The organism is Kineococcus terrestris (assembly GCF_041020755.1).
In the GTDB taxonomy this organism is placed as follows: domain Bacteria; phylum Actinomycetota; class Actinomycetes; order Actinomycetales; family Kineococcaceae; genus Kineococcus; species Kineococcus terrestris.
This window is the reverse complement of sequence record NZ_JBEUEI010000010.1, coordinates 1-115,343: the sequence shown is the minus strand read 5'-3', so window position 1 is coordinate 115,343 and position 115,343 is coordinate 1. Positions and strand designations below refer to the sequence as shown.

General features: G+C 77.2%; 98 protein-coding genes and 1 riboswitch (1 of these 99 running past the window's edge). Of the genes, 61 read left to right on the top strand and 37 right to left on the bottom strand.

What is annotated here, in order from left to right:
* Positions 1-597, top strand: partial view of a sensor histidine kinase gene (locus AB8M62_RS08350; protein ID WP_369069207.1) — the final stretch only. The gene continues 1,512 nt to the left of window position 1, outside the view; only the last 597 of its 2,109 coding nucleotides appear in the window; its start codon lies beyond the left edge, outside the window; the stop codon is at positions 595-597.
* Positions 594-1,301, top strand: a complete 708-nt coding sequence (locus tag AB8M62_RS08345; RefSeq protein WP_369051991.1) for a response regulator — start codon at positions 594-596, stop codon at positions 1,299-1,301. Before AB8M62_RS08350 ends, AB8M62_RS08345 begins: the two co-directional genes overlap by 4 nt.
* Before the next feature lie 9 nt (positions 1,302-1,310).
* Here the strand turns inward: AB8M62_RS08345 and AB8M62_RS08340 are convergent, their stop codons facing one another.
* Positions 1,311-2,705, bottom strand: a complete 1,395-nt coding sequence (locus AB8M62_RS08340) for an LCP family protein (protein WP_369051992.1) — start codon at positions 2,703-2,705, stop codon at positions 1,311-1,313.
* Positions 2,706-2,819: 114 nt separating this feature from the next.
* The gene (locus AB8M62_RS08335; protein WP_369051993.1) at positions 2,820-4,148 is read right to left on the bottom strand and encodes a UDP-glucose dehydrogenase family protein; all 1,329 of its coding nucleotides are present in this window, start codon (positions 4,146-4,148) and stop codon (positions 2,820-2,822) included.
* A gap of 211 nt (positions 4,149-4,359) precedes the next feature.
* Between AB8M62_RS08335 and AB8M62_RS08330 the strand changes: the two genes are divergently transcribed.
* Positions 4,360-5,421 carry a cell wall-binding repeat-containing protein gene (locus AB8M62_RS08330; protein ID WP_369051994.1) on the top strand — a complete coding sequence of 354 codons (1,062 nt, stop codon included), beginning with the start codon at positions 4,360-4,362 and terminating at the stop codon, positions 5,419-5,421.
* Here the strand turns inward: AB8M62_RS08330 and AB8M62_RS08325 are convergent.
* Together AB8M62_RS08325 and AB8M62_RS08320 are read right to left on the bottom strand one after the other, a co-directional pair.
* Positions 5,393-5,770: a DUF2304 domain-containing protein gene (locus AB8M62_RS08325; RefSeq protein WP_369051995.1), complete on the bottom strand. Its 378-nt coding sequence runs from the start codon at positions 5,768-5,770 to the stop codon at positions 5,393-5,395. The genes AB8M62_RS08330 and AB8M62_RS08325 overlap by 29 nt on opposite strands.
* A 20-nt stretch (positions 5,771-5,790) precedes the next feature.
* Entirely contained in the window at positions 5,791-6,513 is a 723-nt protein-coding gene (locus AB8M62_RS08320; protein WP_373694888.1) for a glycosyltransferase family 2 protein, read from the bottom strand.
* Between the two features lie 71 nt (positions 6,514-6,584).
* Between AB8M62_RS08320 and AB8M62_RS08315 the strand changes: the two genes are divergently transcribed.
* The gene (locus AB8M62_RS08315; RefSeq protein WP_369069206.1) at positions 6,585-8,402 is read left to right on the top strand and encodes an ATP-binding cassette domain-containing protein; all 1,818 of its coding nucleotides are present in this window, start codon (positions 6,585-6,587) and stop codon (positions 8,400-8,402) included.
* Between the two features lie 65 nt (positions 8,403-8,467).
* Here the strand turns inward: AB8M62_RS08315 and AB8M62_RS08310 are convergent, their stop codons facing one another.
* A complete protein-coding gene (locus tag AB8M62_RS08310; protein WP_369069205.1) occupies positions 8,468-9,556 on the bottom strand; it encodes a glycosyltransferase in 1,089 nt (362 codons plus the stop codon).
* Positions 9,557-9,606: 50 nt separating this feature from the next.
* On the opposite strand from AB8M62_RS08310, the gene AB8M62_RS08305 reads away from it, so the two are divergent.
* From AB8M62_RS08305 to AB8M62_RS08240, 14 genes are all read left to right on the top strand, one after another.
* Positions 9,607-10,791 (top strand): glycosyltransferase family 4 protein, encoded by a 1,185-nt coding sequence (locus tag AB8M62_RS08305; protein WP_369069203.1) that lies wholly within the window; start codon positions 9,607-9,609, stop codon positions 10,789-10,791.
* Complete coding sequence (locus AB8M62_RS08300; RefSeq protein ID WP_369069202.1) at positions 10,788-12,752, top strand: DUF6541 family protein; 1,965 nt, start codon at positions 10,788-10,790, stop codon at positions 12,750-12,752. The genes AB8M62_RS08305 and AB8M62_RS08300 overlap by 4 nt, the downstream gene beginning before the upstream one ends.
* Positions 12,753-12,806: 54 nt before the next feature.
* Positions 12,807-13,835: a glycosyltransferase gene (locus tag AB8M62_RS08295; protein WP_369052000.1), complete on the top strand. Its 1,029-nt coding sequence runs from the start codon at positions 12,807-12,809 to the stop codon at positions 13,833-13,835.
* A gap of 8 nt (positions 13,836-13,843) precedes the next feature.
* Positions 13,844-15,085 carry a UDP-galactopyranose mutase gene (gene glf / locus AB8M62_RS08290; RefSeq protein ID WP_369052001.1) on the top strand — a complete coding sequence of 414 codons (1,242 nt, stop codon included), beginning with the start codon at positions 13,844-13,846 and terminating at the stop codon, positions 15,083-15,085.
* Positions 15,082-17,112, top strand: a complete 2,031-nt coding sequence (locus AB8M62_RS08285) for a glycosyltransferase (RefSeq protein WP_369069201.1) — start codon at positions 15,082-15,084, stop codon at positions 17,110-17,112. Before glf ends, AB8M62_RS08285 begins: the two co-directional genes overlap by 4 nt.
* A gap of 5 nt (positions 17,113-17,117) precedes the next feature.
* Positions 17,118-18,005, top strand: a complete 888-nt coding sequence (locus AB8M62_RS08280; RefSeq protein ID WP_369052003.1) for an ABC transporter permease — start codon at positions 17,118-17,120, stop codon at positions 18,003-18,005.
* Positions 18,006-18,009: 4 nt separating this feature from the next.
* Positions 18,010-18,756: an ABC transporter ATP-binding protein gene (locus AB8M62_RS08275; RefSeq protein ID WP_369052004.1), complete on the top strand. Its 747-nt coding sequence runs from the start codon at positions 18,010-18,012 to the stop codon at positions 18,754-18,756.
* An 8-nt stretch (positions 18,757-18,764) separates the two neighbouring features.
* Positions 18,765-19,322 carry a phosphatase PAP2 family protein gene (locus AB8M62_RS08270; protein ID WP_369052005.1) on the top strand — a complete coding sequence of 186 codons (558 nt, stop codon included), beginning with the start codon at positions 18,765-18,767 and terminating at the stop codon, positions 19,320-19,322.
* Positions 19,319-20,188 carry a decaprenyl-phosphate phosphoribosyltransferase gene (locus AB8M62_RS08265; protein WP_369052006.1) on the top strand — a complete coding sequence of 290 codons (870 nt, stop codon included), beginning with the start codon at positions 19,319-19,321 and terminating at the stop codon, positions 20,186-20,188. Before AB8M62_RS08270 ends, AB8M62_RS08265 begins: the two co-directional genes overlap by 4 nt.
* On the top strand, positions 20,185-20,616 hold the full coding sequence (locus AB8M62_RS08260) for a GtrA family protein (RefSeq protein ID WP_369052007.1): 432 nt from the start codon (positions 20,185-20,187) through the stop codon (positions 20,614-20,616). The genes AB8M62_RS08265 and AB8M62_RS08260 overlap by 4 nt, the downstream gene beginning before the upstream one ends.
* Complete coding sequence (locus AB8M62_RS08255) at positions 20,613-21,776, top strand: glycosyltransferase family 87 protein (RefSeq protein WP_369069200.1); 1,164 nt, start codon at positions 20,613-20,615, stop codon at positions 21,774-21,776. Before AB8M62_RS08260 ends, AB8M62_RS08255 begins: the two co-directional genes overlap by 4 nt.
* A gap of 158 nt (positions 21,777-21,934) precedes the next feature.
* Positions 21,935-23,797 carry a SpoIID/LytB domain-containing protein gene (locus AB8M62_RS08250; RefSeq protein ID WP_369069199.1) on the top strand — a complete coding sequence of 621 codons (1,863 nt, stop codon included), beginning with the start codon at positions 21,935-21,937 and terminating at the stop codon, positions 23,795-23,797.
* 83 nt (positions 23,798-23,880) lie between these two features.
* Positions 23,881-25,929: an arabinofuranosyltransferase gene (locus tag AB8M62_RS08245; RefSeq protein ID WP_369069198.1), complete on the top strand. Its 2,049-nt coding sequence runs from the start codon at positions 23,881-23,883 to the stop codon at positions 25,927-25,929.
* Positions 25,926-28,958 carry an arabinosyltransferase domain-containing protein gene (locus tag AB8M62_RS08240; protein WP_369069197.1) on the top strand — a complete coding sequence of 1,011 codons (3,033 nt, stop codon included), beginning with the start codon at positions 25,926-25,928 and terminating at the stop codon, positions 28,956-28,958. Before AB8M62_RS08245 ends, AB8M62_RS08240 begins: the two co-directional genes overlap by 4 nt.
* Before the next feature lie 161 nt (positions 28,959-29,119).
* Here AB8M62_RS08240 and AB8M62_RS08235 read toward each other — a convergent pair whose 3' ends face one another.
* The 5 genes from AB8M62_RS08235 to dprE2 all read right to left on the bottom strand — a co-directional run bounded on the left by AB8M62_RS08235 (position 29,120) and on the right by dprE2 (position 36,694).
* Positions 29,120-30,961: a family 43 glycosylhydrolase gene (locus tag AB8M62_RS08235; RefSeq protein WP_369069196.1), complete on the bottom strand. Its 1,842-nt coding sequence runs from the start codon at positions 30,959-30,961 to the stop codon at positions 29,120-29,122.
* Positions 30,962-31,150: 189 nt separating this feature from the next.
* The gene (locus AB8M62_RS08230; protein ID WP_369069195.1) at positions 31,151-32,206 is read right to left on the bottom strand and encodes an LGFP repeat-containing protein; all 1,056 of its coding nucleotides are present in this window, start codon (positions 32,204-32,206) and stop codon (positions 31,151-31,153) included.
* Positions 32,206-34,080 (bottom strand): N-acetylmuramoyl-L-alanine amidase, encoded by a 1,875-nt coding sequence (locus AB8M62_RS08225; RefSeq protein WP_369052014.1) that lies wholly within the window; start codon positions 34,078-34,080, stop codon positions 32,206-32,208. Before AB8M62_RS08225 ends, AB8M62_RS08230 begins: the two co-directional genes overlap by 1 nt.
* Before the next feature lie 269 nt (positions 34,081-34,349).
* Entirely contained in the window at positions 34,350-35,825 is a 1,476-nt protein-coding gene (locus AB8M62_RS08220; RefSeq protein WP_369052015.1) for a glycosyltransferase family protein, read from the bottom strand.
* Between the two features lie 116 nt (positions 35,826-35,941).
* A complete protein-coding gene (dprE2, locus tag AB8M62_RS08215; RefSeq protein WP_369069194.1) occupies positions 35,942-36,694 on the bottom strand; it encodes a decaprenylphospho-beta-D-erythro-pentofuranosid-2-ulose 2-reductase in 753 nt (250 codons plus the stop codon).
* 183 nt (positions 36,695-36,877) lie between these two features.
* Between dprE2 and AB8M62_RS08210 the strand changes: the two genes are divergently transcribed.
* A complete protein-coding gene (locus AB8M62_RS08210) occupies positions 36,878-37,795 on the top strand; it encodes an AEC family transporter (protein ID WP_369052017.1) in 918 nt (305 codons plus the stop codon).
* 9 nt (positions 37,796-37,804) lie between these two features.
* Here AB8M62_RS08210 and galE read toward each other — a convergent pair whose 3' ends face one another.
* Positions 37,805-38,779 (bottom strand): UDP-glucose 4-epimerase GalE, encoded by a 975-nt coding sequence (gene galE / locus AB8M62_RS08205; protein WP_369052018.1) that lies wholly within the window; start codon positions 38,777-38,779, stop codon positions 37,805-37,807.
* A 61-nt stretch (positions 38,780-38,840) separates the two neighbouring features.
* Here galE and manA point away from each other — a divergent pair, with 61 nt between their 5' ends.
* Complete coding sequence (gene manA / locus AB8M62_RS08200; protein WP_369069193.1) at positions 38,841-40,022, top strand: mannose-6-phosphate isomerase, class I; 1,182 nt, start codon at positions 38,841-38,843, stop codon at positions 40,020-40,022.
* Positions 40,023-40,037: 15 nt separating this feature from the next.
* On the opposite strand, the gene AB8M62_RS08195 is transcribed toward manA, so the two are convergent.
* Together AB8M62_RS08195 and AB8M62_RS08190 are read right to left on the bottom strand one after the other, a co-directional pair.
* Positions 40,038-41,093: an AbrB family transcriptional regulator gene (locus AB8M62_RS08195; protein WP_369069192.1), complete on the bottom strand. Its 1,056-nt coding sequence runs from the start codon at positions 41,091-41,093 to the stop codon at positions 40,038-40,040.
* Positions 41,094-41,182: 89 nt separating this feature from the next.
* Positions 41,183-41,878: a TIGR03089 family protein gene (locus AB8M62_RS08190; protein WP_369069191.1), complete on the bottom strand. Its 696-nt coding sequence runs from the start codon at positions 41,876-41,878 to the stop codon at positions 41,183-41,185.
* A 93-nt stretch (positions 41,879-41,971) separates the two neighbouring features.
* On the opposite strand from AB8M62_RS08190, the gene AB8M62_RS08185 reads away from it, so the two are divergent.
* Positions 41,972-44,080, top strand: a complete 2,109-nt coding sequence (locus AB8M62_RS08185) for a hypothetical protein (RefSeq protein WP_369069190.1) — start codon at positions 41,972-41,974, stop codon at positions 44,078-44,080.
* Positions 44,081-44,092: 12 nt separating this feature from the next.
* Here the strand turns inward: AB8M62_RS08185 and AB8M62_RS08180 are convergent, their stop codons facing one another.
* Positions 44,093-44,848, bottom strand: coding sequence for a class I SAM-dependent methyltransferase (locus AB8M62_RS08180; protein WP_369069189.1), 756 nt, complete (start codon positions 44,846-44,848; stop codon positions 44,093-44,095).
* A gap of 100 nt (positions 44,849-44,948) precedes the next feature.
* Between AB8M62_RS08180 and AB8M62_RS08175 the strand changes: the two genes are divergently transcribed.
* The 8 genes from AB8M62_RS08175 (at position 44,949) to AB8M62_RS08140 (ending at position 54,539) form a co-directional block, all read left to right on the top strand.
* On the top strand, positions 44,949-45,899 hold the full coding sequence (locus tag AB8M62_RS08175) for a glycosyltransferase family 2 protein (RefSeq protein WP_369069188.1): 951 nt from the start codon (positions 44,949-44,951) through the stop codon (positions 45,897-45,899).
* Entirely contained in the window at positions 45,896-47,878 is a 1,983-nt protein-coding gene (locus AB8M62_RS08170; RefSeq protein WP_369069187.1) for a glycosyltransferase, read from the top strand. The genes AB8M62_RS08175 and AB8M62_RS08170 overlap by 4 nt, the downstream gene beginning before the upstream one ends.
* On the top strand, positions 47,875-48,843 hold the full coding sequence (locus AB8M62_RS08165; protein ID WP_369069186.1) for a lysylphosphatidylglycerol synthase domain-containing protein: 969 nt from the start codon (positions 47,875-47,877) through the stop codon (positions 48,841-48,843). The genes AB8M62_RS08170 and AB8M62_RS08165 overlap by 4 nt, the downstream gene beginning before the upstream one ends.
* Positions 48,844-48,975: 132 nt before the next feature.
* Positions 48,976-50,523 carry an ABC transporter substrate-binding protein gene (locus tag AB8M62_RS08160; protein ID WP_369052026.1) on the top strand — a complete coding sequence of 516 codons (1,548 nt, stop codon included), beginning with the start codon at positions 48,976-48,978 and terminating at the stop codon, positions 50,521-50,523.
* The gene (locus AB8M62_RS08155) at positions 50,520-51,461 is read left to right on the top strand and encodes an ABC transporter permease (protein ID WP_369052027.1); all 942 of its coding nucleotides are present in this window, start codon (positions 50,520-50,522) and stop codon (positions 51,459-51,461) included. The genes AB8M62_RS08160 and AB8M62_RS08155 overlap by 4 nt, the downstream gene beginning before the upstream one ends.
* 80 nt (positions 51,462-51,541) lie before the next feature.
* A complete protein-coding gene (locus tag AB8M62_RS08150) occupies positions 51,542-52,423 on the top strand; it encodes an ABC transporter permease (RefSeq protein ID WP_369052093.1) in 882 nt (293 codons plus the stop codon).
* The gene (locus AB8M62_RS08145; RefSeq protein ID WP_369052028.1) at positions 52,420-53,502 is read left to right on the top strand and encodes an ABC transporter ATP-binding protein; all 1,083 of its coding nucleotides are present in this window, start codon (positions 52,420-52,422) and stop codon (positions 53,500-53,502) included. Before AB8M62_RS08150 ends, AB8M62_RS08145 begins: the two co-directional genes overlap by 4 nt.
* On the top strand, positions 53,499-54,539 hold the full coding sequence (locus AB8M62_RS08140) for an ABC transporter ATP-binding protein (protein ID WP_373694887.1): 1,041 nt from the start codon (positions 53,499-53,501) through the stop codon (positions 54,537-54,539). The genes AB8M62_RS08145 and AB8M62_RS08140 overlap by 4 nt, the downstream gene beginning before the upstream one ends.
* Before the next feature lie 61 nt (positions 54,540-54,600).
* Here AB8M62_RS08140 and AB8M62_RS08135 read toward each other — a convergent pair whose 3' ends face one another.
* From AB8M62_RS08135 to AB8M62_RS08120, 4 genes are all read right to left on the bottom strand, one after another.
* Complete coding sequence (locus AB8M62_RS08135; protein ID WP_369052029.1) at positions 54,601-55,266, bottom strand: Rid family hydrolase; 666 nt, start codon at positions 55,264-55,266, stop codon at positions 54,601-54,603.
* A gap of 37 nt (positions 55,267-55,303) precedes the next feature.
* The gene (locus AB8M62_RS08130; RefSeq protein WP_369052030.1) at positions 55,304-56,893 is read right to left on the bottom strand and encodes a flavin monoamine oxidase family protein; all 1,590 of its coding nucleotides are present in this window, start codon (positions 56,891-56,893) and stop codon (positions 55,304-55,306) included.
* 169 nt (positions 56,894-57,062) lie between these two features.
* Entirely contained in the window at positions 57,063-58,103 is a 1,041-nt protein-coding gene (locus AB8M62_RS08125) for a LacI family DNA-binding transcriptional regulator (RefSeq protein WP_369052031.1), read from the bottom strand.
* A gap of 66 nt (positions 58,104-58,169) precedes the next feature.
* Complete coding sequence (locus tag AB8M62_RS08120) at positions 58,170-59,384, bottom strand: endo-1,4-beta-xylanase (RefSeq protein WP_369052032.1); 1,215 nt, start codon at positions 59,382-59,384, stop codon at positions 58,170-58,172.
* Positions 59,385-59,573: 189 nt separating this feature from the next.
* On the opposite strand from AB8M62_RS08120, the gene AB8M62_RS08115 reads away from it, so the two are divergent.
* Together AB8M62_RS08115 and AB8M62_RS08110 are read left to right on the top strand one after the other, a co-directional pair.
* Positions 59,574-60,536 carry a DNA-3-methyladenine glycosylase family protein gene (locus tag AB8M62_RS08115; protein ID WP_369069185.1) on the top strand — a complete coding sequence of 321 codons (963 nt, stop codon included), beginning with the start codon at positions 59,574-59,576 and terminating at the stop codon, positions 60,534-60,536.
* Positions 60,533-61,447 carry a polysaccharide pyruvyl transferase family protein gene (locus tag AB8M62_RS08110; protein ID WP_369052034.1) on the top strand — a complete coding sequence of 305 codons (915 nt, stop codon included), beginning with the start codon at positions 60,533-60,535 and terminating at the stop codon, positions 61,445-61,447. Before AB8M62_RS08115 ends, AB8M62_RS08110 begins: the two co-directional genes overlap by 4 nt.
* 115 nt (positions 61,448-61,562) lie before the next feature.
* Here AB8M62_RS08110 and cofE read toward each other — a convergent pair whose 3' ends face one another.
* Together cofE and cofD are read right to left on the bottom strand one after the other, a co-directional pair.
* Positions 61,563-62,636 carry a coenzyme F420-0:L-glutamate ligase gene (cofE, locus tag AB8M62_RS08105; RefSeq protein ID WP_369052035.1) on the bottom strand — a complete coding sequence of 358 codons (1,074 nt, stop codon included), beginning with the start codon at positions 62,634-62,636 and terminating at the stop codon, positions 61,563-61,565.
* Positions 62,633-63,667, bottom strand: coding sequence for a 2-phospho-L-lactate transferase (cofD, locus tag AB8M62_RS08100; RefSeq protein ID WP_369052095.1), 1,035 nt, complete (start codon positions 63,665-63,667; stop codon positions 62,633-62,635). The genes cofE and cofD overlap by 4 nt, the downstream gene beginning before the upstream one ends.
* Positions 63,668-64,097: 430 nt before the next feature.
* Between cofD and AB8M62_RS08095 the strand changes: the two genes are divergently transcribed.
* On the top strand, positions 64,098-64,328 hold the full coding sequence (locus AB8M62_RS08095; RefSeq protein WP_369052096.1) for a WhiB family transcriptional regulator: 231 nt from the start codon (positions 64,098-64,100) through the stop codon (positions 64,326-64,328).
* A 40-nt stretch (positions 64,329-64,368) separates the two neighbouring features.
* On the opposite strand, the gene AB8M62_RS08090 is transcribed toward AB8M62_RS08095, so the two are convergent.
* Positions 64,369-64,845, bottom strand: coding sequence for a metallopeptidase family protein (locus AB8M62_RS08090; RefSeq protein ID WP_373694886.1), 477 nt, complete (start codon positions 64,843-64,845; stop codon positions 64,369-64,371).
* Positions 64,846-64,968: 123 nt separating this feature from the next.
* On the opposite strand from AB8M62_RS08090, the gene AB8M62_RS08085 reads away from it, so the two are divergent.
* The 5 genes from AB8M62_RS08085 to AB8M62_RS08065 all read left to right on the top strand — a co-directional run bounded on the left by AB8M62_RS08085 (position 64,969) and on the right by AB8M62_RS08065 (position 68,752).
* Positions 64,969-65,358, top strand: coding sequence for a DUF3499 domain-containing protein (locus AB8M62_RS08085; protein ID WP_369052037.1), 390 nt, complete (start codon positions 64,969-64,971; stop codon positions 65,356-65,358).
* Positions 65,359-65,467: 109 nt separating this feature from the next.
* Complete coding sequence (locus AB8M62_RS08080; RefSeq protein ID WP_369052038.1) at positions 65,468-65,743, top strand: hypothetical protein; 276 nt, start codon at positions 65,468-65,470, stop codon at positions 65,741-65,743.
* A gap of 179 nt (positions 65,744-65,922) precedes the next feature.
* Positions 65,923-67,353: a phosphomannomutase/phosphoglucomutase gene (locus AB8M62_RS08075; RefSeq protein ID WP_369069213.1), complete on the top strand. Its 1,431-nt coding sequence runs from the start codon at positions 65,923-65,925 to the stop codon at positions 67,351-67,353.
* Positions 67,350-67,598, top strand: coding sequence for a Trm112 family protein (locus AB8M62_RS08070; protein ID WP_369069184.1), 249 nt, complete (start codon positions 67,350-67,352; stop codon positions 67,596-67,598). The genes AB8M62_RS08075 and AB8M62_RS08070 overlap by 4 nt, the downstream gene beginning before the upstream one ends.
* Positions 67,595-68,752, top strand: a complete 1,158-nt coding sequence (locus AB8M62_RS08065) for an SIS domain-containing protein (RefSeq protein ID WP_369052040.1) — start codon at positions 67,595-67,597, stop codon at positions 68,750-68,752. The genes AB8M62_RS08070 and AB8M62_RS08065 overlap by 4 nt, the downstream gene beginning before the upstream one ends.
* A gap of 10 nt (positions 68,753-68,762) precedes the next feature.
* Here the strand turns inward: AB8M62_RS08065 and wsfD are convergent, their stop codons facing one another.
* The 7 genes from wsfD to AB8M62_RS08030 form a co-directional block, all read right to left on the bottom strand.
* Entirely contained in the window at positions 68,763-70,241 is a 1,479-nt protein-coding gene (gene wsfD / locus AB8M62_RS08060) for a glycan biosynthesis hexose transferase WsfD (RefSeq protein WP_369069183.1), read from the bottom strand.
* Positions 70,238-71,062: a septum formation family protein gene (locus AB8M62_RS08055; protein WP_369052042.1), complete on the bottom strand. Its 825-nt coding sequence runs from the start codon at positions 71,060-71,062 to the stop codon at positions 70,238-70,240. Before AB8M62_RS08055 ends, wsfD begins: the two co-directional genes overlap by 4 nt.
* A 75-nt stretch (positions 71,063-71,137) precedes the next feature.
* Positions 71,138-72,238, bottom strand: coding sequence for a non-hydrolyzing UDP-N-acetylglucosamine 2-epimerase (gene wecB, locus AB8M62_RS08050; RefSeq protein ID WP_369069182.1), 1,101 nt, complete (start codon positions 72,236-72,238; stop codon positions 71,138-71,140).
* Positions 72,231-73,100 (bottom strand): hypothetical protein, encoded by an 870-nt coding sequence (locus AB8M62_RS08045; RefSeq protein ID WP_369052044.1) that lies wholly within the window; start codon positions 73,098-73,100, stop codon positions 72,231-72,233. The genes wecB and AB8M62_RS08045 overlap by 8 nt, the downstream gene beginning before the upstream one ends.
* A 10-nt stretch (positions 73,101-73,110) precedes the next feature.
* Complete coding sequence (locus AB8M62_RS08040) at positions 73,111-74,562, bottom strand: glycosyltransferase family 2 protein (protein WP_369069181.1); 1,452 nt, start codon at positions 74,560-74,562, stop codon at positions 73,111-73,113.
* Positions 74,559-75,113, bottom strand: coding sequence for a hypothetical protein (locus tag AB8M62_RS08035; protein ID WP_369069180.1), 555 nt, complete (start codon positions 75,111-75,113; stop codon positions 74,559-74,561). The genes AB8M62_RS08040 and AB8M62_RS08035 overlap by 4 nt, the downstream gene beginning before the upstream one ends.
* On the bottom strand, positions 75,110-76,090 hold the full coding sequence (locus tag AB8M62_RS08030; protein ID WP_369069212.1) for a GAF domain-containing protein: 981 nt from the start codon (positions 76,088-76,090) through the stop codon (positions 75,110-75,112). Before AB8M62_RS08030 ends, AB8M62_RS08035 begins: the two co-directional genes overlap by 4 nt.
* A gap of 163 nt (positions 76,091-76,253) precedes the next feature.
* Between AB8M62_RS08030 and AB8M62_RS08025 the strand changes: the two genes are divergently transcribed.
* Positions 76,254-78,128, top strand: a complete 1,875-nt coding sequence (locus tag AB8M62_RS08025) for a sensor histidine kinase (protein WP_369069179.1) — start codon at positions 76,254-76,256, stop codon at positions 78,126-78,128.
* A gap of 125 nt (positions 78,129-78,253) precedes the next feature.
* Positions 78,254-79,726 carry an adenosylhomocysteinase gene (ahcY, locus tag AB8M62_RS08020; RefSeq protein WP_369052048.1) on the top strand — a complete coding sequence of 491 codons (1,473 nt, stop codon included), beginning with the start codon at positions 78,254-78,256 and terminating at the stop codon, positions 79,724-79,726.
* A gap of 39 nt (positions 79,727-79,765) precedes the next feature.
* Here ahcY and AB8M62_RS08015 read toward each other — a convergent pair whose 3' ends face one another.
* Positions 79,766-80,689 (bottom strand): RDD family protein, encoded by a 924-nt coding sequence (locus AB8M62_RS08015; RefSeq protein WP_369069178.1) that lies wholly within the window; start codon positions 80,687-80,689, stop codon positions 79,766-79,768.
* A gap of 65 nt (positions 80,690-80,754) precedes the next feature.
* Here AB8M62_RS08015 and AB8M62_RS08010 point away from each other — a divergent pair, with 65 nt between their 5' ends.
* The 9 genes from AB8M62_RS08010 (at position 80,755) to mgrA (ending at position 91,810) form a co-directional block, all read left to right on the top strand.
* On the top strand, positions 80,755-81,753 hold the full coding sequence (locus AB8M62_RS08010; RefSeq protein WP_369052050.1) for a stage II sporulation protein M: 999 nt from the start codon (positions 80,755-80,757) through the stop codon (positions 81,751-81,753).
* 141 nt (positions 81,754-81,894) lie between these two features.
* A complete protein-coding gene (locus AB8M62_RS08005) occupies positions 81,895-83,250 on the top strand; it encodes a glycosyltransferase family protein (protein WP_369069177.1) in 1,356 nt (451 codons plus the stop codon).
* Positions 83,240-84,490 carry a glycosyltransferase gene (locus AB8M62_RS08000; protein WP_369069176.1) on the top strand — a complete coding sequence of 417 codons (1,251 nt, stop codon included), beginning with the start codon at positions 83,240-83,242 and terminating at the stop codon, positions 84,488-84,490. Before AB8M62_RS08005 ends, AB8M62_RS08000 begins: the two co-directional genes overlap by 11 nt.
* Positions 84,487-85,719 carry a glycosyltransferase family 4 protein gene (locus AB8M62_RS07995; RefSeq protein WP_369069175.1) on the top strand — a complete coding sequence of 411 codons (1,233 nt, stop codon included), beginning with the start codon at positions 84,487-84,489 and terminating at the stop codon, positions 85,717-85,719. Before AB8M62_RS08000 ends, AB8M62_RS07995 begins: the two co-directional genes overlap by 4 nt.
* On the top strand, positions 85,716-87,494 hold the full coding sequence (locus AB8M62_RS07990; protein ID WP_369069174.1) for an ABC transporter ATP-binding protein: 1,779 nt from the start codon (positions 85,716-85,718) through the stop codon (positions 87,492-87,494). Before AB8M62_RS07995 ends, AB8M62_RS07990 begins: the two co-directional genes overlap by 4 nt.
* On the top strand, positions 87,491-88,708 hold the full coding sequence (locus AB8M62_RS07985; protein ID WP_369069173.1) for a phosphotransferase family protein: 1,218 nt from the start codon (positions 87,491-87,493) through the stop codon (positions 88,706-88,708). The genes AB8M62_RS07990 and AB8M62_RS07985 overlap by 4 nt, the downstream gene beginning before the upstream one ends.
* Entirely contained in the window at positions 88,702-89,955 is a 1,254-nt protein-coding gene (locus AB8M62_RS07980) for a hypothetical protein (protein WP_369069172.1), read from the top strand. The genes AB8M62_RS07985 and AB8M62_RS07980 overlap by 7 nt, the downstream gene beginning before the upstream one ends.
* On the top strand, positions 89,952-90,728 hold the full coding sequence (locus AB8M62_RS07975; protein WP_369052057.1) for an LmeA family phospholipid-binding protein: 777 nt from the start codon (positions 89,952-89,954) through the stop codon (positions 90,726-90,728). Before AB8M62_RS07980 ends, AB8M62_RS07975 begins: the two co-directional genes overlap by 4 nt.
* 47 nt (positions 90,729-90,775) lie before the next feature.
* Entirely contained in the window at positions 90,776-91,810 is a 1,035-nt protein-coding gene (gene mgrA / locus AB8M62_RS07970) for an L-glyceraldehyde 3-phosphate reductase (protein WP_369052058.1), read from the top strand.
* Between the two features lie 100 nt (positions 91,811-91,910).
* Here the strand turns inward: mgrA and AB8M62_RS07965 are convergent, their stop codons facing one another.
* Entirely contained in the window at positions 91,911-92,369 is a 459-nt protein-coding gene (locus AB8M62_RS07965) for a DUF4383 domain-containing protein (protein ID WP_369052059.1), read from the bottom strand.
* A 71-nt stretch (positions 92,370-92,440) separates the two neighbouring features.
* A riboswitch (TPP riboswitch) is annotated at positions 92,441-92,538 on the top strand.
* Here AB8M62_RS07965 and thiM point away from each other — a divergent pair.
* From thiM to AB8M62_RS07920, 9 genes are all read left to right on the top strand, one after another.
* Positions 92,521-93,339, top strand: a complete 819-nt coding sequence (gene thiM, locus AB8M62_RS07960; RefSeq protein WP_369052060.1) for a hydroxyethylthiazole kinase — start codon at positions 92,521-92,523, stop codon at positions 93,337-93,339. (Overlaps the previous riboswitch by 18 nt.)
* Entirely contained in the window at positions 93,339-94,016 is a 678-nt protein-coding gene (thiE, locus tag AB8M62_RS07955) for a thiamine phosphate synthase (protein WP_369052061.1), read from the top strand. The genes thiM and thiE overlap by 1 nt, the downstream gene beginning before the upstream one ends.
* Positions 94,013-94,876: a bifunctional hydroxymethylpyrimidine kinase/phosphomethylpyrimidine kinase gene (gene thiD / locus AB8M62_RS07950; RefSeq protein ID WP_369069171.1), complete on the top strand. Its 864-nt coding sequence runs from the start codon at positions 94,013-94,015 to the stop codon at positions 94,874-94,876. The genes thiE and thiD overlap by 4 nt, the downstream gene beginning before the upstream one ends.
* Positions 94,873-95,562 carry a TenA family protein gene (locus tag AB8M62_RS07945; RefSeq protein ID WP_369052063.1) on the top strand — a complete coding sequence of 230 codons (690 nt, stop codon included), beginning with the start codon at positions 94,873-94,875 and terminating at the stop codon, positions 95,560-95,562. The genes thiD and AB8M62_RS07945 overlap by 4 nt, the downstream gene beginning before the upstream one ends.
* 116 nt (positions 95,563-95,678) lie before the next feature.
* The gene (locus tag AB8M62_RS07940) at positions 95,679-98,078 is read left to right on the top strand and encodes a serine hydrolase (RefSeq protein WP_369069170.1); all 2,400 of its coding nucleotides are present in this window, start codon (positions 95,679-95,681) and stop codon (positions 98,076-98,078) included.
* Positions 98,079-98,115: 37 nt separating this feature from the next.
* On the top strand, positions 98,116-99,384 hold the full coding sequence (locus AB8M62_RS07935; RefSeq protein WP_373694885.1) for an acetate/propionate family kinase: 1,269 nt from the start codon (positions 98,116-98,118) through the stop codon (positions 99,382-99,384).
* A gap of 42 nt (positions 99,385-99,426) precedes the next feature.
* Complete coding sequence (pta, locus tag AB8M62_RS07930; protein ID WP_369069169.1) at positions 99,427-101,526, top strand: phosphate acetyltransferase; 2,100 nt, start codon at positions 99,427-99,429, stop codon at positions 101,524-101,526.
* A 231-nt stretch (positions 101,527-101,757) separates the two neighbouring features.
* On the top strand, positions 101,758-103,380 hold the full coding sequence (locus tag AB8M62_RS07925) for a DEAD/DEAH box helicase (protein WP_369069168.1): 1,623 nt from the start codon (positions 101,758-101,760) through the stop codon (positions 103,378-103,380).
* A gap of 136 nt (positions 103,381-103,516) precedes the next feature.
* Positions 103,517-103,957 carry an OsmC family protein gene (locus AB8M62_RS07920; RefSeq protein ID WP_369052068.1) on the top strand — a complete coding sequence of 147 codons (441 nt, stop codon included), beginning with the start codon at positions 103,517-103,519 and terminating at the stop codon, positions 103,955-103,957.
* Positions 103,958-104,019: 62 nt separating this feature from the next.
* On the opposite strand, the gene AB8M62_RS07915 is transcribed toward AB8M62_RS07920, so the two are convergent.
* The 4 genes from AB8M62_RS07915 to AB8M62_RS07900 form a co-directional block, all read right to left on the bottom strand.
* Positions 104,020-105,096: a PLP-dependent cysteine synthase family protein gene (locus tag AB8M62_RS07915; RefSeq protein WP_369069167.1), complete on the bottom strand. Its 1,077-nt coding sequence runs from the start codon at positions 105,094-105,096 to the stop codon at positions 104,020-104,022.
* A 90-nt stretch (positions 105,097-105,186) separates the two neighbouring features.
* On the bottom strand, positions 105,187-106,845 hold the full coding sequence (locus tag AB8M62_RS07910; RefSeq protein WP_369069166.1) for a catalase: 1,659 nt from the start codon (positions 106,843-106,845) through the stop codon (positions 105,187-105,189).
* Entirely contained in the window at positions 106,842-107,393 is a 552-nt protein-coding gene (locus tag AB8M62_RS07905) for a Fur family transcriptional regulator (RefSeq protein WP_369069165.1), read from the bottom strand. The genes AB8M62_RS07910 and AB8M62_RS07905 overlap by 4 nt, the downstream gene beginning before the upstream one ends.
* 84 nt (positions 107,394-107,477) lie before the next feature.
* Complete coding sequence (locus AB8M62_RS07900) at positions 107,478-108,332, bottom strand: SDR family oxidoreductase (RefSeq protein ID WP_369069164.1); 855 nt, start codon at positions 108,330-108,332, stop codon at positions 107,478-107,480.
* A 67-nt stretch (positions 108,333-108,399) separates the two neighbouring features.
* Between AB8M62_RS07900 and AB8M62_RS07895 the strand changes: the two genes are divergently transcribed.
* From AB8M62_RS07895 to AB8M62_RS07880, 4 genes are all read left to right on the top strand, one after another.
* On the top strand, positions 108,400-110,214 hold the full coding sequence (locus AB8M62_RS07895; protein WP_369069163.1) for a metallophosphoesterase: 1,815 nt from the start codon (positions 108,400-108,402) through the stop codon (positions 110,212-110,214).
* Between the two features lie 8 nt (positions 110,215-110,222).
* Positions 110,223-110,417, top strand: a complete 195-nt coding sequence (locus AB8M62_RS07890; RefSeq protein WP_369052074.1) for a hypothetical protein — start codon at positions 110,223-110,225, stop codon at positions 110,415-110,417.
* Between the two features lie 141 nt (positions 110,418-110,558).
* Positions 110,559-111,179, top strand: a complete 621-nt coding sequence (locus AB8M62_RS07885; RefSeq protein ID WP_369052075.1) for a DUF47 domain-containing protein — start codon at positions 110,559-110,561, stop codon at positions 111,177-111,179.
* Positions 111,180-111,184: 5 nt separating this feature from the next.
* On the top strand, positions 111,185-112,183 hold the full coding sequence (locus tag AB8M62_RS07880) for an inorganic phosphate transporter (RefSeq protein ID WP_369052076.1): 999 nt from the start codon (positions 111,185-111,187) through the stop codon (positions 112,181-112,183).
* A 108-nt stretch (positions 112,184-112,291) separates the two neighbouring features.
* Here AB8M62_RS07880 and pstB read toward each other — a convergent pair whose 3' ends face one another.
* The 3 genes from pstB to pstC all read right to left on the bottom strand — a co-directional run bounded on the left by pstB (position 112,292) and on the right by pstC (position 115,180).
* Complete coding sequence (gene pstB, locus AB8M62_RS07875) at positions 112,292-113,071, bottom strand: phosphate ABC transporter ATP-binding protein PstB (RefSeq protein WP_369052077.1); 780 nt, start codon at positions 113,069-113,071, stop codon at positions 112,292-112,294.
* A gap of 67 nt (positions 113,072-113,138) precedes the next feature.
* Complete coding sequence (gene pstA, locus AB8M62_RS07870; RefSeq protein WP_369052078.1) at positions 113,139-114,218, bottom strand: phosphate ABC transporter permease PstA; 1,080 nt, start codon at positions 114,216-114,218, stop codon at positions 113,139-113,141.
* On the bottom strand, positions 114,215-115,180 hold the full coding sequence (gene pstC / locus AB8M62_RS07865; RefSeq protein WP_369069161.1) for a phosphate ABC transporter permease subunit PstC: 966 nt from the start codon (positions 115,178-115,180) through the stop codon (positions 114,215-114,217). The genes pstA and pstC overlap by 4 nt, the downstream gene beginning before the upstream one ends.
* Positions 115,181-115,343 lie beyond the last annotated feature (163 nt).

Sequence of the window (115,343 nt, the reverse complement as noted above, 5' to 3'; positions counted from 1 at the left end):
CTGCGCCGCGAGCTGCACGACGGGGTGGGGCCCGCGCTGGCCTCGGTCGCCCTGGACCTGGAGGTCGCCGGGGAGGTCCTGCGCACCGACGCCGCGGCCGGGGGCGAGCTGCTGGAGGGCGCCCGCGAGCGCGTGCGGGAGACCGTCGCGGCGGTGCGCGGGCTGGCCTACGGGCTCTACCCGCCCGCGCTGGAGCGCTCCGGCCTGCTGGGCGCGGTCCGCGAGCTGGCCGAGGAGCACCTGGCGCGCACGGGGACGCGCGTGGAGCTGGACCTGCCCGGTGAGCTGCCGCCGCTGCCGGCCGCGGTCGAGGTGGCCGCGCACCGCGTCGCGGCCGAGGCGGTGCTCAACGTCGCCCGGCACGCGGGGGCGCGCACGTGCCGGGTGCGCCTGGCGCTCGTGCCCGCCGCCGGCGCTCCGGTCCTGGAGGTGGAGGTGCGCGACGACGGCGGGGGCCCGGGCGGGGCGCGGCCGGGGGTGGGGCGCCTGGCCATGGCCGAGCGCGCCGAGGAGCTGGGCGGGACGTGCGCGGTGGAGCCGGCCGCCGGCGGCGGCACCCGCGTGCTGGCGCGGCTGCCGGTGCGGGAGCAGCCGTGAGCACCGCCGCGCTGCGGGTCCTGGTGGTCGACGACCACCGCGCCTTCCGCGAGGGGCTGCGCCGGCTGCTGGGCCTGCTGGAGGACGTCGAGGCCGTCGGGGAGGCGGCCAGCGGTGAGGAGGCGCTCGCGCAGGTCCTCGCGCTGCAGCCCGACGTCGTCCTCATGGACCTGGCGATGCCGGGCGCCGGCGGGGTGGAGGCGATCCGCCGGCTGCGCGAGTCCCACCCCCACCTGCCGGTCGTCGCGCTGACGATGTCCGGGGACGACGCCTCGGTGCTGGCGGCCGTGCGCGCCGGGGCGCGCGGCTACCTGCTCAAGGGGTGCTCGCGCTCGGAGCTGGAGCGCGCCCTGCGCGCCGTCGCGGCGGGCGACGCCCTGTTCACCGCGCCCGTGGCGCAGCTGCTGTCGCGCTCCCTCGCCGACGCCGAGCGCGACGGTGGGCGCGACGGGAGCCGCGACGGGAGGCGCGACGGTGGGCGGTGGGCGCCGGCCGAGCCGTTCCCGCAGCTGACGGCCCGCGAGCGGGAGGTCCTGCGGATGGTCGGCCAGGGGCTGCCGACCGCGGTCATCGCCGCCCGGCTCGGGCTGGCGCCGAAGACGGTGCGCAACCACGTCTCGAGCGTGTTCGTGAAGATCGGGGTGGGCGACCGCACGCAGGCCGCGCTGCGCGCCCGGGAGGCCGGGCTCGGCCCGCCGCCCTGAGCGCCGGTCTCAGGCCAGCGCGCGCAGCGCCCCGGTGTCGTCGCGCCGCAGGGCGTCGAACATCGCCAGCGCCCGCTCGGTGTCCCACTTCACGGCCAGGCCCGAGGAGGTGCGGTAGTTCGGGTCGGCCACCGGCACCGTCATCGAGATCCCGTCGGCGCCCGTGGCCGAGCGCATCCCGAGGGCGAAGCGGGCCAGCTCCAGCGGGGAGGCGCCGTCGTCGACGGTCAGCGCCGAACCGGCCGAGGAGGCCAGCGGGAAGGTCCGGAACGGGTTGACCAGCGTGCCCGGGCTGGTGGCCCTCGCCGTGATCGCCGCCAGCAGGTCGCGCTGGCGGTTGGCCCGGCCCAGGTCCCCCAGCGGGTCGGAGTAGCGGTAGCGGGCGTAGCCGAGGGCGGTCGCGCCGTCCATGTCCTGGCAGCCGGCCTGGATGTCCAGCCCGGCGCGCACGTCCTGCACCGCGACCTCGGGGCACATCTCGACGCCGCCGACGGCGTCGACGATGCGGGCGAAGCCGATGAAGCTGGTCTCCACGTAGTGGTCGACGCGGATCCCGCCGACGTCCTCCAGGGTCTGCGCCAGCAGCGGCGCCCCGCCGATCGAGTAGGCGGCGTTGACCTTCTGGCTGCCGTGCCCGGGCACCGGCACCCACGAGTCGCGCGGCACGCTGATGAGCGCGGCCGGCCCGCCGCCGGCCGGCACGTGCAGCAGCATGATCGTGTCCGTGCGGCGGCCGGAGATGTCGTCCCCGCCCGCGGAGTACTGCGCCTTCTCCTCCTCGCTCATGCCGTCGCGGCTGTCGCTGCCGACGACGAGGTACGTGGTGCCGGGGGTGTCCGCGGGGCGCTCGCCGGGCGAGGTGGCGGCCACGGGGGTGACGGCCGACCAGCCGCGCCAGGCCAGCGCCGCGGGGTAGAGCACCGCCAGCACGAGCGCCACGGCGACGGCCGCGGCCAGCAGGCGCCGGCGGCGGACCCGGCCACCGGGACGGGACGCTGCGGCCGGGCGCGGCGCGGACCCGCGGCGGGGCCCGGACGGGGGAGGGGGCGGGGGCGGCTGCTCCCAGCCGCGCCCGGGCGGGACGGCGGTGCGCGCGCGACCCGCGGCCGCGCCGCTCGTCGCGCCCGCCGCACCGGCCGGGCGCGCCGGCGGGGCCAGGCGCTGCTCCTGCCCGGCGGGACGGTCGGTGCGCCGGCGCACGGGCTTGCCGTAGGTGGTGGAGTTCCAGCCCGCCGGGGCCGGGCGCGCCTGCGGGCGCGGTCGCGGCTCCTGCTCGGCGGGGACGTCGCCGCGCCCGGTGACGGGCATCGCCCGGGTGCCGCCGTCAGCGGGCCGGCGCGCGCCGGCGGGACGGCCGCCGGCGCGGGGGGCGCGCTCGTCGCGCGGCGGTTCCTGCTCGGGCACCCGACCACAGTAGGGGCGCCCCCGCGCCGCGGGGCGCGAGCGCGCAGCGACACGGCGAGGTCACCCGGGGATCACCCCGGGGTCTTCACACGCCGCGCCGCGCCGTACCGCGCGTCAGGCGCGCGGGCGGCCCAGGGCCCGGTACGCCCAGCCGGCGGCGCGCCAGCGGGCGGGGTCCAGGGCGTTGCGCCCGTCCAGGACCCGCTTGGCCTTGACCAGCGAGCCGAGGGCGGCCGGGTCCAGCTCCCGGTACTGCTTCCACTCCGTCAGCAGCAGCACCACGTCGGCGCCGCGGACGGCCTCCTCGACGGTCTCGGCGAAGGAGATGTCCGGCACGGCCTTGCGGGCGTTGTCCAGCGCGGCCGGGTCGGTCAGCACGACGTCACCGCCCTGCAGGCGAATCTGCGCGGCCACGTTGAGGGCGGGGGAGTCGCGGATGTCGTCGCTGTCGGGCTTGAACGCCGCGCCCAGCACGGCCACCCGCTTGCCGATGAGGGAGCCGTCGCACACCTCGCGGGCCAGGTCGACCATGCGGATGCGCCGGCGCATGTTGATCGAGTCGACCTCGCGCAGGAACGTCAGCGTCTGGTCGGCGCCCAGCTCCCCGGCGCGGGCCATGAACGCGCGGATGTCCTTGGGCAGGCAGCCGCCGCCGAAGCCGAGGCCGGCGTTGAGGAACTTGCGCCCGATGCGGTCGTCGTGGCCGATCGCGTCGGCCAGCTGCGTGATGTCGGCGTTGACCTTCTCGCACAGCTCCGCCATCGCGTTGATGAAGGAGATCTTCGTGGCGAGGAAGGAGTTGGCGGCCACCTTGACCAGCTCGGCGGTCTGGTAGTCGGTGACGATCAGCGGGGTGCCGCGGCCCAGCGGGGTGGCGTACACCTCGTCCAGCACGGCCTTGGCGCGCTCGCCCTCGCTCGTGCCCGGGCCGCCGGGCACGCCGTAGACGAGGCGGTCGGGGTGCAGGGTGTCCTGCACCGCGTGGCCCTCGCGCAGGAACTCCGGGTTCCACGCCAGCAGCGCGCCGGGGACCTTCTCGGCCAGCCGGGCGGACAGCCGGGCCGCGGTGCCCACGGGGACGGTGGACTTGCCCACGACCAGCTCGCCGGGGGCCACGTGCGCGGCCAGCGCGTCGGCGGCGGCGTCGACGTAGGTGAGGTCGGCGGCGAACTCCCCGCGCTTCTGCGGGGTGCCCACGCACACGAAGTGGACCGCGGACCCGGCCGCCTCGCTCATCTCCGTGGTGAAGCGCAGGCGGCCGGTGGCCATCGCGCGCTCCAGCAGCTCGGGCAGGCCCGGCTCGAAGAAGGGGGCGCGCGCCGCCTGCAGCGCCGCGACCTTCTCCGGGTCCACGTCGACGCCGACGACCTCGTGACCCAGCTCGGCCATGCAGGCCGCGTGGACCGCACCGAGGTAGCCGCACCCGATCACCGTCATCCGCATGCGGCGCAGCGTAGTGGCGCGGTAGCTCTGGGGAGAACACCCTGCGCCCGACGGGTGCTCGCCCCCGCACGCGGTGTGTGCGGGCTCACACCGTCGGGCCAGCGGGCGGCCGACCGGCCCCGGCGACGTGACAGGCTGTGCTCAAGGTTGGGCCGAACGGGCCCGAGACACCGGGCAGAACCACCCGGCCCGCGACCCACGGAAGGTCCCCATGCGCCTGCGTCCCCGCCCGCTCGCCGCCGCGGCTGCCCTCGCGCTCAGCGCCGGCCTCGCGGTCGGGAGCGCCGCGCCCGCCTCCGCCGCCGTCACCCCCAGCCGCATCGCCGGCCCCGACCGCGTCGGCACCGCCATCGCCGCGGCCACCCCCACCTTCTCCGGCGGCCGCGCCGCCGCCGTCGTCCTGGCCCGCCAGGACACCTTCGCCGACTCCCTGGCCGCCGCGCCGCTGGCCTCCGACCGCGGCGGGCCGCTGCTGCTGACGCCGAGCGACCGGCTGCCCGACGCCGTGGCCCGCTCGATCCGCGACGTCCTGCGCGCCGGCGGCACCGTGTTCCTCCTCGGCGGCCAGAACGCCCTGTCCGCGCAGGTGGAGTCCGCCGTGCGCGCCCTGCCCGGCGTCGGCACCGTGCGCCGCGTCGCCGGCGCCGACCGCTACGCCACCGCCGTCGAGGTCGCCAAGCTCCTGCCCGGCAGCAGCGACGTCGCCCTCGTCACCGGCCGCAACTTCCCCGACGGCCTGTCCGCCGGCGCCCTCATGGGCGTCGTCGGCGCCGGCTCCTCCCGCGCCCTCGGCGTCGTCCTGCTCACCGACGACGGCGTCGTGCCCGCCGTGACCCGCGACCACCTCGCCCAGCGCCGCACCCCCGACAGCGTCGTCGTCGCCGTCGGCGGCCAAGCCGTGCGCGCCGCCTCCGCCGCCGGGCTGCCCGGCGTCGTGCCGCTGGCCGGCAACGACCGCTACGAGACCTCCGCGGCCGTCGCGCAGCTGTTCGCGTCGAACTCCTACTTCGAGGACTCCACCACCGTCGTCGGCATCGCCACCGGCGAGAACTGGCCCGACGCCCTCGCCGGCTCCGCGCTCCTGGCCTACGGCGGCGGCCCGCTCGTCCTCACCGCCCGCGACGGCCTGCCGCCCGCCTCCGCGAACGCCCTGACCGCCCTGCAGCGCGACGCCCGCGGCACCGGCCGGCCCATCGCCGACGCCCTCGTCTTCGGCGGGCCCGGCGTCGTCAGCGACAACGCCGTCAGCCAGGTGGCGGCCGCTCTGCGCTGAGCCGGCGGCGCGCCTCGCCCGGCGGCTCCGCCTCGTCCAGCGCCAGGCGGCGCGTCAGCGCCGTCAGGCGCGCCTCGACCTGGCGCGAGCGGCGGTAGGACTGCACGACGAAGCCGAGGAAGGCGACCACCAGCCCGTACAGCAGCAGGTCGGTGCCCCGGCCCACGCCCACGAGCCCGGCGACGGCCGTCACCGCGCCGGGCACGAGGATGCTGGCCACCGCGAGCACCACCAGCGCGCCCAGCAGCAGCCGGCGCACCGCCTGGTGGCGCTCGCCGGCGCTGGAGCGCACCAGCAGCGCCCCCACGGCCACGACCGCCGCGATGAGCAGCGCCTGGATGACGAGCACCGGACCTCCTCCCGTCCCGCTCAGCCGAGCAGCGTCTCGACGAGGATGTTGACGCTGTTCAGCAGCGACTGCCCCTTCGAGCGCGAGTAGTCGGTGTACAGGACCGTCACCGGGTGCTCGCCCCAGCGCAGGCCGGCGCGGCCCACCTGGGCGACGATCTCGCTGGCGTGCGCCATCCGGTTGTGCCGGATCGCCAGCTGCTGCGCGCCGGTGCGCGAGAACACCCGCAGGCCGTTGTGCGCGTCGGTCAGCCGCACGCCCGTGGAGCGGTTCGTCCACACCACCGCCAGGCGCAGCACCACGCGCCGCAGCCGGTCCAGCTCGGTGCTGCCGTCCAGGAAGCGCGAGCCGAAGACCACGTCGAGGTCCTCGGCGACCAGCCGCGCCACCATCGCCTCCGCGTCCTCGACGCGGTGCTGCCCGTCGGCGTCGAAGGTGACGACCGACGTCGTGGACGGGTCGCGCAGCGCGTAGTCCACACCCGTCTGCAGCGCCGCGCCCTGCCCCAGGTTCACCGCGTGGCGCACCACCACGGCGCCCGCGGCCGCGGCCACCCGCGCCGAGTCGTCCGGGCTGCCGTCGTCGACGCACACCACGTGGTCGAAGCGGGTCCGCAGCCGGCGCACCACGTCGCCCACCACGGCCGCCTCGCGGTACAGCGGGACGACCACCCACGTGCCGGGGTGCCCGTCGCGGACCGGCGCCGGGCCGGACGTGCCCGCGGGGCTCGGCGTGGTCGTCACCGCCCCATCATGACCGCCGCCCCGGTGCTGCGCCGCCACCACCGCGCCCGCGATCGGGGAGGATCGCGCGGGTGAAGTCCCTGCTCGCGACGGTCCGCGCGCTGCTCGCGCTCCTCCCGGCCGGCAGCGGCCGCTTCGTCGTCGCCTACAGCGGCGGCCAGGCCCTCCTGGCCGTCCTCGACGTCGTCGCCCTCGGCCTGCTGGCCCTGCTGCTGCCCGTGGCGGTGCGCGGCGGCGGTGAGCTGGCCGTGCCGCTGCCCGTCGTGGGCGCGGACGTGGACACCGCCACCCTGCTCGGCCTCGTCGTCGTCGTCAGCGTCCTGCTCGTCGCCAAGAGCCTGGCCAGCCTGCTGCTCGTGCGCTGGGGCGTCGTGCGCTTCGCCGCCCACGAGGTGCAGGTGGCCGACCGGCTCGTGCGCGCCCACCTGTCGGCGTCCTGGGCGTACCGCCTGCGCGCCAGCTCCGCCCGAGCCGTGCGCACCGTCGACGAGTCCCTCAACCAGACGTTCAACGGCTTCCTCATGCCGTTCTCCAGCCTCGTCGCCGAGGTCGCCTCCCTCGCCGCGGTCGGCGTCGTGGTGCTCGTCGCGGCCTGGCAGACCGCGGTGGTCGCCGCCGTCTACTTCGCCGCGGTCGCCGTCGTGCTCTACGCCGTCATCGCCCGCCGGGCCGCCGTCGCCGGGCGCACGGCCACCAGCACGAGCGTGGAGACGGTGCGGCTCGTGCAGGAGTCCTTCGCCGCCACCAAGGAGATCACCCTGCGCGGGCGGGCCGGGCAGCTGGCCGCCGTCGCCGCCGGGGTGCGCGAGCGCGGCGCCCGCGCCCGCGGCATGGCGTTCTTCTACTCCGTGGGCCCCCGGTACGTGCTGGAGGCGGCGCTGCTGGGCGGCTTCCTCGTCGTCGGCGCCGTCGCCGTGGCCGCGCAGGGCCTGACGGAGGCCGTCTCGGCGATCGGCCTGTTCGCCGTGGCCGGCTTCCGCGTCGTGCCGTGCCTGACCCGCCTGCAGTCGGTGTTCGCGACCATGCACGCGCACGAGGCCGACGCCCTGGAGGTGCTGCGGGCGCTGCGCGAGACCGGCGCCGCCGAGGGGCCGCCGCCCGTCCTGGACGAGCCCGCCGACGAGAGCGCCACCGGTGAGCCGCTGCCCGCCGGGGCCGTCGGCGTGCGCCTGCGGGGCGTGACCTTCACCTACCCCGGCAGCGGGCGCCCCGCCCTGGACGGCGTCGACCTCGACGTGCCGGCCGGGGCCCGGGTGGCCATCGTGGGCCGCTCCGGCTCGGGCAAGTCCACCCTCGTCGACCTCGTCCTCGGTCTGCTGACCCCCTCGGCGGGACAGGTCCTCGTCGGCGGCCGGGAGCTGGCGCGGGTGGGGGCGGCCTGGCGGCGTCGCGTGGGGTACGTGCCGCAGGAGGTCGCGCTCCTGGACGCCGACGTGGCCCGCAACGTCGCGCTGAGCTGGCGCGACGAGGACGTCGACGTCGAGCGGGTGCGCGAGGTCCTGGCCGCCGCGCAGCTCGCCGACGTCGTCGAGGCCCTGCCGCAGGGGGTGCGCACCCCGCTGGGCGAGCGCGGCCTGCGGCTGTCCGGCGGCCAGCGCCAGCGCCTGGGCGTGGCCCGGGCGCTGTACCCGCGCCCGCACGTGCTCGTCCTGGACGAGGCGACCAGCGCCCTGGACGCGGCCACCGAGGCCGCCGTCACCTCCACCGTCGCCGCGCTGCACCGGGAGGTCACCGTCCTGGTCGTCGCGCACCGGCTGGCGACGGTGCGCGACTGCGACGCCGTCGTCCTGCTGGAGGGGGGCCGGGTCGCGGCGGTGGGCACCTTCGACGAGGTCGTCGACGCCGTGCCGGACTTCGCCGTGCAGGCGCAGCTGTCCGGCCTGCGCTGACGGGCCCGCGCCGACGGGCCCGCGCCGACGGGCCCGCGCCGACGGGCTCGCGCCGGTGGGGCCGCTCAGAGCCCCAGGTCGCGGTGGACGGCGGCGAACCCGGCGGCCACGGCGGCGGGGGAGGAGCGCGCCCGCACCCGCGCCGCGACCAGCGCCGGGTCGGGCGGGTGCGCCGCCGCGGCCTGGACCGCGTCGGCCCAGTCCGCGACCGCGCGCGAGGCCACCAGGTGGGCGCCCGGCCCGGCGAGGTCGGCGGCCCCGCCGCGCGCGCCCAGCACCGCCGGGCGCCCGTGCGCCAGGGCCTCCGCGCCCGCGACGCCGAACGTCTCGTGCCGGCTGGGCAGCAGGAACACGTCGCAGGCGGCCCACTCGCCGGCGAACTCCTCCGGCGCGCGCCGGCCCAGCAGCTCCACCCGCCCGGTGACCCCGAGGGCGGCGGCGCGCTCGCGCACGGCCGCCTCCAGCGGCCCGCCGCCCACCCAGCGCAGCCGCGCGTCCCGGCCGCGGCGGACCAGCTCGGCGACGACCTCGACCGCCAGCAGCGGGTCCTTGACCGGGCGCAGGTTGCCCACCGCGAGCAGCCGCAGCACCGGCCCGGGCTCCGGTGCCGGCGGCACGAGCGGCGGGGCGGGCACGACGTTGCCGACCACGGCGACGCGCCCGTCCCGGCGGAAGGGCCGCACGGCGTCGGCGAGGTAGCCGCTGACGGCCACGACGGCGTCCGGGCGGTCCAGCGCCCGGCGCAGCCCGGCCAGCCGCCGCCACACCGGCCCGGCCGAGGCGGGGTCGGACACCCCCGACCAGTGCTCGGTGTGCACCCAGGGCACCGCCGGCCGCGGGCGCAGCGGCAGCAGCGCCAGCAGGGTCGGGAAGACCTGCGTGTGCAGGACGTCCGCGCCGCGCAGCGCCGCGCGCACCTCCCGCTGCGCGCGCGCCAGCGACGCGGGGGAGCGCCGGTCGAGGTGGACGTGGCGCACGCGCGGGTCCCGCGCCGGGTCGAGCGCCGGGTCGTGCGCCGGGACCGGCCGGGAGGACAGGTGCAGCACCCGCACGTCGTGGTCCAGGCCCAGCGCGGCCGCGTGCCGGGCCACGAACACCCCCTCCACCGGGTCCGCCGCGTGCGGGTACCAGGCGGTGACGAGCGTGACGCGCACCCGCCCAGCCTCCCAGCCGGCCCCCGCCGCGCGGGCTAGGGTGCCGCAGCGTGCCCCCCCTGGTCCGGATCGTCACGCGGACCTACCCGCCCGACGTGGGGGCCGCCCCCTTCCGCCTGCGGGCGCTGGCCCGGGCGCTGACCGCCCGCGGCGCCGGGGTGGAGGTCCTCACCGCCCGCCCGCCCGCGGACCCGCCCGGCGACGAGCCCGCCGACCCGGGCGTGCGGGTGCTGCGCGCGCCGGTGCTGCGCGACGGCGACGGCGCGGTGCGCGGCTACCTGCCCTACCTCAGCTTCGACGTGCCCGCGCTGGCGCGGCAGCTGCGCGGCCGCCGCCCCGACGTCGTCGTGCACGAGCCGCCGCCCACGACGGGCCTGTCCGTGCGCGCCGCCGCCGCCCTGCGCGGGGTGCCCTACGTCTCCTACGTGCCCGACGTGTGGTCCCTGGGCGCCGCCGCCGCCGGCGCGCCCGCTCCCGTGCTGCACGCGCTGCGCGTCGCGGAGGGGACGGCCCTGCGCGGTGCCGCGGCCGTGCTGGCCGTCACCGCCGGGATGGCCGAGGAGGTGCGCCGGGCGGGCGTGGACGCCGCGCGGGTGCACGTCGTGGGCAACGGCGTGGACACCGACGTGTTCGCGCCCGCCGCCGGGACGCCGGGCGCCGGGCCCGGCCTGGTCGCCGTCTACAGCGGGACGATGTCGGAGTGGCAGCGGGCGGAGGTGTTCGTCCGCGCCGTGGCGCTGCTGCGCGCCGAGGGCGTCGACGTGCGCCTGACGATGGTCGGCGCCGGGGTCGACGCCGCCCGCCTGCGCGAGCTGGCCGCGCGCCTGGCGCCGGACGCCGTGCGGCTGCCCGGGCAGGTGCCGGCCCGGCGGGCCGCGGAGCTGCTGGCGGGCGCCGACGTGGCGCTGGCCTCCCTCGTGCCCGGCAGCGGCTACGACCTCATGGCGCCCACCAAGGTGGCCGCCGCCGCGGCCTGCGGGACGCCGGTGCTCTTCGCCGGCGCCGGCGCCGGGCGCGAGGCCGTGCTGGCGGGCGACCTGGGCGCGGTGTGCGCGCACGACCCGGCCGCCGTGGCCGCCGCGCTGCGCTCCTGGCAGCGCCCGGACGCCGCCGCGCGGGCCCGGCTGCGGCAGTGGGCGCTGCGGCACGGCTCGCTGGCCGCGGCCGCCGACCGCGCCGCCGACGTCGTGCTGGCCGCCGCGACCGGTGCGCGCGGGCGCCGGAGCGGCGCGTGACGTGGTGGCAGGCCGCGTCGCCGCAGCTGCTCGGCGTCGTCGTCCTGCTGCTGCCCGGGCTGCTCGTGGGCGCCGCCCTGCGCCTGCGCGGCACGGCCCTGCTGGGCGCGGCGCCGCTGCTGACCGTCACCGTCCTCGCCGGCACGGGCGTCGCCGCCTCCCTCGGCGGCCTGCCGTTCGGGCCGCTGGCCGCGGCCGCCGGGACGGCGGCGGCCGCCGTGGCCGCCGGGACGGCGGGCCTGCTCGTCACCGCCGCCACCCGCCGCGGCCCGGGCGGACGGGCTCCCGCGGACCGGCCGGGGCAGCCGCGGGAGGAGCGCACCGCGCTGGCCGCCGCGGCCGGCGCGGCGGTGGCCGCCGTCCTGGCGCACCTGTCGGTGCAGCGCGGGCTGGGCCGGCCCGACGTCGTCTCCCAGACGTTCGACGCGACCTTCCACCTCAACGCCGTCCGGTGGGTCCTGGACACCGGCGACGCCTCCCCGTGGTCGGTGGCGCGGCTGACCGCGCCCCAGGGCGGCGGCTTCTACCCCAGCGGCTGGCACGCCGTCACCGCGCTGGTGTCCACCCTCGGGCCCTCGCCCGTCGTGGCCGCCAACGTCGTCGTCTGGGTGGTCGCGGGGGTCGTCTGGCCGCTCGGCTGCGCGCTGCTGGTGCGCGCGGTCGTGGGCGCCCGCCCGCTGCTCGTGGCCTCCGGCGCCGTCCTCAGCCAGGCCTTCGTCGCCCTGCCCTGGCTCGTGGACCGTTGGGGCGTGCTGTGGCCGCAGGCGCTGGGCACCACCCTGGCCGCCGCGGTCCTGGGGCTGGCCGCGCTGGCGGCCGGAACCGGCCCGGTGGGCGCCGGCGACCGCGCGCGCGCGGCGCTGGCCGCCGTCGCCGGCGCGGGCGGGTGCGCGCTGGTGCACCCCGGCGCGCTGCTGCTCCTGCTGCCGCTGCTCGCGCTGCTGCTGCTCGTCAGCGCCCTGCCGCAGGCGCTGCTCCCGTGGCGCGCGACGCAGGCCCAGCGGGCCGTGGCCGCGCTGGCGCTCCTGGGCGCCGCGGCGGCCGGCGCCGGGCTGGCGGTGCTGTGGCCGCGCACGGCGTCGGTGCGCTCCGCGGACTGGCCGGCGACGCGGTCGGTGCCGCGGGCGCTGTGGGAGTCGCTGAGCCTGTCCCCGGCCGGGGCGGGCGGCAGCGCCGCGGCCGCCGTCCTCGTCGCGGTGGGCCTGGTGGTGGCCGCCCGGCGCACCGGCTGGCGCTGGCTGGTGGCCGCGCACGTCCTGCTCGTGGCCCTCGACGTCCTGGCCGCCGCCGTCGACGCTCCGCTCAGCCAGCAGCTGACGGGCTTCTGGTACAACGACCGCTTCCGCCTGGCCGCCGCCGTCCCGCTGACGGGGGTGCCGCTGGCGGTGCTCGGGGCGCGGGCCCTCGCGGGCGCGGCGGCGCGCGCCGCCCGCCGCCCGGTCGCGGGGCGGCTGGCCGCGGGCGCGCTGGCCGCGGCGGTGCTGGCGGCGGCCGTGCCGCAGGTGCGCGGCAACGGCGACCAGCTGGGCCTGACCAACGCGCGCGCGGCCGAGTCGCCGCCGCTGTCGCTGGTCGACGAGGCCGAGCAGCGCTTCCTGGAGGACCTGCGCCGCTGGGTGCCGCCGGGCGACGTGGTCGCCGGCACGCCGTGGGACGGCAGCAGCTCCGCCTACGCCCTGTCGGGGGTGCCGGTGCTGTACCCGCACTTCCGGGGGAACCAGCCGCAGGACTGGGCGTTCCTGGCCGACCACCTGCAGGACGCCGGCGTCGACCCGGCGGTGTGCCCGGCGCTGGAGCGCCGCGGCGTGCGCTGGGTGCTGGACGCCGGCGAGCTGTGGGACCCGCCGCTGCTGGCGCCCGCCGGGTACACGGCCTTCCGCGCCTTCCGGGGCCGGCCGGGCTTCGAGCCCGTGGCCGAGGGCGGCGGGGTGACGCTGTACCGGATCACGGCGTGCCGCTGACCCCGGTGGAGGTCCGCCGCCGGCCGCCCGCGGGCGGCTAGGCTCCGGCGGGTCATGACGAAGCAGCCGCAGCCGCCCGCGCCCCCGGTGACCGAGCCGTTCGACCCCTCGAGCGCGACCGTCGTCGTCGTCACCTACGACCGCAGCGCGCTGCTGTCGCGGCTGCTGGACTCGCTGCTGGTGATGGACCCGCCGCCCGGGCGCGTGGTCGTGGTGGACAACGCCTCCACCGACGACACCCCCGCGGTGCTGGACTCCTACGCGGCCCGCTTCGCCGACGCCCTGCCCGGCGGGCTGGTGGTGCACCGCTCGCCGGTCAACACGGGCGGGGCGGGCGGCTTCTCCGAGGGCGTGCGCGTGGCGTGGGAGCTGGGCGCCACCTGGCTGTGGCTGATGGACGACGACGTCGAGGTGGTCCCGGACGCCCTGGGCCGCCTGGGCCGGTGGGCGGAGCGCTTCCGCAGCGTGCAGCCGCGCCGCTACGACTTCGACGGCAGCGAGTTCTACTGGCAGTACCGCCAGTCCACGGCGCTGGGGATCCCCATCCCCTTCGCGCCCGCCGGCTTCGACGCCTCCGGCTTCCGGGACATGAACTCCGGCTGCTTCGAGGGGATGCTCGTGCACCGCGACGTCGTCGCGCGGATCGGCCTGCCGGACCCGCGCTTCTTCATCTACTGGGACGACGCCGTCTACGGCTGGCTGGCCTCGCGGGTGACCCGCTCGGTGATCGTCGACGAGTTCGCGCTGCGCCGCACCCGGGAGATCCGGCAGTGGGACATGGGCGTGCGCCACCTCAACGCCAGCTCCGACCGCTACCGGTACTACATCCTGCGCAACCGCGGGATCATGCGGCACTACTACCGCGCGCACGGCGCCCTGAAGCCGGTGCGCTTCGCGCTGGGCACGCTGCTGACGATCGCCAAGGAGCTGGTGCGCCTGGTGGTGGTCGAGCGCACGGCGCGCGGCACGAGCAACCTGTGGCGGGGCCTGCGCGACGGCCGGCGCATCGCCCGCGACCGCTCCTTCACGACCATGCCGCCGCTCGCGCCTGCTCCGGCGCAGCCGTCCGGGCGGCTACGCTGACGGGCACCATGCCTACGAACAGCGCGCCCGCGAGCACCGCCTCGGCCGACCTCGTCGTCGTCGGCTCGGGCTTCTTCGGCCTCACCGTCGCGCGGCAGTGCGCCGAGCAGCTGGGCCTGAAGGTCCTGGTCCTGGACCGCCGCGACCACATCGGCGGCAACGCCTACTCCTCGCCCGAGCCGCGCACGGGCATCGAGGTGCACCGCTACGGCGCGCACCTGTTCCACACCTCCAACGAGCGGGTGTGGGAGTACTGCAACCGCTTCACCAGGTTCACGAACTACGTCCACCGCGTCTACACGAACTACCGCGGTGAGGTGTACCCGATGCCGGTGAGCCTGGCGACGATCAACCAGTACTTCCGCAAGGCGCTGTCGCCCGCCGAGGCGCGCGCGCTCGTGGCCGAGCAGGCCGGGGAGATCGACACCGCGTCCGCGGACAACTTCGAGGACAAGGCGATCTCGCTGATCGGGCGCCCCCTGTACGAGGCGTTCTTCCGCGGCTACACCGCCAAGCAGTGGCAGACCGACCCGCGCGAGCTGCCCGGGGAGACGGTCACCCGCCTGCCGGTGCGCTGGACGTACGACAACCGCTACTTCAACGACACCCACGAGGGCCTGCCCGTCGACGGGTACACCGCCTGGCTGGAGCGGATGGCCGACCACGAGAACATCGAGGTGCGGCTCGAGACGGACTTCCTGCGCGACGGCGCGCTGTCCAAGGACGCCGTCGTGGGCCAGGTGCCGGTCGTCTACACCGGCCCGGTCGACGAGTACTTCGACCGCGCCGAGGGCGAGCTGACCTGGCGCACGCTCGACTTCGAGCAGGAGGTCCTCGACGTGGGCGACTTCCAGGGCACCCCGGTCATGAACTACGCCGACGAGGACGTGCCCTACACCCGGATCCACGAGTTCCGGCACTTCCACCCCGAGCGCGACTACCCGCGCGACGCCACCGTGGTGATGAAGGAGTTCTCCCGCTTCGCCGCCCGCGGCGACGAGCCGTACTACCCGGTGAACACCCCCGCCGACCGGCAGCGCCTGCTGGCCTACCGCGACCTGGCGCGCGGCGAGCGCGGCGTGCTGTTCGGCGGGCGCCTGGGCACCTACAAGTACCTCGACATGCACATGGCCATCGGCGCCGCGCTGTCGATGGTCGACAACAAGCTGGCCCCGCACTTCCGCGACCGCGCCCCGCTGGTCAGCGGCGGCGTCGCCGGCGACGACACCGACGGGGGGTCGCAGCGGTGAGCACCGTCGTGACGGAACTGCCGGGCGCGACCTGGCGCACGGTCCACCGGGTCGTCATGCCCGTGGACGTCGACGCGGACGACATGCCGCTGTACGTGGACCACTCCGCGGCCGTCGTCACCGGCGCCGAGACCGCCGGGCGGGCGGGGGAGTCCCTGGACGACCTGCCGGCCAGCGCGGCGACCGGCGCCGAGCCCTCGTTCGCGGTGCACCAGGAGGGGCGCAGCGAGAACGTGCGCGGCCGCCGCGGCCTCGTCGTGGACGCCGGCTCGCGGGTGTCCTTCGGCACCTACTTCAACGCCTTCCCCGCCAGCTACTGGCGGCGCTGGACCACCGCCACCGCGGTGCGCCTGAGCGTGGAGCTGGCCGCCCCCGGCACCGTGACGGTCTACAAGTCCAACGCGCGCGGCCTGCGCCAGCGCGTGGCCTCGCGCACCGTCACCGGCGGTGAGCCCTTCACCCTCGACATGTCGCTGGCCGCCTTCGGCGACGGCGGCTGGCTGTGGTTCGACCTGGCCGCCGGCGCGGAGGAGACCCGCCTGGTCTCGGCGCACTGGCAGGTCGACGGCGAGGAGCACGCGCCGTCCTCGACGCTGTCCATCGCGATCACCACCTTCAACCGCCCCGACTACTGCCTGGCGCTGCTGCGCTCCCTGGCGGCGGCCGGCGAGGTGCGCGCCGTGCTGGACGAGGTCCTCGTCATGGACCAGGGCACGCAGCTGGTCGAGGAGGAGAAGGGCTTCGCGGAGGTCGCCGCCGACCTCGGCGCGCAGCTGCGCATCGTCCGCCAGGGCAACCTGGGCGGCTCGGGCGGCTTCTCGCGCGGGATGCGCGAGGTGCTGCGCGAGGGCCGCTCCGACTACGTCCTGCTGCTGGACGACGACATCGTCGTCGAGCCCGAGGGCGTGCTGCGGGCGCTGCAGTTCGCGCAGGCGTGCCGGCGGCCCACGATCGTCGGCGGGCACATGTTCGACATGTTCGACCGCTCCGTCCTGCACTCCCTGGGCGAGCGCGTCGACAAGTACCGCTTCTTCTGGGGCTCGGTCACCGGGGTCAAGGAGCGCCACGACCTGGCCGCGCGCAACCTGCGCTCGACGCCGTGGATGCACAAGCGCGTCGACGTGGACTACAACGGCTGGTGGATGTGCCTCATCCCCACCGAGGTGGTCCGCGAGGTCGGCCTGTCGCTGCCCGTCTTCATCAAGTGGGACGACGCCGAGTACGGCCTGCGCGCCGCCGAGGCCGGCTACTCCACCGTCAGCCTGCCCGGTGCGGCCGTGTGGCACGTGTCGTGGATCGACAAGGACGACGGCACCGACTGGCAGGCGTACTTCCACGAGCGCAACCGGCTCGTGGCCGCCCTGCTGCACTCCCCGTACGGGCACGGCGGCGCCATCTTCCGCGAGAGCGTCTTCACGGACGTCAAGCACCTCATCTCGATGCAGTACTCCACCGAGGCGCTGCGCCTGATGGCCCTGCACGACGTGCTGGAGGGCCCCGAGCACCTGCTGCGGGCGCTGCCCACGCGCACCGCGGAGGTCCGCGCGGCCCGCAAGGAGTACCCCGACGCGGGGACCTCCACCGACGTGGACGCCTTCCCGACCCCGCGGCTGCGCAAGCCGCCGCGCAAGGGCAAGGAGCCCACCGCCCCGCACCGCGCGGTCCTCGTGCCGTGGACGGTGCGGCAGGTGGCCCGCCACCTGTCGGCGCCCGCCCCCGAGGCGCTGGAGCGCCCCGAGCGCCAGGTCGCCGCGATGGACTCCAGCTGGTGGCGCCTGGCCCACTACGACTCCGCGGTCGTCTCCACGGCCGACGGCACCGGCGCCTCCTGGTACCGGCGCGACCCGCGCCGCTTCCGCGACCTGCTGCGCCGCAGCGCCGACGCCCACCAGCAGCTGTGGCGGCGCTGGGACGAGCTGGCGCGCGCCTACCGCGAGGCGCTGCCCGAGGTCACCTCCCCGCAGGGCTGGGACACCGTCTTCGACGCGCACACGACGTCGGTGACGCGGTACGGAGAGGAGCGCTGAGCGGCGTGACCGCGGCCCGTCCCGCGGGCGGCGACGCCGGCGCGGCGGACGGCTTCGTCGTCCCCGGCCGGGGTCGCGGCCTCCTCGACGTCTTCGAGCGCCGCTACCTGCTCAAGCTCCTGGTCCGCAAGGAGCTGCGCGTGCGCTACCAGGGCTCGTTCCTGGGGCTGCTGTGGAGCTACGTCAAGCCCGCCGTGCAGTTCGCGGTCTTCTACTTCGCCCTCGGCGTCTTCCTGCAGCAGCGCGACGTGGTGCAGAACTACGCCGTCTACCTGTTCTCCGGCATCGTCGTCATCAACTTCTTCTCCGAGACGTTCGGCAACGCCACCCGCGCGGTGGTCGCCAACGCGCCGCTGGTGAAGAAGATCTACCTGCCGCGCGAGCTGTTCCCCGTCTCCAGCGCGTGGGTGGCCGGGGTGCACTTCGTCCCGCAGCTGGTGGTGCTGCTGGCCGGCACGCTCGTCGCCGGGTGGCGGCCCACGCCCGTGCAGCTGCTGGCCGGTGTCCTCGGCTTCGTCACGGTGGCGCTGCTGGCGGTGGGGCTGGGCCTGTTCTTCGGCTCGATCAACGTCCTGTTCCGCGACTTCGAGAACATCGTCGACCTCATGCTGCTGGTCGTCACCTGGACCTCGCCGGTCCTGTACACGTGGAACCTCGTGCAGGCGCAGCTGCCGGAGTGGCTGTGGTTCGTCTACCAGCTCAATCCCGTCACCAGCGCCGTGGAGCTGTTCCACCACGCCTTCTGGTTCGGCTCCACCGACGGCGACCCGGCGCTGGTGCCGCCGGACCTGCTCTGGTTCGCGCTGTCCGCGTTCGGCCTGGCCGTCCTCGTGCTGGTCGCGGGCCAGCTGACCTTCCGGCGGCTCGAGGGCCGCTTCGCGCAGGAGCTGTGAGGCCGTGAGCACCCCAGCGGGCACCAGCGCCGGCACGCGCACCACCATCCGCGTCGAGGGCGTCAGCAAGCAGTTCCACCTGCGCCACGACCGCAGCCTGAAGCAGCTGGCGATCTCCGCCTTCCGCGGCAAGGACCTCGGCAACACCTTCTCCGCCCTCGACGGCGTCGACCTCACCGTCGCCGAGGGGGAGGCCGTGGCGCTGCTCGGGCTCAACGGCTCGGGCAAGTCGACCCTGCTCAAGCTCATCTCCGGCGTCATGAGCCCCGACACCGGCCGCGTCCTGGTGCGCGGGCGCATCGCCGGGCTCATCGAGGTCGGCGCCGGCTTCCACCCCGACCTCACCGGCCGGGAGAACGTCTACCTCAACGGCGCCATCCTCGGGATGGACGAGGCGACCATCGGGCGCCGCTTCGACCAGATCGTCGCGTTCAGCGAGATCGAGCGGTTCATCGACACCGAGGTCAAGTTCTACTCCTCCGGCATGTTCCTGCGGCTGGCGTTCGCCGTCGCCGTGCACACGGACCCGGAGATCTTCCTCATCGACGAGATCCTCGCCGTCGGCGACGCGCCCTTCCAGCAGAAGTGCCTGGGGCGCATCCGCGAGCTGCGCGCCGAGGGCCGCACCCTGGTCATCGTCAGCCACGACCTGAACATGGTCGAGGGGCTGTGCGACCGCGGTGTCGTCCTCGAGCGCGGCCGGGTCGTCGCCGACGAGGACATCACCTCCGCCGTCGACCGCCTGCGATGAAGGACCCCATGACGACCGCCCCCGCGCCCGGCACGACCACCGAGCTGCCGCAGGACCCGACCCCCACGACCGCCGAGCTGCGCTTCATGATCGCCGTGCAGCGGCGGCTGTCCGCGCCCGCCGTGGTGCGCACCGCCCAGCTGATGAGCCACGCCGGCGAGCACGCCGCCGTGTGGATCGCCGCCGGCGCGGTGGGCGCGCTGGCCGACCGGCCGCGCCGCCGCGAGTGGGTGGAGGCCACGGCCGCCGTCGTCGCCGCCCACGGCGCCAGCGTCGTCCTCAAGCGGTTCACCCGCCGGCTGCGCCCCTCGCACCCGGACGTCACCGTGCACGCGGGCACCCCCAGCCGCTGGAGCCTGCCCAGCTCGCACGCCACCTCCACCACGGCCGCCGCCGTCGCCTTCGGCCGCCTCGTCGGGCGCGGGCGCCTCGCGCCGCTGGTGCCCGCGATGGCCCTGTCGCGCATCGTCGTCGGCGTGCACTACCCCAGCGACGTCGCGGCCGGCAGCGCGCTGGGCGCCGGGGTCGCCGCCCTGGCCCCGCGGGTCCTGCGGCGGTGGCGGTGAACGCCGTCACCGGGCTGGTCCGCACCGCCCGCCCGCGCCAGTGGGTCAAGAACGTCCTCGTCGTCGCGCCGCTGCTGCCGGCGGGCGCGGCCCAGCTGGACGCCCAGGCGTTCCTCGGCGCGGCCGTCGCCTTCGCCGCGTTCTGCGTCGTGGCCAGCGCCGTCTACCTCGTCAACGACGCCAAGGACGTCGAGGCCGACCGCGCCCACCCGAAGAAGCGGTTCCGGCCCATCGCCTCCGGCGCGGTGTCCCCGGGCGCGGCGTACGCCACCGCCGCCGTCCTGTTCGTCGTGGGCATCGGCGGCTCGGCCCTGTGGGAGCCCGCGCTCGCCGTCGTCATGGCCGTCTACGCCGCCATCCAGCTCGTCTACTGCTTCGGCATGAAGCACGAGCCGGTCGTGGAGCTGGCCAGCGTGGCCTCCGGCTTCCTGCTGCGGGCGCTGGCCGGCGGGGTCGCCGCGGGCATCGAGCTGTCCGAGTGGTTCCTGCTCACCACGGCGTTCGGCTCCCTGTTCATGGCCGCCGGCAAGCGCTACGCCGAGGCCCGCCAGGGCGAGGCGACCGGCCGGGCCGTGCGCAAGGTCGTGCAGAAGTACACGCAGACGTACCTGCGCTTCGTGTGGACGCTGTCGGCCACCGTGCTCGTCACCGCCTACTCGCTGTGGGCGTTCAGCGTCCTGGCCGAGGAGGCGCAGCCGTGGTCGTGGGTGTCGGTCGTGCCGTTCGTGCTGGCCGTCCTGCGCTACGGCGTGGACGTGGACCGCGGGCAGGCGGAGGAGCCGGAGGAGCTCGCGCTGCACGACCGCGTGCTGCTGGGGCTGGCCGCCTCCTGGGTCGTCGTGCTCCTGCTGGCGGTGTACGCGTGAGCGCCTTCGCGGCCATGGCCCGCCACCACCGCGTGCAGGAGGTCTTCCGCTTCCTCGTCACCGGCGGGCTCGCCTACCTCGTCGACGTCGCCGTCTTCAACCTGCTGCTGCTCGTCCTCGACGTGCCGTCGGTGTGGTCGAAGGTCGTCTCCAGCGCCGTCGCGATCCTCGTGGCCTTCCTCGGCTCGCGGTACTACACGTGGCGCGACCGGCGCACCGCCAACCCCGTCCGCGAGTACGCGATGTTCCTGTTCCTCAGCGTGGTGGCCGCCTTCATCCAGGTCGGCTGCCTGTGGGTCTCGCACCACCTCATGGGCTTCACCTCGCCGCTGGCGGATAACATCTCCTCCAACGTCGTCGGCATGGCCCTGGCGACGGTCTTCCGCTTCTTCACCTTCCGCTCGCTCGTCTTCCCCGACCGGTCGTGAGCCCGGCGCGGGCGCCGCGGGCCCCGTGGCTGCGGTGGCTGCGGTGGCTGCCGCTGGTGCTCGCGCTGGCCTGGTCCGGTGTCGTCCTGGCCACCGGGGTCACGACGCAGTGGTGGCAGCCCGGCTACGACCTGGCCGTCTACCGCGACGGCGCGCGCGACCTGCTGGCCGGCGCCGACCTGTACGAGCGGCGCACCGAGCGCGGGCACTCCTTCGTCTACCCGCCGCTGGCGGCGCTGCTGATGGTGCCGCTGCTCCTGCTGCCGCCGGGGGTGGCGCTGCTCGTCTGGGACCTCGTCCTCGTCGTCGCGCTGCTCGCGGGCGGCGGGTGGCTGCTGCGGCTGGCGGGGCTGGACGCGCGGTGGCGCCCGGCGGCGCTGGCGCTCGTCGTCGTCTCCGACCCCTTCCGCGAGTCGCTGGTCCTGGGGCAGATCAGCCCGCTGGTCGTCCTCGCCCTCGTCGCCGGCGTCGTCATCGCCGGGCGCGGCCGCCCGCGCGCCGGGGCGCTGCTGGCCGGGATGGCCGGCGCGGTGAAGGTGACCCCCGCCCTGGTGGTCCTGCTGGGCGCGGCGCGCGGCTGGCGGCGCTTCGCCGGCTGGACCGTCGCGGCGGGGGTGGCGCTGACCGCGGTGGGGGTGGCCGCCTCGCCGTCGGCGCTGCGCTCCTACCTGCTGGGGGCGCTGTGGGACTCCTCGCGCGTCGCGGCGCCGGACACGATCAGCAACAACTCCCTGGCGGGGGCCTTCGCCAGCGCGGGCCTGGGCGACGGCGCCGCCACCGCGCTGGGCGCCGCGCTGTCCGCCGTCCTCGTCGTGGTCCTCGTCGTCCTCGTCGTCCGCGCGCAGCGCCCACCGGCGGCGGCCTGGGCGGGGGAGCGGGCGCTGCACCTGGGGCTCGCGGTGAGCCTGCTGACGTGCCTGGCCAGCCCCGTGACGTGGACGCACCACGCGCTGGCCGCGCCGCTGTCCGCGCTGGCGCTGGCCCGGCACCGGCCGCTGCTTGCGGGACTGGCGGGCATGCCGTGGCTGCTGCCGGTGCTCCAGCAGGCCGACGCCCTCGGCGGCGCCGCCGGTGCCCTGCTGGCGCAGACCCGCCCGCTGTCGCTGCTCCTCCTGCTGGCCCTGACCCTGCACCGCGCCACCACCCCTCCGCCGCCGTGATCACGGACGGGTGCGCGCTCACCCTTGCGTGATCACGGCGGGAGCCGGGGGCGCCGAGGAGGGGGGCGTGGAGCGGGGACGGTCGTGATCTGTCACGGCTGGGTCTCGAGTGACGTGACCGCCTTGACGGTGCGTAAGTGGGTGATGACGCTGTGTTGGTGAGACTCCCGCGACTGCTCCCCGCCGCCGTCGGTGCCGGCGCCCTGTCCCTGCTCGGGACGCTGCTGACCGTCCCCGCCGCGCAGGCCGCCGAGACCCTGCCCGCCCCCGTGTCCGGCTCCTGGACCGTCGAGGGCCGCGGCTACGGCCACGGGTACGGGATGTCGCAGTGGGGGGCGCAGTCGCGCGCCGTCGCCGGGCAGGACTTCCGGCGCATCCTCGCCGACTACTACCCCGGCACCACCGTGGGCACCCGGGCGAACCGCGACGTGCGCGTGCAGCTGTCCCGCTTCGCCGGTCCCGAGGTGTTCCTGGAGACCCGCACCGCCTCCCCGCTGCGCGTCGGCGCCCGCGAGGTGCCCCAGGGGCAGCGGCTGCGCGTGACGTGGGACGCCGGCGCCCTGCGGCTGACGGCCTTCGCCGAGGGCTGGCGCGAGGTGTGGACCGAGCGCTGGACGAGCGTGCCCGTCGTCACCGGCGCGAGCGGTGTGTGGGTGCAGCGGGTCGACGGCTCGGGCAACCGCTACAGCGGCAGCGTCTCCTTCCCGCTGACCAGCACGATCACGCCGGTCAACACGCTGCCGCTGGAGGACTACCTGCTGGGCGTCGTGCCCCGCGAGTCGCCCGGCTGGTTCGCGCCCGAGGCCCTCAAGGCGCAGGCCGTCGCGGCCCGCAGCTACGCCCTGTCCACCCTGCGCCCGGCCGGCTCGCCCTTCGACATCTGCGACACCGAGGCCTGCCAGGTCTACCTGGGCGTGCAGACCCGCACGGCCGCCGGCGCCGTCACCGAGCTGCAGCCGGCCACCACGACCGCGGCCGTGCGCGCCACCGCCGGGGAGATCAGGGAGTTCCAAGGGGCCCCGGCGTTCACCCAGTTCTCCTCCAGCAACGGCGGCTGGTCGGCCACCGGCAGCCGCCCCTACCTGCGCGCCGGGGAGGACCCCTGGAGCTCGCCGGCCGGGAAGGTCCCGCAGGACACCGTCGCCGGCTGGACCGCGCAGCTGCCCGTGGCGACCGTCGCCCGCCAGTGCCCCGCCGGCGGGCAGGTGCGCAGCCTGAGCGTCACCCGCCGCGACGGCCAGGGCCCGTGGGGCGGGCGGATCACGGAGCTGCTGCTGCGCTGCACCAGCGGCGACCGCACGCTGTCCGGCGCCTCCGTCGCCCGCTTCTCCGGCGCGCTGCGCTCCAGCCTGTGGACGTTCGTACCCGGTGGGCGCGAGCAGGTCGACGCCCGCTGGCGCGGCCTCGGCGGCGACGCCGGCGTCCTGGGCCGGCCCACCTCGCCCGTGTGGGGGCTGCCGCAGGTGGAGGGCTCGTACCAGCTCTTCGAGCGCGGGTCGGTCTACTGGTCCCCGCGCACCGGCGCCCACCCCGTGCGCGGGGAGATCCGCGACGCGTGGGGCCGGCTGGGCTGGGAGAGCGGCCCGCTCGGCTTCCCGACGAGCGCCGAGGCCCCGCTGCGCGGCGGTGCGGGGCAGCAGTTCGCCGGCGGGTCGGTCCTGTGGTCGCCGGCCACCGGCGCCCACGAGGTGCGCGGGGCGATCAGGGACCGCTGGAGCGCCCTCGGCGCCCAGGACGGCTGGCTCGGCTACCCCGTCTCCGACGAGTGGCGGCTGCCCGGCGGGGCGTGGGAGGAGTTCCGGGGCGGCGCCGTGTACTGGTCGCCGGCCACCGGCGCGCACGCCGTGCGCGGCGCGATCCGGGGCGAGTGGGGCCGGCTGGGCTGGGAGGTCGGCCGCCTGGGCTACCCCGTCTCCAGCGAGTACGACGTCGCCGGCACCCCCGGCGCCAAGCGCACCGACTTCCAGGGCGGGTCGATCACCTGGACCCCGGCCGGGGGAGCCGTCGTCAGCTTCCGCTGAGCTCCGGCGGGGCTCGGCGGGTGTCAGCGGGGCCGCGCGTCGGGTGACGGCGGGTGCGCGGGGCTGCCATACGCTGGCGCCCCGTGAGCCAGCTCGACCGTCCCGCCGACCGCGTCGAGCCCGGCGGCCCTCCCGACAGCGCGCGCGGCGGCGCCCGCCCGGTGCCCGCGCCGGGCCGCGACGCCGTCGTCCGCGGCGGGTTCGCCCGGCTCACCGCCGCCCTCGCGCTGGCCGGGGTCGTCTCGCTGGCCGTCAGCCTCGCCGTGCACGCCGCGGTCCGGCGCACCGGCCTGGCGCAGCTGACGTCCTTCGACGCCGACCCCACCTACGCCGGGACCGCGCTGATGACCGCGGCCGTCGTCCTCGTCGTCGGTGCGGCCCTGCTCGTGGGCGTGCGCAGCCGCTGGTGGGCGGGGACGGAGGCCGTCGCCGTCGTCGCCGTCTCGGCGCTGTCCACCGCGCTGCTGGCGGTGCCGCTGGCCGGCACCCGCTACTACCTGGGCGGCAACAGCGTCGACCAGCTCTTCCGCACCCAGTTCCTCGGCCGCCTCGCCGACGACTGGCGGCTGGCGGACATGAACTACGCCGACCTGCCCTCCTTCTACCCCTCGGGGTGGTTCTGGCTGGCCGGCCGCTACGCCGCCCTGACCGGCACCCCCGCCTGGGAGGCGTTCCAGACCGCCGGGATCGCCACGGCCGCCGTCGTGCCGTGCCTGGCGCTGGTGGCGTGGTCGCGGCTGACCGGCCCGCGCCGCGGCGTGCTCGCCGGGCTGGCCACCGCCGCCGCGGGCGTCTACCCGGCGCAGGCCGGCCCGTTCGTCGACGAGCCGTACTCCTGGTGCCTGGCCGCGTTCGTGCCCGTGGCCGCCGTCGTCGCCTGGCGCGGGTTCGGCGACGTCGCCCCCCGCCGGCGGCTGGCCGCCGCGGTCGCCGTCGGCGTCGTCCTCGGCCTGGGCGCCATGACGTACACCCTGTACGCGGGGTTCGCGGCGCTGCTGGTCGCGCTGGCGTGCGCGGTGCGCTCCGCGGCCGCCTGGCGGGCGGGGCAGGGGCCCGCGGCGCTGCGCGGGCGCGTGGCCGCCCTCGTCGTGGCGGCCCTCGTGTCCGCGGTGCTGGCCCTGCTGGTGTGGGCGCCGTACGTCGTGGCCGTCGTCACCGGCGGCGGGGGCCGCGCCGCCGCTCAGCACTTCCTGCCGCTGATCTCCGCGCAGCTGCCGACGCCCATGCTGAACCCCACCCCGTGGGGGGCGCTGCTGCTGCTGGGGTGCCTGTGGCTCGTGTGGTCGGTGCGCCGGCCCGGCCCCGACGCCGACACCGCCCGCCCGCTGCTGGGCGTCGTCGTCCTCGCCTACGCCTGGTACCTGCTGTCCACGGCCGCGCTGGCCGCCCGCACCACCCTGCTGGGCTTCCGGATGGAGGCCGTCCTCGTCGCCACCACCGCCGTCGCCGGGGTGATGGGCGGGGCCGCGCTGTGGCGGTGGCTGCGCACCACCGCCCTGCCGGCCCTGCCCGCCCTGGCCGCGCGCCGCCGCGAGGCGCAGGCCCTGCTCGTCCTCGGCGGCGCCGCCGTCCTCGTCGTGCCGCTGCAGAGCACCCCGCAGGCGCTGTCCTCGCCGATCACCACCGCCTACCGCGACTACACGCCGGAGGGCTCCAACGCCCTCGGCGAGAGCGACCCCGAGCGCGAGGACGCCTGGAACGACGAGGTCCTCGCGGCCGTCGACGAGCTCGGCGCCGACGTGGTCGGGGCGAGCCCCGACCAGCTCGTCGTGCTGTCCGCCAAGTACGAGCTGTTCTCCTTCCGGCCCTGGCGCGGGTTCCAGCAGGTGACGCCGCACTACGCCAACCCGCTGGCCGACTACGACGGCCGCCGCGAGCAGGTCCTGGCCTGGGCGGCCTCGACCAGTCCGGCCGAGCTGCTGCAGCGCCTGGACGCCGCCCCCTTCGAGGCGCCCGACGTGTTCGTGCTGCGCACCGGCGAGGACGGCTGGTCGGTCGACCTGGCCCGCGACACCTTCCCCGCCGAGCCCAACGTCGCCTGGGAGCGGGCGGTCTTCGACCCCGCGCTGTTCGACGACCCCGCCTTCGAGGTGCGCGAGGCGGGGCCGTTCGCCGTCGTCGCGCGCCGGTGAGCCCCGCCCGCACGCCCGGCCGCCCGCAGCGGCCGGGCGCCCTCCTCGCGCTGCTCCTGGGCGCCCTGACCTGCCTGCTGTCCCTCGCCGTGCCGCTGGCGCCCGTCGTGGCCAGCACCCCCACCGTCACCTGGCCGCAGGCCGGGCAGCAGGGCACCGCCGAGGCGTCCACCGTCGCGCTCTTCATGCCGTACCGGCCGGTCGACGTGCGCGCGCAGGTGCCGTGCGCGGCGCTGACGGCCCTCGACGCCCGCACCGCCGCCGGCGAGCGCGCCACGGGGCTGGCCACCGCCCCCGACGACTCGGCCCGCGGCGAGGAGCGCTCGCTGGCGGTCACCGTCGGCGACGGCGAGCTGCGGGTGCGCTCCTCCGGCGCGCCGCTGGTCACCGTCCCGCTGGCGCAGCTGCCCGCCGGCTGCGCGCTGGAGGTCGTCGCCGACCAGGACGGCACCCGCGTCAGCGCGGGCGGCCCGCTGGCCGACGAACCGGGCCTGCCCGTGCCCGAGGTGACCGCCTTCACCACCGACCTCGCCGCCGGCGACCTCGCCGGCGGGGCGGGCCCGGCCGTCACCGCCTCGCCCGACGCGCGGTTCGAGACGCGGCCCACCGCGCTGAAGAGCGCCGTCGTCCTCGCGCACGTGCTGCTGGCCGCGGCCTCGCTGGTCGTGCTGGTGCTGCTGGCCGGGCCCGCCCCGCGCCGGCGTCGCGCCCCGCCCGGCGGGGAGGCCGCCGCCCCGCGGACCCGGGTGCGGGCGCGGCCGCTGCGCGCGGTCCACGACGCCGCCGTCGGTCTCGTCCTGCTCGTCTGGGCGGGCGCCGGGCCCCTGCACACCGACGACTTCTACTACGTGCTCGAGGGGCGCGCGGCCCCCGCGACCGGCTACGTCGGCAACGTCGTGCGCTACTTCAACGTCCCGGAGATCCCCTTCACGCTGCAGCAGGAGCTGCTCGGCCTCGTCGCGCAGGTCACCGTCCAGCCGTGGGCGGTGAGGCTGCCCGCGGCCCTGTGCGGGATCGGCACCTGGCTGCTGCTGACCCGCGTCGTCCTGCCGCGCGTCGTGCAGGACCCCCCGGCGTGGACGTGGCCGCTGACCGCGGTCGTCCTGCTGGCCTGGTGGCTGCCCTTCGACGTCAGCGCCCGCCCCGAGAGCCTCGTCGTCCTGCTGTCCACCGCCGTCCTGGCCCTCGTGCTGGAGGCCGTCGAGCGCCGGCGCGCCTGGCTGCTCGGGGTGGCCGCGCTGCTGTGCGGCACGGCGGTGGCCGTCACGGCCTCCGGGCTGCTGGCCACCGCGACCGCGCTCGTCCTGGCGCCGCGCTGGTGGCCGGTCGTGCGGGAGTCGCGGCTGGGCGCCGCGGCCACCTCGGCGCTGCTGCTGGCCGCGGCGAGCGTCGCCTCGCCCGTCGTCTTCGCCGACGCCACCCTCGCGGCCGCGCTGACCGCGCTGCGCGTGCACGACGAGGTCGGCCCCAACCAGTCGTGGTGGGAGGAGGCCGAGCGGTACTGGTACCTGACCATCGGTCCGGACCCCAACCAGCGGCTGTACTCGCGCCAGGTCGTCGTCCTGCTCACCCTCGTCCTGCTCGTGGGGGTGACCACGGCGCTGCTGCGCGCGCGCCGCGCCTCCGGCCCCCGCACCGCGTGGGTGGTGCCCGTGGCCGTCACCGTCGCCGGGTTCGCCGTCCTGACGATCGCGCCGACGAAGTGGTCGCACCACTTCGGGGCGCTGGCCGGCGCGGCGACCCTGCTGACGGTGACCGCGGCCGTCGTCCTCGTGCGCCGGCGGCCCGCCCGCTGGCCGCTGCTGGCGCTGTGGGCGTTCGTCTGCGCGGCCGCGGGCGTCGCCTTCCACGGGCCCGACGCGCAGGTGGAGTACTCCGCCTACGGCACCGACCCGGCGCTGCCGGAGCGGCTGTCCTCCCCGCTGCTGTGGGCGGGGCTGTCCGCCGCGGCGGGCCTGGCCGTGTGGTGGTGGCGCCGGCGGCGCGTGCGCGCGGGGGAGCGCGACGCCTGGCCGGAGGTCGTCGTCGCGGCCGTGGCCGCCGTCCTCGCCGGGTCGCTGGCGCTGCAGGTCCTCAGCGTGGCCGCGGCCACCCACCGCCTGCGCGGGTCGTGGTCGGTGGCCGCGGACGCCGTGGACTCCCTGCGCGGGTCCTCCTGCGGGTTCGCCGACGCAGCCGTCGCGCTGACGGGGCAGACCGCGCTCGCGCCCGTCGACGTCCCGGGCGCCGCTCCCGGGACGGCCGCGGCACCCGCGAGCCCGGGCGGGGACGGGCTGGACCCGCTGCCGGACACCGTGCCCGCAGGTGCGGACGCGTGGGCCGCCGGGGAGCCGGGGGCCGCGGCCGTCACGCCGTGGCGGGCGCTCGGCGAGCGCGCGGCCGACGAGGCCCTCGCCCTCGACGTGCACGGCCAGCCGTCGGTGACGGTGGAGTTCGCCGACGAGGCCGGCCGGTCGCTGCCCGTGCCGGCCGTCGTGCCCGGCGGGGACGGGTGGCGGCGGGTCGGGTTCGGGCCGGTCGCCGACGCCCCGGCCGGGGCCGTCGCGGTCCGCGTCGTCGTCACCGCGCCGGACGGGGAGGGGGAGCCCGCGGCCGTCACGGACGTCTACCGGCGCACCGGGCAGGTCCTCGCCGACGTGCTGCCCGCCGACGCGGGCGTCCTCGTGGACTGGCCGATCGGGCTGCACCTGCCGTGCCAGCAGCCGCCGCGCGTGGCGGGCGGCCTGGTCGAGCCCGTGGGCTGGCTCGTGCGCAGCGCGACGTTCGAGGGCACGCCGATGCTGGCGGTCATCGACGGCGGCGGTTCCTACGCCACGCTGCCGGAGGTGGTGACCCTGACCCCGTACCGCGGGTTCCTGCCCGGCGCCCCGTACCGGGAGTGGGGCGACCTCGTCGAGGTGACGTACGACCTGCCGACCGGCGGCTACGACGTGGCGCCGGGGGAGCGGACGGTCCCCGGCTGGCGCTGGTGGGAGGGCGCCGGGCCGGGCCCCAGCCCCCAGGAGTTCATCGACCGGCCGGAGGGCTGACCCACCCCGCCCCCTCCGCCGTGATCATGGACGTGTGAGCTCTCACCCATGCACGATCACGGCGGGAGGGGGGCGGTCTCCGGGGGCGGGGACGACGAACCCCGCCGTGATCTCGCGGGTTTCCCTGCGGGATCACGGCGGGGTGCGGTGGGCCGGGAGGGTCAGCGGTAGCTGACCTTCGCGCCGGCGCCGGGGGTCCAGGTGATGGAACCGCCCTGGAACGTCGTGCGCTTGGCGCCGCCGGACAGCGACACCTCGTCGGAGGTCGGGTACCCGAGCCGCCCGGCCTCCCAGCCCTGCGCCGCCCACGCGCCGCGGATCGCCCCGCGGACGGTGTGCGTGCCCGCGGTGGGGGAGAAGTACACCGACCCGCCCTGGAAGTGGGTGAACGCCCCCTTCGGCAGGACGACCTCGTCGCTCACGGGGTAGCCCAGCCACCCGTTCTCCCAGCCGGTCGAGCCCCACTTGTCACGGATGAGCCCGCGGACCACGTGGGCGTCGGTGGCCGGCGACCAGTAGATCGAGCCGCCCTGGAAGTGGTTGAACGCCCCGCCGCGGATCGCGGTCTCGTCGTTCACGGGGAACCCGAGGGCGGAGTTCTCCCAGCCCCACGCCGCCCAGCGGTCGCGGATGCGGCCGGTGACCACGTGCGCGCCGGTGACGGCCGAGGTGTAGACCGACCCGCCCTGGAAGTGCTGGTAGAAACCGGGCTTGGCCGGCGTCGGCAGGACCGCCGACGTGGGGGCGCCCAGCGACCCGCGGGCCCCGCCCAGCGCGCTCCACTTCAGCGTGATGTCCGAGGACGTGGTCGCGGCCACGCCCTCCACGCGCAGGCGCTTGTCCGGGTCCTGCACGAGCTTGACGATCGACATGCGCCGCGGGTGCGGGACGGGCCCGCCGACGTTCTCGCCGAGGCGGAACGTGGCGTACGCCATGCGCAGCTCGCCCTGCTTGTCGACGAACCCGGAGGAACCGCCGGGACCCTGCGCGCTGCCGGCGGAGGCGACGAGCGGGGTGCGCTGCAGGCGCTGGCAGGGGGCCAGGGGACCGGCCGGGCAGACGGCGTACCCGGAGGCGTAGTTGCTGTGGCCCTGGTCGTCCAGCGGGTCGGACAGGTTGCCGGAGTAAAACAGGTAGGTGGTGCCGCGGAACGTCACCATCGACGGGTTCTCGATGGTGTCGCCCTCCCACAGCGACCCGCGCTCGGTCTCCAGCAGCGTGACGACGGGCGCGCCGGGCTTCGGGAACCCGTTGTCGGCCAGCTCCGTCGCCTTGATCGAGGACGGGTGGGAGGCGACCTTGCCGGAGGACTTCCACAGCAGGTAGTTCTTGCCGGTGGCCGGGTCGCGGTACGGCTGCGGGTCGATGGAACCGCCCGGGTCGCGGTTGACGTCCTCGCACTGGATCGGCCGGTCGCCGCTGATGTCGCGGAACGGCCCGGACGGGGACGGCCCGGAGGCGACGGTCAGGCAGAAGCGGGTGGGGGACACGCGCACGGGCGAGTACGCGAACCAGGTGGAGCCGATGTTGAAGACGCCCGGCGCCCAGTAGTCGCGGTCGATCCACGGGCCCTGCTGGTGGTGCAGGCCCCAGGAGGCGCGGCGCACGAGGGCGTCGTTGGTGTCGTACCGGCCCCAGTCGCCCAGCGCGGTGTTGGCGCGGATCTCGGCGGGGATCTTCTGGTCGTTCGCCACCGAGTACCCGCCGCGCCCGGGCGGGCCGTCGTTCGAGTAGCGGTCGCGCACGGTCCAGGTCTTGAGGTCCTTGCTCGTCAGGACGGGCAGGACGCGCCCGCCGACGGGCGAGGCGTAGGCGTGGTAGGTGTCCCCGACGAGGACGACGGTCGGGTCGCCGAAGTCGCCGGTCCAGGTGGCGCCGGGCTGGAACCAGGTGGGTTCGGCCGCCTCGGCGGCGGGGGCGGGCGCGACCGTGCAGGCGGTCAGCGCGGCGGCGACGGCGGCGACGGCACCGGTCGCGAGGCGGCGCAGGCGGGACGGGCGCAACGGGTCCTCCGGTGAGGGTGGCGAGGGGCTCGCCAGGGACATCGGCAGGAACCTGCCCGGGCTTGAGCGCATCCTGCCCCAGCGGCCCCGGTGATCGGCACCCGTCACGGGGGTCCCCGCGTGTGAGGTGCCGCTCAGCCCGGGGTCAGCGCCAGGTCAGCGCCAGGTCAGCGCCGGGTCAGCGCCGGGTCAGCGCCAGGAGACGACGACCTTCCCGGTGGCGCGCTCCCACGTGACGCTGCCGCCGGTGAAGTCGTTGCGCCGGCCGCCGGGCACCTCGTGCTCGTCGGACGTCGGGTAGCCGAGGCGCCCGGTCTCCCAGCCCTGCGCGGCCCACGCGCCGCGGATCGCGCCCTTGACCAGGTGCGCGCCGGTGCGCTCGCTCCAGTACACCGAGCCGTTCTCGAAGTGGCTGAAGCGCCCGGTCCAGCCGGGGGCGACCTGCTCGTCGGTGACGGGCAGCCCGAGGACCCGCGCGCGGTCGCCGGAGAAGTACGCCTGCGCGATGGCGCCCTGCACGGCGCGCGCCTGGGTGCGGGCCGACCACACGATCGAGCCGTGCTGGTAGTCCTTGCGCCGCGCCGAGCGCCAGTCGCCGATCGCGGACACGGGCGCGCCGAGGGCGGAGCGCTCGCGGCCCAGGGCGGCGTACTTGCCCTCGACGGGGTTCGTCTCGCCCGTCCACCAGGAGGTCTCGGCGGCGGCGCCGCGGTGGCTGAGGGAGATGTGGACGTGGTCGGTGTGCGGGTTGGGGCCGGTGTACGGCTTCCAGCCCTCGTCGGCCCGGTAGGAGCCCCAGATGCGCCCGTCCCAGATGACGTACATGACGCCGAGGCGGCGGGCGTTGACGGCGGAGCCGCCGTTCGCGCCCTCGCCGAGCAGCCAGGTGAGGAACTCCTCGGCCAGCGCCCTCTGCGCGGGGTCGCGCGCGTCGAGCATCCAGTCCAGCGCCCGGCCGTCGTGGTGCTCGGAGTTCACGCGCCCGTCGGCGGGGCAGGCGCGGGCGTCGCCGACGACCTGCTTGCCGTAGGTGTCGAGGATCAGCTTCTTCAGCGCCCTCGTGCCCGGCTGCACGGGACCGCACGTGGTGGCGGCCTCGTAGCGGGCGAGGCTGTCGACGCCGCTGGGCAGGTGCCGCGGCAGCGCGGGCGGCGCGGCGGAGGCGGCGGTGGGCGCGGCCAGCGCGAGGGCGGCCAGCGCCGCCGCGGCGGCGGTCCCGAGGGTGGCGCGGCGGCGCAGCGGCATCAGCTCTCCCGCACGGTGACGGCGCCGGTGCGCCGGTTCCAGGTGATCGAGCCGCGCTCGAAGGTGACGCGCAGCCCGCCGTCGACGGCGAACTCGTCGCTGGTGGGGTAGCCGAGCCGGCCGGCCTCCCAGCCGCGGGCGCCCCAGGCGTCGCGGACGGCGCCCTTGACGACGTGGGCGCCGGTGCGGGGGCTCCAGTAGACCGAGCCGCCCTCGAAGGCGGTGAACGCGCCGCCGGGCAGGGGCACCTCGTCGGTGACGGGGTAGCCGAGGAACCCGGTCTCCCAGCCGAGGGAGGCCCACTTGTCGCGGATGAGGCCGCGGACGGCGCGCGCGCCGGTGCGCGGGGACCAGTAGACCGACCCGCCCTCGAAGTGGTTGAAGGCCCCGCCGGGCAGCGGGGTCTCGTCGGTGAGCGGGAACCCGAGGAACCCGCCCTCCCAGCCGAGGGCCTTCCACTTCTCGCGGATGTCGCCCTTGACGACGTGGGCGTCGGTGGCGGTGCTGTGGTAGATCGAGCCGACCTGGTAGTGGCGGTAGGTGCCGCCCGAGCGGGCGGGCCCCTCGGCGCTGGTGGGGGCGCCGATGGCGGCGGCGCCGCCGATGGCGGCGTACTTGGCGGAGATGGCGGTGGCGGCCGTGGTGGCCCCGCCCATGAGCTGGGCGACGCGGGAGCGGATCTGGTCCATCTTCGTGAACCCGACGTTGCCCGGGCAGGCGGTGAACCCGACGTCGCGGTGCGCGTTGACGATGCGCAGGGTGACCTCGGTGCCGGCCTTGTAGCGGGCGGTGCCGCCGCCGGCGGAGCGCAGCCGGGTCGAGCCGACGGCCGGCAGGCCGTGCAGGGCGAGCTTCCAGGCGATGACGCGGGCGACGGACTCCAGCATCGCCGCGGGCGGGGCGACGGAGGTGAAGTCGCCCATCATCGAGACGCCGAAGGTCTCGGCGTTGAAGCCGCCGGCGTGGGCGCCGACGACGGGGCGGGTGGTCCCGCCGGCGCGGCCCTCCCAGATGCCGCCGAAGCGGTCGACGACGAAGTTGTAGCCGAGGTCGCTCCAGCCGAGGCTGACGGTGTGGTACCGGTACATGCCGCGGATCACGGCGGGGACCTGGGACTGGCTGTAGGAGCCGCCGTCGGCGGTGTGGTGCACGACGCACGCCTTGATCGTGGGCGAGTAGCCGGGGCTGCCCTTGCGCAGCGACTCGTCGGCGCCCCACTCGGCGCGCGAGCGGATCGTCGGCGCGGCCGCGGCCAGCGTCGTGGTGCTCGTGGTGGCGGTGCCCAGGGGGACGACGGTGGCGCCGGCGGTGCCCAGGGGGGTGGCGGGGGCGAGCCCGGCGGGGGCGGCGAGCAGCGTGGTGGTGCGCGCGGCGCCGGGGTCGACGACCTCGAGGCGGGCGCGGCCGACCTCGCCGGCGGGCAGCTGGACCTCGACGGTGGCGCCGGGGCCGAGCTCGCCGACCCACAGGGGGTCGGAGCCGGTGGTGTGCTCGTGGGCGTCGGCGGTGCCGGGGTCGGGCTCGGAGTCGTTCAGCGGCAGGTCGCTCCAGGCGGAGGGCTCCCCGCCGGCGCGGCGCACGCGCACGGCCACCGAGGTGGCGCTGGTGCCGCCGGGGAAGACGACGCCGACCATGCTGCCGCCGTCGACGCTGACGGCGACGACCTCGAGGCCGCCGCCGGAGGACAGCGGGCGGGCCGCGCCGCGCGGGGCGCCCAGGGTGACGGAGCGGGTGGAGCCGCCGACGGCCAGGGGCCCGGCGGACAGGGCGGAGGCGGCGGGGGCCGGGACCGCGGCACCGGCGGGGGTCGCGGTCGCGAGGCCGAGCGCGGCGACCGCGCCGGCGCCGCCGGTGAGGGTGGCGCGCCTCGACACACGGGTGTCCTGCAGGGGCATGCGAGCTCGCTCCGTCTCGGTCCGGTGCCACCCACACGGGTGAACTGTCGTAGGTGGCCATCGGTCGCCCTGGAGTCGAGCTTGAGCGGGCGACCGGCCCGTGACGCAAAGTAGGTGACGATACGTGTGATGTAAAGGCTGCGTGGAGGGACTGCGGTGACGACACGCCGTGAGATGTACGTCACCCTGCGTGTTGGCTGAGAGCGCGCTCAACGCCCGGCGGACCACTGTCCCCCCGGTGGGGGACGTCAGGGGGAGGGGGTCGTCGTCACCGGCTCCGGCGTCGCGGCGGGCTCCACCAGGCGCACGCTGAAGGCGCGGCGGTCCGCCTCCTGGACCACCTCCCAGCCCTGCAGCGCCACGACCGTCGCCGCGTCCGCGGGCGTGGCCGCCAGCAGCTCGCCGGGCCCGCCGACGACCCAGACCCGGTCCACCCCGGCCAGCGCCCTCGCCACCTCCGCCGGTTCGCGCGGCACCCCCACGAGGGTGCCCGACGTCGCCGCCGGCTCGGCCAGCGCCAGGTCCTCCAGACCGGCGAACGCCTCCGGGTACAGCTGCGTCACCACCCGGTAGCGGTACTCCCCGTCCGGCACGAACAGCAGCCCGTCGCCCGGCCGCGCCCCCTCGGCGATCAGTTCCGCCGTCCCGCGCAGGTCCTCCCCGTGACCGATGGCCGAGTCGCGGAAGACGACCTGCATGTGCCAGCCCGCCACGGCCGTCCCGGCCACCAGACCCGCCGCCAGCCCGGCCGCGGGCAGCACCCGCGCGCCCCGGGCCGACCGGGCCGACCGCGTCGCGCCCCAGCCCGCCGTCACCACCGTCGCCAGCAGCAGGCACGTGCCCGGCGCCACCGGCACCAGGTAGCGCGTCGTCCACAGCGGCTGCACCTGCGAGACCAGCCACAGCAGGGGCACCCACGCCACGCCCCACAGCACGCCCAGCAGCACCGCCCGCCGCGCCCGCGCCAGGACGCACGCCGCCACGGCCACCGCGGCCGCCAGCAGCGCCCCCGCCGTCCCGCCCAGCGCGAACGTCGCGTGCCCCAGCAGGTCCGCCGGGGCCGGCGGCTGCAGGAACGCCACCTGCCCGCGCTGGCGCGACTGCGCCAGCAGCAGCGGCGCCGACAGGGCCAGCCCCGCCGCCGCGGCCAGCGCCGCGCGCCGGCGCGTGCCCGGCGAGGCCAGCGTCCAGCCGGCGTGCGCGAGCAGCACCAGCAGCGCCGTGCTGTTGACCGCCGTCAGCAGCAGCAGCGTCAGCGCGTACGCCGCCCACCAGCGCCGCAGCAGGCAGTACGTGGAGACCGTCACCAGCAGCGCGGCCAGCGCGTACGGGCGCGCCTCCTGCGCGTAGCGGGAGGCGAACGGCGTGGCCACCCACACCAGCGCCGCGGTCAGCCCCGCCAGCCGGGCCGCGCCCGGCCCGACGCCGCCGGGGGAGGCGAGCACCGCCCGGCGGGCCGTCCCGCACAGGGCCGCCGCGGTCAGCGCCGCCGCGACCACCGAGATGCGGCGTACGTCCACCACGTCGGCGTCGCGGCCCAGCAGGGCGTGGGCCAGGAAGTAGTAGGGGGCGTGGACCAGGTCCACCTCGCGGACCAGGTCGGCGATCTGCGCGGCGCTGCGGCGCACCACCGCGACCGTCACGGCCTCGTCGCGCCACGGGCTCGGCGCGGCCAGGCGGTGGCTGAACACCAGCAGGCCGGCCAGCGCGGTCAGCAGCGCCACCAGCGCGTCCAGCCCGGGGCGCGGCCCCCGCGCGACGCTCCCGGCCCGGTCGGCGCCGCGGGCCCCCGCCGCGGCGGCGGAGGCCCGCAGGGACGAGGAGGCGGACAGGGCGGGGCTCAGAGGGGCAGGCGCCGGAACACCGGGGCCGGGACGTGCCGCAGGGCCGACATCACCCAGCGCATCGGGCCGGGCGCCCACACGGTCTCCTTGCCAGCACGCACGGCCTCCACGGCCACCTCCGCCACCTGCTCCGCCGACACCGACAGGGGGGCCGCCTGCAGCCCCTCCGTCATCTTCGTGGTGACGAAGCCCGGTCGCACGACGACCACGCGCACGCCGTCAGGGCGCAGCGCCTCGCGCAGACCCGTGAAGAAGGCGTCGAACCCGGCCTTGGTGGAGCCGTAGACGAAGTTGGAGCGGCGCGCGCGCTCGCCCGCCACGCTGGACAGCGCCACGACCGTGCCGTGCCCCTGCGCGCGCAGCCGCGCGGCCAGGCGCACGCCCAGCCCGACGGCGGCGGTGTAGTTGACGGTGGCGACCTCCACGGCCGCCTCCGCGTCCTGCCACAGCTGCTCGTTGTCGCCCAGCACGCCGAAGGCCAGCACCGCCACGTCGACGTCCCCGGCCGCGAAGGACTCCTCCACGACGCGGTCGTGACCGGCCAGGTCGGTGGCCTCGAAGTCGACCTCGCGCACCTCGTGCCCGCGCCGGTGCAGCCGGTCGGCGGCCGCCTGCCGGCGGGGCCCGGGCCGGGCCGCCAGCGTCACGCGCAGCGGGCGCTCGCCCAGGCGCTCCACGACGGCCAGGCCGATGTCGGAGGTGCCGCCGAGCAGCAGGACGGAGCGGGGGGTGCCGAGCGCGTCGATCACGGGGGGCGTCTCCGGGCGGTCGCGGGGCGGTCAGAGGACCTGCAGACCCTAGCAACGGCGGCGCAGCGGCCCGGCGCGGCGGCCCGGAGCGCGGCCGGAGCGCGGCCGGGCGCCGGCCGGAGCGCGCGGGGCCCGGGGGACGGCTCGGTAGCCTCGGCGCGGTGATCGACGGGTGAGCGGCGGGTGAGCGGTGTCCTGACCGGCTTCGTCGTCGTCGCCTCGCTCGTCGCGGTCGGCTACGTCCTGGGCCGCACGGGGGCGCTGGGCCCCACCGGGCAGGTCGTCGTCGCCCGCCTCGTCTTCTTCGTCGGCTCGCCCGCCCTGCTCGTGCAGACGCTCGCCACCGCCGACGTGGCCGTCCTGTTCTCCTCGCAGCTGCTCGTCACCGGCTCCGGGGTCGCGGTCTGCCTGCTGGTGTGGCTGCTGGTGGCCCGGTTCCGCTGGCGCGCCGACCGCGGCGCGCTCGTCATCGGCGCCCTGGCCGCCTCGTTCGTCAACGCCGCCAACATCGGCCTGCCGGTGGCCGCCTACGTCCTGGGCGACCTGACGGCCGTCCTGCCGGCGCTGCTGCTGCAGATGGTCGTCCTGACACCGCTCGCGCTGGGGGTCCTCGACGTCTCCGGCGCCCCCGGCGGGGCGTCGCTGAAGCGCGCGCTGACCCCGCTGGTCAACCCGATGCTGCTGGGCGCCGCGGTCGGGGTGCTGCTGGCCGTGACGGGCTGGCGGCTGCCCGCGGCGGTCGCCGAGCCCGTCGGCCTGCTGGCCGGGCTCGCCGTCCCCGGCGCGCTCATCTCCTTCGGGATCTCCCTGCACGGCGGCTCGCTCGCCGGGTGGCGGCGCCCCGACGTGCTGCTGGCCACCGGTCTGAAGGCGCTCGTGCAGCCGCTGGTGACGTGGGCCGTGGCCGCCCACGTCCTCGGCCTGGCTCCCGCCACCGTCTTCGCCGCCACCGTGGTCGCCGCGCTGCCCACCGCGCAGAACGTCTTCACGTTCGCGGTGCGCTACGGCGTCGCGCGCGACCTCGCGCGCGACACCGTGCTGGCCACCACCGTGCTCGCCGGTCCCGTCCTCGTCGCGGTCACGCTGCTGCTGCCGCGCTGAGGGTGCGCCTCAGCGCGCGCGGCCGACCTGCCAGGCCTCCCACGCGGAGGACACGATGTCCGCCAGGCCCCGCGAGGCCGTCCAGCCCAGGTCCTCGCGGATGCGCGAGACGTCCGCCACCAGCGACGGCGGGTCGCCCGCGCGGCGCTCGCGCACGTCCGGGTCCACCGGCAGGCCCGTCACCTCGCGCACGGCGTCCAGGACCTGCAGCACCGAGGAGCCCGTGCCGGTGCCGACGTTGAAGACGTCGTGCGCCCGCTCGTCGGCGTCCAGGCCGTCCAGGGCGGCCAGGTGCGCGGAGGCCAGGTCGGCCACGTGCACGTAGTCGCGGACCGCGCTGCCGTCCGGGGTGGGGTAGTCGCCGCCGAAGACGACGGGGCGCCGGCCCTCGTCCAGCGCCCGGAAGACGATCGGCACGAGGTTGAGCACGGCGGTGTCGCCCAGGTCGGGCCAGCCGGCCCCGGCGACGTTGAAGTAGCGCAGGTTCGCCGCGCGCAGCCCCCACGCCACGCCCGCGGCGCGGGTCATCCACTCCCCGACGAGCTTGGTCTGCCCGTACGGGTTGATGGGCTCGCACGGGCCGTCCTCGCGCACCACGGGGGTGTCGGGGGCGCCGTAGGTGGCCGCGGAGGAGGAGAAGACGAGCCGGCCGACACCGGCGTCCTCCATGGCCTGCAGGAGGTTCGCGGTGCCGCCGACGTTCTGCGACCAGTAGCGGGCCGGCTGCTGCACCGACTCGCCCACCTGCTTGCGGGCGGCGAAGTGGACCACCGCGTCGACGTCGTGCTCGGCGAAGGCCGCGCGCAGCGCGTCGCGCGCGCCGTCGGTGGCGAGGTCGACCTGCACCACGGGGGCGTCGCCGACGCGGGCGACGCGGCCGTTGGACAGGTCGTCGGCCACCACGACCCGGTCACCGCGCTCGGTGAGCAGGCGCACGACGTGGGACCCGATGTAGCCGGCACCGCCGGTCACGAGGACGCTCATGGTCGCCCAGCGTAGTGAGAGCACCCCTCGCGGTGGGCGGGTCCGCACTAGGGTCGCCCGTGTGCACCGGCTCGAGAACCGCGTCCAGCCGTACGCGTGGGGTTCTCCCACCGCGATCCCGCACCTGCTGGGCCGCCCGGCCGACGGCGGCCCGCAGGCCGAGCTGTGGATCGGCGCCCACCCCGCCGCCCCCTCGGCCGTCGTCGCCGGTGACGGCCGTCGCACCGGGCTGGACGAGGTGCTCGACGCCGCGGGGGTGCCGCGCCCGCCGCTGCTGAAGGTCCTCGCCGCGGCCGCGCCGCTGTCCCTGCAGGTGCACCCGGACCGGGCCACGGCCCGCCGCCGGTACGCCGAGGAGGAGGCCGCGGGCGTGCCCCGCGACGCCGCCCACCGCCTGTACAAGGACGACGAGCACAAGCCGGAGCTGCTGTACGCGCTGGAGCCGTTCGCGGCGGTGGCCGGCTTCCGCGCCCCCGCCGCCGCCCGCGAGCTGCTGGCCGGCCTGCCGCTGGTGGGGCTGCCCGACGCCACGGACGCCCTGCTGGCCGCGCTGCTGGACGACCTCGCGGGCGACGACGAGGGCGGGGCGCTGCGCGCGGCGACCTCGCGGCTGCTGACCGCGGACGCGGACGTCGTGGGGCCGCTCGTGCAGGCCGTGGCCGTCGCGTGCGCCGGCTCCGACGACCCGTCGGCGCTGTGCGCCAACCACCTGGCCGGCCACCACCCCGGCGACCCCGGCGTGCTGGTCTCGCTGCTGCTGAACCAGGTGTGCCTGGCGCCCGGGGAGGCGCTGTACCTGCCGGCGGGCAACGTGCACGCCTACCTGTGGGGCACCGGCGTGGAGCTCATGGCCAGCTCCGACAACGTCCTGCGCGGCGGGCTGACGCCCAAGCACGTCGACGTGCCGGAGCTGCTGCGGGTCGTGGACTTCCGGGTCCTGCCGCCGCCGCTGCTGGCCCCGCGGGCCGTCTCCGCCGACGAGCTCGTCCTCGACCCGGGGGTGGGCGACTTCGCCCTCACCGTCCTCACCGCCCGCCCGGGCGCGGTCACCACGTGGGAGCGGGCGGTCCCGCGGACGCTGCTGTGCCTGGAGGGCGAGGTGGCGGTCACCGCCGCGGACGGCGGGGAGCTGGTGCTGGGGCGCGGGCAGTCCGTCTTCGTCCTGCCGGCCGAGCACCCCGTCACCGCGCGCGGGGAGGGCCTGCTCGTCGCGGCGACCCCCGGGGAGCCCGCCGCCTCCTGACCGGTCCCCGGCGGGTCAGGCCGGCGGCGGGTCCGGGCGCCCGGCCAGCAGGCGCGCCAGGACCGGGGCGGCCAGCAGCATCACCAGCAGCCGCAGCACCTGCACGCTGAGCACGAACGTCGCGTCCGCGCCCGACCCGACGGCCGCGGCCAGCACCGCGTACAGCCCGCCCGGCGTCGTGGCCAGGTAGGTGTCCAGCAGGGGCAGGCCCGTGGCCGCCGACAGCGCCACCGCCAGGCCGGCGCAGCCCGCCACCCCCACGGCGATGAGGGCGAGCGCCGCCGGCAGCACCCGCGCGACCGCGGCCAGGCCGGCGCGCGTGAACCCCGTCCCCACCTGCAGCCCGATCACCGCGTAGGCCAGCTGCTCCAGCAGCGCCGGCACGGCCAGGCCGTCGGTCAGCCCGGACAGCGACAGCACCGCCGTCACCAGCAGCGGCCCCAGCAGCGAGGGGGCGGGCAGCCGCGCCAGGCGGCCCAGCCGCAGCCCGGCCAGCGAGCACCCGGCCAGCAGCAGCGCACCCGCCCACCACGGCCCGCCGCCGGTCCCCGCCGTCGCGGAGCCGCCGCTCACCCCGAAGCCCAGCTGCAGCACCAGCGGCAGGGACAGCACCACGACGAGGACCCGCAGGTACTGCACGACCGCCACGACCCGCTGGTCCGCGCCCAGCTCGCGGGCCATCACCACCAGGCCGCTGGCGCCGCCGGCGACCAGCGCGAACGCGCCCGTGACGGCGTCCACGTCGCGGTGCCGGCCCAGCAGCCAGCCGGTGCCCAGGCTCAGGGCCAGGGTGGCGAGCACGACGAGGACGACGGGCAGCCAGTGCTCGCCCAGCGCCCGCAGCGTCGACAGCTGCACGAGCGTGCCGGTGGTCACCCCGACGGCGGCCTGCGCGGCGGTGCCGGCCCGCTCGGGCACGGCCAGCGGCGCGCGCACCGCCAGCGCGTCCACCAGGCCGACGAGCAGCCCGGCGAACAGCGCGGGGGAGGGCACGGCCAGCCGGCCCAGCGCGAGGGTGACGGCGAGGACGGCCACGGCCACCAGCAGGGCGTGCGCGAACCGGGCGGGCACCGGCCGGCGCGGCCCCCGAGGCCTCCGCGGCCCCCGAGGCCTCCGCGGCCCCCGAGGCCTCCGCGGCCCCTGCGGCCCCCGTGGCCCGCTCACCGGGTGCGCAGCACCCGCGTGACGCGCTCCTGCTCGGCGACGCCGTCGGCCACGGCGTCCACGTCGGGCACGAGGACGACGGACCCGGTCCGCGTGAACGCCGCCAGCACGGACCCGGCGGTGCGCTCCGGCCCGGCGTCGGTGAGCAGCCGCACCCCGGCCGGCCAGTCCCGCGCCGCCTCGGCCGCCTCCGCCAGCAGCACCTCGTGGGCCAGCTCGGGGCCGGGCACGTGCAGGTCGCCGTAGCCGGTGACGACGCGCGCGTAGTCCAGGGCGCCGTCGGGCAGGTCGCCGGAGAAGGAGGTCGCCAGGGGCGCCAGGTCGACGGCGACGGCCTCGCCGCCGCGCGCGAGGGCCGCCGCCAGCGCGCCGGCGTCCGCGGCGACCAGCACGTCGGCGCCGGCGGCCTCCTCGCCCAGCAGCACGTCGGCGCCCGTGGCCCACGCCGCCAGCTGCCACACCACGGTGCGCCAGTGCGTCGGCAGCGCCAGCCCGACGCTCGTGCCGGGCCCGGCGCTGAACTCCTCCTCCAGGAGGTTGGCGGTCTTGGCGACCCACGTGGACAGCACGCGCGCCGACAGCTCCACCCGCTCGCCCGTGCGGGCGGAGTCCGCGCCGTACCAGGTCAGGCGGGGGGTGCCGGGGTCGTCGGTGCTCAGCTGCTGCAGGAGGGCGGGGACGGTGCGGGCCACCGCGTCACGGTAGCCGCCACTCCGGCGGCGGCCCTCGACCGCCCGCTGCCCCGGGCGCGCAGCCGCGTCGGGGGCACCCGCTAGCGTCCCGGCGTGCTCCCCAGCTGGCCGGCGGTGCTGCTCACCCGCGTCCCCGTCGTGCTCGCCGCGGCGGTCGCCGCCGTCACCGCCGTCGCCGTCCCGCTGGTCCTGGTGGACCTGTGGCGGCCCCTGGTCGCCGTCCCGGTGGCGCTCGTCGCGGCCGTCCTGGCCGGGCGGCTGGCGGCGGGCGTCCCCGTCGTCCCGGCGCCCGCGTGGTCGGGCGCGGCGACGGCCGCGCTGGCGGTGGCGGCGGGCCTGTGGGCGGCGCTGACCCGCTCCGAGCACGTCGTCCTGCGCCGCGACGCCGGGTCCCTGGCCCTGTACGCGCACCACCTCGCGCAGCACCACGGCCTGCCGGTGGACCCGTCGCTGGCCGCCCTCGGCGGGGCGGACGCGCTGGCCGACCCGTCCCTCACGCTCGCCAGCCCGGCGTACTACGAGGTCGGCGAGGTCGTCGTCCCGCAGTTCCTGCTGGGCGCGCCGGCCCTGTTCAGCCTCGGCGGGTGGGCCGCCGGGTGGGACGGGCTGCTGCTGGTGCCCGCGCTGCTGGGGGCCGCCGCCGTGCTGGGGGTGGCCGGGCTGGCCGCGCGGCTGGTCGGGCCGGCGTGGGCGCCCCTCGCGGCGGCCGCGCTGCTGCTGGCGCAGCCGTTCCTGCTGGCCACCCGCTCCACCTACTCCGAGCCGCCCGCCCTGCTGGTCCTCACCGGCGCCGCGTCGCTGGCGGTGGCGGCCGTGCGCGCCGACGGGCCGGCGGCCGCCCGCCTGGGCGGCGGGGCCGGCCTGCTGCTGGGGGCCGTCGGGTTCGTGCGGGTGGACTACCTGCGCGAGGTCGCGCTGCTGCTGCCCGTGGTGGCCGTGCTGCTGGTGCTGCGCCACCCGGCCGCCCGGGCCCTGCTGGCCGGCACCGCCCTGACGACCCTCCTGGCCGCGGCGGCCGCCGGGCTCACCTCCCGGCCGTACCTGGGCACGATCAGCGGGTCGCTGCTGCCGCTGCTGGCGGCGCTCGTGGGCCTGGCGGTGCTCTCGGCCGCCGGGGCGCGCGCCGCGCGCCGCGGGTGGCTGGCGCGGGTGCGGCCCCTGACGTCCCCGCGGCTGGGTCCCGTCCTGGCGGGCGTCCTGGCGCTGGTGCTCGTGGGCCTGGCCACCCGGCCGCTGTGGCTGGTGGTGCGCCAAGACCCCGCCGACCCGGGCAGCCGGCTCGTGGCCGGGTTGCAGCTGGCGCAGGGCCTGCCCGTGGACGGCGGGCGCACCTACGCCGAGCACAGCGTCGACTGGCTGTCCTGGTACCTGGGCTGGCCCGTCCTGGTGCTGGCCGGGGCGGCGGCCGTGGCGCTGCTGCCGCGGCTGGTGGCCGCCGTGCAGGGCCGGGCGCCGCTGCCGGGGTGGACGGTGCCGTACGTGCTGGCCGTCGGCTCGCTGCTGCTGACGCTGTACCGGCCGGGCATCACCCCCGACCACCCGTGGGCCGACCGGCGGTTCGTGCCCGTCGTGCTGCCGGCCGTCGTGCTGCTGGCGGTGGCCGCCCTGGCGTGGGCGGTGCGCGAGGTGCCCCGCCGCAGCCGGGTCCTGCCGGTCACCGTCCCGGCGCCCGCCGTGGCGGGGGTGGGGGCGGTCCTGCTGCTCGTGCCGGCGGCGCTGGCGACCGCGCCCGTGGCCGGCCAGCGCACCGAGGCCGGGCAGGTCGCCGCGGTCGCCGAGGCGTGCGCCGCCCTGCGCGACACCTACGGCGAGGACGCGGTCGCGCTCGCCGTCGACGCCCGCTCGCGCAACGAGTGGCCGCAGGTGCTGCGCGGCACGTGCGGGGTGCCCTCGGCCGCGCTCGTCGTGCCGACGGCCGTGGGCCGGCCGGGGGAGCCGGCGCACGAGGAGGCGCTGACCGCCGCCGTCGAGCGCGCCGCCGGGCGGGTGCGCGCGGCGGGCGGGGTGCCCGTGCTCGTCGCCGCCGGCGGGGAGCGGGCCCCGCGCGAGGCGCTGGCCGCGCTGGGCGCGCAGGACGCGCAGCCGCTGACGTACCTGCGCACCACCGAGCCGGAGCGGCTGCTGACCCGCCGCCCCGAGGGCGCCCAGCGCATCACCGTCGAGCTGTGGGCCGCCCCCGCGCCGGACGCGGCACCGGCCTGACGGCTCGCCGCCTCAGCGCAGCCGGGTGCGCGAGCAGCGCGTGATGTACGGGACGACCAGGTTCCCGGCGGTGGCCAGCCGGGCCTCGGCCAGCCCGCGCACGTCGTCCAGGACGGCCTGGCGCTCGTCCGGCGGCAGGGTGATCACCCAGCTGCGCGAGGACGTGTAGTCGAGCAGCTCGGCCACCGTGACCTCCTGCGACCACGGCACGTCGAAGCGCTCCACGGGGCCGAAGGGGCCGCCGACGACGGGCGCGAGGCTGCGCAGCTGCTCCTCCCCGGCGCGCGGCAGGGTGCGGTCCAGCTCGGCGACCCAGTCGACGCTGGCGTCGCGCACGTTCCACAGCAGCCCCAGCGTCCCGCCCGGGCGCAGCACGCGGCCCACCTCGGGGGCGGCGACGGCCGGGTCCACCCAGTGCCACGCCTGCGCGACCAGCACGGCGTCGACGCTGGCGTCCGGCAGCGGCACGTCCTCGGCGGTGCCGTCCAGCACCGGGACGTCCGGCAGGACGCGGCCGAACTCCCGCCGCATGCCCTCCGTCGGCTCGACCGCCACGACGTCCAGACCGCGCGCGGCCAGCAGCCGCGTCAGCTTGCCCGTGCCCGCGCCCAGGTCCAGGACGCGGCGCGCCCCGGCCGGCAGCAGCCAGTCCAGCGCCGCCGCGGGGTAGCTGGGGCGCGCCCGCTCGTAGACGTCGGCGGCGAGCCCGAACGAGCGGGCCTGCGCGGTGCTGCCGGCGGCGGTCGCCGGGGGAGTGCGGTCTGACACACCGACAGAGTGCCCGGACCCGGGCCGCTGACACGCACCGGGTCGGCGTCGGCTCGGCGACGGCGGGACAGCGCGGGAGCCGGGCTAAGCTCCCTGCGCCATGCCTCCCGAGCCTCCCGTGCCCTCCCCGCACCGCGCCGCCGAGGCCGACCCGGCCGGCCCCGCGCCCGTCGCCACCATCGTGCTGCCCTGCTACAACGAGGAGGCGCACGTCCTCGACGAGATCGAGCGCATCACGTCGGCGATGGACGCCGACGGGATGAGCTACGAGCTGCTCGCGGTCGACGACGCCTCCACCGACGACACCCTGGCGGTGCTGCGCCGGGCCGAGCAGGTCTTCGAGCACCTGAAGGTCGTCGCCTTCCGCCGCAACGGCGGCTCGGGCACCGTGCGCCGCATCGGCACGCAGATGGCCCGCGGCGAGATCGTCGTGTGGACCGACGCGGACATGTCCTACGAGAACGAGCGCATCCCCGAGCTGGTGCGGGTGCTGCTGGAGGACGACTCCTACGACCAGGTCGTGGGCGCGCGCACCACCGAGGAGGGCAGCCACAAGGCGCTGCGGGTGCCGGCGAAGTTCGTCATCCGCAAGGTCGCCGAGGTCCTGGCCCGCCAGCGCATCCCGGACCTGAACTCGGGCCTGCGGGCGTTCCGCAAGTCGGTGTCCCTGCCGTACCTGCGGCTGCTGCCGCCCGGGTTCAGCTGCGTCACGACGATCACGCTGGCGTTCCTGTGCAACCAGCACGACATCAAGTACGTGCCGACGGCGTACGCGAAGCGGGCGGGGACGTCGAAGTTCCACTTCGTCAAGGACGCCTACCGCTACATCCTGCAGGTGCTGCGGATGGTCATGTACTTCGAGCCGCTGCGCGTGCTCATGCCGCTGGCGCTGTTCCTGTTCGGCCTGGGCTTCGTCAAGGCCGTCACCGACATGTTCCGGCACACCTTCTACTTCCCGGCGAACACGGTGCTGCTGCTGGTCTCCGGGCTGCTCATCGGCTCGGTGGCGCTGCTGGCCGACCTGGTCGTGCGCTCGCGGGACGACGGGTGAGCGCCCGCAAGGTCGTCGTGGTGGGCCCGGCCCACCCGGCCAAGGGCGGCACGGCCGTGCACACCACCCAGCTGGCCCACCACCTGCGCGACGCGGGGCAGCGGGTGCGGCTGGTGTCCTGGTCGCGGCAGTACCCGGCGGCGCTGTACCCGGGGGAGCCGCTCGTGCCCGGCGGGGAGCCGGAGGTCCCGGAGTTCGTCCCGACGGTGCGGGCGCTGGCGTGGGACGCGCCCGCGGGCTGGGTGCGCGCCGGCCGCCGCTGCGCCGACGCCGACCTGGTGGTCCTGACCCACGTGGTGCCGCTGCAGGTGCCGGCGCTGCTGGGCGTGCTGGCCGGGCTGCGCTCGGCCCGCTCGGCGGCGCGCACCGTCGTCGTCGCCCACAACGTGCTGCCGCACGAGCCGCGGCCGGGGGACGGGCCGCTGGTGCGCCGGCTGCTGGCCTCCGTGGACGGCGTGCTCGTGCACTCGGAGGAGCAGGCGCGGCTGGCCCGCGACCACGGCGCCCGGCACGTCGTGGTGGCCGACCTGCCCCCGCACCTGCCGGGCGGGGCGCCGCTGGCCGGCCCGGCCGGTTCGCGCGTGCCGCGCGACGGCGGGGTGCGGCTGCTGAGCCTGGGCGTGGTGCGCGGGTACAAGGGCGTCGACGTCCTGCTGGAGGCGCTGCGCCGCGTGCACCTGGAGGGCTTCGACGCCCGCCTGACGGTGGCCGGGGAGCTGTGGGGCCGGGCCGGGGAGCGGGTGCGCGAGCTGGCCGCGGCCCCGGGCCTGCGCGGGCGCGTGACGCTGCGCGAGGGGTACGTGCCGGCCGCGGAGCTGCCGCGGCTGCTGGCCGAGCACGACGCGCTGGTGCTGCCGTACCGCTCGGGCACCGCCTCGCAGAACGCCCTGCTGGCCTTCGCCCACGGCCTGCCCGTGATCGCCTCCCGCACCGGCTCCTTCCCCGCGCAGGTGCGCGACGGCGTGGACGGCCTGCTCGTCGAGCCGGGTGACGTCGACGCGCTGGCGGCGGCGCTGCTGCGGCTGCGCGACGGCGGCCTGCAGGTGCTGCGCGACGGCGTGCGCGCGCCGGACCTCGAGGTCCCGTGGGACGCCTACCTGGCCGCGCTGGACGCCGCCGCCGAGCCCGGCGCGGTCGCCGCCCCGCCCGGGGGCCGGCTGCTGGAGGTCGCCAAGCGCGGCGCCGAGCTGGCCCTGTGGGCGCGGGTGGGCGTGCAGCGCCGCGCCGGCGAGCGCCTGGCCGAGCGCCGGCTGGGGCTGGCGCCGGCGCACCGGCCGGTGCCCAGCGGGGTGCCGCGCACGGGCGTCCTGCAGGACCGCGCGGAGGTCGCCGACGCGGTCGCCCAGGCGCGCCGGCTGCGGCTGCCGGCCCACCCGGACGCCCCGAAGAACTGGGACGCCCTCGGCGCGGTGGCCGCCGTCCTGACCCTGGCCGACGACGGCTCGCGCTCCGCGCGGGTCCTGGACGCCGGCAGCGCCCGCTACTCGCCGGTCCTGCCGTGGCTGCGGCTGTACGGGTTCGGGCGGGAGCGCGGCGCGCTGGCCGGCATCAACCTGGAGTTCGGCGCCACCGTGCACCGCGACGGGGTGGAGTTCCGGCACGGCGACGTCACCGACACCGGTCTGCCCGCCGGGTCGCTGGACGCCGTCACGTGCATGTCGGTCGTCGAGCACGGGGTGCCCGTGCCCGCGTTCCTGGCCGAGGCGGCGCGCGTGCTGCGCCCGGGCGGCGTGCTGGTGCTGTCCACCGACTACGACGCCGACCCGCCGGACACCACGGGCGTGACCGCCTACGGCGCCCCCGTGCGGATCTTCTCCCCGGACGACGTGCGCGGCTTCGTGCGCGCCGCGGACGCGGTGGGCCTGGAGCTGGTGGGCGAGCTGACCGACGAGGTGCTGGCGCACCCGGAGCGGCCCGTGCACTGGGCCCGCACCGGCCTGGACTACACGTTCGTCCTGCTGACGTTCCGCCGGCGGTGAGCCCCGCGGCTGCCCGGCTGGGCCGCGCGGTGCGCTCGCCGTGGGTGCGCGGCGCCTTCCTCGTCGTGGCCGTCGCGCTGGCCGTGGCCTACGTGTGGCGCGAGCGGGAGGGCATCGGCGCGGCGTGGTCGCGGCTGGACGCGGCGACGGTCCTGCTGGCGCTGGTGTGCTCGCTGGCCAACGTCGCGCTGGCCGGGGCCTCCTGGCGGGCGGTGCTGGCGGACCTGGGCTCGCGGCTGCCGCGGGCGGCCGCCGCGCGGGTGTTCTTCGTGGGCCAGCTGGGCCGCTACGTGCCCGGCACGGTGTTCCAGTTCGTCGCCCAGGCCGAGCTGGCCCGCGACCTGGGCGTGCCGCGCCGGCGCACGGCCTCCGCGCTCGTCGTGGCGCTCGGCGTGTCGATGACCACGGCCGCCCTGCTGGTGGTGGCGCTGCTGCCGGCGGCGCTGGCCGCCCTCGGGCCGGGCGCGCAGGGCGGCTGGACGGCGTGGCTGGCGCGGCTGCCGTGGCTGACGCCGCTGCTGCTGGTGCTGCTGTCCCCGCCGGTGCTGAACCCGCTGCTGCGGCTGCTGCTGCGCGCGGCGCGCCAGCCGCCGCTGGAGCACCCGCTGACGTGGCGGGGGCTGGGCGCTTCCGCCGGGTGGGCGCTGGCCTCGTGGGTGGCGGTCGGCGCGCAGGTGCTCGTGCTGACCCGCGCGGTCGGCGGGGCGGACCTGCCGCTGCCGGTGCTGACGGCGCTGTGCCTGGGCGGGTACACGCTGGCGTGGGCCACGGGGTTCCTCGTCGTCCTGGCCCCGGCGGGCGCGGGCGCGCGCGAGGTCGTGCTGGCCGCGGTGCTGGCCGCCGCCACGGGCGGTGCGGCCGCGGCCGTCGTGGTGCTCGGCTCGCGGGTGCTGCTGACGCTGGCGGACCTGCTGCTGGCGGGGGCCGCCCTGCTCCTGGGCCGCCGGGGCGCGTCCGCGCGCTGACGCGGGCGCGTTGCGATCCGGTCACGAACCGCCGCCGCGCCCGGTCCTGGTTGGAACCTCGGCGCGCGACTCGGCAGGGTGTGCCGACGGTCCTCGATCACGCAGCCCGCACCCGAGCCGTCTGGAGCCCCCATGCGCCGCCGCACCGTCCTCACCGGCCTGGCCGCCGCCTCGAGCGTCCCCCTCGTCGCCGCCTGCTCCGGCGGGGGTGAGCCCGTGGACACCGGCGAGGGGCAGGGCGGCGGTGCCGCCGGCGGGGGCGCCGGCGCGCTCGTCGTCGCCATCAGCGCCCAGCCGGACCAGCTGGACCCGCACCGCACCACGGCCTACGCCAGCTTCCAGGTGCTGGAGAACGTCTACGACACCCTCGTCGTGCCGGCCGCCGACGACCTGACGATGGAGCCGTCGCTGGCGGAGAGCTGGGAGACCAGCGAGGACCAGCTGACGTGGACGTTCACGCTGCGCGAGGGCGTGACGTTCCACAGCGGCAAGGAGCTGACCGCCGAGGACGTCGTCTTCTCCTACCGCCGGATCATCGACCAGGAGCTGGCGAACTCGTACCGCTTCGCCACCGTCGCCGACGTGGCCGCGCCCGACGAGCGCACCGTCGTCGTCACCCTGTCCAGCCCCACCCCGAACCTGCTCAGCCAGGTCGGCGGGTTCAAGGGCATGGCGGTCCTGCCCTCCGGCGTGGACGAGTCGACCCTGACGACGCAGGCCGACGGCACCGGCCCGTTCCGCCTCGACGGGTTCTCCGCCAGCGAGGTGACGCTGAGCGCCTTCGACGGCTACTGGGGCGAGGCGCCGACCGTCACGGGCGTGACGTACCAGTTCATCACCGAGCCGGCCGCGGCCCTGACCGCGCTGCAGAGCGACCAGGTGCAGTGGACGGACAACGTGCCGCCGCAGCAGGTGGCGAGCCTCGCCGACGACGACACCGTCGAGCTGGGCAACGTGCCCAGCGTCGACTACTGGTACCTGGCGATGAACTGCCGCACCGCGCCGTTCGACGACCCGGCCGTGCGCCGCGCGGTGGCCACCGCGATCGACCGCGCGGCCATCACCGAGGCGGCGAAGTTCGACGCGGCCGCGCCCAACCAGACGGCGATCCCCGAGGACAGCTTCTGGTACCTGGACTACGCCCCCTACGAGGCGGACGTCGACGCCGCCCGCGCCCTGCTGGAGGGCGCCGGGGTCAGCGGGCCGGTGACGATGGGCCTCATGGTGACCTCCGAGTACCCCGAGACGGTCACCGCGGCGCAGGTCATCGCCAACCAGCTGGAGCCGCTGGGCATCACCGTGGAGATCCAGACGGAGGACTTCGCGACCTGGCTGGACCGGCAGAGCCAGGGCGACTTCGACGCGTTCATGCTGGGCTGGCTGGGCAACATCGACCCGTTCGACTTCTACGACAGTCAGCACCGCACGGACGCCTCGAACAACTACCACGGCTACTCCAACCCGGTCACCGACGACCTGCTGGAGCGCGCGGCCACCGAGAGCGACCAGGACGCCCGCAAGGACCTGTACGACCAGGCCGCGCGGCAGATCGTCGACGACGCCTCCTACGTCTACCTGTACAACCCGAACACGGTGCAGGCGTGGAAGCCCGGGATCACCGGGTACGAGGCGCGCGCCGACAAGGCGGTGAACTTCGAGACCGTCCAGCTGCCCTCGTGACGGGGATCGCGCTGCGGCGCGTGCTGCAGGCGGTGGTCGTCCTGCTCGGGGTGAGCGTGGTCGTGTTCGCCCTCGTGCACCTCGTGCCGGGCGACCCGGTCCGGCTGGCGCTGGGCACGCGCTTCGACCAGGCGACCTACGAGGCGCTGCGCGAGCGCGCGGGCCTGGACCAGCCGCTGCTCGTGCAGTACGCGCAGTGGGTCTCCTCGGCGGTCACCGGTGACCTGGGCGTCAGCTTCCGCTCGGGGGAGCCGGTGACGCTGCTCATCCTGGAGCGGCTGCCCGCGACGCTGTCGCTGGCGTTCGCCTCGATCCTCGTGGCGCTGCTCATCGCGGTGCCGCTGGGCACGGCCTCGGCGCTGCGGCCGCGCTCGCTGGTGGACGGGGTGTCCACGGTGTTCAGCCAGATCGGCATCTCGGTGCCGGAGTTCTGGATGGGCATCATGCTGATCCTCGTCTTCGCCGGGGCGCTGGGCTGGTTCCCGCCCGCCGGGTACGTGGCGTTCGGCGACGACCCGCTGGGCTGGGCGCGCTCGCTGGTGCTGCCGGCGGTCACCACGGGCCTCGTCTCGGGCAGCGTGCTGACGCGGTTCACCCGCTCGTCGGTGCTGGAGGCGCTGGGCGCCGAGCACGTGCGCACCGCGCGCGCCAAGGGCCTGCCCGCGCGGGCGGTGTTCCGCTGGCACGTGCTGCGCAACGCGCTGCTGCCGCTGGTCACCGTGACGGGTGTGCAGATGGCGTACCTGCTGTCCGGGGTGGTCGTCGTGGAGATCGTCTTCGCCTGGCCGGGGCTGGGGCAGCTGGCGCTGCAGTCGGTCCAGGCGCGCGACTACCCGGTGCTGCAGGGCGCCGTGCTGCTGTTCGCCCTCGTCTTCCTCGTCGTGAACCTGGTGGTCGACCTGCTGTACACGAAGCTCGACCCGAGGATCTCCGCGTGAGCGCCGCGACGGGTCCTGCGGCGGACCGCGCGACGGGCGCGGCCGCGCCGGTGGCGGTGCGCCCGGCGCGCAGCGGCGCGCTGGTGGCGCTGAAGCTGCTGCTGACCTCGCCGCAGTCCCTGTTCGCGCTCGTGGTGCTCCTCGGTGTCGTCGTCGTGGCGGTCTTCGACGAGCAGATCGCGCCCACGGGGTTCAACGAGGTGGACGTCGAGCAGCGGCTGCAGCCGCCCGGGCCGGGGCACTGGTTCGGCACCGACGACCTGGGCCGCGACGTGCTCTCGCGCGTCGTGCTGGGCGCGAAGGTGTCCCTGCAGGTGGGCGCCGTGGCGGTCGGGTTCTCGCTGGTGTGCGGGACGGTGGTGGGCCTGCTGGCCGGGTTCTACGGCCGCTGGGTCGACACGGTCCTCATGCGCTGCATGGACGTGCTGTTCGCCTTCCCGGCGTTCCTGCTGGCCATCGCGGTCATCGCCGTGCTGGGGCCGGGCATCACCAACGCGATGATCGCCATCGGCGTCACGTACACCCCGGTGTTCGCGCGGGTGACGCGCTCGGCGGTGCTGGGGGTGCGCGAGCAGGTGTACGTGCGGGCCTCGCGCTCGGTGGGGGTGAGCGACCTGCGGCTGCTGGCCCGGCACGTGCTGCCCAACGCCGCTCCGCCGATCATCGTGCAGACGACCGTGAGCCTGGCGTTCGCCGTGCTGGCCGAGGCCGCCCTGTCGTTCGTGGGGCTGGGCACCCAGCCGCCGGACCCGTCGTGGGGCCGGATGCTCGCCGAGGGCCGCGGCTACATCGAGCTGGCGTGGTGGATCGCGGTGTTCCCGGGCCTGGCGATCGTGCTGCTGGTGCTGGCGTTCAACCTCGTCGGCGACGGGCTGCGCGACGTGCTGGACCCGCAGCAGCGCAGCGCCCTGGAGGCCGCGCGGGCCCGGCCGGGCCGGCGTCGGCGGGGGGTCCGCCCGTGAGCGGGGACGCGCTGGCGGACGTGGTGCTGGACGTGCGGGACCTGCGGGTGCGCATCGACACCCCGCGCGGGACGGCGCACGTCGTCAACGGCCTGGACTACGCGGTCCGCGCGGGCGAGACCGTCGCCGTCGTCGGCGAGTCCGGCAGCGGCAAGAGCGTGTCCGTCATGGCGCTGCTGGGGCTGCTGCCGCGCACCGCGACCGTCACCGGTACGGCCGCGTTCGAGGGCCGCGACCTGCTGGCGATGAGCGAGGCGCAGCTGCGCGGGGTCCGCGGCAACGGCGTCGGGATGGTGTTCCAGGACCCGATGACGTCGCTGAACCCCGTCCTGACGATCGGGCGGCAGCTCACCGAGGGGCTGCTCGCGCACCGGAAGGTGGGCTCCAAGAGGGCGGCGCGCGAGCGGGCCGCGCAGCTGCTGGCCGACGTCGGCCTGCCCGACCCGCGCGGCGCGCTGGAGCGCTACCCGCACGAGCTGTCCGGCGGGATGCGCCAGCGCGTCGTCATCGCCATCGCCCTGTCCGGCGACCCGCGGCTGCTCATCGCCGACGAGGCCACCACCGCGCTCGACGTCACCGTGCAGGCGCAGATCCTCGACCTGGTGCGGCGGCTGCAGGACGAGCACGGCACCGGCGTCGTGTGGATCACGCACGACCTCGGGGTGGTCGCGGGCACCGCCGACCGCGTGCTGGTCATGTACGGCGGGCGGTGCGTGGAGGACGGCGGCGTCGACGACGTGTTCGCCCGCCCCGCCCACCCGTACACGCAGGGCCTGCTCGGGGCCCTGCCCGCGCTGGACGGCAGCACGCCCGGGGAGGACCTCGTCGCCATCCCCGGCACGCCGCCGCCGCCGACCGACCTGCCGCCCGGGTGCGTGTTCTTCCCGCGCTGCCCCGTGCGCGGCGACGAGCGGTGCGCCACCGAGCAGCCGCCGCTGCTGCAGGTGGCCTCCGGGCCGCCGGGCGCGGTGCCGCACCGGGCGGCGACGTTCTGCCGCGCCGACGTCCGCGACGCGCTCGCGGACGGCGGCGCCGAGGACCCCGCGGGGCGACCCGCGGCAGGGGAGGGGGCCGCGTGACCGGGACGAGCGAGACGCTGCGAGGGGACGTCCTGGTCCGCGCCCGCGACCTGCGGGTGCACTTCCCCGTCCGGGGGACGGGCCTGCGCCGGAAGCGGGTCGGTGCCGTGCGCGCCGTCGACGGCGTCGACCTGGAGGTCCGGCGCGGGGAGACCCTCGGCCTGGTCGGGGAGTCCGGCTGCGGCAAGTCCACGCTCGGCAACGCGCTGCTGCGGCTGGTCGAGCCGACCGGCGGGACCGTCGAGTTCGACGGCACCGACGTGACGGCGCTCGGCAAGCGGGAGCTGCGGGCGCTGCGCCGGCGGGCGGTGATGGTGTTCCAGGACCCGTACGCCTCGCTGGACCCGCGCACCACCGTCGGGCAGACCGTCGCCGAACCGCTGCAGGTGCACGGGCTGCACCCCGGCCGCGAGGCGCGCGCCGCGCGCGTGGCCGAGCTGCTGGAGCTGGTGGGGATGGACCCGTCGGTGGCCTCGCGCTACCCGCACGAGTTCTCCGGCGGGCAGCGCCAGCGCGTCGGCATCGCCCGCGCGCTGGCCGGTGAACCGGACTTCGTCGTCTGCGACGAGGCCATCGCCAGCCTCGACGTCAGCGTGCAGGCGCAGGTCCTGAACCTCCTGCGCCGCCTGCAGCGGCAGCTCGGCCTGACGTACCTGTTCGTCTCGCACGACCTGTCCGCCGTGCGGCACGTCAGCGACCGCATCGCCGTCATGTACCTGGGGCGGGTCGTCGAGGTCGGCACGGCCGAGCAGGTGTCCACCGACCCGCAGCACCCGTACACGCGGGCGCTGCTGTCGGCGGTGCCCGTGCCCGACCCGGTGCGCGAGCGGCGCCGCGAGCGGATCGTCCTGGCCGGGGACGTGCCCTCGGCCTCGGCGGTGCCGTCCGGCTGCCGCTTCCGCACCCGCTGCCCGCAGGTGTTCGAGCCCTGCGCCGACGTCGACCCGGCCCTGCAGGAGGTCCGCGGCGGACAGTCCGCGGCGTGCCACCTGCACGGCGTCGTGGGCGTCGGGGACCGCGCCGGCGCGACCCGCTGACCGGCGCGGCCGCACCGCGGGGGAGGACCCCCGCGGTGCGGCCGGACGCCGGCCGGCGGGATCAGTGCGCCTGGTGCTGCTCGGGGTAGACGGCGTCGACCTCGATCTCCACGAGCCAGCCCGGCACCGGCAGGGTCGCGACCTCCAGCGCCGAGCGGGAGGGCACGGCGGCGTTCTCGCGCAGCGGCGGTGCGGGCTCGCCGGTGCCGAGGACGACGTCGACGGCCTCGCGGGTCTCCAGGTCCACGTTGGCGAACCACTGCCGGTACGCGCGGTTCCAGCCGGCGAAGTCCGCGACCTCGGCGCCGGGCTCGTTGTCGAGGAACACGCGCATGGTGATGACGTCGTCGACGTCGAGGCCGACCGACTCCAGGTTCTGCTGGATCGCGGCCAGGGCGTTCAGGCCCTGCGCCTCGGTGAGCGTGACGCCCTCGGGCAGCTCGCCGCCGAAGGCGTCCAGGTCGACGTACGCCTCGGGGGTGCCGGGCTCGGCGTCGGGGTTCGCCGCCGACGGCCCGGTGCCGGAGGACTTGTAGAGCGCCACGTCGGCGCCGATCCCGACACCGCGGGCGATGTTCGGGTTCGTCGCGCCGACCGGCAGGTTCACCGCGACGGTGCCGGGGGCGGGGGTGCTCCAGCGCTCGGCGGCGACGCCGGCGCCGGCGCCCGCGCCGAGCAGCAGGGCGGCGCCGGCCGCGACGGCCAGGGGACGGGAGGGCTTCTTCACGGGTGGGTCTCTCCTCGGGAGTTCTCGGGGTCCTCGGTCAGCTGCTCATGACGCGCTGGTGCAGCGCGGTGACGGTGGCGCGCGCCGACGTCATCGCCCCGTGCATCCAGGCGATGGCGTGCGAGAGGTGGTCGCCGGCGAAGTAGACGTTGCCCTGCGGGGCCAGCAGCGTGCGGTACGCCTGGCCCTCCTGGTCGGCCCAGCCGACCCAGCCGGCCTCGGAGAACCTCGTGACGCCCCAGGAGACGGAGAACGAGGAGGCGATGTCCTTCCCGTAGACGTCGCCGTGGATCTTCGCGCCGTTGACGACGGCCCGCTGGCGGCGCTGCGCGTGCGGCAGCGCGGCGTACGAGCGGGCCGCGTCGCCGTAGTTGTAGTAGCCGACGACGACACCGCGCTCGCCGTGGTAGCCGGAGGACGGGTACCAGATGCCGGCCAGGTCCAGGTCGGTGTTCGTGATGCCGCCGTAGATGCGGGCGTCCTCCTCCCACCAGCGGCGGGAGTACTCCAGGCCGATCTTGCCGGTGGGCGCGGGCACGGGGGTCTCCAGCGCCGCCTGCACGCCGGGGCCCAGGTTGTGCGGGACGCGCGCGGCCAGGTGCGGGGGCAGGGTGTTGACGACGAAGTCGGCGGTGGCGGTGCGAGGGACCCCGGCGGCGTCGGTGTAGTCGACCTCGCCGCCGGTGGGCGTGGTGCGCACGCCGGTGACCTCGCAGCCGTAGCGGACCTTCGAGGGCCCGACGGCCTTCTCCAGCGCGTAGGGGATGCGGTCCATCCCGCCGACGGGCTGGAACATCATCATCGCCTGCGACCAGCCGAGCTCGAAGGAGAAGTTCCGGCCGATCCCGCTGCGGACCACGTCCTCCAGGCTCGGGGCGGGGGAGACGGTGCCGGACTCCAGACCCGCGGCGGGGGCGACGTCGTAGCCGCGCCGGCCCGTGCCGCCGGTGTAGCGGTCGCCCTCGGACAGGTCGCCGAAGTTGCGCAGGAACACCAGGAGCGCCTCCTGGTCCTCCGCGGTCAGCTCCGCGTCCAGCGCACCGGCGTTCGTCGCCTTGGCCAGCAGTTCCGACACGTACCCGAAGGTGTCGGCCTTGGCGGCGCGGTGGGTGATCGAGCGGTTCGACAGGGCGGTGTCGCCGGTGTAGTGGACCAGCGCGTTCGCGTTCTGGTTGACGAAGGGTTCCAGCGGCACGCCGAGCTCGCGGCAGTAGTCCATCGTCACGTGGTGCTGGGGGATGCGCGCGGGCCCGGCGTTCATGTACTGGCCCTCGGCGAACCGCACGCGCTGCGTCTCGCCGTTCAGGTCCGTCTCGGTGTCGCCCCCGCGCACCGTCCAGTTGCGCCCGCCGGGGCGGCGGCGCCCCTCCAGCAGCGTGACGCGGTACCCGGCCTTGCCGAGCTCGTAGGCGGTGGTCAGGCCGGCGATGCCGGCGCCGAGGACGAGGACGGTGCGGGCCGAGCGGCCGGTGAGGCTGAAGTCGGACGGCTTGGGCGGGGTGAACGCGGCGGTGGGGGCGGCCACCGCGGCGGGGGCCAGGCCCAGCGCGCCCATCGCGCCGAACATGGCCCCGGCGCCACCGGTGGCGCCGACACCGCGGAGGAACGACCTGCGGGAAACGGACACGGATCTCCTCGTCGTCGCGCGCGGCAGCGCGCGGTCGTGGGGGGTGGGGCACCGTGGGTGACGGTGCGTGCCCGACCCTGTCGTCCGCGTGTTTCCTGAAGATCAACCGGGTGTCACGTCTGCGTGACGTGTGGGACCGCTGTGCCGCGTGCGACGCGCGGCACAGCGGTCAGCGCCGCGGCGGAACGGTCGAGCGCCGGGGCGGTGCGGTCGAGTGCCGAACGACGAGCGAGGTCGCCAGCTCCACGCGCGTGCCGCTGACCTCCTGCCCGTCGGCCAGCGACAGCACCGTGCGGGCGGCCGCCGCGCCCATCTCGGCCAGCGGCTGGCGCACCGTCGTCAGCGGCGGGGAGGCCCACTCGGCCAGCTGCAGGTCGTCGAACCCGACGACCGAGACGTCCTCCGGCACGCGCAGCCCGCGCCGGCGCACCGCCTCGTACACGCCCAGCGCCATCTGGTCGCTGGCCGCGAAGATGGCGGTCGGCGGGTCCTCCAGCTCCAGCAGCGCCCGCGCCTCGCGGTAGCCGGACTCCTGGTGGAAGTCGCCCTGGCGCACCAGCGCCGGGTCCATCGCCAGGCCCGCGGACTCCAGCGCCGCGCGGTGCCCGTCCAGGCGCGCCCTGCTGCACAGCAGGTCCGGCGGGCCGCCGACCAGGGCGGTGCGCCGGTGCCCGAGCCCGACGAGGTGCGTGGTCGCGGCCAGGCCGCCGGCCCAGTTCGTCGCCCCCACCGACGGCACACCGGCCGGGGGCACGCCCGCGGGATCCACGACGACCAGCGGGACGGAGCGCTCCTGCAGCCACGGCTCCAGGTCGCGCTGCACGTGCGAGGTGACGAGCAGGACGCCGTCGCTGCCGCGCGAGCCCAGGTCGTGCAGCCACTGCCGGGCGGCGGTGGCGCTGCCGTGGACGGCGGAGACGACCACCCCGGCGCCCGCGGCCCGCGCGACCTCCTCGACCCCGCGCAGGATCTCGACCGCCCAGGGGGAGTCGAGGTCGTCGAAGACGAGGTCGAGGAGGCCGGTGCGGGCGCGCGCCGCCGCGGCGCGCTGCGGCCGGTAGCCGCGCGCCCGCAGCAGGGCCTCCACGCGCTCCCGCGTCGCCGCGGCGACGTCACCGCGGCCGTTGACGACGCGGGAGACGGTGGGGACGGACACGCCGGCCTCGCGCGCGATCTCGGTGATCGTCACGGGTCGGCCGGGTGTGCTCACGGCGCCCACGCTAGCCGGGTGCCGGGCCGTGCGGGACGGACCCGCGCGGGAGCGGGCCCCGCGGGCTCAGCGGCCCCAGCCGGCGCGGGTGGCCGCGCGCAGGGTGTCCTGCAGCGCGTTGTACGCCGGCTTGCGCTCGTAGGTCTCCGTCGTGACGGTCGCCGAGCCCTCGGAGGGGAAGAACACCGGCACCCACGAGTACTTGTCGGTGAAGCCCCAGATGGTGAAGGACTTGCACTCGCGCACGTCCAGGCAGGCCTGCAGGGCCCGCTGGTAGTAGTCGGCCTGCTGGGCCAGCTGCGCGGCCGTGGGACCGTCCTCGCCGACCTCCATGCGCACGTCGATCTCGGTGATGGCGGTCTCCAGGCCGAGGTCGACGAAGCGCTGCAGGTTCGCGCGCAGGTCGTTCGGGAAGCCGTACTGCGTGCTCAGGTGGCTCTGCGGGGCGAAGCCGTGCACGGGCACGCCGTCGGCCAGCAGGTCCTGGATCAGCTCGTAGTAGGCGTCGCTCTTGGCGTTGAACGACTCCACGTTGTAGTCGTTGAAGTACAGCTTCGCCTTCGGGTCGGCCTCGTGCGCCCAGCGGAACGCGTCGGCGATGATCCCCGGCCCGAGGCGGGTGATCCAGATGTTCTCCTCCCGGAACTCGCCCTCCTCGGTGAAGATCTCGTTGGCGACGTCCCACTGCTGGATGCGCCCGGCGTAGCGGCTGACGACCGTGGAGATGTGGTCGCGCAGGATCTCGCGCAGCTCCTCGTCGGTGAAGTCGCCCTCGGTCAGCCACTCCGGGTTCTGGCTGTGCCACAGCAGGGTGTGCCCGCGCACGACCTGGTCGTGCTCCTGCGCGAACCGCACGATGGCGTCGGCCGGGTAGAAGTTGTAGAAGCCCTGCTGGGGGTGGATGTACTCCCACTTCATCTGGTTCTCCGCCGACAGCGAGGAGAACTCGCGCGCCAGGCGGTCGCGGTACTCCACGTCGTAGGCGAACGGGTCGGCGTACGGCTGCTCCTCGTGGTGGCCGCCGCCGGCCACCGCCGAGCCGAGGTAGAACCCCTTCGGGGCCGCCGCGCGCAGGGTGTCGCGCGGGTTCTGGTGGTCCTTGAGCACCGCCCGGTCCTTGGCGCGGTCGGCCGCGCGGTCGTCGACGGCCGTGGAGGGCGCGGCGGTCGCGACGAGCACCGCGGGCGCCGCGACGGCCGCGGCGGCCAGCGCGAGCAGCCGGCGGCCGCGGGGACGGGCGGGGACGGGGTGGGTCGTGCGGGGACTGCGGGAGGGGCGCATGTCTCTCCTCGGCTCCATCGCCTGGTTCGCTTCCGGAACTGTTCCGGAAGGTGGTCCGGACCCTAGGCAGGCTCACAGGCGGCGTCAAGGGTTCACCTGCCGGTGACCGCGGTCCGCCGTCCGGGTGCCTGCGACCCCGTCCCCGCGAGCCCGTTCCCGCACGTCCCACCGGCTCGTACGCTGTGCCGCGTGCTCCCGCCCCGGACGTCGGCGTGGCGGCCCGGCCGGCCGGTCCCGCTGCAGGTGCAGCTCGCGACGCTGCGCCGCGGCGCCGGCGACCCCACCTACCGGCGCACCGCCGACGGGGCCGTGTGGCGGGCCACCCGCACCCCCCTCGGGCCGGTGACGCTGCGGCTGGCGCTCGTGCCCGCCGACGCCGTCGTCGAGGCCACCGCCTGGGGCCCCGGCGCCGAGTGGGCGCTGGCCGGGGTGCCCGACCTGCTGGGCGCCGCCGACACCACCGCGGACGACTTCCGCCCCAGTCCCGAGCACCCCGCCCTCGTCGAGGCCCACCGCCTCCACGGCGGCTGGCGCGTGCCGCGCACCCGCTCGGTGTTCGAGGCCCTCAGCGCCTCCGCGCTGGAGCAGGTCGTCACCTGCGTGGAGGCCTTCGCCGCCTGGCGCCGCCTCGTGCAGCGCTTCGGCGAGCCCGCCCCCGGGCCCGCCGGCGCCGCCGGGCTGCTGCTGCCGCCCGCACCGCGCGACTGGCTGCGCGTGCCGTCCTGGGAGTGGCTGCAGGCGGGCGTCGAGCTGCGCCGGCGCCGCGTCACCCTGCTGGCCGCGCCGCGCGCCGCCGCCCTCGAGCGCACCGTCGACCTCGCCCCCGAGGACGCCGACCGGGCGCTGCGCTCCCTGCCCGGCGTGGGCGTGTGGACGTCCGCGGAGGTGCGCCAGCGCGCCCACGGGCACGCCGACGCGTTCTCCTTCGGCGACCTGCACGTGGCCAAGGACGTCTCGCACGCCCTCGTCGGGGAGGTCCTCGACGACGCCGGGTGCGCGGAGGTCATCGAGCGCTACCGCGGGCACCGCTTCCGCGTGCAGCGCCTGCTCGCCCTCGCCGGGCACCGCCGCCCCCGCCGCGGGCACCGCGCCGCCCTGCCCACCCACACCCCCAACCGCGCCGTGCGCGCCCACCGCGGGGTGCGCGGGTGAGGGTCCTCGTGCTCGGCTGGTCCAGCGTCCTGCACGGGGAGGCCACCGCCGGCGACGTGCTGGCCACCGAGGCCGTCGCCGCGCGCCTGCGCGCCGACGGCGTCGCCCACGACGTCGCCTGGAGCCCGGCCATGCACCTGGCGTACGGCCCGCGCGGCGGGATCCTGCTCGACGAGGCGGACCCGGGCGCCTACACGCACGTGGTGTGGGTGTGCGGGCCGCTGGCGGGCGAGCCCGTGCGCGAGGTCCACGAGCGCTTCGCGGCCGCCCGCCGCGTCGCCGTGGGCGTCTCCGTCCTCGACCCCGCCGATCCCGCGGTCACCGGCTTCCACGCCGTCGTGCCCCGCGACGCTCCCGGCGGCCCGGCCGAGCGCGACCTGGCCGCCCGGCCCGTGCCGGCGGCCGTCCCCGTCGTCGGGGTGTTCCTCACCCACGGGCAGGGCGAGTACGGCGCGCGCCGCCGCCACGACGAGGTCTCCCGCGCCCTCGGCGACTGGCTGGGCGGGCTGGACGTGGCCGCGCTGCAGCTGGACACCCGCCTGGACCCGCGCGACTGGCGCCACCCCTCCACCGCCGAGCAGGTCGGCTCCGTGGTGGCGCGCCTGGACGTGGTCGTCACCACCCGCCTGCACGGCCTCGTGCTGGCGCTGGCGGCCGGGGTGCCCGCGCTGGCCGTCGACCCGGTCGCCGGCGGCGGCAAGGTCAGCGCCCAGGCCGGGGCGTGGGCGTGGCCCGGGCTGCTGGGCTGCGAGGAGGTCCTGGCCGCCGACGGCGCGCTGGCGCTGGACGAGCAGTTCGCCTGGTGCCGCTCGGGCGACGGCCGCGCCGCCGCCCTGGCCGCGCGCGACGCCCGCGCCGCCACGGGCGCCGGTCAGCTCGACGCCCTCGCCGCTGCCCTGCGCACCCCCTGACCCGCACGACCGCCGTTCCCCGAGCCGTCCCGGCTGCTGCGCCCGACGTCCCTCCCTGCCGTGATCATGGATGGGTGAGCGTTCGACCGTGCATGATCACGGCGGGAGGAGGAGTTCAGGCGGGGTCGGGCACGCGCACGACGACCTCGTCGGCCGCGACGCGCTCGACGCCGCCGGTCAGGCCCTCGGCCCACAGCGCCGCCAGCACGCGCTGGGTCAGCGCGCCCAGCGCGAAGGGGTCCGCCGAGCGCAGCCGCAGCCCCGGCGACATCCCGAACCGCGCCCCCAGCACGTCGGCCGAGACGGCTTCCGCCCCACCGGCGCTGCCGGGCCCGCCCGCGGTGGCGACCTGCGCGCACCGGGCCAGCCGCTCCGGCAGCGGGCCGGGCACCACGGGCGCCGGCTCGACGTCCGCCGCGCCGATCGCCGCGCGCACGGCCTCCACGTGCCCCAGCCGGAACCAGTCGCCCGCCGCGCCGCGCACCAGCTCGCGCGCGCCCGCGCCGTCGCCGGCGGTGACCAGGTGCGACAGCCCGCGCAGCAGCGCCGCCGGCACCCCGTCGGTCTTGCCCTTGACCAGGTCGGCGGCCGCGGCGACCTCGTCCGCGAGGGCGCGCGCGGTGACGGTCAGCGTGCGCCCGGCGCTGTCCGGCGCGCCGCGCAGGTCGTCCAGGACGACCAGGCCCGCCGCGCCGAGCGCGAAGTCGGTCTGCCCCTCGCGCCAGGGCCGGCCCGCGGTGTCGGTGACGACGACGCCCACGACGGCGCCGGTCAGCTCGTGCAGGTCCGCGCGCAGCCGCGCGGCCACCGCGTCGCAGTCGTCGGGCAGCAGCAGCACCGTGCCGTCGGCGACGTTCGAGGCGTCCACGCCGGCCGCCGCCATCACCGGTCCCGCGGCGGCCTCCACGACCCGGGCCACCCCCGCCGGGGTTCGCCGCTCGGCGACGACCCGGCGCGTCTGGGCGGCCACGACCCGCTCGCGGTCCTCTGCGGGCGCGCTGAGCCCGGCCGCCTTGGAGACGACCTTGCTGGAGACGGCGATGACGTCGCCGTCGGCCAGCGAGGCGCGCTGGGCGTGCAGGGCGTCGACGACCAGGCGCGCGAGGTCCTGCCCCTGCGTCACCTCGCCGAGGCCCGTCAGGCCCACCACCTGCACGGACGCGGTGCGCCGCACGGCCGGCGCGCTCACGCGGCGCGCTCCCGCCCGGCCAGCTCGGCGGCCAGGTCGAGGGCGGCGCCGGCCAGCTCGGCGGTGGCCCGCGGGTCGCTCATCAGCAGCGGGCGGCCGCGCACGACGAGGCCGGGGGCGCTCGCGGCGGCGGCGGCGCGCGCCTGCTCGGCGTCGTCCTCGGCGACCAGCCAGCCGTCGAGGAAGTCGGCGTACAGGCCCGCGACGGCGCCGGCGGTGGTGGGCACGCCGATCGCGGCCAGGCAGGCGTCGGCCATGCCGCGCACGGGGGCGCCGCCGATGACGGGGGAGACCCCGACGACCGGGGCGGCCGTGGCGCGCAGGGCCTCGCGCACGCCCGGCACCGCGAGGACCGTGCCGATGGACACGACGGGGTTGCTGGGCGGCAGGACGACGACGTCGGCGCCGGCGACGGCCTCCAGGACGCCGGGCGCGGGCCGCGCGTCCGCCGCGCCGACCGGTTCGAGCGCCAGCGCGGGGACGGCGGCGTGCAGGCGCACCCACCACTCCTGGAAGTGCACGCGCCGGCCGCCGGGCTCCCCGTCGTGCGCGGCGCGCTCGGCCTCGGGGACGGGGGCCAGGTCGACGTGGGTCTCCACGACGTCGTCGGTCATCGGCAGCAGCCGCACCCCGGGCCGCCAGCGCCGGCACAGCTCGGCCGTCGCCTCGGACAGGGTGCGCCCCTCGCGCAGCATCCGGGTGCGCACGAGGTGGGTGGCGATGTCCTTGTCGCCCAGCGTGAACCAGGTGGGCTCCTGGCCGTAGGCGGCGAGCTCGTCCGCGACGCCGGAGGTCTCCTGCGAGCGTCCCCAGCCGCGCTGCTCGTCGATGCCGCCGCCGAGGGTGTACATGACCGAGTCCAGGTCCGGGCACACGCGCAGCCCGTGCAGCGTGACGTCGTCGGCGGTGTTGCTGACGACGGTGACGACGGCGTCGCGGCGGGCCGGGTCGGGCGAGGCGCGCAGGGCGGCCAGCAGGCCGCGCAGGAAGCGGGCGCCGCCCACGCCGCCGGCCAGCGCGGTCACGCGCAGCCCGCCGGCGGGCTCGGTCGAGGGGTCGGCCGGGGCGCCGGTCGCGAGGTCGTGCGGAGGTGCTGACGTCACCGCGCCATCCTCCCCGACGACCGCCGCGGGGGGCGCCGGGGGAGGTCGGGGACCGGTCCGCGGCAGGGGTCCGCGGCGGATACCACGCCGGGCTTGACTCCTGCGGACGACACGCGTGTAATTCCACCAGTGGGGTCGCTTCGTGACCGCCACGTCACCAGGAGTGATCAAACAGGCCCGGAGGGACACCGTGGAGACCAGGACCGACCTGAACCCGCCCGCCGTGGACCGTGGACGCCCCGAGCTGACCCTCGTCGCCGTCGACGGCCGCCCCGTGGCCGACCCCCTCACCGGCGACCTGCCCGGCGACGCGGCCGGCGACCTCGCCGGCGGGTACGCGGGCGGCCTCGGCCGGCCGCTGACCCCGGAGGACCCGGGCTGGCAGGAGCTGGCCCTGTGCGCGCAGACCGACCCCGAGGCGTTCTTCCCCGAGAAGGGCGGCTCCACCCGCGAGGCCAAGCGCGTCTGCTCCGGCTGCGAGGTCCGCCAGGAGTGCCTGGAGTACGCGCTGTCCAACGACGAGCGCTTCGGGATCTGGGGCGGGCTGTCCGAGCGCGAGCGCCGCCGCCTCAAGCGCGCCACCGGCTGACCCGCCGGCCCGCGCCGCGCGCGGGCCGGCCACCGGTCCCTCAGTCGCCCTCGTAGCGGGGGTCGACGTCCTCGGGCGCCATGTCCAGCAGGTGCGCCACCTGCTCCACGACCACGTCGGTGACGAGGTCGTCCAGCTCGTCCTCCTCCGCGCGCGTCTCCACCGGGCGCCGGTAGACCACGACCCGCGCCGGGGAGCGCCCGTCGGCCGGGAACAGCCGCCCGAGCGGCACCACGTCGTCCTCCCACGGCGCCGGGTCCGAGGGCGGCACGTCCTCCACGGCGAACTCCACGCCCGACAGCTCGTCGGCCCACCGCCGCTCCAGCAGCTCCACCGCGTCCAGCACCAGGTCGTCGAAGCGCTCCGCGCGGCTGCGCGCGGCCGGCAGCGCCGACGGGATCAGCGGCCCCCGCAGACCCCGCCCGTGGCGGTCGCGGCGGCGGGGCCGGCGCACGCGCGCGCGGCCCTCACCGTCCCGGGGGGCCCCGGGTCGGGGGACGGGTCGGGGGGCGGGCACCGGGGAACGGTAGCGCCAGGACCCCGGGCCGGTCGCCGCCCCGCCCGTCCCGCCCGTCGCGCCGCCCGACCCGCCGGGCGCGCCGCCCCGCACCGTCCGCGCCGGGCGGGTACCGTGCGCCGGGTGAGCACCTCGCGACCGAGCACCCGCCCCGGGCGGCAGGCTCCCGAGCGGAGGTGCTCGCGCACGGCGTGCGGACGTCCCGCCGTGGCGACCCTCACCTACGTGTACTCCGACTCCACCGCCGTGCTCGGGCCGCTGGCCACCTACGCCGAGCCGCACTGCTACGACCTGTGCGGCGAGCACGCCGAGCGGCTGACCGCCCCCCGCGGGTGGGAGGTCGTGCGCCTGGCCCCCGACGTCGTCGAGGCCGCCCGCGGCCACGACGACCTGCTCGCGGTCGCCGACGCCGTGCGCGACCGCCCGGCCCTGCCGCGCGAGGCGCCGCCCGAGCGCGGCCCGGCGGGGCGCGCCCACCTGCGCGTGCTGCGCGAGGGTCCCCGCAGCTCCTGAGGGCGTCGGGGACCGCCCGCGCGCTTCGCCCGCGCGGGTGCTCAAGGCGCGGCGGCGGCCTGCCGATGCAGGGGCGTCGCCCTGCGTCCAGCCCGCCGGAGGTCAGCCCGTGCCTGTCGTCAGCTCCAGCCCCGCCCGCAAGCCCCGCCGCTCCCGCGCCGCCCAGCCCGCCCCGCCGCTGGGGTCGCTGACCCAGGTCCAGCACCGCGAGAACGCCGAGTGCGGCGCCTGCGGCAGCGAGCGCGTCACCCGGGTCGCCATGTCGCTCACCGACGGCACCCCCGTGCAGTTCGTCTCCTGCCACGTGTGCGAGGAGCGCAGCTGGCGCTCGGCCGCCGGGCCGCTGACCGTCGACGCCGTCCTGGACCGCACGCGCAAGAAGTGACGGCCGGGCGGTGCCGCGGGGGCGGCGGCCTGCCGTCCGGACGGGTGGACCCGCGCCCGCGTCCCGCGCGAGCCCGCCCCGGGCGGACCCGGCGCTTGTAGGGTCGCGGCGTGACCGACCCCGCCGCGGCCCCCGCCGCGACCACCGAGTCCTCGCAGCCCCCGCAGCCCCGCGCGCCGCTGGACCTGGCGTCCGTCGTCAAGGCCTACGACGTGCGCGGTCTGGTCCCCGACCAGATCGACGCCGGGGTCGTGCGCGCCCTCGGCGCCGCCTTCGCCGAGGTCGTCGTCCTGCCCGAGGTGGCGGCGGGCGCGCGCCCGAGCGCCGTCGTCGGCCACGACATGCGCCCCTCCTCCCCGGAGCTGTCGCGGGCCTTCGCCGACGGCGTCGCCTCGCGCGGCGCGGACGTCGTGCTCATCGGGCTGTGCTCCACCGACGGCCTCTACTACGCCAGCGGCGCCCTCGGCGTGCCCGGCGCCATGTTCACCGCCTCGCACAACCCCGCCCAGTACAACGGCATCAAGCTGTGCCGCGCGGGCGCGCGCCCCGTCGGGCAGGACACCGGCCTGGCCGCCGTGCGCGAGCTCGCCCAGCGCTGGCTGGACGCCGGCGAGGTCCCCGCCACGGGCGCCGAGCCCGGCGCGGTGAGCACCCGCGACGTCCTGGCCGACTACGCCGCCCACCTGCGCTCGCTGGTCGACCTGTCCGGCGCGCGGCCGCTGCGCGTGGTCGTCGACGCCGGCAACGGGATGGCCGGTCACACCGTGCCCGCCGTCCTGGGCGGCGCGGCCGGGCTGCCCGCCCTGCCGCTGGCGGTGGAGGAGCTGTACTTCGAGCTCGACGGCACCTTCCCCAACCACGAGGCCAACCCGCTGGACCCGGAGAACCTGCGCGACCTGCAGGCCGCCGTCCCGCGCGCCGGCGCCGACCTCGGCCTGGCCTTCGACGGCGACGCCGACCGCTGCTTCGTCGTCGACGAGAACGGCGACCCCGTCTCCCCGAGCGCCGTGACCGCGCTGGTGGCCCGCCGGGAGATCGCCAAGGAGCGCGCCGCGGGCCGGCAGGCCGTCGTCATCCACAACCTCATCACCTCCCGCGCGGTGCCGGAGATCGTCGCCGAGGACGGCGGGACGCCCGTGCGCACCCGCGTCGGGCACTCCTTCATCAAGCAGCGCATGGCCGAGGAGGACGCCGTCTTCGGCGGCGAGCACTCCGCGCACTACTACTTCCGCGACTTCTGGTCCGCCGACACCGGGATGCTCGCCGCGATGCACGTCCTGGCGGCGCTCGCCGAGAGCGACCGGCCCCTGTCGGAGCTGGCCCGCGAGTACGAGCGGTACGTCTCCAGCGGCGAGGTGAACTCCACCGTCGCCGACGCCGCGGCCGTCACCGACCTCGTCGAGCAGCGCTTCACCGCCACCGGCGACGTGGACGTGGACCGCCTCGACGGGCTGACGATCACCTCGCGCAGCGAGCCGGTGTGGTGGTTCAACCTGCGCGCCAGCAACACCGAGCCGCTGCTGCGGCTGAACGCCGAGGGCGCCGACGAGGCGACCATGGTGCGGGTGCGCGACGAGGTCCTGGCGATCGTGCGCGGGCAGGAGTCGTGAGCGCGGCCGAGCCCGGCGCGGCGCCGTCCGGCGGGCCCCTGCGCGTCGACGATCGCACCCTGGCGCTGCTGCGCTGCCCCGTCACCGGCGAGCCCCTGAGCGGGCCCGTCGAGGTCGAGGGCGAGAGCGTCCTCGTGACGCCGTCCGGGGTGCGCTACCCCGTCGTGGACGGCATCCCGGTGCTGCTGGCCGACGAGGCCCGCGGCCTGCCCGCGCACCTCGCGGGCGGGGAGGAGGACGCGTGACCGGCATCGACGAGACGCTGCTGGCCGACGGCGACGCCCTGAGCGCCGCCGACCCCTCGGGGGTGCTGCGCGCCCTGGCCGGCGCCGGGGCGCAGGTGCGCGAGGCCGTGGACCTCACCGTCGCGGCGGGCGTGGACCGGCTCGCGGAGGAGGGCCGGCCGCGCTCGGTCGTCGTCGCCGCCCTCGGCGGGGCGTCCTCGGTGGCCGACGTGCTGCTGTCGCTGGCCGGGCGCGGCTGCCCCGTGCCCGTCGTGGTGCGCCGCGGCGGCCCGCTGCCCAGCTGGGTCGGCCCGCTCGACCTCGTCGTGGCCGTGTCGGTGTCCGGGCGCGCGCCCGGCCCGGTGGGCCTGGCGGTGGAGGCCGCCCGCCGCGGCGCGCGCGTGGTCACCGTCGGCGCCGAGGGGTCCCCGCTGGCCGAGGTCGGCGCCCGCGGCGGCAACCTGCACGTCCCGCCCGCGCGCGGCGTGCGCGCCGACGGCTCGGCCGTGCGCTCGTCCCGCTTCGCGCTGTGGTCGCTGCTGACGCCCGTGCTGCTGGCCGCCGACGCCCTGGACCTCGTGCAGGCCCCCGCCGGGCTGCTCGGGCAGGTCGCCGACCGCCTCGACACCGAGGCGGAGACCTGCCGGCCGTGGTCGGAGCCGTTCGTCAACCCCGCCAAGGCGCTGGCGCTGGAGCTGGCCGGGACCGTGCCCGTCGTGCTGGCCGACGGCGACCTCATGGCCGCCGCGGCCCGCCGCAGCGCCTCCGTGCTGGCCCGCACCGCCCGCGTGCCCGCGGTCAGCGGCGCCCTGCCCGACGACGCCGGCGACGTCGTGTCCACCTTCGGCGGGCCGTTCTCCGCCGGGCCCGACGACGTGTTCGCCGACCCGTTCCTCGACGGGCCCGCCGGCCCGCGCGAGCAGCTGCTGCTGCTGCGCGACGCCCCCGCCGTCGTGCCCGACGCCGACCTGGCGCTCGTGGAGGCCGTGGCCACCACGGCCGGCGAGGCGGGCGTGCGGGTCAGCGAGGTCGTCGCCGAGCCCGGCCCGGACCTGGCGCGCCTGGCGCAGGTCGTCGCCCGCACCGACTACGCCGCCACCTACCTGGCGCTGGCCACCGGCACCGACCCCGGGCAGTCCCCGCACCTGGCCGACCTGCGCGAGCGCACGGGCTGAGGGCGCGCCGTCAGGACCCGGCCGCCGCCGGGTCCTGCGGCGCGGGCACGTCCCGCGGGTCCCGGCAGGCCAGCGCGCCGACGGCGGCGGTGGCCAGCACCAGCAGCAGGGCGAGGGTGAAGTTCGCGCCCACCAGGTGCTTGACGAGGTCCGAGGCGCCGTCGGTGAGCAGGACCACCCAGAACTGCGCGGCCAGCGCCACCGCGAGGACCAGCCCCGCGCCGGCGAGGGCGCGGGTCGCCGGCTGCCGCCGCCGCACGTGCGCGACGACGACGCACGCGCCGACCGCCAGCAGGTACGCGGCGAGCAGGACGAGGGGCCTGCCGCCGAAGGCCGCCCGCCAGGCGTCGTGCACCACGCACACCCGGCACTCCAGCGCCCCCTGCGGCCGGCCCGCCGAGGCCGGGTAGGAGTACACGTAGTCGGCGCGCAGGCGCCCCATCCCCTCCGCGCCGCGGTCGGCCATCGCCACCAGCCGCACCGGGTCGCGCAGGTAGACGCCGAGCCGGCGCGGCAGCGACGCGCGCTCGCTGAACCCGTCGAAGGCGGGGGAGTTCGCGGCGCTGCCCGGCGCCCCGATGGGCACGCCCGAGGAGGTGACCATCGCGGCGGGCAGGCCCAGCGCCGCGAGGTCGCCGGCCGGGTCGGGGCTGTGCGGGAGCATCTCCACGAAGACGGCGGCGTAGTCGTTCTGCGTGGTGAAGCGGTCCGGCTGCGCGTGCAGGTAGGCGCCGGTGCCCGCCACCAGCGCCGCGGCCAGCCCGAGCGCGGGCAGCCGCCGCACCAGCGCGGAGCCGCCGCGGCCCAGCGGGCGCACCAGCAGCAGCGGCACCACGGCGGCCAGCGCGGTGGCGTTCTGCGTCTTCGCGCCCACCAGCAGGGCGGTGGCCGCGGTGACCGCCAGCAGGTGCGGGAACCGCACGACGGGCGCGCGCAGCAGCACCACCACGGTCGCCGTCAGCGCCAGCAGCCCGGTGAAGGTGGCCGGCTCGGAGTAGGCGGAGGCGAAGTAGCCGGCGAAGGTCGCGTCCGCCGCGACGAGGAACAGCGCGGCGGCCACCAGCAGCCGCGCCGGCCAGCGCCGGGCCACCAGCAGCGTCAGCGCGGCCACGAGCGCGCCGACGAGGAGGCTGGACAGCACGGCCAGCACCCCCAGGTCCAGCCCGTCGTGGTCGGTGAGCAGGTGCGTCAGCCGGGTCGCGACCCAGGCGGGCGCCAGCTGGGTGGAGCGGTAGCGCTCCCCGGCGGCGCCGCAGTCCTCCCCGTACCAGGTGTGGTCGAACCACAGCGGGTACAGGTGGTCGCGGGTGGAGGTGTTGTAGGCGTTGCCCTGGCGCAGGCCGAGCTGGCACAGCAGCCGGTGCCCGTCGCCCTGGTCGCTGAGCCCGACCAGTCCGCCGCCGAGCATCCGCAGCGCGAACAGCGCCGACAGGACGCCGGTCAGCACCAGGTACCCGGTGACGGGCAGCCGCCGCAGCCGGGCCCTCACCGCGGCACCAGCCCGGTGCGCAGCGTCCCCGTGACGGGGCCGTCGACGGCGGCCAGCCAGCACTGCGCCTGCCCGTCGCGCACGACGACGTCGGCGCGCCAGCCGGTGGCCGCACCGGGCTCGGCGGGAGGGGTGCCGGTGTACTCGTGGCCGCGCTGCTCGCAGGCCGCGGTCCGCTCGGGGGCGGGCGGGCCGGCGGGGACGTCGCCGGCGCGCTCGGCGTCGTGCGGCTGGTCGCACGTGTGCAGGCGCTCGCCGCTGCGGCACAGGCGCACCCGCGCGGAGTCGGTGTACCGCATGACGTCGCGCAGCGGCACGTCGATCCGCGGCACGGTGCCGGGCGGGGCCTCCACGACGAGGTCGCACAGCACGGTGCGCACCCCGTCCTCCCACTCGGCGCGGGTGGGGAACTTCGCGAACACGCCCAGGCCCCACTGGCTGTCCAGCTCGCCCGCCCCGAGGTAGGGGCGCAGGGGTGCCAGCGGGCACGTCTCGCCGGGCGCGTTCAGCAGCACCTCCGGGGCGGGGCGCTGCGGGCCGAGCCGGGCGACCTCGTCGGCCAGCGCACCGAGCGCGTAGGTCTCCACCGTGTGCGGCGAGGTGCACGGGACGGCGGGGGAGCTGTCGCTGACGCCGACCACCTCCTCGGCGGTCGTCTTGTCCTTGCAGGTGCCCACGACGACGGCCGTGGTGGGCAGCTCGCCGACCGGCGCGGGGGCGCAGGCGGCCAGCGCGCCGACCAGGGCGGCGAGGACGCCGAGGGGAGCGGGTGCCGCGGGCAGCGGCGCGCGCCGGGCGCGGGTCGGTCGTCGACGTCGCACGCGGGGCTCCGGGGGTCGGGTGGAGGGGACCCTCGTGTCCTCGACCCCTCCTCGGGACGGCTTGAGCCGCGGGGGTCAGGCCGCCAGCAGCTCGGGCACCCGCCCGAGCGCCAGGGCCGCGACGCGCTGCGAGGCCAGGCCGTCGCCGTAGGGGCTGGGCGTGCGGGCCAGGGCCGCGGCGACCTCCGGGCGCGCCATGCGCTCGGCGTGCGCGGCCAGGTCGCCCGGTTCGCTGAGGACGGAGAACCCGGCGGCCACCGACTCGGGGCGCTCGGTGCTGGTGCGCACCACGACGAGGGGCTTGCCCAGGACGGTGACCTCCTCCTGCACGCCGCCGGAGTCGGAGACCAGCAGCGACGCGTGCACCGCCAGCGCCAGGAACGTCCCGTGGTCCACGGGCGGGTGGTCGCGCACGGCGGCGGGCAGGGCGATCCGCTCGCGCGCCAGCGCGGCCCGCGTGCGCGGGTGCAGGGGCAGCACCACGGGCCGGCCCAGCGCGCCGAGCTGGTCGACGAGCGTGCGCAGCCGGACGGGGTCGTCGGTGTTCTCCGGCCGGTGGGCGGTGGCCAGCACGAAGCCCGGGGCCACGCCGTGGCGCTCCAGGACGGCCGCGGCGCGCTCGGGGGAGGGCAGGAGGGCCCGCACGGCCTCCACGACGGGGTTGCCGGTGACGTGGACCGCGTCGGCCGGCACGCCGCCGTCGAGCAGGTTGCGCGCGTTCTCGGGCGTGGCCGCGCAGTGCACGTCGGCCAGGGCCGAGACGAGCAGCCGGTTGGTCTCCTCCGGCATGGTGCGGTCGTGGCTGCGCAGGCCCGCCTCGACGTGCACGACCGGGATCCCGAGGTAGTGCCCGGCCTGCGCGCCCGCGTTGGTGGTGTTCGTGTCGCCCTGCACGACGACGGCGCGCGGGCGGGTGCGGGTGAACAGATCCGCGAGCTGGCCGACCATGGTCGCCACCTGCTGCGCGCGGGTGCCGCCGCCCACCCCGGTGACGGCGGGCGCGACGGGGTCCAGGCCGCAGGAGCGGAACACCGCGTCGGTCAGCTCCGCGTCGTAGTGCTGGCCGGTGAACACCGCCTCCCCGTCGGCGCCGAGCGCCGCGAGCACGGGCGCCAGCTTGATGATCTCCGGGCGGGTGCCGAGGACGACGGCCGCCCGGCCCGCCGCCTCAGCCACGGCGCACCGCCGCGACGGCCTCGCGGACCCGGCCGCGCAGGCCCCAGCCGGCCACGAGCAGCGCCGCGGCCGCCACCGGGACGGCCGGGCCCGGCAGGGCGGGCACGGGGACGGTGCGGGCGTTGGCGCCGCAGGTGACGGTGCCGACGTTCACCTCGGCGGCCAGCCCGCTGAGCAGGGTGATCCGCAGGGCGGAGGCGCGCACGCTCCCGGCGCCCGCCGGCGCGTCCTGGACGTTGAGCCCGAGGGTCGCGACGCCGGGGACGGTCACGCCGCTGTTCGCGGCGGGGTTCCCGGTCAGCGACAGCACGGTGGAGGTGACGTTGCCGGTGAGGCCGACGGTGACGACCCGGGCGTTGACCAGCCGGGCGCTGGCCGTCGCGGTGCCGTCCGAGGAGGCCGTGCAGGAGGCGTGGAGCGCGTCGGCGCGGACCTCCGTGCCGGGGACGAGGACGACGCGCACGCCGCCGGTGCCGCTGCTCGTGGTGCAGATCCCGGTGGCGCCGACGGTGACCGCCCCGCCGGACCCGACGAGGCCCGCGCACGCGGTGGACGTGCCGTCGCCGCGGGCGGCGGCGGTCTGCACGAGCGTCCCGGCGGTGATCCCGCCCTGGCCGCCCAGCACCGACAGGGCCGGCGTCTGGGCCGTCGTGACGAGCGCGGTCGAGCCGTCGTTCGAGGCCGTCGCGGTGCCGCTGGTGGCCAGCGGCGCGGTGAGCGCGCCGACGCGGGCGGCGTTCGCCGCGGCGGTCGACGTGTCGGCGGCCGCCGGGCCGGCAGCGAGCAGGAGCGCCGCGGCTCCCGCGGCGGCACCCGCGAGGACCGGCCGGGCGGACCGGCGGGGGGTGGGGTCCGTGTCCATGTCGGCTCCTCTAGGCGGTCGGGACGGGGGACGGCGGGCTGGTGGCGGGGGAGGGTGCGGGGAGTTCCGCGGGCGGTCCGTCGGCGGGTGCCGCGGCGTCGCGGGGCCGGTCGTTCGCGCGGGCGGTCTTGTCCCACTCGGTGCGCCCGCGCAGGACGCGGAACAGCGCGCGCCAGGCGCACACCTGCAGCAGGTAGCCGTAGCCGATGTTCGCCACGGCCATCCACGCCGCCTGCCGGCGCGTGATGAACGTGCCGCAGTGGGTGCGGTAGAACGCCCCCCACAGCGCGTGCGGCAGGACGCCGAACAGCAGCGCCAGCGGCACCAGGCCCCACGCCCCGGCCAGCAGCCACTCGTCGGCGCCGGTGGGGTGCGTCAGCGCGTACCAGCAGGTGACGAGGGTGCTCAGCGGGAACACCACGCTGCCGAGGACCTGCGAGAACGGCACCCACATGTAGTGGGCGACCTCCAGCGCGCCGGCCACCGGGACCTGCGGGGAGTTCAGGACCCGCCACAGGTAGCGCAGGCACTGGATGTTCCCCTGCGCCCAGCGGGTGCGCTGGCGCAGCAGCGGGCCCACCCGGTCCAGGCCGTCCTGGGCGACGAACGTGTCGTGGCAGTACTCGGTGCGGTGCCCGGCCAGCAGCACGTGCAGACCGAGCTCGAAGTCCTCCAGGAGCGCGCCGTGCCAGGGGGTGCCGTGCTCGCGGGCCACGTCGTCGAGGGCGGTGAGGCGGGTGAACTGCCCGTTGCCGCCCATCGCGACGCTGCCGGTGCGCCGGCGCAGGAACTGCATGGCGGCGATGGGCCCGGCGAACTCCAGGTCCTGCAGGCGGACCAGGAGGTGGTCGCCGCGCGTGCGCGCCGTGGAACCCACGAGCCGGTCCAGGTCGGTGCCCACCAGGGCGTCGACGTCCTGCGTGATGCGCACCTGCACCTGCACGGCGCCCACGGACGGGTCGCCGAACAGGGTGGGCCCGGCGATGACGTCGGGGCAGAACTGCTCCAGGCGGCCGTCGGCGTCGACGACGCCGACGACGACGCGCGAGCGGTCGGCGCCCGGGGGCAGTTCCGCGCTGATGGCCCGCCAGGCCGCGTTGAGGGCCTCGCCCTTGCCCCGCCGGGCCACCGGCCGCCGGCGGCTGACGACGCGCACCTTCTCGTGCCGCGCCGCCAGCCAGGCCAGCAGGTCCGGGGTGAGGTCGGTGGAGTGGTCGTCGACGCACCAGACGGTCGCCTCGGGGAAGGTGTCCAGCAGGTGCTGGACGGTCCCGACGATGACCGTCTCCTCGTCCAGGCAGGGGATGACGACGTGCCAGGTGAAGTCGGCGCGGTCGCCCAGCTCCACCTCGCCGTGCCGCAGGAACGGGCGCAGCACCGAGACGACGTAGGCCAGGAACGCCACGCACAGCACGAACGCGGCCGTGTTCAGCAGGGCCAGGCCGAGGTGGGGGCTGCTCACGGTGCCACCTCCGCCCGCGCCAGCAGGCGGCTGCCGCGCACGATCAGCACCAGGAACACCAGGCCCCCGGCGACGATCCCCACGGTGGAGACGACGGTGCCGGCCAGGACGTGGGTGGCGCCGTACCCGCGCTCCAGACCCCAGGCGCGGACGCCGCTGGCGATGGTCAGCAGGCGCAGCTGGTTGACGGCGACGACGACGACGGCGGCCGTCGCCAGCGCCCCGACCGGCACGACGAGCGGGACCCGCCGCACGGGCAGCAGCAGCGCGGTGACCGCCACGAACGGCAGCAGCAGGACGAGGGCGCTGCAGCCGATGGTGGTGGTGTGGCCGACGAGCAGCCCCTCCACGCGGTACAGGGTGCTGTCGCCCGCGCAGGTCGCGGCGGTCCCGGTGGCGCGCACGAGCGCGGCGGACGCGCACGCCTCCGCGTGCCGGACGGCGGCGTCGCGGGTCAGCAGGATCGCGTACCCGGCCACCAGCGCGGCCGTCAGCGCGGTGCGCAGCGGCCCGACCCGGTGCAGCTCGCGCAGCACCGCCGCGCCGCTCACGAGCCCTCCCCGTCGCGGCGAGCGCGGTACAGGCGCTCCTCGGCCACGTGCCAGACGGCGCGCAGGTCCTCCGCCTCGGCGCTGGTCGCCCACGCGGTCGTGGCCGCGTAGCCGGTGGCCCGCAGCACCGTCGACAGGGCCGCCGCCCGGTCGGCGGCCTCCGCCGCGTCGGCACCGGGCAGGACCGCGCCGAACTGGCGGGCGGTCAGCCGCGCCACCACGGCCCGCGGCAGCGCGCGCACCACCAGGTCGGTGCCGCGCTGCAGCCGCGCGGAGGAGCGCACCCGGCCGAGGTCGACGAGCAGCACCACGACGGGCAGGCCCCGCTCGGCGCTGCGCAGGTCCTCCTGGCGCAGCAGCGCGCCCCAGCCGGCGCGGCTGGACAGGGCGGTCACGCGGTCGGCGTTCTCGCGGCGCAGCCGCTCGGCCTCCTGCTCGCGCAGCGCGGCGTCGGCGCGCACCTCCGCCTCCAGCGACTGCGACAGCAGGCCGGCGAAGGCGTGCGCGAGGGGCTCCAGGCCGTCCGCGAGCGCGGCGGTGGGGCGGACGTTCCACCCGGCCAGCACGCCCAGGAGGGCGCCGTCGCCGGCGCGCACGGGCACCCCGGCGTAGGCGGTCATCCCCAGGGAGATCGCGTAGGGGGCGCGGGCGTAGTTCGGGACGGCGGCCACGTCCGGGGCGACGGCCGGGCCCAGGCCGTTGACCATGCGCCGGCACACCGCCGCCGACCACTGCAGCCGCTGGCCCACCCGCACGCCCTGCGCCTCGTCGGAGACCGCCAGCGGCAGCAGCGTCTCGCCGTCGACGCGGCCCAGGTACCAGCTGTCCAGGCCGCTGACGCGGGGCAGGGCGGCCACGACCTCGCGGGCGCTGCGGCGCAGCGACGTGCTCGTGCCGGCGGTGGCGGGCACGGCGGCGGGACGCCGCGGTGCGGCGTCCGTCGACGGCAGCGCGCTGCGCGCCGCCAGCTCCACCATGCTCACCGTCGGGGCATCGGCCCGCCGCCCGCCGCGGCTGGATGCGCCGGGCGGGTGGACTCCGGTTCGCCCGGGCACCCGTCCCGGCGTCCCTGGGGCTCGTCGACGGGGACTAGGCAGTGAGCGACTGAAGGACTAGTCGCCGCCTGCCGAGGTTCTAGAGGTGACTCGAGCCCCCGGCACCACCGGCGACCGCCCGCGCCGCCGCCGCGCGGCCGTCGTCGTCGCGCCGCTCCTCGTCCTGCTCGCCGGCCTCGGTCTGACGACGGCGGGCGCGCTGGCGGTGCGCGCCGACGGGCGGGAGGCCGCCCACCGCGCCAGCCAGCAGCTGGCCACCGAGGAGGCGGCCGACCTCGCCGAGACCGTCGAGCAGTACGGCCTCGCGATGCGCTCGCTCGCCGAGGGCGTCGGCGCGCAGCCCGCCGTGTCCGACCGGGTCTTCCAGGCGCTCGCCGCCCCGCTGGACGCCCTGCCCGGGGTGGCGTCCCTCCTGTACACCGTGCCGGTGGAGCCGGGGGAGGACGAGGTCGCCGCGGCGCAGGAGCGGCTGCGCCGGCAGCTCGGCACCGCCCTCACCCTGCAACCGCGCGACACCGAGCTCGGCGAGCACCGCTTCGTCGTCTCCTTCCGCGCCGTGGACACCGGCGGCACCGCGCTGGGCGCCGACGCCGCCGCGCTGCCCCAGGTCGCCGCGGCCGCCACCCGCGCCCGCGACACCGGCTCGGTCACGGTCAGCGGCGCCTACGTCCTGCTCAGCGACCGCTCCCTGCCCGCGGAGCTGCAGCAGCTGTCCGTCGTCGTCATCGCCCCCGTCGTCGCCGGCGACGACCAGGCCGACGCCGGCGCCTTCCGCGGCTGGGTGTCCGCCGCCTTCCGCACCGGCGCGGTCCTGGACGGCTCCACCAGCCGCCGCACCGCCGGGGACGCGCGGCTGCGGCTGTGGGACGTCACCGACGGCCCGGTCGAGCTGGGCGCCGTCGACCCCTCCGGACCCCTCGACGAGCGGTCCACGACCACCGCGCCGCTGCTGGCCGCCGACCGGACCTGGCAGCTGGAGGTCACCCCCACGCGGACGATGGCCGTCCAGGCGTCCTGGATGAAGCCCGGGCGCGCCGCGACCGCCGGCACCCTGGCGAGCCTCCTGCTGGCCGGCCTCACCCTGTCCGTCACCGCCGGCCGCGCCCGCGCCGAGAACCGCGTCGCCGAGGCCACCGACACGCTGGCCGCCGAGGTCGCCGACCGCCGCACCGGCGAGGAGCGGCTGCGCACCCGCGAGGCCGAGCTGAGCGCCTACTCCACCGTCGTCGCCGACCGCCTGCGCCTGCCGCTGGCGCACCTGGCGGAGATGTCCGAGCGCGCGGCGGCCCGCCCGTGGGCGTGCGAGGAGGACCGCCAGGCGCACCTGGCCGACGTGGCGCGGCGCCTCGACGCCGCCCGCCGCCTCGTCGACGACCTGCTGCTGTACGCGCGCGCCGGCGAGCTCGTCCTCGCCGCCCGCGCCGTCGACCTCGGCTCGCTGGCCACCGCCGTCTGCGCCGAGCGGCTGGCCGCCGTCCAGCACCTGCCGGAGGAGCAGCGCCCCCGCTTCGACGTCCAGCCGCTGCCCGAGGTCGTCGGCGACCCCGGCCTGCTGCGCCAGCTGCTGACCCGCCTCGTCGACAACGCCGTCGTGCACGCCCCGCCCGGGCAGTCCGCCTCCGTGCGCGTCAGCGCCGACCTGACCGGCGCCCGCTTCCGCGGCGAGGAGTGGCGCGTGGAGGTGCGCGACCGCGGCCTGGGCGTCCCGCCGGACCGCCGCGGCCGCGTCTTCGAGCCCTTCGCCGGGGAGGACGGCGACGTGCTGCTGGAGTCCAACCACCTCAGCCTCGCCCTGTGCCGGCGCGTCGCCCGCCGCCTGGGCGGGGAGCTCGGCCTGTCCGACGACCCGCGCGGCGGCAGCGTGTTCTGGTTCACGCTGCCCGTGCGCAGCACGGCCGGGGTGCCCGCGGCGGGCGCCGTGGAGCCGGGCGGGGGGGCGCCAGCCCTGGCCGCGCGCTGAGGGGCTCCCGCGGGAGGGTGCTCGCGCGGGGCCCCGCGTACCCTGGGAGGGCTCCGGCGTCCGGTGATGCCGCGAGGCCCAGAGGGGCCGCGCCGGGAGACCCCAGACCGCGAGAGAGGACACCCGTGTCGCACGAGCCGTTCGAGTTCCAGGTCCGCGACCTGTCGCTGGCCGCCGCCGGCCGCCACGAGCTGCGCCTGGCCGAGCACGAGATGCCGGGCCTGATGGCTCTGCGCGCCGAGTTCGGCGAGAGCAAGCCGCTGTCCGGCGCCCGCATCGCCGGGTCCCTGCACATGACCGTGCAGACCGCCGTGCTCATCGAGACCCTGGTCGCCCTGGGCGCGCAGGTCCGCTGGGCCAGCTGCAACATCTTCTCCACCCAGGACCAGGCCGCCGCCGCGGTCGTCGTCGGCGCCGGCACCCCCGAGGCGCCCGCTGGCGTGCCCGTCTTCGCCTGGAAGGGCGAGACGCTGCAGGAGTACTGGGCGCTGGCCGAGCGCATCTTCGACTGGGGCACCGACGCCGACGGCCACCGGGTCGGCCCCAACATGATCCTCGACGACGGCGGCGACGCCACGATGCTCGTCCTGGAGGGCAAGCGCTTCGAGGCCGCCGGCGCCGTGCCCGAGCCGACGGAGGAGGACTCCGAGGAGTACCGGGTCGTCCTGGACCTGCTGCGCCGCAGCCTGGCCGAGGACCCGCAGCGCTGGACGCGCGTCGCGGAGGGCATCGGCGGGGTCACCGAGGAGACCACCACCGGCGTGCTGCGCCTGGCCGAGTACCACCGCAACGGCGTGCTGCCCTTCCCGGCGGTCAACGTCAACGACTCGGTGACCAAGTCGAAGTTCGACAACACGTACGGCACCCGCCACTCGCTCATCGACGGGATCAACCGCGCCACCGACGTCCTCATCGGCGGCAAGGTCGCGGTCGTGTGCGGCTACGGCGACGTCGGCAAGGGCAGCGCCGAGTCGCTGCGCGGGCAGGGCGCCCGCGTCGTCGTCACCGAGGTCGACCCCATCAACGCCCTGCAGGCGGCGATGGACGGCTACCAGGTCGTGCGCCTGGACGACGTGGTGGAGACGGCGGACATCTTCATCACCGCCACCGGCAACCGCGACGTGATCATGGCCTCGGACATCGTCCGGATGAAGCACCAGGCGATCGTCGGCAACATCGGCCACTTCGACAACGAGATCGACATGGCCGGCCTGGCGCGCGTGCCCGGCGTGGAGAAGGTCGAGATCAAGCCGCAGGTGCACGAGTGGCGGATCCCCGCCGACGGCGACCGCCCCGCGCACAGCGTCATCGTCCTGTCCGAGGGCCGGCTGCTGAACCTGGGCAACGCCACCGGGCACCCCAGCTTCGTCATGTCGAACTCCTTCACCAACCAGGTCCTCGCGCAGATCGAGCTGTTCACCAAGCGCGAGTCCTACCCGGTGGGCGTGCACGTGCTGCCGAAGCTGCTGGACGAGAAGGTCGCCCGCCTGCACCTGGACGCCCTCGGGGTGCGGCTGACCGAGCTGACCAAGACGCAGGCCGCCTACCTGGGCGTCGACGTCGCCGGCCCGTTCAAGTCGGACGCCTACCGGTACTGACGCGCCGTCCCCGCGCCCGCCCGGCGGGCGCGGGGACCCTCAGCGGGACAGCGTGCGGGACAGCTCCTCCAGCCGCCCGCGCTGGGCGCGCATCCGCGCCAGCTCCCGGTCCCGCCGCTCCACCAGCACGGCCGTGACGAACGCCTCCGCCGGCACCCCCGCCGGCGGGGGCGGTGCCACGTGGGCGGCCAGCGCGCCCGCCAGGTCCGCGCCCAGCCGGCGCCGCGAGTCCGGGTGCAGGCGCTCGGCCCGCGCCAGGAACTGCCGCGCCGCCACGGCCGTCGGCGCCGGCAGCCGGCCGATGTCCGCCTGCCGCGCCCACCCCGCCAGCTCCGGCGGCATCGGCGGCAGCGGCACGTGCTTGGCCGCGGTGCGCTCGCGCACGACGAACGTGCCCGCCAGCAGGTCCCCGAACCGCTTGCCGCGCGCGGTGACCAGCGCGCACAGGATCGCCGGGCTGCCCAGCGTCGCCCACAGCTCGAAGAACCCCAGCAGCGCCCGCGCCAGCGCGTGCCGGAAGCGCACCGGCCCGCCGTCGTCGCGCACCACCCGCAGCCCGGTGACCAGCTTGCCCAGCGAGCGGCCCCGCGTGACGGTCTCCACCAGCACCGGCACGCCCACCAGGCACAGCACGACCTCGGCGAGCACGATCGCCGCCGTGGCCGCCTCGTCGAGCTCGCCGGCCAGGGCCTGCGAGCCGAACAGCACGAGCAGCAGCAGCAGACCGACCGCGACGGCGTCGACGACCGCCCCCAGCATCCGCGAGGCGAACGAGGCCGCCCGCAGGTCCAGGACCACCGCCTCGCCGGTGACCAGGTCGCCCGAGCCGCCGGCCACGTCGCCCAGCCGTCCGCCGGCCGCGGCCGCCGCCGCACCGGGCAGCAGGGGCGCCGCCGGGCCGGCGGCCGGGCGCGCCGGGGCGCCGCTGTCGTCGGTGTCGGCGCTGCGCCACGGGTCGGCCACCCGGCCACGGTAGCCACCGCCCGCGCGCGCACCCGCCGCGCGGGGCGGCTCCGTAGGCTGCCGGGGTGGACGTCGACGCGTACCGGGCCGTGCACGAGGACGAGTGGCAGCGGCTGCGCCGGCTCGTGCGGACCCGGCACCTGAGCGGCGCCGAGGTCGACGAGCTCGTCGTCCTCTACCAGCGCACCGCCACCCACCTGTCCTCGCTGCGCTCGGCGCAGTCGGAGCCGGTGCTGCTCGACGAGCTGTCCACGCTGCTGGCCCGGGCGCGCGCCCGCCTCACCGGTGGCCGGCCCTCCACGTGGTCGGCCGTGACCCGCTTCGCGGTGCGCGGGTTCCCCGCCGCCGTCTGGCGCGCCGGCGGCTGGTCCCTGGCCGCGGCCGCCTTCACCCTGGCCCTGGCGACGCTCGCCGGGGTGTGGATCGCCGGGAACCCCGCGGCGCAGGCCAGCGTGTTCGGCTCCGACGCCGACGTGCGCCGCCTCGTCGAGCAGGACTTCGCGAACTACTACTCCGAGTACGCCAGCGCCTCGTTCGCCGGGCGGGTCTGGACGAACAACGCCTGGGTCGCCGCGACCTGCGTGGCCCTGGGCGTCACGGGGGTGTTCGTCGTCTTCGCCCTCGCCCAGAACGCCCTCAACGTGGGGCTGCAGGCCGGGCTGCTCATCGACAACGGTCGCGGCGAGGTGTTCTTCGGGCTGATCCTGCCGCACGGCCTGCTGGAGCTGACCGCCGTGTTCGTGGCCGCCGGTGCGGGCATGAAGCTGTTCTGGGCGTGGGTGGCGCCCGGGCCGCGCAGCCGCGCGCAGTCCCTGGCCCGCGAGGGGCGGGCCATGGTCGGCACCGCCCTGGGCCTGGTCGTCGTCCTCTTCGTCTCCGGGCTCATCGAGGGGTTCGTGACGCCGTCCTCGCTGCCCACGTGGGCGCGCGTGGGCATCGGCGCCCTCGCCCTGCTGGCCTTCCTCGCCTACGTCGTGCTGCTGGGCCGGCCCGCGGCGCGCGCGGGGGAGACCGGCGACGTCGAGGCCCGCGCGGCCGGGGACGTCGCCCCCGTGCGCGGCTGAGCGCGGGGCCGAGCGCGGGCCGCCCCGCGTGAGAGCCGTCTCACGATCACCTCACGGAGCCCTCACCCGCCGTTCCTAGCGTCGTCGCCACGACGCGGCACCGGGGAAGCGGTCCGCACCGAGGAGACACCGGAGGCGACCGTGCACCAGACGGCTCACCAGGGCACGCGCCCGCTCCAGGACGCGCTGGGACGCCCGCCGGGACGCCGTCCCCGGGTCGCCCTGTACGGGCACGACACCTGCGGGCTCGGGCACCTGCGCCGCAACCTGGCCCTCGCGGCCGCCGTCCGCTCGGCCCCCGGCCGCCCCGACGTCCTCGTCCTCACCGGCTCCCCGGAGGCGCAGCGCTTCGAGCGCCCCGAGGGCGTGGAGCTGGTCGTGCTGCCGTCCGTGCGCAAGGACGCCGACGGCCGCTACCGCTCCGGCGCCCTCGACGTGCCGCTGGCCGACGTCGTCGCGCTGCGCAGCGCCACCGCCGCCGGCGTCCTCGCCGCCTGGGAGCCGGACCTGCTGGTCGTCGACAAGGCGCCGTGGGGGTTCCAGCAGGAGCTGCGCGGGGCGCTGACCCGGCTGCGCGCCGGCGGCCGCACCCGCACCGTCCTGGGCCTGCGCGACGTCCTGGACCACCCCGACGCCGCCGCCCGCGAGTGGCGGCGCGACGGCGGCGACGACGCGCTGCGCGCCGTCTACGACGAGGTGTGGGTCTACGGCGACGACCGCGTCCACGACGTGCGCACCGAGCTGGCCCCCGGCACCCCCGCACCGGCCCTCGGCGCGCCCGTGCGCTTCCTCGGCTACCTCGCGCAGGGCCGGCGCGACGCCGGCGCCCCGCCGCTGCCGCGGCACCGCCCCGGCACCCGCACGGTCCTGGCCGGCGTCGGCGGCGGCCAGGACGGCGCCGCGCTGACCCGGGCGCTGCTGCGCACGGCGCTGCCCGACGGCGTCGAGCTGGTCCTGCTGCCCGGGCCCTTCGCGCCCGACGGGCTGCGCGCCGAGCTGGACGCGGCCGCCGCCGCCCGCGACGACCTGCACGTCGTGGCCTTCACCGGCGCCGCCGCCGACTGGGCCGCGCAGGCCGACGCCGTCGTGTGCATGGGCGGCTACAACACGGTCGCCGAGGTGCTGGCCACCGGCACCCCCGCCCTCGTCGTGCCCCGCACCAGCCCGCGCCGCGAGCAGGAGGTCCGCGCCCGCGCCCTGGCCGCGCACGGCCACCTCGACGTCCTGATCGCCCCCGGCCCGGAGCGGCTGTCCGCCTGGGTCGCCGGGGCGCTGACCCGGCCCCGCGCCGCCCGCACCGGCATCGCCCTCGACGGCCTGGACGCCGTGCGCCGCCGCGCCGGCGAGCTGCTGGCCGGTGACCCCCTGACCGGCGACCCGCTGACCGGCGACCCGCTGACCGGCGACCCGCTGACCGGCGACCTGCCCGCCGCCCCCGCGCTCGCGACCGTCCCCGCCGTCCTGCCCGACCTCGCCGAGGTGCCCCGTGCCTGCTGAGACCGCCCCCACCGCCCCGCGCGTCGGCTACGTCGTCAAGGTGTACCCGCGCTTCTCCGAGACGTTCGTCGTCCGCGAGGTCCTGGCCCGCGAGGCCCAGGGCGAGGACGTCGTCGTCGCCAGCCTGCGGCCCACCACCGACACCCGCTTCCACGCCCTGCTGGCCCGGGTCGCCGCCCCCGTCACGTGGCTGCCCGAGAGCGGCGGGCGCTCCAGCGCCGCCCTGTGGACCGCGCTGCGCCGCGCGCAGGACCTCCCGCACCTGACCGCGGCGCTGCCGCACCTGCTCGCCGAGGACGTCGACGTCGCCGCCCAGGCCGTCCACCTCGCCGTCTGGGCCCGCGAGCAGCGCGTCACCCACCTGCACGCCCACTTCGCGTCCCTGCCCGGGCGCACCACCCGCCTGGCCGCGCTGCTGACCGGCCTGCCGTACACCGTCACCGCCCACGCCAAGGACCTGTTCGTCCACGGCGCCGGCCCCGACGGCCCCGACGGGCCGGTGTGCCCGCGGGTGGACGCCGTCCTCGCCGACGCCGCCGCCGTGGTCACCGTCAGCGACCACAACGTGGCCCACCTGGCGGCCCGCCACCCCCGCGCCCGCGCCGTGCGCGTCTACAACGGCCTCGACCTCGACGAGCTGCCCTGGAGCGAGCCCCGGAGCGCGCCCGCCGCGGAGCGCGTCGTGGCCGCCGTCGGGCGCCTGGTGCCCAAGAAGGGCTTCGACGTCCTCCTGGACGCCGTCGCCCTGCTGCGCGCCGCCGGCGACCCCGTCCGCCTCGACCTCGCCGGCAGCGGGCCCGAGGAGGCGGCGCTGCGCGAGCGGGCGCGCGCCGCGGGCCTCGCCGGCGCCGTGCGCTTCCTCGGCCCGCAGCCGCAGCACGCCGTCGTGGACCTGCTGCGCCGCAGCGCCGTCTTCGCCGCCCCCTGCGTCGTCGCCCCCGACGGCGACCGCGACGGGCTGCCCACCGTCCTGCTGGAGGCGATGGCCGTGGGCACCCCGGTGGTCTCCACGCCCGTCACCGGGATCCCCGAGGCCGTGCTCGACGGCGTCACCGGCACCCTCGTGCCCGAGCGGGACCCCGCCGCCCTGGCCGCCGCGCTGCGCCGCCTGCTCGACGACCCGGCGCTGCGCCGGGAGCGCTCGCGCGCGGCCCGCCGCCTGGTGGAGGAGCGCTTCGACGCCCGCGACCAGGCCGCCCGGCTGCGCGCCCTCACCGCGGCCCCGGCGGTGGCGGCGTGAGCGGGTCCGGCACCGGCGCGGGGCCCCTGCCCGGGGTGCGCGCCGGCACCCGCGTCGTCCTCGTCTGCCTCGACCCCGGCGTGCCCGTCTTCGGCGGCAAGGGCTGCTCCGTGCACGTGCAGGAGGTGCTGCGCGTCCTGGCCGCCACGGGCGCCGACGTCCACGTCGTCACCACCCGCCCCGGCGGCCAGCCCCCCGCCGGCCTCGGCGGCGTGGCCGTGCACCACCTCCGGCTGCCGTCCGGGCGCACCCGCGCCGAGCGCGAGGTCGACCTCGTGGCCGCCGACGCCCGCGCCGGCGCCCTCGTGCGGGACCTGCTGCGCGGCCGGGAGCGCGACGGGTTCGTCTACGAGCGGTACGCGCTGTTCAGCTGCTCGGCCCTGGAGACCGCCCGCGACCTGGGCGTGCCCTCGGTGCTGGAGGTCAACGCCCCGCTGCCGCTGGAGCAGGCCCGCCACCGCAGCCTCACCGACGTCGCCGGCGCCGACGAGCGCACCGCGCGGGCCCTGCGCGCCGCCCGGCACGCCGTGGCCGTCAGCCGGCCCGTCGCCGACTGGGCGTCCGCGGTCGCCGGGGTGCCGGTCGACGCCGTCCCCAACGGCGTCGACGTCGACCGCTTCCACCCCGCCGACCCGCGCCGGGCCGACGACGGCGAGCTCGTCGTCGCCTTCGCCGGCGCGTTCCGCCCCTGGCACGGCGTCGGGCTGCTCGTCGAGGCCGCCGCCCGGCTGCGCGGGCTGCCCGGCCGCGACGTGCGCCTGCTGCTCGTGGGCGACGGGCCCACCCGCGCCGCCGACCTGGCCGAGGCCGCGCGCCGCGGGGTGGCCGTCGACGCCCCCGGCGCCCTGGCCCCGGCCGACGTGCCGGCCGCCCTGCGCGGCGCGGACGTGGCCGTCGCCCCCTACCCGCCGGGCCGTGCGTACTTCTCCCCGCTGAAGGTCGCCGAGTACCTGGCGTGCGGGCTGCCCACCGTCGCCGCGGCCGTCGGCGACCTCGCCGAGCGCTACCGCGACGGCGAGGAGCTGCTGCTCGTGCCGCCCGGCGACGCCGACGCCCTCACCGCCGCGCTGCAGCGCCTGCGCACCGGACCGGCCCTGCGCGGGCGGCTGGCCGCCGCGGGCCGCCGGGCCGTCGTCGAGCGGGCGAGCTGGCGGCGCACCGTCGAGCTCAGCCTCGCCCCGGCCGTCCGGCGGCTCCCCGGGCGCGTCGCCGAGGAGGTCCCCGCGTGAGCCGCCGCCGCTCCCCGCTGGCCCGCACCGCCCGCCTGGTCGCCCCCCACACGAAGGGCTCGCGGCCCCTGGCCGCCGGCGGCCTGCTGACCCTGCTGGCCGAGGTCGCCTTCCGGCTGGCCGAGCCGTGGCCGCTGAAGTTCGTCATCGACTCCGTCGTCCCGGCCGCCGCCGGCGGCGAGCCGGCCGCCGGCACCACCCGCCTCGTCCTGCTCGCCGGGCTGGCCCTCGTCCTCGTCGCCCTCGGGCGCGCGGCCGCCGCCTACCTGACGAGCGTCGCGTTCGCCCTCGTCGGCTCGCGCACCACCACGCGGCTGCGCGCCGCCGTCCACGACCGGCTCCTGCACGCCGAGCCCGCCTTCCACGCCCGCGCCCGCACCGGTGACCTCGTCACCCGGGTCGTCAGCGACGTCGGGCGCGTGCAGGAGGCCGCCATCACGGCCGGGCTGCCGCTGCTGGGCAGCGTCGTCACCTTCGTGGCGATGGCCGCCGTCATGCTCGTCCTCGACCCGCTGCTGGCCGTGGCCGTGCTGGCCGTCGTCCCGCTGCTGCTGCTGACCGGCCGCCGCTCCAGCGCCCGCATCACCGACGCCTCCCGCGCCCAGCGCAGCCGCGAGGGCGCCCTGGCCGCCGACACGTCCGAGTCCTTCGCCAGCATCGGCTTCCTGCAGGCCTACGACCTGCAGCCGGTGCGGGCCGCGGCGTTCTCCTCCGCCAACGACGGCACCCTGCGCGACGGGGTCCGCGCGCGCCGGCTGGCCGCCGGCCTGGAGCGGCGCGTGGACGTCCTCGTCGGCGTCGCCACCGCGGTCGTCCTGGTCGTGGGCGCCCAGCGGGTCCTGGCCGGTGCCCTGAGCGTCGGCGACCTCGTCGTCTTCCTCACCTACCTCAAGGCCGCGTTCCGGCCCGTGCGCGACCTGGCCAAGCACACCGGCCGCATCGCGCGCGCCGCCGCCTCCGGCGAGCGCGTCGCGGACACCCTGGACCGGGCGCGGCCGCTGCCCGACGAGCCGGGCGCGCGCGAGCTGGCCCGCCTGCACGGCTACGTGCGGCTGGAGGGCGTCACCGTCGAGCGCCGCCCCGGCCACGCCGTGCTGCGCGGGGCGGACCTGGAGCTGCACCCGGGGGAGAAGGTCGCCGTCGTCGGCCCCAGCGGCGCGGGCAAGTCCACGGCGCTGCAGGTGCTGCTGCGCCTGGTCGACCCGGTCGGCGGGCGCGTCCTGCTCGACGGCCACGACGCCCGCCGGCTGCGCCGCTCCTCGGTGCGCGAGAGCACGGCCGTCGTGCTGCAGGAGCCGGTCCTGTTCGCGGCCAGCGTGCGCGACAACGTGCGGCTGGGCCGGCCCGGCGCCACCGACGCGGAGGTGGAGGCCGCCGTGCGGGCCGTCGGCGCGCACGACTTCGTCAGCGCCCTGCCCGACGGCTACGACACGGTCGTCGCCGAGCGCGGCGGCTCCCTGTCCGGCGGGCAGCGCCAGCGGCTGGCCATCGCCCGCGCCATGCTGCGCCAGCCGGGCCTGCTGCTGCTGGACGAGCCGACGACGGGCCTGGACGCCGCCTCGACCGCCACCGTGCTGGACGCGCTGCGCCGGCTGGCGCAGGGGCGCACGACGCTGCTGGTCACCCACGACACCTCGCTGCTGTCGTGGTGCGACCGGGTCGTGGAGCTGCGCGACGGCCGCTTCGCCGACGTCAGCGCCCGGTACGGGGTGGGTCTCGGAGCGGGCGCGGCGGCGGTCGCGGGGGAGCGGCGGGACGAGCGGGTGCGGGCGTGAGCGCGGCGACGGACGGGGCGGTGCGCGGCGCGGAGGGCGCGCTGGACCCGGCCCTGCCCGCCCTCGCCCCGGCCCTCGACGACGCCCGGCTGCGCGGCTGGGCCGCCCGGCACGGTGTCGCGCTGCCCGCGGGCGCCCGGGTGGACCGGCTGCGCTGGAAGCCGGGGACGAGCGTGCGCGCGGCGGTCGACCCCGGCGACGGCGGGCCGTGGTGGCTGCTGCTGGGGTACGGGCCCGGCGCGTGGGGCAAGGCGGGCAAGGACCTGCGGGCCGCGGCGGGCCGCCCGCGCGCGGTGGACCCGGCCGCACGGGCCGTCCTCGTGCCCGCGGCCGTCGACCGCGGCCTGCCCGCGCTGCGCCGGCACGCCGACCTCGCGGCGGCGCGGCCGCTGGCCCACAACCCGGCCCGGCGCGCCGTCCTGGCCGTCGGGGCGGCCGCCAGGGGCGACGGGGACGGCGGCCTCGTGGTGAAGGTCCACGCCGACACCGCGACGGCGGCCCGCTCGGTGCGCGCGGCGGCGCTGGCCGCCCGCGCCGGGGTGGCCGTGCCGGCGGCCCGGCTGCGCGACGCGCACGTGGCCGAGCAGGAGCTGCTGGCCGGCGCGGCGCTCGACGCGGGGGGGTCCCCGGTCGGGGACGAGGTCGCGGGGGAGGTCGCGGGGGAGGTCGCAGGACTGCTGCGCGGCTGGTGGGCGGCCGACCCCGCGGACCTGCCGGGGCTGCCCGTCCTGGCGCCCGCGGCGCTGGCCGCCTCGGTGCGCGCCGCGCTGACCGGCCCGCTGGCCCTGCCGGCCGCCGACCTGGCCCGCGCCCGGGACCTGGCCCGCCGCTGGCAGCGGGCCGCCGACCGGCACCCGGACGTCCTGGCCCCGCGCGTGCCCGCGCACGGGGACCTGTCCGCCGACCAGGTGCTGCGCGCGCCGAACGGGCGCCTGGTGCTGCTGGACCTGGACCGCGCCGCCGTGGCGCCCGCGGGGTGGGACGCCGCCGGGTGGCGGGCCGCCGCGACCGCCGCCGCCCCGGCGGGCGAGGACGTGGTGGGGGACGTGGCGGGGGCGGTCCTGCCGGGTCCCGCCCCGCACCCGCTGCTCGTGGCGGCCGCCGCCGCGCTGCGGCTGCCCGAGCCGTTCCGCCGCCGCCGCCCCGACCACACCGCCCGCGCCGGGGCGCTGCTCGCGCTCGCCGGGCGCGCCCTGGAGGAGGTCCCGTGCTGACCCCGACCGCTCCGCCTGCCGACCCCCGCGCCGCGACCGGCGCCGGGCCCGGCGACCTCGCGCTGCCCACCCCGCCGGGGGTGCGCTGGCGCCGCGCCTGGCCCGGCAAGGACGGGCGCCTGGTCCTGGAGGGCCTGGAGGGCCTGAAGGGCCTGGAGGGCCTGGAGGGCCTGGAGGGCCTGGAGGGCCTGGACGACCTGGGCACCGCCGGGCGGGTCGTGGCCGCCACCGCCCGGCCCGTGCTGCGGGACGGGCGCCTGGTGGGCGCCGACGACCTCGCCGTCGTCGACGACGACCCGCGGCTGCCCGCGCTGGCCGCGCTGCGGGCGGGCGGGGCGACGCTCACGGCCCACCGCGCCGGCAAGCGGGCCGTGCTGCGCGAGGGCCCGCCGGGCGCGCCCCGCGCCTTCGCCAAGGTCGCCGGGTCCCGCGCCACCCGCACCGCCCTGGACCGGCTCGCCGCCCTGCGCGCGCTCCTGGCCGCGTCCGGCGCGCCCGCCCGGCCGCGGCTCGTCGACGTCCTCGACGCCGACCCCGGCGCCGGCGTGCTGCGCCTCGCGCCCGCGCCCGGCCGCGACCTGACCTCGCTGCTGGCGCGCGCCGGGGCCGGTGAGTGCCGGGCCGCGGGCCGCGCGACGGGCCACGCGCTCGCGGCGCTGGCCACCGCCCCGGCCACTGCCTCGGCCGCCGGCCCCGCGCTGCCCGTGCACACCGGTGCCGACGAGGCCGCCGTCCTGACCCGCTGGGTCGCCGACGCGCGCGCGCACGGGGTGCTGCCCGGTGACCTCGCCGCCGCGCTGGAGCGCGCCGCCGACGACGTCGCCGCCGCCCTGCGCGCGGCCGGTCCCGAGGGGCCCGCCGCGATCGTCCCGGCCCACCGCGACCTGCACGACGGGCAGGTCCTCGTCGACGGGACGGGCGGGCCCGCCGGGTGGGGGCGCGTCACGCTGCTGGACGTCGACACCGCCGCCCTGGCCGACCCGTGCCTGGACGCCGGCAACCTCCTGGCCCACCTCGACCTGGCGCGGTTGCTGCTCGGGCCCGCGCGCGCCGCGGCCGTGGACGCCCTGGAGGACGGCCTGCGCGCGGGCTGGGTGGAGGCCGGGCACCCCCTGCTGGCCGCCGCGCCCGGGCGGCTGGAGCTGCACCGGGCCGCCGCCCGGCTGCGGGTGGTCGCCGTCCACGCCTTCCGCGGCCGGGCCCGCCTGCTCGCCCCGCTCGCGCGCCCGGCACAGTGGGGGGCGTGAGCGACGTCCGCACCGCGCGGCCGCGCCGGGCGCGCGCGGGCCTGGTGGCGCGCCGCCTCGTCGTCGCCCTCGTCACCCTCGTCGCGCTCGCGGTCATCGCCGTGGCCGCCGACATCGCCGCGCGCGGCTGGGCCACCGACCGGGTGGCGGCCGAGCTGCAGCGCAGCGAGGGCCTGCCCGAGACGCCGCGGGTGAGCGTCGCGGGCGGCTCGTTCCTCCTGCAGGCCGCCCGCGGCCGCTTCGAGGACGTCACCGTGACGGCCGCGCGCTGGCCCACCGACGGTGTCGAGCTGCGCGACGTGCGCGCGCGCGTCCCGCGGGTGGACGTCCCGCGCTCGGTGCTGCTGGGCCGCGGCGGCACGGTCGACGTCGCCGCCGGCACGGTGCGCGCGGACCTGCCGTGGGCGCAGCTGTCCGAGCAGGCCTCGCTCGGCGGGATCCCCGTGGAGGTCTCCCGGGCGGGGGAGGACCTGCGCGGCACCACCGGGTTCTCCGTGTTCGGCCGCCGGATCGACCTGTCCCTCGTGGTGACCCCGCAGCTGGTGCCGGGGGCGGTCGCGCTGGAGCCGCGCTCGGCGGCCGTGGCCGGGCAGGAGGTCTCCCTGCGCGAGGCCCGCCGCGTCGCCGGGCTCGTCGGGTTCACGCTGCTGGACGGCTGGACCGTCCCGCTGGACGACGTCCCGCCGCAGGTGGACCTGAGCGCGCTGACCGTCACCGACGACGGGGTGCGGGTGGACGGGGCGCTGCGCCCGACGGCCTACGACGTGCCCTGAACCGCCCCGCGGCGGCACCGGCGCGATCTCGTGCCAGGCTCCCGGGTGTGACCTTCACCGCGGACCCCGCGCGCTACGACGCGATGCCCTACCGCCGCTGCGGCCGCAGCGGCCTGGACCTGCCGGCCGTCTCGCTCGGCTTCTGGCACAACTTCGGCGACGACAAGCCGTTCCAGACCCAGCGCGACATCGTCCGGCGCGCCTTCGACCTGGGCATCACCCACTTCGACCTGGCGAACAACTACGGCCCGCCCTACGGCAGCGCGGAGACGAACTTCGGCCGCCTGGTGCGCGAGGACCTGCGCCCGTACCGCGACGAGCTGGTGATCTCCTCCAAGGCCGGCTGGGACATGTGGCCCGGCCCGTACGGCGACCACGGCTCGCGCAAGTACCTGACGGCCTCGCTGGAGCAGTCGCTGCGGCGCATGGACCTGGAGTACGTGGACGTCTTCTACCACCACCGCCCGGACCCGGCGACGCCGCTGGAGGAGACGATGGGCGCGCTCGACGCGATCGTCCGCTCCGGCAAGGCGCTGTACGTGGGCCTGTCCAGCTACGGCCCCGAGCGCACCGCGGAGGCGGCGCGGATCCTGCGCGAGCTGGGCACGCCGCTGCTGATCCACCAGCCCTCGTACTCGATGTTCAACCGCTGGATCGAGGGCGGGCTGCTGGACGTGCTGGAGCGCGAGGGCGTGGGCTGCATCCCGTTCACGGCGCTGGCGCAGGGGCTGCTGACCGACCGGTACCTGGACGGCGTGCCCGCGGACTCCCGCGCGGCGCAGGGCAAGTCGCTGGACCCGGGGATCCTCACCGAGGAGAACCTGGGGCGGATCCGCGGCCTGCACGAGATCGCCCGCGGCCGCGGTCAGACGCTGGCGCAGCTGGCGCTGTCGTGGGTGCTGCGCGACCGGCGGGTCACGACGACCCTCATCGGCGCCAGCAGCGTGCAGCAGGTCGAGGACAACGTCGCCGCCGTCGCGAAGCTGGAGTTCACGCAGGACGAGCTGGACGCGATCGACGAGTTCGCGGTCGACTCCGGCGTCGACCTGTGGGCGCAGCCGCGCCTGTCCGCCGGCGACTGACACTCGTCCCGGCGCCCGCAGGCGACTCCTGGCGCGTCCGCCACCCCTCCCGCGAGGAGGAGGGTGGCGAGCGCGCCGGGAGCCGGGCGAGGCCGGCGGGTCAGTCGAGCTCGACCGTGCTGGGCCGCTTGCCCAGCCGCGTCGGCACCAGCGCGATGAGGATCCCCAGCGCGGCGACGACGCTGAGCAGGGCCGTCATCGCGTAGTTGATGTTGAAGGGGTTCCCCTCGGGGTCGCCGAGGATCGAGTACCCGAACACCGCCAGGGCGCCCATCACGAGCGCCAGCAGGACGCCGTACCAGCGCGCGAGCCGCGCGGTGCGCCGCCCCAGCAGCCCCAGCGCGCCGACGACGACGAACACGGCGCTCGTCAGCGGGTTGATCGTGAACTCCAGCAGCGACGTCTCGAGGTCCCCGCGCGTCCAGTCGGTGAACCCGGACACCGCGAACCCCGCGACGCCCACCAGCAGGAGGACCACCGCGGCGACCAGCGACAGGTGCTGGCCCGCCGTCGTGCGCGGCCGGGCGGTCGTCGTGCGTCCCGAGGCGTCGAGGCTCATACCCGTCCCCTACCCGCGCCGGCGCCCGCGGAAACCCCCGCGGGGGCGCCGCCGCGCCCGGTGCTACGGTCGCCGGCGACACGGGGTGCCCCGCACGAGCGGGGCTGAGATCACACCCGTCGAACCTGACGCAGGTAGTGCTGACGAAGGGATGTCACGCGTGGCAGCCGTCCCCGCGCACCAGCTGAGCGACGCCCGCACCGCGGTGCGCGAGCGGGCTCCGCTGGTGCAGTGCCTCACCAACTCCGTCGTGCAGACGATCAGCGCCAACGTCCTCCTGGCCGCGGGCGCCGCCCCGGCGATGGTCGACAGCGTGGAGGAGTCCGCCGCGTTCGCGGCCGTCGCCTCCGCGGTGCTGGTCAACGTCGGCACGATCGACGGCGTGCGCGCCTCGGCGATGCACGTCGCCGCGGCCGCCGCCCGCGCCGCCGGGCGCCCGTGGGTGCTCGACCCGGTCGCCGTGGGCGGCCTGCCGCTGCGCACCCGGGTGGCCCGCGAGCTGCTGGAGCACCGCCCCGCCGTGGTCCGCGGCAACGCCTCCGAGGTCCTCGGCCTGGCCGGTGCCGGCACCGGCGGGCGGGGGGTGGACTCCACCGCGGGCGCCGAGGAGGCCGTGGCCGCCGCGCGCGAGCTGAGCGCCCGCACCGGCGGCGCCGTCGCCGTCTCCGGCGAGGTCGACGTCCTCGTGGCCGGCGGGCGCACGGTGCGGCTGGCCGGCGGCTCGCCGCTGCTGACCCGCACGACGGGCGCCGGGTGCGCGCTGGGCGCGCTCGCGGCCGCCTACGCCGCCGTCACCGACGACCCGCTGGTGGCCGCCGCGGCCGCGCACGCCCACGTCGGCCTGGCCGCCGAGCGCGCCGCGGCCGTCGCCGCCGGGCCCGGCACGTTCGCCACCGCCTGGGTGGACGCCCTGGACGCCGTCGACGGACCCGCGCTGGCCGCGGCCCTGGGCGACGGGCGGCTGCGCTGATGCCCGTCGTGCCCGCCGCCGGGCGCGCCCCCGGCTCGGCCCGCGAGCGCTTCGACCCGTCCCTGTACCTGGTGACCGACACCGCCCTGTGCGGCGAGCGCGGCGTCGTGGACACCGTGCGCGCCGCCGTGGCCGGCGGCGTCACCGCGGTGCAGGTGCGCGCCAAGGACGCCGCCGACCGCGAGCTGCTGGAGCTGGTGCGCCGCGTGCGCGACGCGCTGGCCGGCACGGACGTCGTCCTCCTCGTCGACGACGCCGTGGACGTGGCGCTGCTGGCCGGCGCCGACGGCGTGCACCTGGGCCAGTCGGACCTGCCCGCCGAGGAGGTCCGCCGCCTCGTCGGCCCCGACCTGCTGCTGGGGCTGTCCGTCTCGGACGTGGCGGGCGTGCGCGCCGCGCCCGCCGGGGCGCTGGACTACCTGGGCGTCGGCCCGGTGTGGGCGACGCCCACCAAGCCGCTGGCCGCGCCGCCGCTGGGCCCGGACGGCGTGCGGGAGGTCGTCGCTGCGGCCGCCGAGCGCGCCCTGCCGTGCGTGGCGATCGGCGGGGTGCACGGGCACAACGTCGGGCAGCTGCGCGGGCTGGGCCTGGCGGGCACCTGCACGGTCTCGGAGGTGTGCGCGGCCGACGACCCGGCCGCCGCGGCCGCCGGCCTGCTGGCCCGGTGGCGCGCGTGAGCGCCGCGCGGGTCGCCCTGAGCGTCGCGGGCAGCGACCCCAGCGGCGGCGCCGGGGTGCAGGCCGACCTGAAGACGTTCGGCGCGCTGGGCGCCTACGGCACGGCCGTGCTGACGGCGCTGACGGCGCAGAGCACCCGCGGCGTCGCCGGGGTCCACCCGGTCCCGGCGGACTTCGTGCGCCGGCAGCTGGACGTCCTGCTCGACGACGTCGCCGTGCACGCCGTCAAGGTCGGCATGCTCGGCTCGGCGGACGTCGTGCGGGCCGTGGCGGGCGTGCTGGGCGAGCGCGGCGCCGGGCCGCTCGTGCTGGACCCGGTGATGGTCGCCACGAGCGGCGACCGGCTGCTGGACGCCGACGCCGTGGACGCGCTGCGCACCGACCTGCTGCCGCTGGCGGCGCTCGTGACCCCGAACGTGCCCGAGGCCGCGGTCCTGCTGGACGCGCCGCCGGCGCGCACGGTGCAGGAGTGCGTCGACCAGGCCGAGGAGCTGCACCGCCGCTGCGGGGCCGTCGTGCTGCTCAAGGGCGGGCACCTGGACGGCGGCGACAGCGTCGACGTCCTCGCCGGCGCGGGCCGCACCGCGCTGGTGGGCCGGCCGCGCCTGGACACCACGGCGACGCACGGCACGGGCTGCACCCTGTCCTCCGCCCTGGCGGCGCTGGCCGCCCGCGCCCCCGCGCCGCCGGAGCCCACGACCGCCGGGTGGCTGCCGCTGGTGGAGGAGGCCCGCGACTACCTGCAGGGGGCGCTCGCGGCGGGCGCCGGCCTCGGCGTCGGCTCCGGCCACGGCCCCGTCGACCACTTCCACGCCCACGCCCACGCCCGCGCCGGCACGGCAGGACGGACCACCTCGTGACCTTCACCACCGACGCCTGGGAGCGCACCGCCGGCCTGCGCGCCGCCATCGACGGCTCGGCGTTCCTGGCCGCCCTCGGCGACGGCTCCCTGGACCCGCGCAGCTTCCGCCACTACCTGGAGCAGGACGAGATCTACCTCGCCGGGTACGGGCGGGCGCTCGCCCTGCTCGCCGCGCGCAGCCCGCAGCCGTCGGCGTCGGCGTTCTGGGCGACGTCGGCCGCGGGCGCCTCGGTCGTGGAGTCCGCGCTGCACGCGGACCTGCTGGCCTCGGGGCTGCTGCCGCCCGCGGAGGGCGAGCCGGTCGCCTCGCCCACGACGCTCGGCTACGTCTCCTACCTGGTGGCGACGGCCGCGACGGAGCCGTACCCGGTAGCGGCCGCGGCCGTGCTGCCGTGCTTCTGGGTGTACGCCGACGTGGCGGCCCGGCTGGCGGCCGCGGCGCGGGCGTCCTCGGCCGGCTCCGACCGCGAGCACCCGTACGCCCGCTGGGTCGCCACCTACGACGCGCCGGGCTTCCAGGAGTCGGCGGCCACGGCCCGCGACCACGTGGACGCGGCCGCGCGGGGGGCCGGCGCCGCGACGCTGGCGGCGATGCACGAGGCGTTCGCCACGGCCACGCGCTACGAGCACCTGTTCTGGGAGACCTGCCTGGAGCGCGCCACGTGGGAGCTGCCGCTCTCCTGACCCGCCCCACCCCGCCGTGATCATGGACGCTTGAGCGCTCAACCGGGCATGCTCGGCCCGTGGCGGGCCGACCGGCGGGTGAACGAGGGGTGTCCGGGCTGGGACAATCGCGCGTGATGGACACCTCGCAGGCCACCTCCCGGGCGACCGCGACCGCCGTCACCGCTCCAGCACCGGGGCCGTCGTCGGCGCGCGACCCCCTGCTCGACGGCCTGCGCACGGTCGCCCTCGTCCGCGTCGTCCTGTGGCACGCGGTCGCCGCGGCCTGGCTGAGCTGGGTGTTCCCGGCGATGCCGGTGATGTTCTTCCTCGCCGGCTCCCTGCTGGCGGTCTCCGTCGGCCGCCGCGGCGGCCGACGCGGCCTCGCCTGGCTGCGCACCGCCGCCAAGCGGGCCCGCCGCCTCCTCGTGCCGTTCTGGGTGTACGCCGTCGCGGTCGTCGCCGTCACGTACGTCACCTGGTGGACGGCCCCGGCCGGGGAGGGCGGCGACGCGCCCGGCCGGCGCGAGCTGCTGCCGTGGCTCCTGCCGCTGCTGACACCGGTGTCCCCGGAGGGGCAGCAGGGGTGGCTGACCTCGCACCTGTGGTACGTCACCGACTACCTGTGGCTGCTGCTGCTGGCGCCCGTCGTCCTGTGGTGCGCGCGCGGGCCGGCCCGCACGCTGGGCACCCTCGTCGTCGCCCTGGCGGGCCTGGCGGCGCTGGAGGTCGGCCCCCAGTACGGCTGGCCGACCCTGGCCGGCTGGCCGCGCACCGCCGTCGGCGACCTGCTCTGCTACGGCAGCTTCGCCGTGCTGGGCGCCGCGTGGGCGCGCTCGCGCCGCGCCCGTCCCGCGGGCCCCGCCGGGTCCCCGGCCGTGGACGCCCCGCGCCGGAGGGTCCCCGGCGCCGTGCTCGTGGCCGCGGGCGTCGTCCTCGTCGCCGGCGCGCTGGCCCTGACCCGCGTCCTGCCGCTGGAGCGCTGGTCGCTGAACAACTCCTGGCTGCTGCTGGCGCTGGCCTCGCTGGGCTGGCTGCTGGGCCTGGCCGCCGTCGAGCGGCCGCTGCGCGCCCTGTCCGGCTCGGCGCGGCTGGCGCCGCTGGCCCGCGGCTTCACCGCCCGCGCCGTGACGATCTACCTGTGGCACCCGGCGATGATCGTGCTGGCGCGCACCGGCGTGGACCGCTGGGGCCTGGACGCGGGCACCGCGACCGGGATCACCGTCGTCCTGGCCGTCACCGCCGCCGGCACGCTGCTGGCCGTGCTGCTGCTCGGCTGGGTCGAGGACCTCGCGGGCGGGCGGCCGCCGCGGCTGTGGCCGGGCCGGCGCGGGCGCCGGCTGGCGCGGCCGCTGGGCCGCGTGGGGACGCCCGTCACCGTGCTGTCCTCGGCGGCCGCCACCAGCGCGCTCGTCGTCGCCCTCGCCGGCGCCTTCCAGGGCGGGCTGAGCCCGTCCCTGGTCGCCATCCCCGGCCCCAGCGACCGCGAGGCCCTCGGCCAGTCCGCCTTCAGCGCGGACGCCGACCCCGTCCAGGTGCTGCCGTACCGCACCGAGCCGCTGGCCGAGCTGCCCGCCGACGCGCTGCAGCAGCGCCTGGACGAGTGGGTCGCCTCCGTCGACGGCATCGACGCCGGCAGCGTGGCCGTCGTCTCCGGCGACGCCGTGTGGGAGGGCACCACCAGCTCCCAGGTGGGCGAGGGACTGCCCGTCGGGCAGGAGGTCCAGGCGGCGTCCCTGACCAAGAGCGTCACCGCCGCGCTCGTCCTGCAGGAGTGGACCGCCGGCACCGTCGACATCGACGCCCCCGTGCCCGACCTGCCCGGCCTGGACGTGCCCGCGGACCTGGAGGTCCCCACCCCGCGCCAGCTCATGCGGCACGCGGGCGGCCTGCTGCCCTACCAGGACTCCCCGGCCTACGACCCGGAGGCGGTCTACAGCGCGGAGGACATCGTGCAGCTGTCGCTGGACGAGCCGCAGGTGTTCGAGCCGGGCACGAGCGTGGCCTACTCCAACTCCGGCTACCTGTGGCTGGGGCTGCTGCTGGAGGACGTCACCGGCCAGCGCTTCGGCGACCTGGTCGCCGAGCGCCTGGCCGCCGGGCTGGGGCTGACGACGTTCCGCGTCGACGAGACCGAGCTGCCCGGCTGGGTGGGCTCCTCCTCCGGCGGCCTGTGGGCCTCCCCGGGCGACCTGGCCCGCTGGTACTCCCTGCTGGTGGAGACCGACGCGGTGCTGACCGAGGAGGCGCGCCGGGAGATGCTCGCCGTCGACGACCTCACCGTCGGCATGGGCATCTGGCCGTTCTGCCTGTGCGGCACCGACGACGAGGGCCGCAACTGGGCCGCCGGGTGGGGCCAGCTCATCGCCGCCGGCGGGGCCATCGACTACCCCGCCGAGCGGGTGGCCGTCATGGCGTACCTGCTCCCCGAGGGGCAGCTGGCGCTGGACTCGACGCCCGGCCTGGCCGGGGCGCTGCTGGAGGTCCTGCCCGGCCGGCAGCTGCCCGACCCGCCGCCGGGGGCCGAGCAGCCCTGACGGGTGGGCGCGCGCGGCTCGTGCGAGGCTCGGGGCTGTGACGAGCCCCGCCCCGGACCCCGCCACCCGCACCGACGGCAGCACCGGCTCCACCGGCTCCACCGGCTCGGTGGTCGTCGTCAACTGCGGCAGCTCCTCGGTCAAGCTCGCCCTCGTCGACCCGGTCACGGGGGAGCGGGCGCTGTCCTGCCTGGGCGAGCGCCTGGGCACCCCCGACGCCGTCGTCCACATGCGCACCGCGCAGGGCACCCGCACCATCACGCCGGCCGCCAGCACGCACCGCGGGGCGCTGGCGCACGTGCTGCAGCGCCTGCTGGACATGGACCTGCCGCCGCTGCTGGGCGTGGGCCACCGCGTCGTGCAGGGCGGGTCCGTCTTCCACGGCTCGGTGCGGATCGACGACCGGGTGCTGGCCCGCATCGCGGAGCTGTCGGCGCTGGCGCCCCTGCACAACCCCGCGAACGTCTCCGGCATCGAGGCCGCCCGCGCGGTGCTGCCGGAGCTGGAGCACGTCGCCGTCTTCGACACCGCCTTCCACCAGACGATGCCCGAGCGCGCGTACCGCTACGCCGTGCCGACCCGCTGGTACGAGGAGTACGGCGTGCGCCGCTACGGCATGCACGGCACCAGCCACCGCTTCGTCTCCCGCCGCGCCGCCGAGGTGCTCCAGCGCGACGCCGGCCTGGACCCGGCCTCCTCGCGCCTGGTCGTGGCGCACCTGGGCAACGGCTGCTCGGCCACCGCCGTCCTCGGCGGGCGCTCGGTGGACACCACGATGGGCCTGACGCCGCTGGAGGGGCTGGTCATGGGCACCCGCTCCGGGGACCTGGACCCGGCCGTCGTCGAGCTGGTCGCCGACCGCACCGGCCTGGACGCCGCCGCCGTCGTCAAGCAGCTGAACTCCGAGTCCGGGCTGCTGGCGCTGTCCGGGCTGTCCAACGACGTGCGCACCCTGACGGAGGAGGCCGCGGCCGGGCACGCGGGCGCGAAGCTGGCCCTGGACGTGTTCGTGCACCGCGCCGCCAAGCACGTGGCCGCGCTCACCGTCCCCCTGGGCGGCCTGGACGCCCTCGTCCTGACCGGCGGCATCGGCGAGAACGCCGTCGAGGTCCGCTCCCGCCTGCTGGCGTCGCTGCGCCACCTGGGGCTGGAGGAGGACCCGGCGGCCAACGCCGGGCACGGGCGCGGCTCCGTGCCCGCCGGGCGCATCACCGCCGACCGGCCCGGCCCGCTGGCGATGGTGGTGCCCACCGACGAGGAGCTGCTCATCGCCCGCGACACCGTGGCCCTCGTCCACGACCGCTGACCCGCCAGCCCGCCAGCCCGAGAAGCGCCGGAGGACCGTCCCGTGGCCCGCACCCTGCTCGTCGTCCCCACCGGCCACGGCGCCGGCCTGACCTCCACCTGCCTGGGCCTGCTGCGCGCCCTGGACGCGCGCGGCGTGGCCGTCGGCTTCCACAAGCCGCTGGCCCAGGCGACCCGCGGCGGGGAGCCGGACCGCTCGGTGGCCCTCGTGCGGCTGACGACGTCGCTGGAGCCGGCCGAGCCCATCGCCGCCGGCCGCGTCGTGGAGCGCCTCAGCCGCGGCGAGGTCGACGACCTCATGGAGGAGGTGGTCGCCGCCGCCGAGGGCGTGCTGGCCGCCCACGACGTCGTCGTCGTCGAGGGCCTGGCGCCCTCGGCCGACCAGGTCTTCTCCGGGCGCGTGAACCAGGCGCTGGCCGTCGCGCTGGACGCCGACGTGCTGCTCGTGGGCGCGGCCGGCGCCGACGGGGCCGACCCGGGCGCCGCCGAGCGCATCGCCGAGGACATGGCCGTCACGGCCGGCACGTACCGGGCGGGGGAGGGGCTGCGCGTCGTCGGCGGTGTCGTGTCCCGCTGGCCCGTGCCCGAGGACCCCGAGACCGCCGTCGGCCGGATCGCCGCCCTGCGCGGGGCGCTGGAGCACCACGGCATCCCGCTGGTGGGCGCCGTGCCGTTCCGCAGCGACCTGACGTGGCCGCGGGTGCGCGACCTCGTGCACCAGCTGGACGTGGACGTCCTCACCCACGGCGACCAGCAGCGGCGCGTCAAGGAGGTCGTCGTCGCCGCGCAGGCCGTGCCGGGGATGCTGCCGCTGCTGCGCGAGGGCCGGCTGATCCTCGTGCCGGGCGACCGGCACGACGTCGTCCTGTCCGCCTGCCTGGCTGCCCTCAACGGGGTGCGCCTGGCGGGGCTGCTGCTGACCGCCGGGGTGGCGATGGACCCGCGGGTGGCGGACCTGACGCACGCGGCCGCCGCCACCGGCCTGCCGATCCTGCTGACCCGCCGCAGCACCTACGCGACCGCCACCGCCGTCAACCGCCTGGACCCCGAGGTGCCCGCCGACGACGCCGAGCGGGCGCTGGCGGTCACCGGCACGGTCGCCGACGCCCTGGACCCGGCGTGGCTGGCGGGGCTGCCCGGCTCCCAGCACACCCCGCGGCTGTCCCCGGCGGCGTTCCGCCGGCGCCTGACGACGCTGGCCGCCGAGCGGGTGCAGCGCATCGTGCTGCCCGAGGGCACCGAGCCGCGCACCGTGCAGGCGGCCGCGGTGTGCGCCGAGCGCGGCATCGCCCGGCCCGTCCTGCTCGCGGCCCCCGACGAGGTCGCCGCGGTGGCCGCCGGGCTGGGGATCTCGCTGCCCGAGGGCGTGGAGGTGCTCGACCCGGCGGGGCTCGTGGACCGCTACGTCGACGTGCTGGTGGAGGCCCGCAAGCACAAGGGCCTGCAGCCGGACGTGGCGCGCGACTCGCTGGCCGACCCGATCGTGCTGGGCACGACGATGCTGCAGGCCGGGGACGTCGACGGGCTGGTGGCCGGTGCCGTGCACACCACGGCCGCCACGGTGCGCCCGGCGCTGCAGATCGTGCGCACCAAGCCGGGCGCCAGGCTCGTCTCCAGCGTCTTCTTCATGTGCCTGCCCGACGACGTCGTCATCTACGGCGACTGCGCGGTGAACCCGGACCCGGACGCGGAGGAGCTGGCCGACATCGCGCTGCAGAGCGCGGCCTCGGCGCGCGCGTTCGGCATCGAGCCGCGGGTGGCGATGATCAGCTTCTCGACGGGGTCCAGCGGCGCCGGCTCCAGCGTCGACAAGGTCGCCGAGGCCACCCGCATCGCGCGCGAGCGCGAGCCCGACCTGGTCATCGACGGCCCGCTGCAGTACGACGCGGCCGCGGTGGCGTCGGTGGCGCGCTCGAAGGCGCCGGACTCGCCCGTGGCAGGCCGCGCCACGGTGTTCGTCTTCCCCGACCTCAACACGGGCAACACGACGTACAAGGCGGTGCAGCGCAACGCGGGTGTCATCTCCGTCGGCCCGATGCTGCAGGGGCTGGCCAAGCCGGTGAACGACCTCTCGCGCGGCGCGCTGGTCGACGACATCGTCTACACGATCGCGCTCACCGCGATCCAGGCCTCGCGCGGCTGAGCGCTCGCGGGGACCGGCCGGGCGCGGGTGCGCGGTGGACCGCGGGAAGGTCCCGCGCCCGGTCGCTGTTAAGCTGGTCGCGACGGCTCCACGCCGTCCACTCAGCGGGCGAGCCGCCCGCGAGGTCGCTTGAGTCTCATCCTCCGACCAGCGCGCAGCGCACCGCTGCGCCCACGAGCCGGGGGCCGACCGCTGTGCGGCCGCCGATCCCTCTGTGGAGCGCTTTCACGCATGCCTGAGCAGTACCGTTCCTCCCGCCCGTCCTTCGACGGCGACAACCCCTACGGCGAGCGCCGCGGCGCCCGCTCCTACCGCTCCGACGACCGTCGCGGCGGCGACCGCGGCGGCTACCGCGGGTCCTCCTCCTCCGACCGCGGCGGCTACCGCGGCTCCGGCGGCTCCGGCGGCGGCGCCTACGGCGGCTCCTCCGGCCGCGGCGGCTACCGCGGCAACCGCTCCGGGCCGCCGCGCAGCCCCCGCTCCTTCGCGCCGTCCCCGACCGAGCAGGCCCTCACCGCGGCCGAGCAGGTCGAGGTCCCCGAGGCGACCTTCGCCGAGCTTGGCCTGCCGGCCGAGCTCGTCGCCGCGCTGGAGAAGCGCGGGATGACCGCGCCCTTCGCCATCCAGGCGCGCGTGCTGCCCGACGGCATCGCCGGCCGCGACGTGCTGGGCCGCGCCCGCACGGGCTCCGGCAAGACGCTGGGCTTCGGCCTGCCGATGCTGGCACGCCTGGCCGCCGGCACCCGCACCCGCATCACCGGCGCCCCCCGCGGCCTGGTGCTCGTCCCCACCCGCGAGCTGGCGATGCAGGTGGCCGACGCGCTGCGCCCACTGGGCGACTCCCTGGGCCTGCGGATGGCCGTCGTCGTCGGCGGCGTGCCCTACGGCCGCCAGATCGCCGCGCTGCAGCGCGGTGTCGACGTCCTCATCGCCACCCCGGGCCGGCTGGTGGACCTCGTCGAGCGCGACGCCGTCTCGCTGGGCGAGGTGCGCGTCTCCGTCCTCGACGAGGCCGACCACATGGCCGACCTGGGCTTCCTGCCCGGCGTCCGCGCGATCCTCGAGGGCACCCGGCCCGACGGGCAGCGGATGTTCTTCTCCGCCACCCTCGACCGCGGTGTCGAGGCCCTGGTGAAGGACTTCCTCGTCGACCCGGTCTTCCACGCCGTGCCGGCCGAGCCGGACTCCGTGGGCAACATGGAGCACCGCGTGTTCGCGCTGCGCCCGCACGACAAGCTGCCGGTCCTCACGGAGATCTCGCAGCGCCCCGCGCGCAGCATCTTCTTCGTGCGCACCAAGCTGGGCGCGCAGCGCCTGGCCGACCAGCTGCGCGAGGCCGGCGCCCCGGCCGAGGCCATCCACGGCGACCTGCGCCAGGCGCAGCGCTCCAAGGCCATCGACGCGTTCTCCGCGGGCGAGACCCGCGTCCTCGTCGCCACCGACGTCGCCGCCCGCGGCATCCACGTCGACGACGTGGACCTCGTCGTGCACGTGGACCCGCCGAACGACCACAAGGACTACCTGCACCGCTCCGGCCGCACCGCGCGCGCCGGCGCCAAGGGCACCGTCCTGGCGATCGCGCTGCCCGACCAGGTCCGCCGCTACGGCTGGCTGCACCGCGACGCCGGTGTGGACGCCAACGCCGTCGAGCACGTCGCGGCCGGTGACGACACCGTGCGCGCCGTGGCCGAGTCCGGCGAGCCGGTCGTCGTCAAGCCGCGCACGCGTCCCGAGCGCGACGGCCGCGGCCCGCGCCGCGGCGGCCCCCGCCGCGACGGCGGCTTCCGCGGCGGTCCCCGCCGCGACGGCGGGTTCCGCGGCGGTCCGCGCCGCGAGAGCGCGCCGCGCGGCTGACCGCTCCCGCAGCACCGCAGGCCCCCGTCCAGCGTCCGCTGGGCGGGGGCCTGGTGCGTGCGGGCCCCGGTGGCGGGGGCGGCGCCGGGTGGTGAGGATGAGGCCCGTCCGCGCACCCGACACGTCTGGAGGGCACATGCCCACGCGCACCGCACGCACCGCCTGGAACGGCAGCCTCGAGGAGGGCTCCGGCCAGGTCGAGCTGTCCAGCTCGAAGGTCGGCACCTACGACGTCTCCTTCCCGAAGCGGGCGGCCGACGAGGCCGGGGGGACGACGAGCCCGGAGGAGCTGATCGCGGCGGCGCACTCGTCCTGCTACGCGATGCAGCTGTCGGCGCTGCTCGCCGAGGCGGGCGGCACCCCGGAGAGCCTGGAGGTCACCGCCGACGTCTCGCTGGGCCCGGACCCGGCCGGCGGCTTCCGCCTGACCGGTATCAAGCTCACCGTGCGCGGTGAGGTCGGCGGCCTGGACGCCGACGGCTTCGCGGAGGCCGCGCAGGCGGCCAAGGAGACCTGCCCGGTCTCCAAGGCCCTCACCGGTGTCGACATCTCGCTGGACGCCTCGCTGGACTCCTGAGGTCCCCGAGACGTCCCGCGCGCGAGCGCCCGGTCCCCGCGGGGGCCGGGCGCTCGCGCGCGTCAGGCGACCGGCGGGGCCAGCGGGTCCAGGCGGGCGCGGGCCCGGGCGAGGTCCCAGCCGCGCGCGGCCACCCACGCGTCGTCGTAGTAGGTGTCCAGGTAGCGGTCGCCGTCGTCGCAGATGAGGGTGACGACGCTGCCCGAGCGGCCCTCGCGGCACATGCGGTCCACGAGGTCCAGCGCCACGACGAGGTTCGTGCCGGTCGAGGCGCCGGCGCGCACGCCGATCCGCTCGTGCAGCAGCCGGGTCGCGGCCACCGACTCCTCGTCGGCCACCGTGACGACCTCGTCGACGACGCCGGGCACGAACGAGGGTTCCACCCGCGGCCGGCCGATGCCCTCGATGCGCGAGCCGGGCCCGGTGACGTCCCGCGAGCCGGTGCGCCAGGCCCGCGCGAACACCGAGCCCTCCGGGTCGGCGACGGCGAGGCGGGTGGCGTGGCGCTGGTAGCGGCAGTAGCGGCCGATGGTGGCGCTGGTGCCGCCGGTGCCCGCGCCCACGACGATCCAGGCGGGTTCGGGGTGCCGCTCCAGCGCCATCTGCTCGAAGATCGAGCAGGCGATGTTGTTGTTGCCGCGCCAGTCGGTGACGGTGGAGGCCTGCCCGAACTGGTCCAGGTAGTGGTGCCCGGGGCGGGCGCCGAGCTCCTCGGCGACCGCGTAGACGGCGCCGGGGTCGTCGACCAGGTGGACCCGCCCGCCCTGGCGGCGGATCAGCCCGAGCTTGGCCGGGGCCGTGGCGCGGGGCACGACGGCCGTGAACGGCAGGCCGAGCATCCGCGCGAAGTACGCCTCGGACACGGTCGTGGACCCGCTGGAGGCCTCCACGAGCGTGGTGCCGGGGCCGATGTCGCCGTTGGCCAGGCCGAAGAGGAACAGCGAGCGCGCCAGGCGGTGCTTCAGCGATCCGGTGGGGTGCGTCGACTCGTCCTTGAGGTACAGGTCCACGCCCCACGCGGGCGGCAGCGGGAACACCCGCAGGTGGGTGTCGGCGCTGCGGTTGCCGTCGGCCTGCACGAGGCGCACGGCCTCGTGCACCCACGCGCGCGCGTCCGCGCCGGTCGCTGTGCCGTCCACCCCGCGACGGTAGCGGCCCGGAGCGGCGTGGACGGCGACGGGCGCCGCCCCCCGCGGGGGACGGCGCCCGTCGATCGAGCGGGGACCGCGTCAGACGCGCGCGTCGCGCTCGTTCGGCACGGCGTGGGTCATGACCAGCCCGGTGACGTCGCGCGGGCCGTTCTTGCCGAGGTTGGCCAGGCGCTGCAGCTCCTCCTCGGTCAGGGTCTGCGTCTGCAGCGGCTCCAGGTGGCGGACGTCGTCGGCGGTGATGCCCAGGCCCTCGCCGACGCGGCGGCCGTACTCGTCGTCGGCCATGAACATGTGCCAGACCATGCGCTCCTGGATGGGGCGGATGCACTGCGACAGCGCGTCGACGAAGTTCGCGACGAGCTCGTCCTTCTCCCAGTCCTCCGAGAGCTGGAAGCGCTCGCCGGCCTGCTGGTAGTCGTTCGTGCGCGGGATCCGCTTGCGCGTCAGGCGCCCGGAGATGACGGGGCCCTGCTCGTCGTGGGTGGGGTAGGTGCCCTCGCGCAGGCCGCCGATGATGGACGGCTCGTAGTTCACCGTCGGGTTCTCGCCCCGCCCGTCGACGTGGTACGCCATGGCCCCGTCGCGCTGGTTGGTGCGGACGGCGGCGTTCTTGGCCTGGTTCACCGGCAGCTGCAGGTAGTTCGGGCCGATGCGGTGGCGCTGGGTGTCGGAGTAGGAGAACGTCCGGCCGACGAGCATCTTGTCGTCGGAGAAGTCCAGGCCGTCGACCAGGACGCCGGTGCCGAAGGCGATCTGCTCGCTCTCGGTGAAGAAGTCCACCGGCTTGCGGTCCAGGACCATCTTCCCGATCGGGGTGAGCGGGAAGACGTTCTCGGGCCACACCTTGGTGTCGTCCAAGGGGTCGAAGTCCAGCTCCGGGTGCTCCTCGTCGCTCATGACCTGCACGAGCAGCTCCCACTCGGGGTGGTCGCCCGCGTCGATCGCGGCGTACAGGTCGCGGGTGTGCGGGCCGAGGTCCTGCGCCTGCACGGCGGCCGCGTCGGCGGCGGTCCAGCTCTTCACGCCCTGCTTGGGGTGCCAGTGGTACTTGACCAGCAGCGTCTCGCCCTCAGGGTTCACCCACTTGTAGGTGTTCACGCCGAAGCCCTGCTGGGTGCGGTAGCTGGCCGGGATGCCGCGCGGGCTGAACACGAGGGTGAACATGTGCAGCGACTCGGGCGTCTGGCTGGCGAAGTCGAACACCCGGTTGGGCACCTGGCGGTCGAAGGTCACCGGGTCGGGCTTCTGGGAGTGGATGAAGTCCGGGAACTTGATGGCGTCGCGGATGAAGAAGACGCCCAGGTTGTTGCCGACGAGGTCCCAGTTGCCGTCCTCGGTGTAGAACTTCACCGCGAACCCGCGCGGGTCGCGCAGCGCCTCGGAGGAGTCCCGGCCGCCGGCCACGGTGGAGAAGCGGACCGCGACGTCGGTGCGCTTGCCCTGCTCCTGGAACAGCTTGGCGCGGGTGAACTTCGAGATCGGCTCGTCGCCGAAGGTGCCGTAGGCCTCGAAGTACCCGAACGCGGTGGTGCCGCGCGCGTGCACGACGCGCTCGGGGACGCGCTCGCGGTCGAAGTGGCTGATCTTCTCGAGGAACTGGTAGTTCTCCAGCGTGGCGGGCCCGCGGGCGCCGACGGTGCGCTGGTTCTGGTTGTCGTAGACCGGGTGGCCCTGCCGGTTGGTCAGGACGGGGCGGTCGTCCCCGGTCGCGGGGGCCTGGCTGGCGACGTCCGTCATCGCGCTTCCTCTCGTTCTGCCGTCTCCGCTGCGTCTCCAGCGGCTGGTCGGGTGGTGGTGGTGGGGGAGCCGGTGGCGGCGCAGTCGGCGCAGCGGCCCCAGAAGACGACCTCGGCCTCGTCGACGGTGAAGCCGGCGGGCAGGCCGGGTGCGCCGAGGTCCGGCAGCAGGCAGGGTGCGGCGCCGACGGTGCAGTCGACGTCGGCGGTGCGCCCGCACCCGCGGCACACCAGGTGGTGGTGGTTGTCGCCGACGCGCGCCTCGTAGCGGGCGGGGTGGCCGGCGGGCTCGATGCGGCGGGCCAGGCCCGCGCGGGTCAGGGCGTCCAGGCAGTCGTAGACGGCCTGCACGGACACGGCGGGCAGCTCCCGGCGGGCCCGGTCGACGACCTGGGCGACGGCCAGGTGCTCGGCGGTGGCCGCGGCGCCGTCGAGCACGCCGAGGACGACGGCGCGCGGGCGGGTGGCCCGCAGGCCCCGCGCGCGCAGCCGCTCCTCGGGCGCGCCGGGGGATCCCGGCGCCCCGCGGTCCGGAGCCGTCGTGGTCACGGCACCAGTCCACCAGCCAGTCTGGAACCAGTCAAGACAAGGCGCGGCGGGGGCGCGTCGGGGCGGGTCGCCGGCGCGCCGCGCTCAGGGGCGGCGCCAGTCGCCGGAGCTCAGGTGCGAGCCGGCCATCGGCCCCATCTGCAGCATCCCGCCGTCCACCGCCCACGACTGCCCCGTCACGTAGGAGGCCTCCGGCGAGCACAGGAAGCCCACGACGGCGGCGATCTCGCGCGCGTCGCCCGGGCGGCCCAGCGGCACCCCCGGGCGCTGCACCCCGTGCGGGTCGACGTCCTCGTTGCCCGTCATCGGCGTGGCGATCTCCCCGGGCGCCACGGAGTTGACCGTGATGCCGTGCTCGGCCAGCTCGATCGCCGCCGTGCGGGTCAGCAGCCCCAGGCCGCCCTTGGCCGCGCAGTAGGGCGCCGCGCCGACGCGGGGCTGGTGCTCGTGCACGCTGGTGATGTTGACGACCCGCCCGCCGCGCCCGGCGGCGACCATCCGGCGCGCGGCCCGCTGCAGGCAGCAGAACGCCCCGTCCAGGTCCGTGGCCACGACCTCGCGCCAGTCCTCGAAGGCCAGGTCCAGCAGCAGCGTCGAGGTGCCCGTCCCGGCGTTGTTGACGAGGACCTCCACCCCGCCGAGGGCCTCGGCCAGCTCGTCGACGACGTCGGCGGCCCCCGGCAGCCGCGTCAGGTCCAGGTGGCGCAGCTCGGCGCGCCGCCCCAGGGCGCGCACCTCCTCGGCCGTCCGCTCGCCCTCGGCCTCGTCGCGGTACCAGGTCACCCCCACGTCGTGCCCGCGCCGGGCCAGCTCGACGGCCGTGGCGCGGCCGATGCCGGACTCGGAGCCGGTGACCAGGGCCGGGCCGGGCCGGCCGGCGGGGTCGGCCGAGCGCAGGTCGCGCAGGGCGTCCGGGGCGGGGGTCTGGGTGCTCGTCATGCCCGCCCCCTACCCGCCCGGCGCACCGGTCACGCGCGCCCGGGGCCGATGGGCGAGGATCGGGTCGATGCCCGCGACCCCCCGCCCCGCCGCGCGAGCCGGTGCCCGCCGCGGCGCCGCGCGCCGCGAGCTCGCCGCCCGCACCGCGCGGGCCGGTGCCGCGCTGCGCTCGCACCGGGCCGGCCGGGCGGGGCTGCGCACCGCGCGCGTCCTGGCCCCGTGGCTGGCCGTCCTCCTCGTCGCCGCCGCCGGCGCGGGCACCGGCTTCGCCCTCGCGCCCGGCTCGACCACCTACGTGGGGCCCCTGCAGACCGAGGTCCGCGTCCAGCCCAGCCTCAGCCCCGGCGTCGAGGTCGACCTGCCGCCCGTGGGCAAGGTGGAGTTCGACACCCACACCGCGCCCGTCCTGGTCACCGCGAACATCCGCTCCGTCGACCTGGACGCCGCCAGCCGCCTGGTCACCTCCCCGCAGGAGCTGCTGGCCCTGGAGCTGACCGTGGCCGACACGGTCCGCGCCGCCACGGTGCGCGCCGCCGCGTGGAGCGTCGGCTGCGGACTGGCCGGCGCCCTGCTGGGCGGCCTGCTGGTCTTCCGCGCCCTGCGGCGGACCCTGCAGACGGGTGCCGCGTGCCTGGTGGCCGTCGTGGCCACGGCCGGCGGCGCCGCGGCGACCTTCGACCCGGCGGGCCTGCAGCAGCCGCGGTTCACCGGTCTGCTCTCCCGGGCCCCCTACCTGGTGACCAGCACCCAGGACGCCCTGGAGCGGCTGGAGTCCTACCGCAGCGGCTTGTCCGACATCGTGCGCAGCGTCAGCACCCTGTACGCCGTCTCCGCCGACCTGCCCGTGCTGGGCGACGGCACCGTCAGCCCCGGCGCGGGCGCGGACGTGACGACCGTCCTGCACATCTCCGACCTGCACCTGAACCCGCTGGGCTTCGACCTGGCCGACGACCTCGTCGACCAGTTCGGCGTCGAGGCCGTCGTCGACACCGGCGACATCACCACGTGGGGCACCGGGCTGGAGTCCTCCTTCCTGGACCGGATCCCCGGCCTGGGCGTCCCGTACGTCTTCGTGCGCGGCAACCACGACTCGGCCGCCACGCAGGCCGCCGTCGCCGCCCAGCCCGGCGCGGTCGTCCTGGACGAGGGGGAGACCGCCGAGGTCGCCGGTCTGCGCTTCGCCGGCAACGGCGACCCCGTCTTCACCCCCTCCGGCGACGAGGGCGGGGAGGGCCAGGAGGCCACCGGCGACGCCGAGGCCGTGCAGCGCGCGGGCCACCAGGTGCTGGCCGACCGGATCGTCGCGTGGGAGGGGAGCCACGCCGACGACCCCGTGGACGTCGCCCTCGTCCACGACCCCAGCGGCACCGAGCCGCTGCTGGGCCGGGTCCCGCTCGTCCTGGCCGGCCACCTGCACTCGCGGCGCATCAGCCTGGACGCCTCCGGCACCCGCGTCATGGTGCAGGGCACCACGGGCGGCTCCGGCATCTCCGCGGCCGGGCTGGCCCGCCTGGCCGCGGGCACCCCGGTCCCGCTGAGCGCGACGCTGCTGTACTTCGCGGCCTCCGGCGAGCGCGCGGGCCGCCTCGTGGCCTACGACGAGGTCACCGTGGGCGGGCTGGGGCTGGCCGAGGTCAGCCTGCAGCGCACCGTGGTGCCGCCGGAGGAGGACCGCCCGCTCGTCGTGCCCACCGACCTGCCCACCGGCGAGGTCACCGACCTGCCCACCGGCGAGCCGACCGACGTGCCCACGGGCATCCCCACCGACCTGCTGACGGAGGAGCCCGGCGACGCGCCCGGCGACGCGCCCGCCGACACGCCGGGCGAGCTCGCCGGGCTGGCCGGACCGGCCCCCGGGCGGGGGGCCGGGGGCGTACCGTGAGGCCCACCATGACGCACGCCGCGCGCCCCCCCGAGCACGCTGCCGCCGTCACCGCGCCGTCCGCGCGGGACGCGCTGGCCGACGACGCGCTCGCCGAGGAGATCGCCCTCTACGCCGAGGTCGTGGTCGCCGCCTCCGAGAGCGAGGGACCCCTGCCCGAGGGCGAGCTGGACCGCGTCCTCGGCCTCCCCGGTGGTGACTGAGCGTCACCTCGAGGTGCCGCTCCACCCGTCCGGAGCAGGGGCGGTGACGGCTCCGGCCGCCCCGGCCACCTACCATCCGTCGGGGTGGTGAGCCGGTCCAGCCGCCGCCCCGGGCACCGGGCACCACAGCGGAGGGGACACGTGCGTCTGCGACTCACCCCGAGGGACGGCTCCTTCGAGGAGCTGTTCACCCGGGTCGGGAACCTGCTCGTCGAGGCGACGGGGGTCCTGGCGGAGGCCGTGGGCAGCCCCCACGCGCGCCGGCAGGAGCTCGCCGGGCGGATGGAGGAGCTCGAGCACGACGGCGACCGGACGACCCACGCCGTCCTGCGCCGCCTCAACTCCTCCTTCGTCACGCCCTTCGACCGCGAGGACGTCTACCAGCTGGCCTCGCGCCTGGACGACTGCCTCGACGAGATGCAGGCGGCCGTCGACCTCATGGTGCTGTACCGGGTGGGCGCCCTGCTGCCCCCCGCCGCCGACGTCGTGCAGGTGCTCGCGCGGATGGCCGAGCTGACGGCCGAGGCCATGCCGCGGCTGCGCCGCCCCGCCGCCCTCGTCGACTACTGGATCGAGGTCAACCGCCTGGAGAACCGCGCCGACCAGCTGCACCGGCAGTCGCTGGCCGCCCTCTTCGACGGCCGCTTCGAGGCGGTCGAGATCCTCAAGCAGAAGGAGATCGTCGAGACGCTGGAGAACGCCGCCGACGCCTTCGAGCACGTGGCCCACACCGTGGAGACCATCGCCGTCAAGGAGTCCTGAGCCGGGTGGACCCGCTGCTCCTGCTGGCCGGCACGACGGTCGTCGTCGCCCTGCTCTTCGCGTTCACCAACGGCTTCCACGACGCCTCCAACGCCATCGCCACCTCGGTGTCGACGCGCGCCCTGACCCCCCGGGTGGCGGTGGCGCTCGCGGCCGTGTGCAACTTCGTCGGCGCCTGGCTGGGCACCGGCATCGCCGCCACGATCACCGACGTCGTCGACGTGGCGCCCGGCGCCCCGGGCATCGGCGTCGTGCTGGCCGGCCTGCTCGGGGCGATCGGCTGGAACCTCGTCACCTGGTGGCGGGGGCTGCCGACCTCCAGCACGCACGCCCTGCTGGGGGCGCTCGCCGGCGCGGGGGTGGTCGCCGGGGCGACGACGCACCCGGAGATGCTCGTCGAGCAGGTCCTCCTGCCGCTGCTGGTGTCCCCGCTGCTCGGCTTCGTCCTGGCCTACGCCGGCATGGTCGGCGTCCTGTGGCTGCACCGCCGCTCCGCCCCGGCGCCGGTCCACCGCCGCTTCCGCCTCGCCCAGACGGTCTCCGCCGCCGCGATGGCCCTCGGCCACGGCCTGCAGGCCGCCCAGCGGGCGATGGCCGCCGTCGTGCTCGTGCTCGTCGCCCTGGAGGTGCAGGGGGAGCAGGACGGGGTCCCGCTGTGGGTGCAGGGGGCCGCGGCGCTCGCCATCAGCCTCGGCACGTACGCCGGCGGCTGGCGGATCGTGCGCACCCTGGGCCGGCGCATCATCGACCTCGACCCGCCCCGCGGGTTCGTCGCCGAGACCGTGGCCGCCGGGCTCGCCTACGTGGCGGCCTTCGGGCTGAACGCGCCGATCTCCACGACCCAGGCGGTCTCGGCCTCCATCGCCGGCGCCGGGGCCACCCGGCGGCTGTCGGCCGTGCGCTGGGGCGTGGTCCGCTCCCTCGTGCTGGGCTGGGTGCTGACCCTGCCGGGGGCGGCGCTGCTGGCGGTGCTGGCCTGGCTGGTGCTGCGCCCGGTGCTGTAGCCCGCCACCGCACCCGAGCACCTGCGCACCTGCACGACGAGGGCCCCGCCCGCGCGCGGTCGGGGCCCTCGTCGTGGTGCCCGGCGGTGCGCCCCGTGGGCGCGCCGGTCAGCCGAAGCGGCCGGAGATGTAGTCCTCCGTCGCCTTCTGCGACGGGTTGGAGAAGATCACCGAGGTCGAGTCCATCTCCACGAGCTTGCCCGGCTTGCCCACGCCCGACAGGTTGAAGAAGCCCGTCTGGTCGGACACGCGCGCGGCCTGCTGCATGTTGTGGGTCACGATCACGATCGTGTACTCGTTCTTCAGCTCGCCGATGAGGTCCTCGACGGCCAGCGTCGAGATCGGGTCCAGCGCCGAGCACGGCTCGTCCATGAGCAGGACGGACGGGCGGATCGCGATCGCGCGGGCGATGCACAGGCGCTGCTGCTGGCCGCCGGACAGGCCCGAGCCGGGCCGGTCGAGGCGGTCCTTGACCTCGGTCCACAGGTTGGCGCCGCGCAGCGAGCTCTCGACCAGGTCGTCCATGTCGGACTTGCGCATGCGCTTGGCGTTCAGGCGCACGCCCGCGGCGACGTTCTCGTAGATCGACATCGTCGGGAACGGGTTGGGCCGCTGGAAGACCATGCCGATGTGCTGGCGCACGGAGACGGGGTCGACGTCCTTGTCGTAGAGGTCCTGGCCGTCCATGACGACCTTGCCCTCCACGCGGGCGCCGGGGATGACCTCGTGCATGCGGTTCAGCGAGCGCAGGAAGGTCGACTTGCCGCAGCCGGACGGACCGATGAGGGCGGTCACGGCGCGCGGCTCGATCGTCATGGTGACGCTCTCCACGGCGAGGAAGTCGCCGTAGTAGATGTTCAGGTCGCTCACGTCGATGAGCTTGGCCACGTCGGGCTCCTCGGTCTGTCCGGTCGTGCGGGCGGTCTGGGGCGTCGGGGGCTGCCGGCCGGGCCGGTCAGCGGCCGCCCTTCGGGGAGAAGAAGCGGGAGATCAGGCGGGCGACGAGGTTCAGGGCCATCACCAGGATGATCAGGACCAGCGCCGCTGTCCAGGCCCGGTCGATCGCGAACTCCGGCGGGACGCCGGGCTGCGTGTACTGGTAGTAGGTGAACACCGGCAGGGTCGCCATGCGTCCCTCGAAGGGGTTGAAGTTCGTCCCCGTCGTCAGGCCCAGGGTGATGAGCAGGGGCGCGGTCTCGCCGGCGACGCGGGCCACGGCCAGCGTGATGGCCGTCGCGATGCCGCTGACCGAGGTGCGCAGGACGACCTTGACGATGGTGCGCCACTTGGGCACGCCCAGCGCGTAGGAGGCCTCGCGCAGCTCGTGCGGGACGAGCTTGAGCATCTCCTCGGTGGAGCGCACGACGACCGGGATCATGAGGACCGACAGGGCGATGGCGCCCATGATCCCCAGGCGGACGCCCGGCCCGGCGAAGAGCACGAACACGGCGACGGCGAAGAGGCCGGCGACGATCGAGGGGATGCCCGTCATGACGTCGACGAGGAAGGTGATCCAGCGCTTGAGGCGGCCGCGGCCGTACTCGACGAGGTAGACGGCGGCCAGCAGGCCGATCGGCACCGAGATGAGCGTGGCGAGCAGCGTGACGATGACGGTGCCCCAGATGGCGTGCAGCGCGCCGCCGCCCTCGCCGACGACCCCGCGCATCGACCAGGTGAAGAACTGCGCGTCGAAGCGGGTCGCGCCCTGGGTGACGACCGTCCACACGACGGAGACCAGGGGGACCAGCGCCACGGCGAACGCCGTGGTCACCAGGGTCGTCGCGACGCGGTCCTTCGCCTTGCGCGAGCCCTCGCGCGCGGTGGACACCACGGCGGTGAGGACCAGGTTCAGGACGATCGCGACCACGGCGACCCCGCCGAGCGGGGCGCCGGCCGGCCACGTGACCGCCAGGGCGAGGACCACGGAGACGGCCAGGACGGCCCACGGCGTCCAGCGGGGCAGCCGCTGCGCGCTCAGGGGCTGATTGATCGCCTCGTCGAGCTCGTCCTTGCGGGAGGTGACATCGGTGCTCATCCGTTGGCTCCCGAGAACTCGGCGCGGCGGTTGACGATCCAGCGGGCCGCCATGTTGACGAGGAAGGTGATGACGAACAGCGCCAGGCCGGAGGCGATGAGCGTGTTGACCGTCAGCCCGGAGGCCTCGGGGAACTGCAGGGCGATGTTCGCGGCGATCGTCGACGGGTTGCTGCCGCTGATGAGGTTCAGGGTGTACGTGCCGGAGCCCGACAGCACGATGGCCACGGCCATGGTCTCGCCGAGCGCGCGGCCCAGGCCGAGCATGGCGGCGCTGATGACGCCGGAGCGGCCGTAGGGGATGACGGCGTAGCGGATCATCTCCCAGCGCGTGGCGCCGAGGGCCAGGGCGGCCTCCTCGTGCAGGCGCGGGGTCTGCATGAACACGTCGCGGGAGATGGCGGTGATGATCGGCAGGATCATCACCGCCAGCACGGTGCCCGCGGTGAAGATGGTGCGCCCGGTCGCCGAGGCGGGGCCGGCGAACAGCGGGACGAACCCGGCGTTCTCGGCCAGCCAGGCGTAGACCGGCACGAGCCAGCGGGCCAGCACCGTCAGGCCCCAGATGCCGTAGACGATGCTCGGCACGGCGGCCAGCAGGTCGACGGTGTAGCCGAGGCCCTGCGCCAGGCGCCGCGGGGCGAAGTGGGAGATGAACAGCGCGATGCCCACGGCCAGCGGGGTGGCGATGACGAGGGCGATGAGGGCGGCCAGCACCGTGCCGTACAGCAGGGGGCCGATGTAGGCGACGAGGCCGTTGCCGCCGGGCAGGTCCTCCGCGTCGGCCGTCAGGGCCGGCAGGGCCTGGGCGAAGAGGAAGACGGCGACGCCGGCCAGGATCGCGAGGATGAGGACGCCGGCGGCGGTCGACAGGCCCTTGAAGACCTGGTCGCCGCGGCGGACTGCGCCCGTCGAGAGGGGCGCGGGACCGGGCTGACCGGTCTGCTGGGTGGTCGACGCCACTGGGTCTCCGTCGTCGAGGGGGGAGGGGCGCGGGCGGGGCGCCCCGAGGACGTTCCCGGGGGGGCGTGGGGGCACGCCCCCCCGGGACGGTGTGAGCCCGCCGACAACGTTTCCAGGGAGCAGGTGATCTTCGTCAGCATGTTCTCGGAGATGGGCGCGGTGC

Coding starts and splice junctions, on each gene's coding strand:
- galE (WP_369052018.1), bottom strand. CDS start 38,779: ATGAGCGTCCTCGTGACCGGCGGTGCCGGCTACATCGGGTCCCACGTC.
- AB8M62_RS07940 (WP_369069170.1), top strand. CDS start 95,679: ATGGACACCTCGCAGGCCACCTCCCGGGCGACCGCGACCGCCGTCACC.
- AB8M62_RS07925 (WP_369069168.1), top strand. CDS start 101,758: ATGCCTGAGCAGTACCGTTCCTCCCGCCCGTCCTTCGACGGCGACAAC.
- AB8M62_RS08045 (WP_369052044.1), bottom strand. CDS start 73,100: ATGGACACGGACCCCACCCCCCGCCGGTCCGCCCGGCCGGTCCTCGCG.
- AB8M62_RS07895 (WP_369069163.1), top strand. CDS start 108,400: ATGCCCGCGACCCCCCGCCCCGCCGCGCGAGCCGGTGCCCGCCGCGGC.
- thiM (WP_369052060.1), top strand. CDS start 92,521: ATGTCACGCGTGGCAGCCGTCCCCGCGCACCAGCTGAGCGACGCCCGC.
- AB8M62_RS07920 (WP_369052068.1), top strand. CDS start 103,517: ATGCCCACGCGCACCGCACGCACCGCCTGGAACGGCAGCCTCGAGGAG.
- AB8M62_RS08120 (WP_369052032.1), bottom strand. CDS start 59,384: ATGCGCCCCTCCCGCAGTCCCCGCACGACCCACCCCGTCCCCGCCCGT.
- AB8M62_RS07890 (WP_369052074.1), top strand. CDS start 110,223: ATGACGCACGCCGCGCGCCCCCCCGAGCACGCTGCCGCCGTCACCGCG.
- AB8M62_RS08230 (WP_369069195.1), bottom strand. CDS start 32,206: ATGCCGCTGCGCCGCCGCGCCACCCTCGGGACCGCCGCCGCGGCGGCG.
- pstA (WP_369052078.1), bottom strand. CDS start 114,218: ATGAGCACCGATGTCACCTCCCGCAAGGACGAGCTCGACGAGGCGATC.
- glf (WP_369052001.1), top strand. CDS start 13,844: ATGCCTACGAACAGCGCGCCCGCGAGCACCGCCTCGGCCGACCTCGTC.
- AB8M62_RS08270 (WP_369052005.1), top strand. CDS start 18,765: ATGACGACCGCCCCCGCGCCCGGCACGACCACCGAGCTGCCGCAGGAC.
- AB8M62_RS08030 (WP_369069212.1), bottom strand. CDS start 76,090: ATGGTGGAGCTGGCGGCGCGCAGCGCGCTGCCGTCGACGGACGCCGCA.
- AB8M62_RS08330 (WP_369051994.1), top strand. CDS start 4,360: ATGCGCCTGCGTCCCCGCCCGCTCGCCGCCGCGGCTGCCCTCGCGCTC.
- AB8M62_RS08175 (WP_369069188.1), top strand. CDS start 44,949: ATGCCTCCCGAGCCTCCCGTGCCCTCCCCGCACCGCGCCGCCGAGGCC.
- AB8M62_RS08295 (WP_369052000.1), top strand. CDS start 12,807: ATGACGAAGCAGCCGCAGCCGCCCGCGCCCCCGGTGACCGAGCCGTTC.
- thiE (WP_369052061.1), top strand. CDS start 93,339: ATGCCCGTCGTGCCCGCCGCCGGGCGCGCCCCCGGCTCGGCCCGCGAG.
- AB8M62_RS07965 (WP_369052059.1), bottom strand. CDS start 92,369: ATGAGCCTCGACGCCTCGGGACGCACGACGACCGCCCGGCCGCGCACG.
- AB8M62_RS08335 (WP_369051993.1), bottom strand. CDS start 4,148: ATGCGGATGACGGTGATCGGGTGCGGCTACCTCGGTGCGGTCCACGCG.
- AB8M62_RS08160 (WP_369052026.1), top strand. CDS start 48,976: ATGCGCCGCCGCACCGTCCTCACCGGCCTGGCCGCCGCCTCGAGCGTC.
- AB8M62_RS07900 (WP_369069164.1), bottom strand. CDS start 108,332: ATGACGAGCACCCAGACCCCCGCCCCGGACGCCCTGCGCGACCTGCGC.
- AB8M62_RS07910 (WP_369069166.1), bottom strand. CDS start 106,845: ATGACGGACGTCGCCAGCCAGGCCCCCGCGACCGGGGACGACCGCCCC.